Source organism: Streptomyces sp. NPDC047515 (assembly GCF_040643055.1).
In the GTDB taxonomy this organism is placed as follows: domain Bacteria; phylum Actinomycetota; class Actinomycetes; order Streptomycetales; family Streptomycetaceae; genus Streptomyces.
In genome coordinates this window covers 1-89,971 of record NZ_JBEYTM010000030.1, presented here as the reverse complement: position 1 = coordinate 89,971, position 89,971 = coordinate 1, and the positions used below count along the sequence as shown (strand labels likewise).

The 89,971-nt window shown below is 68.3% G+C and carries 123 protein-coding genes and 4 pseudogenes; 102 read left to right on the top strand and 25 right to left on the bottom strand.

The annotated features are described in order from the left end of the window. A pseudogene (locus ABZ826_RS24015) lies at positions 1-259 on the top strand (IS110 family transposase); the annotation flags it as partial. Positions 260-363: 104 nt separating this feature from the next. Here ABZ826_RS24015 and ABZ826_RS24010 read toward each other — a convergent pair. The 5 genes from ABZ826_RS24010 to ABZ826_RS23990 all read right to left on the bottom strand — a co-directional run bounded on the left by ABZ826_RS24010 (position 364) and on the right by ABZ826_RS23990 (position 3,752). Further along, positions 364-516, bottom strand: a complete 153-nt coding sequence (locus tag ABZ826_RS24010) for a hypothetical protein (protein WP_361451804.1) — start codon at positions 514-516, stop codon at positions 364-366. A 61-nt stretch (positions 517-577) separates the two neighbouring features. Beyond that, positions 578-1,654, bottom strand: a complete 1,077-nt coding sequence (locus tag ABZ826_RS24005; RefSeq protein WP_361451801.1) for a helix-turn-helix domain-containing protein — start codon at positions 1,652-1,654, stop codon at positions 578-580. Continuing rightward, a complete protein-coding gene (locus ABZ826_RS24000) occupies positions 1,651-2,295 on the bottom strand; it encodes an HNH endonuclease signature motif containing protein (protein WP_361451798.1) in 645 nt (214 codons plus the stop codon). The genes ABZ826_RS24005 and ABZ826_RS24000 overlap by 4 nt, the downstream gene beginning before the upstream one ends. 222 nt (positions 2,296-2,517) lie before the next feature. Then, positions 2,518-2,817 carry a hypothetical protein gene (locus ABZ826_RS23995; protein WP_361451795.1) on the bottom strand — a complete coding sequence of 100 codons (300 nt, stop codon included), beginning with the start codon at positions 2,815-2,817 and terminating at the stop codon, positions 2,518-2,520. Between the two features lie 188 nt (positions 2,818-3,005). Next, complete coding sequence (locus tag ABZ826_RS23990; protein ID WP_361451792.1) at positions 3,006-3,752, bottom strand: GntR family transcriptional regulator; 747 nt, start codon at positions 3,750-3,752, stop codon at positions 3,006-3,008. A 254-nt stretch (positions 3,753-4,006) separates the two neighbouring features. Between ABZ826_RS23990 and ABZ826_RS23985 the strand changes: the two genes are divergently transcribed. From ABZ826_RS23985 to ABZ826_RS23910, 16 genes are all read left to right on the top strand, one after another. Continuing rightward, positions 4,007-4,177, top strand: coding sequence for a hypothetical protein (locus ABZ826_RS23985; protein WP_361451789.1), 171 nt, complete (start codon positions 4,007-4,009; stop codon positions 4,175-4,177). Continuing rightward, on the top strand, positions 4,174-4,464 hold the full coding sequence (locus tag ABZ826_RS23980) for a hypothetical protein (protein WP_361451786.1): 291 nt from the start codon (positions 4,174-4,176) through the stop codon (positions 4,462-4,464). The genes ABZ826_RS23985 and ABZ826_RS23980 overlap by 4 nt, the downstream gene beginning before the upstream one ends. Beyond that, the gene (locus ABZ826_RS23975) at positions 4,464-4,601 is read left to right on the top strand and encodes a hypothetical protein (RefSeq protein ID WP_361451783.1); all 138 of its coding nucleotides are present in this window, start codon (positions 4,464-4,466) and stop codon (positions 4,599-4,601) included. Before ABZ826_RS23980 ends, ABZ826_RS23975 begins: the two co-directional genes overlap by 1 nt. Beyond that, positions 4,598-4,993, top strand: a complete 396-nt coding sequence (locus ABZ826_RS23970; RefSeq protein WP_361451780.1) for a hypothetical protein — start codon at positions 4,598-4,600, stop codon at positions 4,991-4,993. The genes ABZ826_RS23975 and ABZ826_RS23970 overlap by 4 nt, the downstream gene beginning before the upstream one ends. Before the next feature lie 18 nt (positions 4,994-5,011). After that, positions 5,012-5,176 carry a hypothetical protein gene (locus ABZ826_RS23965; RefSeq protein WP_361451777.1) on the top strand — a complete coding sequence of 55 codons (165 nt, stop codon included), beginning with the start codon at positions 5,012-5,014 and terminating at the stop codon, positions 5,174-5,176. A 68-nt stretch (positions 5,177-5,244) separates the two neighbouring features. Beyond that, positions 5,245-5,550: a hypothetical protein gene (locus ABZ826_RS23960; RefSeq protein WP_361451774.1), complete on the top strand. Its 306-nt coding sequence runs from the start codon at positions 5,245-5,247 to the stop codon at positions 5,548-5,550. Positions 5,551-5,676: 126 nt separating this feature from the next. Then, positions 5,677-5,826, top strand: a complete 150-nt coding sequence (locus ABZ826_RS23955) for a hypothetical protein (protein WP_361451771.1) — start codon at positions 5,677-5,679, stop codon at positions 5,824-5,826. A 124-nt stretch (positions 5,827-5,950) separates the two neighbouring features. Continuing rightward, the gene (locus ABZ826_RS23950; RefSeq protein ID WP_361451768.1) at positions 5,951-6,214 is read left to right on the top strand and encodes a hypothetical protein; all 264 of its coding nucleotides are present in this window, start codon (positions 5,951-5,953) and stop codon (positions 6,212-6,214) included. 135 nt (positions 6,215-6,349) lie between these two features. Further along, positions 6,350-6,667, top strand: a complete 318-nt coding sequence (locus tag ABZ826_RS23945; RefSeq protein WP_361451765.1) for a hypothetical protein — start codon at positions 6,350-6,352, stop codon at positions 6,665-6,667. Positions 6,668-6,765: 98 nt separating this feature from the next. Further along, positions 6,766-6,963, top strand: coding sequence for a DUF4236 domain-containing protein (locus tag ABZ826_RS23940; RefSeq protein WP_361451762.1), 198 nt, complete (start codon positions 6,766-6,768; stop codon positions 6,961-6,963). 41 nt (positions 6,964-7,004) lie between these two features. After that, positions 7,005-8,198, top strand: a complete 1,194-nt coding sequence (locus ABZ826_RS23935) for a hypothetical protein (protein ID WP_361451759.1) — start codon at positions 7,005-7,007, stop codon at positions 8,196-8,198. Further along, positions 8,198-8,527 (top strand): hypothetical protein, encoded by a 330-nt coding sequence (locus tag ABZ826_RS23930; RefSeq protein ID WP_361451756.1) that lies wholly within the window; start codon positions 8,198-8,200, stop codon positions 8,525-8,527. The genes ABZ826_RS23935 and ABZ826_RS23930 overlap by 1 nt, the downstream gene beginning before the upstream one ends. A gap of 122 nt (positions 8,528-8,649) precedes the next feature. After that, entirely contained in the window at positions 8,650-10,596 is a 1,947-nt protein-coding gene (locus ABZ826_RS23925) for a hypothetical protein (protein WP_361451753.1), read from the top strand. Between the two features lie 117 nt (positions 10,597-10,713). Then, positions 10,714-12,867 carry a hypothetical protein gene (locus tag ABZ826_RS23920; protein WP_361451750.1) on the top strand — a complete coding sequence of 718 codons (2,154 nt, stop codon included), beginning with the start codon at positions 10,714-10,716 and terminating at the stop codon, positions 12,865-12,867. Between the two features lie 177 nt (positions 12,868-13,044). Further along, positions 13,045-13,671: a hypothetical protein gene (locus ABZ826_RS23915; RefSeq protein WP_361451747.1), complete on the top strand. Its 627-nt coding sequence runs from the start codon at positions 13,045-13,047 to the stop codon at positions 13,669-13,671. Positions 13,672-13,707: 36 nt separating this feature from the next. Next, a complete protein-coding gene (locus ABZ826_RS23910) occupies positions 13,708-14,133 on the top strand; it encodes a protein kilB (RefSeq protein WP_361451744.1) in 426 nt (141 codons plus the stop codon). Between the two features lie 834 nt (positions 14,134-14,967). Here ABZ826_RS23910 and ABZ826_RS23905 read toward each other — a convergent pair. Next, the gene (locus ABZ826_RS23905; RefSeq protein ID WP_361451741.1) at positions 14,968-15,393 is read right to left on the bottom strand and encodes a hypothetical protein; all 426 of its coding nucleotides are present in this window, start codon (positions 15,391-15,393) and stop codon (positions 14,968-14,970) included. A gap of 112 nt (positions 15,394-15,505) precedes the next feature. On the opposite strand from ABZ826_RS23905, the gene ABZ826_RS23900 reads away from it, so the two are divergent. The 27 genes and pseudogenes from ABZ826_RS23900 (at position 15,506) to ABZ826_RS23770 (ending at position 41,399) form a co-directional block, all read left to right on the top strand. After that, the gene (locus ABZ826_RS23900; RefSeq protein ID WP_361451738.1) at positions 15,506-16,066 is read left to right on the top strand and encodes a hypothetical protein; all 561 of its coding nucleotides are present in this window, start codon (positions 15,506-15,508) and stop codon (positions 16,064-16,066) included. After that, positions 16,063-17,595 carry a terminase family protein gene (locus ABZ826_RS23895; protein ID WP_361451735.1) on the top strand — a complete coding sequence of 511 codons (1,533 nt, stop codon included), beginning with the start codon at positions 16,063-16,065 and terminating at the stop codon, positions 17,593-17,595. The genes ABZ826_RS23900 and ABZ826_RS23895 overlap by 4 nt, the downstream gene beginning before the upstream one ends. A 77-nt stretch (positions 17,596-17,672) precedes the next feature. After that, positions 17,673-19,550, top strand: coding sequence for a hypothetical protein (locus ABZ826_RS23890; protein WP_361451732.1), 1,878 nt, complete (start codon positions 17,673-17,675; stop codon positions 19,548-19,550). Positions 19,551-19,618: 68 nt separating this feature from the next. Next, entirely contained in the window at positions 19,619-20,383 is a 765-nt protein-coding gene (locus tag ABZ826_RS23885; RefSeq protein ID WP_361451729.1) for a hypothetical protein, read from the top strand. Between the two features lie 102 nt (positions 20,384-20,485). After that, positions 20,486-21,232: a hypothetical protein gene (locus tag ABZ826_RS23880; RefSeq protein ID WP_361451726.1), complete on the top strand. Its 747-nt coding sequence runs from the start codon at positions 20,486-20,488 to the stop codon at positions 21,230-21,232. A gap of 15 nt (positions 21,233-21,247) precedes the next feature. Beyond that, positions 21,248-22,303, top strand: a complete 1,056-nt coding sequence (locus ABZ826_RS23875) for a major capsid protein (protein ID WP_361451723.1) — start codon at positions 21,248-21,250, stop codon at positions 22,301-22,303. Between the two features lie 5 nt (positions 22,304-22,308). Then, complete coding sequence (locus ABZ826_RS23870; RefSeq protein ID WP_361451720.1) at positions 22,309-22,659, top strand: hypothetical protein; 351 nt, start codon at positions 22,309-22,311, stop codon at positions 22,657-22,659. 125 nt (positions 22,660-22,784) lie between these two features. Further along, complete coding sequence (locus ABZ826_RS23865) at positions 22,785-23,114, top strand: hypothetical protein (protein ID WP_361451717.1); 330 nt, start codon at positions 22,785-22,787, stop codon at positions 23,112-23,114. Continuing rightward, positions 23,111-23,959 (top strand): hypothetical protein, encoded by an 849-nt coding sequence (locus ABZ826_RS23860; RefSeq protein WP_361451714.1) that lies wholly within the window; start codon positions 23,111-23,113, stop codon positions 23,957-23,959. The genes ABZ826_RS23865 and ABZ826_RS23860 overlap by 4 nt, the downstream gene beginning before the upstream one ends. Further along, on the top strand, positions 23,956-24,336 hold the full coding sequence (locus ABZ826_RS23855; protein WP_361451711.1) for a hypothetical protein: 381 nt from the start codon (positions 23,956-23,958) through the stop codon (positions 24,334-24,336). The genes ABZ826_RS23860 and ABZ826_RS23855 overlap by 4 nt, the downstream gene beginning before the upstream one ends. Then, entirely contained in the window at positions 24,336-24,782 is a 447-nt protein-coding gene (locus tag ABZ826_RS23850) for a DUF6093 family protein (protein WP_361451708.1), read from the top strand. The genes ABZ826_RS23855 and ABZ826_RS23850 overlap by 1 nt, the downstream gene beginning before the upstream one ends. After that, positions 24,779-25,165 carry a hypothetical protein gene (locus ABZ826_RS23845; RefSeq protein WP_361451705.1) on the top strand — a complete coding sequence of 129 codons (387 nt, stop codon included), beginning with the start codon at positions 24,779-24,781 and terminating at the stop codon, positions 25,163-25,165. Before ABZ826_RS23850 ends, ABZ826_RS23845 begins: the two co-directional genes overlap by 4 nt. Continuing rightward, entirely contained in the window at positions 25,162-25,608 is a 447-nt protein-coding gene (locus ABZ826_RS23840) for a hypothetical protein (RefSeq protein ID WP_361451702.1), read from the top strand. Before ABZ826_RS23845 ends, ABZ826_RS23840 begins: the two co-directional genes overlap by 4 nt. Before the next feature lie 104 nt (positions 25,609-25,712). After that, on the top strand, positions 25,713-26,183 hold the full coding sequence (locus ABZ826_RS23835; RefSeq protein WP_361451699.1) for a hypothetical protein: 471 nt from the start codon (positions 25,713-25,715) through the stop codon (positions 26,181-26,183). 100 nt (positions 26,184-26,283) lie between these two features. Continuing rightward, the gene (locus ABZ826_RS23830; protein ID WP_361451696.1) at positions 26,284-26,853 is read left to right on the top strand and encodes a hypothetical protein; all 570 of its coding nucleotides are present in this window, start codon (positions 26,284-26,286) and stop codon (positions 26,851-26,853) included. After that, entirely contained in the window at positions 26,808-27,248 is a 441-nt protein-coding gene (locus tag ABZ826_RS23825) for a hypothetical protein (RefSeq protein WP_361451693.1), read from the top strand. The genes ABZ826_RS23830 and ABZ826_RS23825 overlap by 46 nt, the downstream gene beginning before the upstream one ends. A gap of 26 nt (positions 27,249-27,274) precedes the next feature. After that, on the top strand, positions 27,275-32,692 hold the full coding sequence (locus tag ABZ826_RS23820) for a phage tail tape measure protein (RefSeq protein ID WP_361451690.1): 5,418 nt from the start codon (positions 27,275-27,277) through the stop codon (positions 32,690-32,692). Continuing rightward, positions 32,679-33,584, top strand: coding sequence for a hypothetical protein (locus ABZ826_RS23815; protein ID WP_361451687.1), 906 nt, complete (start codon positions 32,679-32,681; stop codon positions 33,582-33,584). The genes ABZ826_RS23820 and ABZ826_RS23815 overlap by 14 nt, the downstream gene beginning before the upstream one ends. Before the next feature lie 12 nt (positions 33,585-33,596). Further along, entirely contained in the window at positions 33,597-34,532 is a 936-nt protein-coding gene (locus ABZ826_RS23810; RefSeq protein ID WP_361451684.1) for a hypothetical protein, read from the top strand. Continuing rightward, positions 34,529-35,632 (top strand): hypothetical protein, encoded by a 1,104-nt coding sequence (locus ABZ826_RS23805; RefSeq protein WP_361451681.1) that lies wholly within the window; start codon positions 34,529-34,531, stop codon positions 35,630-35,632. Before ABZ826_RS23810 ends, ABZ826_RS23805 begins: the two co-directional genes overlap by 4 nt. Then, complete coding sequence (locus ABZ826_RS23800; RefSeq protein ID WP_361451678.1) at positions 35,629-37,710, top strand: hypothetical protein; 2,082 nt, start codon at positions 35,629-35,631, stop codon at positions 37,708-37,710. Before ABZ826_RS23805 ends, ABZ826_RS23800 begins: the two co-directional genes overlap by 4 nt. 22 nt (positions 37,711-37,732) lie before the next feature. Next, positions 37,733-37,963 carry a hypothetical protein gene (locus ABZ826_RS23795; protein ID WP_361451675.1) on the top strand — a complete coding sequence of 77 codons (231 nt, stop codon included), beginning with the start codon at positions 37,733-37,735 and terminating at the stop codon, positions 37,961-37,963. Positions 37,964-38,123: 160 nt separating this feature from the next. After that, positions 38,124-39,305, top strand: a pseudogene (locus tag ABZ826_RS23790) (LysM domain-containing protein); the annotation flags it as partial. A 36-nt stretch (positions 39,306-39,341) separates the two neighbouring features. After that, positions 39,342-39,602 (top strand): annotated as a pseudogene (locus ABZ826_RS23785) (peptidoglycan-binding protein); the annotation flags it as partial. Positions 39,603-39,652: 50 nt separating this feature from the next. Next, entirely contained in the window at positions 39,653-39,916 is a 264-nt protein-coding gene (locus ABZ826_RS23780) for a hypothetical protein (protein WP_361451672.1), read from the top strand. A 41-nt stretch (positions 39,917-39,957) separates the two neighbouring features. Next, positions 39,958-40,290, top strand: coding sequence for a hypothetical protein (locus tag ABZ826_RS23775; RefSeq protein WP_361451669.1), 333 nt, complete (start codon positions 39,958-39,960; stop codon positions 40,288-40,290). Between the two features lie 878 nt (positions 40,291-41,168). Beyond that, positions 41,169-41,399, top strand: coding sequence for a DUF6207 family protein (locus ABZ826_RS23770; protein WP_361451666.1), 231 nt, complete (start codon positions 41,169-41,171; stop codon positions 41,397-41,399). 59 nt (positions 41,400-41,458) lie between these two features. Here the strand turns inward: ABZ826_RS23770 and ABZ826_RS23765 are convergent, their stop codons facing one another. Genes ABZ826_RS23765 through ABZ826_RS23750 form a run of 4 tightly spaced genes read right to left on the bottom strand, consistent with a single transcriptional unit; the run spans position 41,459 to position 43,297 of the window. Then, on the bottom strand, positions 41,459-41,932 hold the full coding sequence (locus ABZ826_RS23765) for a hypothetical protein (RefSeq protein ID WP_361451663.1): 474 nt from the start codon (positions 41,930-41,932) through the stop codon (positions 41,459-41,461). Positions 41,933-41,943: 11 nt separating this feature from the next. Continuing rightward, entirely contained in the window at positions 41,944-42,258 is a 315-nt protein-coding gene (locus tag ABZ826_RS23760) for a hypothetical protein (RefSeq protein WP_361451660.1), read from the bottom strand. 11 nt (positions 42,259-42,269) lie between these two features. Then, complete coding sequence (locus tag ABZ826_RS23755) at positions 42,270-42,569, bottom strand: hypothetical protein (RefSeq protein WP_361451657.1); 300 nt, start codon at positions 42,567-42,569, stop codon at positions 42,270-42,272. 11 nt (positions 42,570-42,580) lie between these two features. Then, a complete protein-coding gene (locus ABZ826_RS23750; RefSeq protein WP_361451654.1) occupies positions 42,581-43,297 on the bottom strand; it encodes a hypothetical protein in 717 nt (238 codons plus the stop codon). Between the two features lie 574 nt (positions 43,298-43,871). On the opposite strand from ABZ826_RS23750, the gene ABZ826_RS23745 reads away from it, so the two are divergent. From ABZ826_RS23745 to ABZ826_RS23735, 3 genes are read left to right on the top strand one after another with little or no spacing between them, the layout of a single operon-like run. Next, positions 43,872-44,054: a hypothetical protein gene (locus tag ABZ826_RS23745; RefSeq protein WP_361451651.1), complete on the top strand. Its 183-nt coding sequence runs from the start codon at positions 43,872-43,874 to the stop codon at positions 44,052-44,054. Further along, positions 44,051-45,196, top strand: coding sequence for an integrase (locus tag ABZ826_RS23740; RefSeq protein WP_361451648.1), 1,146 nt, complete (start codon positions 44,051-44,053; stop codon positions 45,194-45,196). The genes ABZ826_RS23745 and ABZ826_RS23740 overlap by 4 nt, the downstream gene beginning before the upstream one ends. Continuing rightward, positions 45,193-46,329, top strand: a complete 1,137-nt coding sequence (locus ABZ826_RS23735; RefSeq protein ID WP_361451645.1) for a hypothetical protein — start codon at positions 45,193-45,195, stop codon at positions 46,327-46,329. The genes ABZ826_RS23740 and ABZ826_RS23735 overlap by 4 nt, the downstream gene beginning before the upstream one ends. Before the next feature lie 69 nt (positions 46,330-46,398). Here ABZ826_RS23735 and ABZ826_RS23730 read toward each other — a convergent pair whose 3' ends face one another. The 5 genes from ABZ826_RS23730 to ABZ826_RS23710 all read right to left on the bottom strand — a co-directional run bounded on the left by ABZ826_RS23730 (position 46,399) and on the right by ABZ826_RS23710 (position 48,213). Next, the gene (locus ABZ826_RS23730; RefSeq protein ID WP_361451642.1) at positions 46,399-46,611 is read right to left on the bottom strand and encodes a hypothetical protein; all 213 of its coding nucleotides are present in this window, start codon (positions 46,609-46,611) and stop codon (positions 46,399-46,401) included. 2 nt (positions 46,612-46,613) lie between these two features. After that, positions 46,614-46,985 (bottom strand): hypothetical protein, encoded by a 372-nt coding sequence (locus ABZ826_RS23725; RefSeq protein ID WP_361451639.1) that lies wholly within the window; start codon positions 46,983-46,985, stop codon positions 46,614-46,616. A gap of 206 nt (positions 46,986-47,191) precedes the next feature. Then, entirely contained in the window at positions 47,192-47,389 is a 198-nt protein-coding gene (locus ABZ826_RS23720; RefSeq protein WP_361451636.1) for a DUF6011 domain-containing protein, read from the bottom strand. A gap of 131 nt (positions 47,390-47,520) precedes the next feature. Continuing rightward, positions 47,521-47,754, bottom strand: coding sequence for a hypothetical protein (locus tag ABZ826_RS23715; protein WP_361451633.1), 234 nt, complete (start codon positions 47,752-47,754; stop codon positions 47,521-47,523). Positions 47,755-47,784: 30 nt separating this feature from the next. Then, positions 47,785-48,213 carry a WYL domain-containing protein gene (locus ABZ826_RS23710; RefSeq protein WP_361451630.1) on the bottom strand — a complete coding sequence of 143 codons (429 nt, stop codon included), beginning with the start codon at positions 48,211-48,213 and terminating at the stop codon, positions 47,785-47,787. A 225-nt stretch (positions 48,214-48,438) separates the two neighbouring features. On the opposite strand from ABZ826_RS23710, the gene ABZ826_RS23705 reads away from it, so the two are divergent. The 52 genes and pseudogenes from ABZ826_RS23705 (at position 48,439) to ABZ826_RS23450 (ending at position 79,972) form a co-directional block, all read left to right on the top strand. After that, complete coding sequence (locus ABZ826_RS23705) at positions 48,439-48,951, top strand: hypothetical protein (RefSeq protein ID WP_361451627.1); 513 nt, start codon at positions 48,439-48,441, stop codon at positions 48,949-48,951. Between the two features lie 91 nt (positions 48,952-49,042). Next, positions 49,043-49,966, top strand: coding sequence for a Rad52/Rad22 family DNA repair protein (locus tag ABZ826_RS23700; RefSeq protein ID WP_361451813.1), 924 nt, complete (start codon positions 49,043-49,045; stop codon positions 49,964-49,966). After that, on the top strand, positions 49,966-51,672 hold the full coding sequence (locus ABZ826_RS23695; RefSeq protein WP_361451624.1) for a DNA cytosine methyltransferase: 1,707 nt from the start codon (positions 49,966-49,968) through the stop codon (positions 51,670-51,672). Before ABZ826_RS23700 ends, ABZ826_RS23695 begins: the two co-directional genes overlap by 1 nt. A 45-nt stretch (positions 51,673-51,717) precedes the next feature. Then, a complete protein-coding gene (locus ABZ826_RS23690) occupies positions 51,718-52,035 on the top strand; it encodes a hypothetical protein (RefSeq protein WP_361451621.1) in 318 nt (105 codons plus the stop codon). Positions 52,036-52,063: 28 nt separating this feature from the next. Continuing rightward, positions 52,064-52,339, top strand: coding sequence for a hypothetical protein (locus ABZ826_RS23685; protein WP_361451618.1), 276 nt, complete (start codon positions 52,064-52,066; stop codon positions 52,337-52,339). Next, a complete protein-coding gene (locus ABZ826_RS23680; protein ID WP_361451615.1) occupies positions 52,336-53,208 on the top strand; it encodes a hypothetical protein in 873 nt (290 codons plus the stop codon). The genes ABZ826_RS23685 and ABZ826_RS23680 overlap by 4 nt, the downstream gene beginning before the upstream one ends. Then, the gene (locus ABZ826_RS23675; protein WP_361451612.1) at positions 53,205-53,630 is read left to right on the top strand and encodes a hypothetical protein; all 426 of its coding nucleotides are present in this window, start codon (positions 53,205-53,207) and stop codon (positions 53,628-53,630) included. Before ABZ826_RS23680 ends, ABZ826_RS23675 begins: the two co-directional genes overlap by 4 nt. Then, a complete protein-coding gene (locus ABZ826_RS23670; protein ID WP_361451609.1) occupies positions 53,627-54,034 on the top strand; it encodes a DUF6221 family protein in 408 nt (135 codons plus the stop codon). The genes ABZ826_RS23675 and ABZ826_RS23670 overlap by 4 nt, the downstream gene beginning before the upstream one ends. Next, a complete protein-coding gene (locus ABZ826_RS23665) occupies positions 54,031-54,453 on the top strand; it encodes a hypothetical protein (RefSeq protein WP_361451606.1) in 423 nt (140 codons plus the stop codon). The genes ABZ826_RS23670 and ABZ826_RS23665 overlap by 4 nt, the downstream gene beginning before the upstream one ends. Positions 54,454-54,891: 438 nt before the next feature. Further along, entirely contained in the window at positions 54,892-55,374 is a 483-nt protein-coding gene (locus ABZ826_RS23660; protein WP_361451603.1) for a hypothetical protein, read from the top strand. 388 nt (positions 55,375-55,762) lie between these two features. After that, on the top strand, positions 55,763-56,992 hold the full coding sequence (locus ABZ826_RS23655) for a cell wall protein (protein ID WP_361451600.1): 1,230 nt from the start codon (positions 55,763-55,765) through the stop codon (positions 56,990-56,992). Next, positions 56,989-57,786, top strand: coding sequence for a DUF721 domain-containing protein (locus ABZ826_RS23650; RefSeq protein ID WP_361451597.1), 798 nt, complete (start codon positions 56,989-56,991; stop codon positions 57,784-57,786). Before ABZ826_RS23655 ends, ABZ826_RS23650 begins: the two co-directional genes overlap by 4 nt. Positions 57,787-57,815: 29 nt before the next feature. Further along, on the top strand, positions 57,816-57,971 hold the full coding sequence (locus tag ABZ826_RS23645; protein WP_361451594.1) for a hypothetical protein: 156 nt from the start codon (positions 57,816-57,818) through the stop codon (positions 57,969-57,971). 143 nt (positions 57,972-58,114) lie between these two features. Next, the gene (locus ABZ826_RS23640) at positions 58,115-59,284 is read left to right on the top strand and encodes a ParA family protein (RefSeq protein WP_361451591.1); all 1,170 of its coding nucleotides are present in this window, start codon (positions 58,115-58,117) and stop codon (positions 59,282-59,284) included. Next, entirely contained in the window at positions 59,278-60,519 is a 1,242-nt protein-coding gene (locus tag ABZ826_RS23635; protein ID WP_361451588.1) for a ParB/RepB/Spo0J family partition protein, read from the top strand. Before ABZ826_RS23640 ends, ABZ826_RS23635 begins: the two co-directional genes overlap by 7 nt. A gap of 771 nt (positions 60,520-61,290) precedes the next feature. Then, complete coding sequence (locus ABZ826_RS23630; RefSeq protein WP_361451585.1) at positions 61,291-61,518, top strand: hypothetical protein; 228 nt, start codon at positions 61,291-61,293, stop codon at positions 61,516-61,518. A 219-nt stretch (positions 61,519-61,737) separates the two neighbouring features. After that, complete coding sequence (locus tag ABZ826_RS23625) at positions 61,738-62,280, top strand: hypothetical protein (RefSeq protein ID WP_361451582.1); 543 nt, start codon at positions 61,738-61,740, stop codon at positions 62,278-62,280. A 144-nt stretch (positions 62,281-62,424) separates the two neighbouring features. Beyond that, complete coding sequence (locus ABZ826_RS23620) at positions 62,425-62,652, top strand: helix-turn-helix domain-containing protein (RefSeq protein ID WP_361451579.1); 228 nt, start codon at positions 62,425-62,427, stop codon at positions 62,650-62,652. A gap of 172 nt (positions 62,653-62,824) precedes the next feature. After that, positions 62,825-63,166, top strand: a complete 342-nt coding sequence (locus ABZ826_RS23615; RefSeq protein ID WP_361451576.1) for a hypothetical protein — start codon at positions 62,825-62,827, stop codon at positions 63,164-63,166. A 112-nt stretch (positions 63,167-63,278) separates the two neighbouring features. Further along, entirely contained in the window at positions 63,279-64,133 is an 855-nt protein-coding gene (locus tag ABZ826_RS23610) for a phosphoadenosine phosphosulfate reductase family protein (protein ID WP_361451573.1), read from the top strand. A gap of 20 nt (positions 64,134-64,153) precedes the next feature. Beyond that, positions 64,154-64,597, top strand: coding sequence for a hypothetical protein (locus ABZ826_RS23605; RefSeq protein WP_361451570.1), 444 nt, complete (start codon positions 64,154-64,156; stop codon positions 64,595-64,597). Then, complete coding sequence (locus ABZ826_RS23600; protein WP_361451567.1) at positions 64,597-64,932, top strand: hypothetical protein; 336 nt, start codon at positions 64,597-64,599, stop codon at positions 64,930-64,932. The genes ABZ826_RS23605 and ABZ826_RS23600 overlap by 1 nt, the downstream gene beginning before the upstream one ends. Positions 64,933-64,988: 56 nt before the next feature. Further along, positions 64,989-65,345: a hypothetical protein gene (locus ABZ826_RS23595; protein WP_361451564.1), complete on the top strand. Its 357-nt coding sequence runs from the start codon at positions 64,989-64,991 to the stop codon at positions 65,343-65,345. A gap of 59 nt (positions 65,346-65,404) precedes the next feature. Next, a complete protein-coding gene (locus ABZ826_RS23590) occupies positions 65,405-66,280 on the top strand; it encodes a hypothetical protein (protein WP_361451810.1) in 876 nt (291 codons plus the stop codon). Continuing rightward, positions 66,277-66,399, top strand: a complete 123-nt coding sequence (locus tag ABZ826_RS23585) for a hypothetical protein (protein WP_361451561.1) — start codon at positions 66,277-66,279, stop codon at positions 66,397-66,399. The genes ABZ826_RS23590 and ABZ826_RS23585 overlap by 4 nt, the downstream gene beginning before the upstream one ends. Further along, positions 66,396-66,887: a hypothetical protein gene (locus ABZ826_RS23580; protein ID WP_361451558.1), complete on the top strand. Its 492-nt coding sequence runs from the start codon at positions 66,396-66,398 to the stop codon at positions 66,885-66,887. The genes ABZ826_RS23585 and ABZ826_RS23580 overlap by 4 nt, the downstream gene beginning before the upstream one ends. After that, a complete protein-coding gene (locus ABZ826_RS23575; protein WP_361451555.1) occupies positions 66,884-67,249 on the top strand; it encodes a hypothetical protein in 366 nt (121 codons plus the stop codon). The genes ABZ826_RS23580 and ABZ826_RS23575 overlap by 4 nt, the downstream gene beginning before the upstream one ends. Next, entirely contained in the window at positions 67,249-68,367 is a 1,119-nt protein-coding gene (locus ABZ826_RS23570; RefSeq protein ID WP_361451552.1) for a phage Gp37/Gp68 family protein, read from the top strand. The genes ABZ826_RS23575 and ABZ826_RS23570 overlap by 1 nt, the downstream gene beginning before the upstream one ends. A 214-nt stretch (positions 68,368-68,581) precedes the next feature. Beyond that, complete coding sequence (locus ABZ826_RS23565; protein ID WP_361451549.1) at positions 68,582-69,103, top strand: RusA family crossover junction endodeoxyribonuclease; 522 nt, start codon at positions 68,582-68,584, stop codon at positions 69,101-69,103. A gap of 32 nt (positions 69,104-69,135) precedes the next feature. Beyond that, positions 69,136-69,942: an HNH endonuclease signature motif containing protein gene (locus ABZ826_RS23560; protein WP_361451546.1), complete on the top strand. Its 807-nt coding sequence runs from the start codon at positions 69,136-69,138 to the stop codon at positions 69,940-69,942. Positions 69,943-69,971: 29 nt separating this feature from the next. Then, positions 69,972-70,235 (top strand): annotated as a pseudogene (locus ABZ826_RS23555) (WhiB family transcriptional regulator); the annotation flags it as partial. A 194-nt stretch (positions 70,236-70,429) separates the two neighbouring features. Next, positions 70,430-71,236: a hypothetical protein gene (locus tag ABZ826_RS23550; RefSeq protein WP_361451543.1), complete on the top strand. Its 807-nt coding sequence runs from the start codon at positions 70,430-70,432 to the stop codon at positions 71,234-71,236. Positions 71,237-71,256: 20 nt separating this feature from the next. Further along, on the top strand, positions 71,257-71,760 hold the full coding sequence (locus ABZ826_RS23545; protein ID WP_361451540.1) for a single-stranded DNA-binding protein: 504 nt from the start codon (positions 71,257-71,259) through the stop codon (positions 71,758-71,760). Positions 71,761-71,868: 108 nt separating this feature from the next. Continuing rightward, on the top strand, positions 71,869-72,084 hold the full coding sequence (locus tag ABZ826_RS23540; protein ID WP_361451537.1) for a hypothetical protein: 216 nt from the start codon (positions 71,869-71,871) through the stop codon (positions 72,082-72,084). A gap of 105 nt (positions 72,085-72,189) precedes the next feature. Beyond that, a complete protein-coding gene (locus tag ABZ826_RS23535) occupies positions 72,190-72,444 on the top strand; it encodes a hypothetical protein (RefSeq protein WP_361451534.1) in 255 nt (84 codons plus the stop codon). A gap of 79 nt (positions 72,445-72,523) precedes the next feature. Next, the gene (locus ABZ826_RS23530) at positions 72,524-72,700 is read left to right on the top strand and encodes a hypothetical protein (RefSeq protein ID WP_361451531.1); all 177 of its coding nucleotides are present in this window, start codon (positions 72,524-72,526) and stop codon (positions 72,698-72,700) included. A 58-nt stretch (positions 72,701-72,758) separates the two neighbouring features. After that, on the top strand, positions 72,759-73,355 hold the full coding sequence (locus tag ABZ826_RS23525; protein WP_361451528.1) for a hypothetical protein: 597 nt from the start codon (positions 72,759-72,761) through the stop codon (positions 73,353-73,355). Further along, positions 73,352-73,516, top strand: coding sequence for a hypothetical protein (locus ABZ826_RS23520; RefSeq protein ID WP_361451525.1), 165 nt, complete (start codon positions 73,352-73,354; stop codon positions 73,514-73,516). Before ABZ826_RS23525 ends, ABZ826_RS23520 begins: the two co-directional genes overlap by 4 nt. Continuing rightward, positions 73,516-73,704 carry a hypothetical protein gene (locus tag ABZ826_RS23515; RefSeq protein ID WP_361451522.1) on the top strand — a complete coding sequence of 63 codons (189 nt, stop codon included), beginning with the start codon at positions 73,516-73,518 and terminating at the stop codon, positions 73,702-73,704. The genes ABZ826_RS23520 and ABZ826_RS23515 overlap by 1 nt, the downstream gene beginning before the upstream one ends. Before the next feature lie 2 nt (positions 73,705-73,706). Further along, a complete protein-coding gene (locus ABZ826_RS23510; protein ID WP_361451519.1) occupies positions 73,707-74,132 on the top strand; it encodes a hypothetical protein in 426 nt (141 codons plus the stop codon). A 2-nt stretch (positions 74,133-74,134) separates the two neighbouring features. Further along, positions 74,135-74,506 (top strand): DUF4326 domain-containing protein, encoded by a 372-nt coding sequence (locus tag ABZ826_RS23505; protein WP_361451516.1) that lies wholly within the window; start codon positions 74,135-74,137, stop codon positions 74,504-74,506. Positions 74,507-74,508: 2 nt separating this feature from the next. Further along, the gene (locus tag ABZ826_RS23500; protein ID WP_361451513.1) at positions 74,509-74,910 is read left to right on the top strand and encodes a hypothetical protein; all 402 of its coding nucleotides are present in this window, start codon (positions 74,509-74,511) and stop codon (positions 74,908-74,910) included. Positions 74,911-75,170: 260 nt separating this feature from the next. Next, complete coding sequence (locus ABZ826_RS23495; RefSeq protein WP_361451807.1) at positions 75,171-75,548, top strand: hypothetical protein; 378 nt, start codon at positions 75,171-75,173, stop codon at positions 75,546-75,548. Further along, positions 75,545-76,096, top strand: a complete 552-nt coding sequence (locus tag ABZ826_RS23490) for a transcriptional regulator (protein WP_361451510.1) — start codon at positions 75,545-75,547, stop codon at positions 76,094-76,096. The genes ABZ826_RS23495 and ABZ826_RS23490 overlap by 4 nt, the downstream gene beginning before the upstream one ends. Before the next feature lie 102 nt (positions 76,097-76,198). After that, positions 76,199-76,666: a hypothetical protein gene (locus ABZ826_RS23485; RefSeq protein WP_361451507.1), complete on the top strand. Its 468-nt coding sequence runs from the start codon at positions 76,199-76,201 to the stop codon at positions 76,664-76,666. After that, a complete protein-coding gene (locus ABZ826_RS23480) occupies positions 76,663-76,941 on the top strand; it encodes a hypothetical protein (protein WP_361451505.1) in 279 nt (92 codons plus the stop codon). Before ABZ826_RS23485 ends, ABZ826_RS23480 begins: the two co-directional genes overlap by 4 nt. After that, the gene (locus ABZ826_RS23475; protein ID WP_361451502.1) at positions 76,938-77,375 is read left to right on the top strand and encodes a hypothetical protein; all 438 of its coding nucleotides are present in this window, start codon (positions 76,938-76,940) and stop codon (positions 77,373-77,375) included. Before ABZ826_RS23480 ends, ABZ826_RS23475 begins: the two co-directional genes overlap by 4 nt. After that, positions 77,273-78,019: a nuclease-related domain-containing protein gene (locus tag ABZ826_RS23470; RefSeq protein WP_361451499.1), complete on the top strand. Its 747-nt coding sequence runs from the start codon at positions 77,273-77,275 to the stop codon at positions 78,017-78,019. Before ABZ826_RS23475 ends, ABZ826_RS23470 begins: the two co-directional genes overlap by 103 nt. A 282-nt stretch (positions 78,020-78,301) precedes the next feature. Then, positions 78,302-78,745 (top strand): hypothetical protein, encoded by a 444-nt coding sequence (locus ABZ826_RS23465; RefSeq protein ID WP_361451496.1) that lies wholly within the window; start codon positions 78,302-78,304, stop codon positions 78,743-78,745. A 144-nt stretch (positions 78,746-78,889) separates the two neighbouring features. Further along, positions 78,890-79,237 carry a hypothetical protein gene (locus ABZ826_RS23460; protein WP_361451493.1) on the top strand — a complete coding sequence of 116 codons (348 nt, stop codon included), beginning with the start codon at positions 78,890-78,892 and terminating at the stop codon, positions 79,235-79,237. Positions 79,238-79,239: 2 nt separating this feature from the next. Further along, positions 79,240-79,578: a DUF6233 domain-containing protein gene (locus ABZ826_RS23455; protein WP_361451490.1), complete on the top strand. Its 339-nt coding sequence runs from the start codon at positions 79,240-79,242 to the stop codon at positions 79,576-79,578. Between the two features lie 52 nt (positions 79,579-79,630). Further along, a complete protein-coding gene (locus tag ABZ826_RS23450; protein ID WP_361451487.1) occupies positions 79,631-79,972 on the top strand; it encodes a nucleotide pyrophosphohydrolase in 342 nt (113 codons plus the stop codon). A gap of 214 nt (positions 79,973-80,186) precedes the next feature. Here the strand turns inward: ABZ826_RS23450 and ABZ826_RS23445 are convergent, their stop codons facing one another. From ABZ826_RS23445 to ABZ826_RS23425, 5 genes are all read right to left on the bottom strand, one after another. Next, on the bottom strand, positions 80,187-80,936 hold the full coding sequence (locus ABZ826_RS23445) for an HNH endonuclease family protein (RefSeq protein ID WP_361451484.1): 750 nt from the start codon (positions 80,934-80,936) through the stop codon (positions 80,187-80,189). Between the two features lie 223 nt (positions 80,937-81,159). Then, positions 81,160-81,567, bottom strand: a complete 408-nt coding sequence (locus ABZ826_RS23440; protein ID WP_361451481.1) for a hypothetical protein — start codon at positions 81,565-81,567, stop codon at positions 81,160-81,162. 18 nt (positions 81,568-81,585) lie between these two features. Further along, on the bottom strand, positions 81,586-82,638 hold the full coding sequence (locus ABZ826_RS23435; protein WP_361451478.1) for a PhlD: 1,053 nt from the start codon (positions 82,636-82,638) through the stop codon (positions 81,586-81,588). Positions 82,639-82,796: 158 nt separating this feature from the next. After that, positions 82,797-83,618, bottom strand: a complete 822-nt coding sequence (locus tag ABZ826_RS23430) for a helix-turn-helix transcriptional regulator (protein ID WP_361451475.1) — start codon at positions 83,616-83,618, stop codon at positions 82,797-82,799. A gap of 725 nt (positions 83,619-84,343) precedes the next feature. Next, positions 84,344-84,742, bottom strand: coding sequence for a hypothetical protein (locus ABZ826_RS23425; RefSeq protein ID WP_361451472.1), 399 nt, complete (start codon positions 84,740-84,742; stop codon positions 84,344-84,346). 314 nt (positions 84,743-85,056) lie between these two features. Here ABZ826_RS23425 and ABZ826_RS23420 point away from each other — a divergent pair, with 314 nt between their 5' ends. Both ABZ826_RS23420 and ABZ826_RS23415 read left to right on the top strand, forming a co-directional pair. Next, a complete protein-coding gene (locus ABZ826_RS23420) occupies positions 85,057-85,599 on the top strand; it encodes a hypothetical protein (RefSeq protein WP_361451469.1) in 543 nt (180 codons plus the stop codon). Positions 85,600-85,607: 8 nt separating this feature from the next. Beyond that, the gene (locus tag ABZ826_RS23415; RefSeq protein ID WP_361451466.1) at positions 85,608-85,913 is read left to right on the top strand and encodes a hypothetical protein; all 306 of its coding nucleotides are present in this window, start codon (positions 85,608-85,610) and stop codon (positions 85,911-85,913) included. Here the strand turns inward: ABZ826_RS23415 and ABZ826_RS23410 are convergent. The 4 genes from ABZ826_RS23410 to ABZ826_RS23395 all read right to left on the bottom strand — a co-directional run bounded on the left by ABZ826_RS23410 (position 85,876) and on the right by ABZ826_RS23395 (position 88,109). Next, positions 85,876-86,469, bottom strand: a complete 594-nt coding sequence (locus tag ABZ826_RS23410; protein WP_361451463.1) for a bifunctional DNA primase/polymerase — start codon at positions 86,467-86,469, stop codon at positions 85,876-85,878. The genes ABZ826_RS23415 and ABZ826_RS23410 overlap by 38 nt on opposite strands. Continuing rightward, positions 86,466-87,038: a hypothetical protein gene (locus tag ABZ826_RS23405; RefSeq protein WP_361451460.1), complete on the bottom strand. Its 573-nt coding sequence runs from the start codon at positions 87,036-87,038 to the stop codon at positions 86,466-86,468. The genes ABZ826_RS23410 and ABZ826_RS23405 overlap by 4 nt, the downstream gene beginning before the upstream one ends. A 215-nt stretch (positions 87,039-87,253) precedes the next feature. Further along, complete coding sequence (locus tag ABZ826_RS23400) at positions 87,254-87,526, bottom strand: DUF6225 family protein (protein ID WP_361451457.1); 273 nt, start codon at positions 87,524-87,526, stop codon at positions 87,254-87,256. Positions 87,527-87,671: 145 nt separating this feature from the next. Beyond that, a complete protein-coding gene (locus tag ABZ826_RS23395) occupies positions 87,672-88,109 on the bottom strand; it encodes a DUF6083 domain-containing protein (protein WP_361451454.1) in 438 nt (145 codons plus the stop codon). A 360-nt stretch (positions 88,110-88,469) separates the two neighbouring features. Between ABZ826_RS23395 and ABZ826_RS23390 the strand changes: the two genes are divergently transcribed. Continuing rightward, positions 88,470-88,985 carry a hypothetical protein gene (locus ABZ826_RS23390; RefSeq protein WP_361451451.1) on the top strand — a complete coding sequence of 172 codons (516 nt, stop codon included), beginning with the start codon at positions 88,470-88,472 and terminating at the stop codon, positions 88,983-88,985. 11 nt (positions 88,986-88,996) lie between these two features. On the opposite strand, the gene ABZ826_RS23385 is transcribed toward ABZ826_RS23390, so the two are convergent. Next, positions 88,997-89,641, bottom strand: coding sequence for a hypothetical protein (locus ABZ826_RS23385; protein ID WP_361451448.1), 645 nt, complete (start codon positions 89,639-89,641; stop codon positions 88,997-88,999). Between the last annotated feature and the right edge of the window lie 330 nt (positions 89,642-89,971).

The window sequence follows — 89,971 nt, the reverse complement described above, 5'->3', positions numbered from 1 at the left end:
GACCGACACCTTCCTCGGAGCCCGCTACCGCAGACTCGTCAAACACCGGGGCCATAAGAAGGCCGTCGTCGCGGTGGCCCGGTCAATGCTGGTGATCGTCTGGCACATCATCAACGACCCCGCCGCCCGCTTCGAAGACCTCGGGCCCGACCACCACCAACGCCTGGTCAACCCAGCCCGCAAGACCCAAGTCCTCGTCCGCCAGCTCCAGGCCCTCGGCCACCAGGTCACCCTCGCCCCCATAGAAACTGCGGTCTGAGCACCACAACCACTCCAAGCCCGTCCGCCCGGCTGACGCCGAACAGACGCTGCCGCCTGCCCAGCTGGTCTGGGATTTTCCGTTCAGAGGGTGCCCCGTGGCGCTCATCGGCCAATCACATTGAGCCAGTTGGCCAGCTTGGCGGCCTCTACAAGATCCTCACCCGAGACGCACTGTTCGGCGAGCTCCTCCAGGTCTGTGATGACATGCCGGATTTTCTGGTTCAGCGCGGCCCGAAGATCGGGGTTTTCGGTCATGTTTCTCCTCGTTCTTGAAGGGTGAGGCCGGGCGGTGGTCGCACCCGCCCGACCTCGATGGTCAATTCAGGGCGCTGGCGGAGCTTCCGACTCTGTACACGGAGGAACACTCCCAGCAGAAGGACGAGCCGGGCCGGCGAGGCTTGCCGCAGGAGCCGTTCTTGCCGTCGCACTCGTTCTTCTCACGCGCAGCGTCGATTGCCTGCTGGTCTGTCCATGGCGGGGGCGTCCACGTCTCCTCGGTGCCCCGTGAAGGGCCGAACGGATCCTCGGCCTGGGCGGGGAGCTTCGGAACCGTTGACGGTGGGGGAGAAGCGATAGCGTCCCGCAGCCGGCGGGCCACGATCGCGCCCACCGACGTCTTCACCTCGTCGGGCAAAGGGCGACCAGCGATGACGTGCCGAAGCTGATCCTCCGTCCAGCCCTCGATCAGCATGCCGGTCACCGTCAGGCCCTGATCGGTGAGCGTCTTCCCAGTCAGCAGGAACTGAGGGCTGTTCGCGCCGATCGCGAGCAGCAGATCAACACCTGGACTTCGACTCGACATCTCGCTGCCGTCCTTCCCTCCCGACCCGCTGTTCGACGAGTCCGCAGACAAGGAAGGACGGCTAATGGCTTCACCTGGTGGATCACTAATGGATTGCAGGTCAGATTGACCCCTGCCACAGGTCACATTGACCTGACCATCAGAGCAATCTGACCTGTGGTCCAGGTCAGATTGAACTGTTCGCAGGTCAGAGCCCTGCTGGGGGTACAGGTCAGATTGAACTGTCTGCTGGTCAGAGCCGGTATCCGGGCCGTGCGCAGCAGGGGTGCCATCGAACGATAGGCGGTCGATCTCGTTGTCGTCGTACGCCCGCCGTGCCCGAGCCATCGAAGCCAGCAGCGGCAGGTTCACGCGCGCCAGATTGCTGGTCTCCGCCCGGCGGACCGACCGCACGAGGTTCTTGTTGATCAGCTTCTTCTTAGTGCGTCGTACGGTGCTCACTGACGTGCCGGTGTCCTCGGCGAGGCGTTCCTCGCCAGGCCAGCAGTATCCATGGGGGTCGGTGTAGTTCGTGTACGCCAGGAGCAGCAGCTTCTCGCTGCCCTCCAAGCCGCCGGCGGCGAACACCATCGCCATGTGCTCGACGCTCATTCGGTTACCTCGGAGTCTTCGACCTTGGCGTTCTTGCTGCTGTTGCAGGGACGGCAGAGGGTCTGGAGGTTGTCGGCGCTGTTTGCGCCTCCGAGGACCCAAGGATGGATGTGATCAAGGGTGAGATCGTCGGTGTCCCCACAGCGGGTGCACTGGTAGCCGTCACGCTCGTAGATGAAGTTGCGCAACGCGTCCGAGATGCCCGTGCGCTGCCTCTTCGGCCCCAGGACAGTTCCGAAGTCCTTCCGGCGCTGCCTGCCGGGCGCCTCCGCCAGATCCGCCCGCACCTCGGGGCCCAAGGGAGCCTCGCCGCGAGCCGCCCGGTCGGCATTGACCTGATCGATGTCAGGGAAGGCCGAGTAGGGGATCAGGAGGTCGTAGACCTTGGGCCGAGACCACTCAGGGAGGTGCGCAACCACGCCCTGGTCGCCCTCGGCGATCAGGGCACGTTCGGCAAGGGCTCCCAAGCGGCGCTGAACGGTCTTCGCGTCCACGAGGGCGACAGCCGCGATCTCCTTCTTCGACAAGGCGGCCCCCGTGCCGTCGCTGCGGGCCGCCTCCGCCAGAGCGATCAGGATCAGCCGCTCATGGGTGTTGGCGCCCGCCGCCATCTTGAGCGCCCACAAGATCGGAAAGCTCATGCCGTCACCCCCGCCGTACAGAGGATCACGCTGCGTGGGCTTGCGGTGACATGGACTGCTACGGGTACGCTCATCGAGGTCCTGCTTTCACGAGGTGGACTTTGTGCAGCGGGCTCGAACCCCGCTGTTGTGCTTGGAAGGCCGGGTGGAGCTGCGAACTCTCCGGCCTTCTTGCATGTCCAGGGCTGCCGCGAACCGCGGCTATGCCACTGCGTAACCGGCTCATGAGCGGCGCGGCCGCCGAGCCCGCGGCTTCTTGTCCGGCCCTCTGACGTCCGGCTGCGCCGGGCGCTTCCGGAAGTAGTCCAGGAGTATTCCGGTCTCCATCGTCCGGGCATTGCCGATACGGATGTACGGCAGTCGCTCCCCCTCGCCGAATGGCCAGTCGTCCCGCGTACGGGCGAGGTAGCGGATGGTGTCGCCGGTGGCGTGCGGGAGGAGCCCGTTCTCAACGAGGAGCCTGGCGGCCGACTCGAAGGTCACGAACGGCGGGAGGTTGTCAGGGGTGGGAGTGGTGACCATGAGGTGCACACCCCCCATGGCCTTTTCGGAGTCTCGCAAAAGCCCATAGACTCATAACGAACCCTTCTTCGCGGATCGGTTCACGTAGCCGCTTGTCTTCGCAGGTCGGCGGCTATGGGGGCGGTCGGCCGGGTGATGACCGGTCGGCCGCTCGTGCGTTCAGGCTGGCTGCGTGAACGCGTCAGAGATCAGGCGTTACCGGCCCCCTCCTGCGCTCGGAGTGACGTAGTCCAGCGGAGAATCGTGGATCCCTCGGCAACCTTGACGGCCACCTCGACGACCCGGCCGTCTTCCAGCGTGACGGTACGGACGACCTGAGTGACGACAACCTCGGCGGCGGTCAGCCCCAGCGTTTCCTTCTCAGTTGTTGTGGCGAGCCGGCTGGTGACCTCCTCGAGAACCTGGTCCTGGGCAACGCCCAAACGTGACGCCGCAAGCTCCCTCGAAGCGCCGGTGGATACCGGTTCCTGGAGCTCGGGCGTTACTGCGATCACGTAGGCGGGGTAGTAGCTGCTGCTCAGGTGCACAGGCATACCGCCCCTGCTTACGACCCTGCGCCGAACCTGCACGGGTGTGCCTGGCGGGACTTCAAGCCGCAGGGCGACCAGCGCGTCAGCGCCGACGGTGCCCACTTCGAGAATCCGCGACGACTCGCCGCTGTCGAGAGCGCTACCTGTAGCCGCATGCAACGCGACTCTGGTGCCGATGCTGGTGCTGGCCGGCGCGGCCACAATCGTTCCGACGCCCAGCTTCGTGAGGGTCAGCCCCTCCATCTTGAGGACCCGGTATGCACGGTTCACGGTCGTATGCGCAACGCCGAATTGGTCGCCGGCCTTCTTGAAACTCGGCATCGTGTCGCCGGGCTGAAGAGTTCCGTCCTGGATCTGCTGGCGAAAGTGCGCAGCGATCTCTGCATACCCAGGGGTCTTGGACATGTCCTGCCTCCCTTCTCTGTCGTGGACTGCTCACTTCGTCGTGTGCAGCGGTGTCCCCCTGAGGGTAGTCCACGTAAACATCTCGCGCTAGTACTAGCGCTCAGGGTCGCGATGGGTCTACATTGAGGTTGTCGGAAACGGCGGCGGTCCAGAAACGCCAAAGGGCCCGGGTGTGTCACCACCCGGGCCCGGCGGGGCCACCGAAGTAACCCGACGAACCGTGTCCCACCTGCCGCAACAGGAGGTCGATCCGCGTGAATCAGCGTAACCGCATCACCGGACGCACCGCATCCACCACCGACACCGACTTCAACGAGGCGCTCCAGCGTGTCGTGACCACCCCGGCCGTCCGCACCCGCCGCCTCGTCGCCGCCGGCGTGAAGCGCGGCAACCGCCCCTTCGCCATCAAGGCGGTGGCAGCGTGACCGCCGACATGCCGTTCGACGTCGACCCGCTCCTCATCGCTGAGATCGAGGACCACTTCGACGCCATCGACTCCGAGCCGTCGGAGTGGTCCGCGGCCGCCGTCGCGCACACCCACTCGCAGATCTACGCCGCCGTCACCGGCGCGTTCGACGAGATCGACCTCGTCGACCTCACCAAGACCCTCCTGAGCAACGCCGCCCCGCAGGACCGCATGGCTGTGACTCGGAGGATCGACGACTGGTTCGGCCACATCCCGCACCCCAGCGCAGAAGACGGGGAGCTGTGATGACGAGCGAAGAGCAGCAGGCGCACGCTGCGGCCACCGCCGCTTTGGAAGCCGCCCGCGCCCAGGCCGCCGCCGACCTCGCGGCAGCTCAGGAAGCCGCCGCACGCCTCGCTGAACTCACCAGGGGCCAGCAGTGACCACGAACCCCGTACACACCGCAGGCAACGCGGTACCGGCCCTGGACGACGAGTTCGTCGGCGTCCTCGACGACCTGGCAGGCGTGCACCCCGGCATCGACCAGATCCGGTCCGGGATCCGCCTCCTCGCCCTCGACCGGCACACCCCGGACATGACGCAGACGCTCCTCGCAGCCCTCGCCGGGTCGTCCGACGGCACGGACATCCTCACCGCCCTCGCCCTCCTCATCGGCCGGCTGTCCACCGCCGACACCAACCCCGCCCTCCACAACCTCCCCCTTACCCAGCAGAAAGAGGCCCAGCGCCACGGCGAAGCCGCCGTCTACGACCTCACCGACCCCGACCTCCACCAGCACGCATCCGAAGCCGCCGCCGCCATCGACGGCATCTGACCCCGAAGGACCACCGCCATGCCGAAGCACATGAGGTTCGGACCGGACCTCTCCCAGAAGCTCTACAACGCCATCGAGCGCGACAACCAGCGCGAGGACGCCGGCATGCACGCCGACGACCGCACCACCTGCTGGCCGCACCAGTCGTGGGCTGAGGACTGCGAAGACCAGCACACCCGCTGACCACCCCACCCCTGCGGGGGCTGGTCGAGCCGACAGGCCAGCCCCCGCACACCCCGAAAGGACCCGCCATGACCACCACCGCACCCGCCACCGCCGAGAGCATCCTCGCCCGGTACGCCGCCGACATTGCGTTCGTGGCGGAGGAGAAGCCCGCCACCACGGTCAGCGACTTCACCTACCAGGTGACCGTGGCCGCCGAGAACTTCGAGGCCGCTGGCATCAACGGCGGTGACGAGCTGGCGGCTGGCGCCCAGTACCTCGCCGACGGCGCTGGCGCGACGGACAACGCAGAGCGGTCTGTCCTTCTTGGCAAGGCCGCCGAGTACCTCGCCCGGGCCAACGACATGGCAGACGAGTACCGCGACATGTGCTGACCCGGCCCGCCCTGTCGTCCCCAGCCCCGCGGCTGGTGGCGGCAGAGAGGCCCGGACCACCCGGACCTCGAGCTCCACCAGCACGCACCCGAGCCGCCGCCATCGACGGCATCTGAAGGAGCCGAAATGCCTGACACCCGAGAGCCCGCACAGCTTGTTGCGGACGTCATCCGCGAGGCCGTGACCTGCAATCGAGAGCAGTGCACGCCGGAGGACCACCAGCGCTTCGTCGCCGAGAACCTGCGGATCGCAACTGAGCGGATCAAGAACTCCTGACCACCCCACCGCGGGGTTCGGCCGAGCCGACAGGCCGGACCCCGCACCACCCCGACCTCCACCAGCACGCATCCGAAGCTGCTGCCGCAATCGACGGCATCTGACCCCGAAAGGACGCGAGTTCATGACCACCCAGACCGAGACCACCCAGACCACCACGGCGCAGGAGGTGTCCTTCGAGATCGTCACCATCGATGGGGCGATCTACCGCAAGGGCGAGAAAGCCCCCGTCGGCACCGTCACGACCGCGTCCTTCGGCGCGAACATTTCCGTCTGCGTTGAGTCCTACGCCGAGGTGGGGGACTGGATTGAGATCCAGCTGTCCGACGGGTACGCCGTCGCTTTCCCCGAGTCGCGCATCGCCCGAGTCGTCACCCGCACCCTCTGACCCGGCCCGCCCTGTCGTCCCCAGCCCTCCCGGCTGGTGGCGGCAGGGCGGCCAGACCACCCGGACCCCGCACCACCAGCACGTACCCGAAGCATCCGCCGTCATCAGCAGCCACTGACTCCGAAAGGACCACCCATGACCACGCAGACCGAGACCGCCACGTGGCCCGAGGGCGTCATCGCCCGCTACCTCACCGTCGGCGGGGACACCGTCGACCTTGCACACATGGATCGCTACTACCCCACGGAGGACGGGATCGGCGAGACCCGCAACCTCACCTTCGCCACCTGTGTCGGATGCCACGCGGCCGAGGAGTTCAGTCACTGGCGAGTCGTCAAGCGCATGACCTTCGACGACGAGGTGCGCGACCTGGGTGCAGCCGATACAGCCGCCCGTGCATGGGCGCAGGCGCACGCCGAGAAGTGCCGCGCCATGCCGAAGCCGACCGCCTGACCCGGGCCGCCCTGTCGTCCCCAGCCGGCTGGTGGCGGCAGAGAGGCCCGGACCACCCGGACCCCGCACCCACCCATCCCGCCCCCCGAAAGGCCCTCATGCCGATCACTTTCCGCAAGAGCATCCGGATCCTCCCCGGCGTCCGCCTCAACATCAACCGCCGCTCCTGGTCCATCACCCTCGGCGCCAAGGGCGGCCCGCACTACACGCGCAGCAGCACTGGACGCCGCACCACCTCCATGAACCTCCCCGGCGGGTTCGGATACCGCTCCAGCCGCCGCAACAACCGCACCTGACCCCGTACCACCCGCCAGCACCGATCAGGAAGGACCCGCCCATGCTCTCCCAAGTGCAGAACGCGGTCGAGCAAGTGCCCGTGCAGGCATGGGCAGTCCTGCTCGCCCTCGTCACCCTCGCCTTCGGCTACCGCATCGCCCCGAACCTCCGAGCCCGCGCCGGCCGCCGCAAGCCCCGCGACGCCAAGAAGCGCCGCAGCATCATCGGCTTCCTCGGCATGGGCCTCGTCGTCGTCGCTGGCCTCGCCCTCTCCACCAACACCTCCGCCCGCTTCGCCCAGCAGCGCCTCCACATGGACGCACCCTGGCACATGACCGTCGGCCTCGTCCTCGAAGCGATCGTCCTCGGCCTGTCCGTGTACGCATGGGCGTTCAACGACAAGGGCGCCACCCGGGCCGCGTACCTCCTTGTCTTCGCCCAGGCAATCGGCGCCATCGAAGTCGTCCGGTTCGAAGGCGAAGACCTCGGCACCGCCCTCGTCCGCATCGTCGGCCCCGTCATGCTCGCCTACGGCCTCCACAAGCTCCTCGGCCTCGAAGCGAAACTCGGCAAGGTCGAAATCAAGTCCGACGGGCTCCTCGCCCGCGCCTGGCGCGACCGCCTCAAGCGCCTCGAATCCAAACTCGGCATCGGCTCCCGCGGTGCGGACGCCGAAGCGATTTCCCGGAGCAATGCCGCCGACCAGTTCGTGAACCTGAACTCCATTGGAAAGCCCCGGCGCATGACGGACCGAATGTACCGGCGAGCTCTGGTGAAATCCGGCCGGGCTGCCCTGCACGGTCTCGAAGGGCTTAACCGGCAGATGGCGGAAGCCCGCCTGGTGGACCGGATCGCCTACGAGAAGGGCATGCAGATCGGCGGCCAGCACTTCGAGACAGCGCTGATGCGGGGAGTGCGGTCGAACACCGGATCGCAGGATCTGGACGCGGCCGCTCCGCATGGCTTCACCCTTCTGACCAGCGCGGCTTTCGAAGCCGCACCCTCCGGCCAAGCCGAGGACACGGACGAGCCGCATCCCGACAAGCCGCAGCCGCGTTCGAGCCCCGCAGCGACCGACGCCGAGCGAAAGGCCCGCGCCTTCCGCGTCTACGCAGACCTCAGCCAGCCTTCCCAGCGCGCCTTCATCAAGCTGTGGCGCGAACGCGGATACGGCGAATCCGACCAGACACTCCGAGACCTCTACAACGAAATGCACGCCGCCTTCGAAAAGGCCCGCAAGGGGAGCAACGACTGATGCCCACCACCCAGACCCTGTCCCTGGCCCCGTCCGCGTTCACCAGCCCCGACATCCGCCCCACCGGAACCGACGCCGCGAAGACGGTCGAGGCCCGCATCCCGGACCTCGACATGGAGGAGATCCGCGACGAGCTGTTCGCAGCCCTGCAGAGCATCGAGGACCTGCGTCACCAGCACCCGTACGAGGCCTCTGGGTACGTCGGAGAGCCCGTCTACCGCCCCGTTACGAACGGTGACGGAAGCGGTGATGCCAACGCCAAGACCAACACCAACTTCGGAACCCACACCCCCATCCAGGCCCCCAACCCCCGGAAAACCGCCCTCTGATCAGCAGTTTTCTTGTCGGTTGGCCTTGAGGTTGGCGTTGACCTTGATCTCCGAGTTGGCCTTCCGAACGTCACGCACAGCAACGCCCCAGTCGTCTGAGCCTTGAGAAAGAGGACCCGTCCGTGAGCACCGACAGCTTCAACCTGGCACCCGCCGAGGCCGGTGCCACACTCACCGCTCCGCAGCCCACCACCACCCAGGCCGCCGCCGACACCACCACCCCGAAGAAGACCAAGAAGAAGAACGAAGCGGCCCCCGAAACCCCCACCGACGGCACCGTCGCCGGAGCCGTCATCCCCGGCGCAGCCCTCACCGGCCTCATCAGCCTGTGCTGGATGATCCACCAGTTCGGCCTCCCCGCCGTTCTCGCCGGCGTCATCGCCTGTGCCCTGGCCGCGAGCGCCGCCCTGGTTGCGAAGGCCCGGCGCGGCACGCGGTCCGTACGGAATGCCCGGAAGAACGCCCTGGGCGCCGTCGGCGGTGGCGGGGGAGCGGGTCCTGGCCGCAGTAAGGGCGGGAGCGGGCAGTCCCTTCGCTCGTCCGCGGGCGGAGGTTCCTTCGGCGGTTCCGGGCGTGGCGGCAACCGGAAGCCCGGCAGCGGGTCGCTGGGCGGGTTCGGGGGCGGAGGGAAGGCAGGCTCGACAGGCCCCGGGCGGTCGGGTGGTCCCGCCTCGCTGAAGCCTGCGGGCCTGAACACGGCCAAGAACGGGACGGGCAAGTCGGGCGCCACGTTCAGCCCGGCACCCGGCCGCACCGGTGCCGGAGGTGCAGGCGGTGGCGGAAAGAACCGGATCCCGAACCAGCCCAAGCACCGCGGCGGCACAACGTCCACCGGTCTCGGGTCCGTCGGAACCAGCACCGGTCCGGGGAATCGCGGTGGCCGGGGCGGACCGAACCGGAAGTCGCCGGCCGCGGATCGGCTCGGCCGCATCCACGACCGGAAGAACACCTCTGGCACCCAGAACACGCCGAACATGAAGCCGTTCAAGGACGCCCCGAAGACCAGCACCCCCACCCGGCCGCTCAGCAAGAACGAGACGAAGAAGAACCGGGCCTTGAAGGAAGCCGCCCGCAAAAACGGCGCCGCAGCCGTGGAACTCACGAAGGACATCCTCAAGAACGCCAAGAAGCAGAAGGAGACGGAAGGCAGCCGCCGTCAGCGTCGGGTCAGTGACCGGCTCGACAAGACCCGCGGCAAGGTCAAGCGGATCAAGCAGTTCCAGAAGGACAAGGCGGAGCTCAAGGAAGCACGCTCTGACCTCTGGCGCCTGCGCAAGCTCCGGATCAAGACGGCCACTGCACGTGTCCGTACCGCCGTCCGCCCTGTCACCCGCCGCTTCTCACGGGCGGCCGCTCACGTGTGGCGGTTCGGCACCCACGCCTTCAACCGGGCGCACATGATGCTCGGCACGATTCGTTACGCCGACCTCGGCCCGAACTGGGTGAGGCCACTCGCGAAGCTCCTGCACGCCGTCACCAGCCCTGTCGCCCGCCTCATCCACGCCACCGGGTCCTGGAACTGGCTCAACAAGTGGATGTACCGCAACACGACCACCCAGCCCGACCCGAACGGTCCGAAGCTCAAGCCCGTATCCCCGGCAGCCGTCGCCGCAGCGGTCATCCGCGATCACGCCGCCCACCAGGCAGTCAACAGCCCGTGGGACGCACCATCACCGAAGGGAACACCCGCCATGTCCTCCTCCCTGTCCGGAGCCATGCCGCTCGCCTACGCCGCCGAAGCCGTCCGCAACGCGGGCATCATGCTCCTGATCAACCCCGCCGAGAACATGACCGGCTACGAGGCGACCATCCGTCAGCTGTCCGACGTGCAGGCCGCAATCAGCCAGGTCGTCCAGGCCGCCGCCGCCTCCACCCGCGAGAACTTCGCGGTCAACCCCGTCATCAGCGACGCGTACGACGACACCGCCCAGTACGGGTACAGCCTCGCCGAGCGCCTTGATGCGATCCCCGTCCTGTTCCGGATGGTCCACGCCGAGCAGCTCAAGAACCTTGAGAACCCCACCCCGCAGGCCGCGAAGTGGGACATCGGCGCCAACCTCAACGACTGACCCGCACGCCCCGCAACCGATCCGCCGCAGGACAAGTTCTGAACAGCACCACCGGCCGGGCCCGCACCCCGCAGGCCCGGCCACCACCCCCGCCCAACCCACCAAGGAGCCCACCCCGTGTCCATGTTCGACCGCCCCCGTAACCACGAGCCGATCCCGTGGCGGCACGGCACCATCACCACGCCGCTCTACACCGCGGCCACCGTGTACGCCGGCAGCCTCGCCATGGACCTCGCCACAGACGGCACTGGCCTTCCGATCGCTCTCATGGGGCTCGGCTCCGTCACCGGGATCGTCACCGCCGCCGCATCCCGCTGGTTCCGCACCCGCCACCAGACCGGCCCCGCACGCCTCTTCCACACCGCGTTCACCGCGACCTGGACCACCGCCACCTACGCCTGGCTCACCTGGGCCTCCTACGACTCCCCGTGGACCATGGCCTCCGCCGCAACCGTCGCAATCGCCACCGCAGCCCTCACCCCCGCCTACGCCGTCGACCGCTACCTCCGCCACGACATCATCGCCGCCCAGTGGGCCGAGGAAGCCAAGCAGAACCAAGTCGTCGACGGCAACGAATGGGAGCGCCTCTTCGAACAGGCCGGCGCCCGCGGCGTCAAAGTCCAGACGGACTCCTTCACCACCCGCAGCGGATACGCCCTGCCCCTCAAGCTCACCAGCACCCCGTACAACCAGATCCTTCCCATGCTGCCGATGATCGAGACGAAGAAGGGCGACCTGCGAACCGGCGCCCTCGACCTGCGCCCCGGCGACAGCGGAATGGCCTCCGACGCCGTCCTGTACGTCTCCACCCGCGACGTCCTGTCCGAGTCCGTCAACCTGCCCGACGACGCCCACCCCCTCACCATCACCGAACCCCTCACCCTCGGGATCCTCGAATCCGGCGAACCCTTCGAGATCAAGTTCCGGCAGAACTCGGTGTTCATCGCCGGGAAGAAGGGATCCGGAAAGTCCGTCCTCCTCCACTGCATCATCAGCGTCATCACCCGCTGCACCGACGCCGTCATCTGGATGATCGACATGGCCGAAGGGAACACCGCCAAGCGATGGCTGCGCCCGTGGGTCGAGCAGTGGAAGGACCAGCACGGCAGGCTCATCGACCGGCCCATCCTCGACTGGGTCGCCACCTCGGTCGACGAAGCAGTCCGCCTCCTCAAGGCATCCGTCGCCGTCGCCGACGGACGGGCCCGCCGCATGCCCGGCAGCAAGATCCGCCCCACCGCCGACACGCCGGCCCTCATCGTCATCACCGACGAGAACCCTGTCCTCATGTCCTGCATCCCCGAAGCGATCCAGGAAAAGGTCAGCGGCATCAAGAAGGGCCGCAAGGCCGCCGTCGACTACATCGACGCAGCCCAGCGCGGCACCGGCCCCAACACCGGCGGCGGCGAAGTCATGTCCCAGTACGACACCGTCATCGGCGGACGCTTCCCCAAGAAGGCCGAAGGCCAGTTCGTCTTCCCCGACTACTACCAGCGCGTCGACCTGTCCAAGCTCCCCGGAAACGGCGCCTTCTACGTCCTCGACGAGCAGCGCTCCAAGACCGGCATGGGCCCCGAACGCTTCAAGGGCTACTTCATCTACGACGACGACGAGCACCCCGACGGCACCGAAGCCCGCGTCATCGAGGAGAAGGCCGTCGAACGCTGGGACATCCGACCCGACCTCGACAAGCAGTCCCAGACCGACGCCGAACCCTACGGGTACTCCACCCGCTGGGAAGACAAGGAGCGCATGGCCTGGCTCCTCGACGCCATCGGCCTGCCCACCCACAGCCCTGCCGCACCCGGCCCGACCCCGCAAGGACCGGCCCGGCCCAGCCGCCCGTCAGCTGCAGCCGCCACTGGAACTATCGCCCCGCTGCCATCCATCGACTCCTACCTCGAGCGCAGCCAGCAGCACCAGAACCAGGAGCGACAGGACACCACCGAACCCCAGCTCGACCCTGCGGCACTCGAACGCTTCCTCACAGAAGCCGAGAACCTCACCAAGCAGGCCGCAGTCGACCTCATCAAGCCGAAGAAGGACCGCCGCCACCCCCGGCGGGACGAAGTCACCGACTGGGTCAAGGCGGCAGCCGACGACGGGATCACCGTCGCCGACATTCGGACCCGCCTCGAAGCTCTCTACCCCGGCGAGACCCCGCCGTCAGACACGGCGATCCAGAAGTGGTTCGCCGACCACCCCAACATCGTCAAGCCCGGACGCGGCATCTATTTCTGGGCCGACGAACCGAACACGACGGGGGAGTAGCACCCCCATGCACGGCACCACCCCGCACCAGGCGATCGCCGCCCGTCTCCCCGACGGGCGGCTCCTCATCGCACAACTCAACCCAGACCTGCCCGACAGCCCCCTACGTCAGGCGCTTCGAACCGCAGGAATCGACCTCCCCCTCACCACGAGAAGGGACCAGCCACTGGAGACCCGTTGACCGCCACCCTGAACCCCGACCAGCTCGACCTCGAGGCCGCCCGCCTCTACGACACCGCAGCCTGGCAGCAGATCGTCACCAACTGGCAGTACACCGCCCCCGAACCCACCCCGCGAGCAACGACCGAAGAGGCCGAGAGCCTGGCACCGGGGGACTGGCGGAACCTGCTGTCCGCCCCCGTCGACCAGCTCGTCGACACCGCGATCCGCACCCTCCCCGCCGCCCCGCCCGACGAGCGCCCCCTGCCCGGCCGGCTTGGTGCGATCCTTCCCGACCGCCTGCACTCCTGGCGCCGCATCGGGCAGGCCGACATCCGGCCCAGCACGCACCTCGCCTACGCCCGGCAGATCCTGACGGACTGGGGGTGGATGAATCAGCCGTACAGGCTTCGGAACGGGCGCGGTGCCCGCTGTATCTGCGGAGGGATGCTCACCGCTCACCGACTTGGCTACGGATCCGATGACACCATGAACCGGGCTGGCGCCTGGCTCCTCACCGAACTTCGCCACCAGGGCTGGAACGGACTCATCGGCACCTGGAACCGGGCACCCGGACGCACCGCCGACCACGCGCTCACCCTCATCGACGCCACCATCCGCCGCGCCTCCCACGCCGGACAGTAACCCTCGGAGAAGACCATGTGGCAGTCCCTCATAGCAGTGTCCAGCACCCTCGCCGGTGTACTCCTGACAGCGCTCCTCCAGCAACGCAGCCAGCGCGCCGACCGCGCCACCGCCGCTACTGAGGCCCGACGCCGTGACGCGCTGGACGCCGTTTCCGAGCTGGCCACCGTACTGGCCGACCACCGCCGGGTGATGTGGCGGCGGGAGGACTTGCGGCTGACCGGTGCCGATTGGACCGAGGCCCGAACCACCTCTCACGCCACCAGGGCGGCGATCACCGCCCCCAGCGTCCGCGTCACCGTGCTGCTGCCCGAGCTGGCCGCCGCAGTCGACGCCGCCGCCCGCACCGTCTACTCCATGCGGAATGCAGCCGACCACACCGCACTGGAGGTCGCCCGCGACCAAGCTCTCGCCGCCGCCAACCAGCTCGTTACAGACGCCGGTCGCCTGCTCGCTGCCTGATTGCGGCCCGACTCTGCGCCTCCCGGGGGATACCGGCCCCGACAAACCGCGGTTTGTACGCCACGCTGGTACTGCACGGCCCGGACTGCCGAATCTCCTGGTGTCCCCGCGCCCGGATGACGCACAACGGGCCGTGCCACAAACCCCACACCCGAGCCCACCCTGCGGCAACCCCCAACCGCACAGCGGCTCAACCCGGCGCCACCAGTCATCCCCAGCTGGTGGGGCCGACGCGTGCCACGACACGCCCTTCGTGAGAGCGACAAGAAAATGTGATCGGAGTCACTGTCGGCCGTGGGTCTCGGTGGGTCTCGGTGAGTCTCGGAAGATCTCGTGATGCCCAGTGTCAGAGAATCCGGCCAACGCTGTACTAGAATGTCCTGAATTTCCCCCGGGTGCTGTCAAGTCCCCTTGCAGGGGTCGTCGGTCTGACGCACCGCCCAACTACACTTCCCATCAACGCAAAAGGAGCCCCGCTTCCTCGACGCGGTTTCCTAGGCCATGGGTCGAGGGGGCTCCTTGCGCGGCGTCCAAGCATCAGCAAGACGGAAGGACTCCGTATGGAGAGTAACGCACAACGCACTAAGCAGTGCGTTAGCTTCGCCAAGTGCAGCAGATCAGCGGCTCGTCACCTGCGGAAGTGGGTGGCCAGCCACGGATACGGCGTCCCGACGAGCTTCATGTGCGGCGTGGCGTACAGGCTCGGCGACTTCGCCACAGGCCTGGTCATCGCCTGGCTCATCGCCCGGTACTGACCCGAGCGGGGTGAGGCCAGCGTCGACACGCTGGCCTCACCCCGCCCATCTGCCTCGACTCACTGTGCCGGGCCCTTCGTTACGAAGCCTCCGGGTGCTCCCGGAACCACGCAACCATCTGCTGCAACGGCTGCGACACCGCGAGCGAGTTCCCCTTCGCGCCCAGGTTGTCCATGCCGTAGTGCTTGGCGCGCTTCTCCGCCAGGTCCACGAAGCCGATCGGCTCCCCGTACTTCGCCGGGCCCTCAGCTTTCATCGCCGCCCGCATGTCCTTCGCCGCGGCCAGCTTCGCCGTCACCAGGTCCTGGCACTCGTCCGCCGTCTCACACCCAGGAGCAGCCGCCGCCGTGTACGCGTCCAAGGCCTCGTCCACCCCCATCACGGACGCACTTGGCGACGCCACCGGCTTCTCGCCGCCGCTCCCCCCACCATCCGTACCGCACCCAGTCACCGCCGCGCACAGCACGACCACGACCGCCCACCCCACCGCTCGCACACGTCTCATGCCGGGCATCGTGACAGCCCACACCCACCAGGGGGAACCCAAAGCCGAACATCGTGGATCATCTGAGACAGGCGCGGGGCCTGACAACCACACAGCGGGAGCCCCGACCGCCATGCCCCACTCCAAAGCGAAGATGGCCGAAGTCGCCGAACGGCGCGCCACCCTCATCAAGCTGCGCCGCGCCGGCGTCCCCTTCGAGGACCCCCGAATCCTCGACCTCGGGTACACCACCCGCGGTGCCGCGACGAAGGACTTCTACCGGGCCATCTGCGAACGCCGCGACGAACAGGCCGCCGAGGCCTCCGCCTACCGGCAGGAGGAGAACGAGCGCCTCGACGCGCTCCTCGCCGCAGCATGGCCCATGGCCACCGAGCTGCGCCCCGTCTTCAACAGGGAAGGAGACGAGGTCGGGCAAGAGATCGACCTGAAGGCCGTGGACACCGTCCTCAAGCTCATGGACCGGCGCGCCAAGCTCAACGGGCTCGACATGCCCGTACGTAACGAAGTCACCGGAGCCGACGGCGGCCCCCTCGCGCTCAGCAGCGCCAGCCCCGAAGACCTCGCCGCCCTCATTGCCGCAACCGATCGCCTCAACCAGGACGACCCTGGCAACACCGCCACGTCCACCCCAGACGAAGACGAAGAGGGAGACGACGGGGCGACCGGGACGTGAGCAGCCGTATCGAGGAGCAAGTCGCCCGCTATCGCACCCTTCCCGCGGCGCAGCGCACTGCCATGGCTCGCCTTGCCGACCCGGAACTGCGGAAGGTTCTGGCGTGGGCCGAGAAGAAGATGGCCATCGAGCGGTCACCCGGCTCCATGGCGGCCGTGCTGACCGGTGGCCGCGAATGGCAGGCGCGCCACCTCGACCTGATTGACAAAGCTTTCGTGCGGATCGCGAACGGCGAGCGCATGCGCATCCTGTTGAACATGCCGCCCCGACACGGAAAATCGGCCCGAGCCGCCCGGTGGGCACCCCTCTGGTACCTGGCCCGGCATCCCGACCACCGGGTGATGATCGCCTCCTATGCGGCGAAACTCGCGGAAGGCCACGGCCGGTGGATCCGCGACTCCATCAAAGAGATGGGCTCGCAGATCGGCATCGAGCTGCGGTACGGCTCCATGGCAGCCAACCGCTTCGACCTCGCAGGAACTCCCGGCGGCCTCGTCACCGCAGGCGTCGGAGGATCCTTGACTGGGATGGGCGCAAACGTCGCAATCGTCGACGACCCCCTGAAAGACGCCAAAGAGGCCGACAGTCCCGTCAAGCTCGCCAACCTCTGGGACTGGTGGCAACAAGTCCTCAACACCCGCATGGAACCCAACGGGTCCATCGTGGTCATTCAAACGCGCTGGTCGGAGAACGACCTCGCCGGGCGCATCCTCCAGTCCGGGGCTGAAGGATGGACCGTCCTGGACCTGCCGGCCCTTGCTCTGACCGACAACGACCCTTTGGGCCGCAAGGTCGGCGAACCTTTGTGGCCCGAACGGTTCCGACACAAGCACCTGGCACGGTTCAAGAAGGACGTCGGCGAGCGTGGCTGGTGGGCCCTCTATCAGCAACAGCCACGTCCTCTCGAAGGCGGAGTATGGAAGTGGCCGTGGATCACCACCCACCGCACAAGCCTTGCGGCCTTCCGCGCCGTAGACCTGACACGCGTCCTTGTCGCCATCGACACGGCTGGCGGCCGTGAAGACAGTGATGAAGTGGGCCTCGTGGCAGTTGGCAGCGACGCAGAAGACGAGCTGTACGTGCTGGCTGACCGGTCCCGGAAGATGGGGGCAGCCGAATGGGGCCGGGCAGCCGGACTACTTGCCGTCGAACTTGAAGCAGACGCCTGGGTAGTGGAGTCAAACTTCGGCGGAGACATGGCCTCCCAGATCCTGCGCCAGGCCTGGGCAGAACTTCAGCGGGACGGACTGACCGGCAGCCTGCTGATGCCTCGCATCATCGAGGTAACCGCCAAGGTGGGTAAACGCCTACGCGCCGAGCCAGTCGCCCAGCTCTACGAAAACGGACACGTCCACCACGTTGGCGAGTTCCCCGGCCTCGAAGTGCAGCTCATCTCCTGGATGCCCGGCATGGACTCCCCAGACCGCCTCGATGCCCTTGTCCACGGCCTGACAGAGCTCTCGGACAACGGAGGCGACGGCACCACCGCGGGCACCTACGAACGCAGCGATCCGCCCGGCCGTCGTTGAGCAGGGGCAACACTGGGCCCCGCGCCGCCTACCCTGATCAATAGGCGCGGGGCCTGACTACGTTCCAGAAGGGGCGAATGGTGGGCCTGTTTCGACGCTTCATTGTCGACCGGTGGGGTGCGCTGAACTACAAGCGCGCCTTCGCCGACCCGGCCTACAAGAGGCCCAACCGCGAGGTCTTCCCCCACGCCATGCGCACGTGGGTCCCCGAAGAAGATCGTCGGCGTCTGGCCGCGTACACGCTGTTCGCCGCATACGGGCACAACCAGGCCTGGGAGATCGCGTCCATCCAGGACCACACCGATGCGTCCGCGCGCCGCGAGTTCGGTGACCCGGCAATGCTCGTTGCGTCCATCGCGTCGCACATGCTGGGCAAAGAGCAGATGATCACCGTCCGCGGTGCCGAGGACGCAGAACCGTCCGCTGGTACCACCGCCACCTCGGAAGCCCGGCACGCCGCGGACGTCCAGGAAAAGTTGCGGGCGTGGGCCAAGGTCGAGCAGTTCGCGCTCCGGCTTCAGCAGAGCGAACGCAAGGCTGTCCGTGAGGGGGACAGCGTCTACCTCCTCGGGCTCGACATGGCCAAGCAGCGCCCCCGGCTGTCCGTTATCGACCCTGGCTTCTACTTCCCAGACCTCCCCGACAACGCCGGAGACTCCGCGGACTTCCCGCGCCGTATCCATTTCGCGTGGGAGGTCGAGGCTGACCCGGCCGTGTCCGGGTCCAAGCCGAAGCTGCGCCGGCTGACGTACGAACTCGGCCCCATTGGCACTGCAACCGTCCCCGACTTGGACGGCCCCCGCCCGGTCCGCGTCCCCGCGTTCGCCGCAGACGGACAGACCCCGCTCATGACCCCCGGCGACGTCTATGACCCCGAGCGCGGACAGATCGGTCGCCAGTACCCGTGGAACGACGCCCCGTCCACCCTTACGTGCTACCTCACCGACGCCGAGTGGGACCTGGACGACATCAAGGCAGACCAGGACGTCTACACCCTCGACTACCGGTACGCGACGTTCCAGCAGGGCCCCGACGGCGAACTCCTCGACCACCTCGACCTGTGGCACGACTTCCTGCCGGTCATCCACATCCCGAACACCATTCCGGAGGACGGGCACTGGGGCGAGTCCTCGCTGGCCCCGCTGCTGCAGCTGTTCGATGAACTGCAGGGCACCGACACCGACTCGTCCCAGGCGTCCGCGACAACCGGCTCCCCGATTCTCGGGATCGTGAACCCCGACGCCAAGGGCGGCGGCCGGCGGAGCGAACCCAAGAAGATCCGAGTCCAGCCCGGCATGACGATCGAGATGGCGCAGGGAGGCAACCTGATCACCGTCGACACCTCGCCCCAACTGGCCGAGCTCCGCAACAAGACCGCCGAACTTCAGGACCGCCTGTCCCTCAACGCCCGAATGCCCGCTGTCGCCCTCGGCACCCTCGACCCGACGAAGGCACCGTCAGGGTTCTCCATCCAGCTGTCCTACGGCCCCATGGACCCCCTCATGGACTCCATGCACCTGGCCCGCGACGACAAGTACGCGCTGCTCTTCAAGTTCGTCCAGCGCCTCTACCTGGCCGCCCAGCACCCCGACTGGACCGGGCCCGTTGTCGACGCCCAACTGACCTGGGGCACGTACAAGCCGACGGACAAGGCCGCCACCCTCGAAATGGTCCGAGGGGCGGTCAAGGACGGCGTCATGTCGCTGGAGACCGGCATCCGGCTCCTGATCGAGGCCGGGTACCCGATCGACGACGCAGGCGAAGAGATCGAACGCATTCAGTCCCGCCAGTTCGTTGCCGCCCGCGACCTGGCCGACGCCACCGGATCCACCGACGCCGTCAGCGACTTCCTCGGCATCGACATCAACCCCGACCCCGCACCGCCCGTCGTGCAGCTGCCGCCCGCCACAGGCCCGGCGGCAGACCCCGCCCAGGGGAGCAGGGGCAACGAATGAGCCGCGCCGTGCTTTCCTTGATCTCAGGCGCGGGGCCGACAACTACTCCCTTGGGAGGATGTGCCCCCATGCGCCGCCCCGCGCTGCACCACCCGAACCGCGCCGACTCCACGGCGTGGGCCCACCCGTACCCGACGGGTGTCTTTTCCCCGGTCTTCTACGCCTCGGGAGACCCGGCCAAGTCCGCCGAACCGACCACGGAGGCGGAGGCGGAGACGCCGAAGCCGAAGCCGCCGGTGCCGTCCGCGGGCCGGCCTGGGCTCCAGGACGGCGAGCTCGTCGTCCACAAGGACTGGCTCGAGCAGAAGCTGACCGTCGAAAAGGACGTTGGTCGGCGCAACGGGAACCAGCGGCTCGCCTCCGACCTCGGCTTCGACGACGTCAAGGCCATGCGCGCCTACGTCGAAGAGAAGCGACAGGCCGACCAGGCGCAGCTCAGCGACGCCGAACGCCGCGCCCAGGAACTCGAAGAGCGTGAACGGCAGATCGCCGCCCGTGAGGCCCAGGCCGACGCCCGAATCGCCGCAGCGAACCGACGGTCCGTCCTAGTCGGCCTCGGTGCCACCGGTGACGACCTCGACGACGCCACTGCTCTCCTGCGCGTCACGAACGACGCCACCGACGAAGACGTTCAGACCGCAGCAGCGGCACTCAAGGAGCGCCGACCGGAACTCTTCGGATCTCGGAGCGCAGCCGCACCCGCCCCGGCGCCGCCCGCCCCGACAGGACTTCCGGGCTCCGGCGTCCCGCGCCCCGGCGCCTCGCAGCCCAAGCCCGGCGAGCGCGGCCTGGCCATGCTCCAGCGCCGCGGCAAGGTTCGTGCCGACAGTTAGACCAACGCACCACCCGCAACTTGGGACCACGCCCTCTCCTCGTGGACGCGCACCAGCAGGTGCCGATCAGCCAACCGCCACCTGCAGTTTTAGGAGAGGGCAGTGAACGACTTCCAGCCCATGCGTACGAGCGAGGAAGCCACAGCCGACCGGCCGTGGCTCGCCTCCCTCGTCGGCGTGCACGACGCGAACACCATCACCCTGGACCTGACGAAGTTCGTCGCCGGCGTCCACTACGAGGCAGGCAACCTGCTTCAGCCCCGCAACGTCCTCAAGTCCGGCCTCCCGCTCGGCCGACTGAAGGCGTCCGGGCTGTACGCCCCGTACTCCGGCCCGGTGTCCGAGGTGCAGACGGTCACCGTTACCGGCGCTCCGACCGGCGGCACGTACACGCTCACGTTCTCCGGGCAGACCACCGCGGGCATCCCGTTCAACGCGACCGCTGCCCAGGTCAAGGCCGCGCTCGAGGCGCTGTCGAACATCAACCCCGGTGACGTTCTCGTCTCCGGCGGACCCCACCCGGGCACCGCGGTCGTCGTCACGTTCGCCGGCCAGTACATGGGCGACGACCAGCCGCAGATGACCGCCTCCGCCACCGGGCTCACCGGTGGCACCACCCCGGCCGTCACCGTCGCCACCAGCACCGCGGGCGGCGGCGCATCGGCATCGGACGGCACCGAGGTCCTCGCCGGGTTCCTCGCCACCGAGTCGATGTTCGCACCCGGATCCACGAAGACGTCCGGGGCGCTCCTGTGGTTCGGCGAGGTCTTTGCCGACAAGTGCCCGATCCCGTTCGACCCCACCGACATCGGCGCGACCGCGCCCGGCGTCAACATCCACTACCGGTAAGTCAGGAGACCAGCCATGGGCACCACTCTCGACCGTCTCCTGCGGAACGTCACGCCGGAAGACATCAACGCCTACATCAGTGGGCTCCCCGTCCCGAACACGTACGCCCTGACGCAGAGCGTCATCCCGGAGCGCAAGATCTACGGTCCGAAGTTCCGTATCGAGTCGAACAAGCGACGCATCAACGCCGCGAAGTTCCGGGCCTTCGAGACCCCGCACGCCCTCGCGAAGCGCCAGGCCGAGCGAGTCGTGAACGAGGGCATGCTGCCCCCGGTCGGCCAGACCCTGGAAATGGGTGAGCTTTCACTCATCCTGTTCCAGGCCCGGCGCGGAGCGGATGACCAGGAGTTCATCGACGCTCTGTACGACGACCTCGAACGTCACTTCACCTCCATCAAGATCGCCATGGAGATCGCGGCCGGGGAGCTCCTGTCCACCGGCGTCGTCAACCTCCCCGGCGTCGGCCTCGACGTGGACTGGAACGTCCCCGACGAGAACAAGCCCGTCGCCGCAACCCCGTGGGACCAGGACGGCGCGACGCCGCTCACCGACGAGATGGCGTGGATCCGCTACCTCAAGAGCGTCGGCGCTCCGAAGCCTGCCCGGGTCATCACCTCCGAGCGCGCCGCGTCCGTGCTGGCCTCCAACCTGGAGTACCGCACGGCGTTCTGGAACTCCTCCAGCCCCGGCACGACCCCGTCGACGACCCTGTCGCCGCCGGACGTCAATGCCGTCCGCGCCCGGTGGAACCTGCCGCCGATCGAGATCTACGACGAGCAGGTCTGGTCCGACGACCAGTACATCCGCACCACCCCCGAATCGCTGTGGGCCATGGTCCCCCCGAACCCGGAGCAGTGGGCGCAGACCCAGTACGGCGTCACCGCGGAGCAGGACAACCTCGACGAGGGCGAGAACCCCGGCATTGCAGCTGCGCGGGAACCTGGCATTTACGTCTCCATGGAGACCAAGGCCAACCCGCCGTCCGTCTCCACCACGGCCAACGCCATCGCGATGCCGGTCCTGTACGTCCCGAACTTCCACATCAGCGCAACCGTGCTGTCGAAGGACTGATCCCCATGGCGAAGCTCGCACGGGCCGTCTTCGTAAGGGACCCGGACAAGCACCAGGACATCCTGCTGCGCGCAGGAGAGACCCCGGCACCGCAGTACGCCGCCCTGGTCACCAACCCTGCGTGCTGGGAAGGCGGCAAGCTGCCTGCGGCGGTGAAGAAGCACCTGGCCGCCGGAGCGGACGCAGGCAAGGGAAACGACGGCGCCGGAGACGGTCTGGACGACGCCTCTGGCGCCGCCCAGACCCTTTCCGACGCTGACGCCCAGACCGAGGCGGACCAGCCCGCCGAGGACACCAAGCCGGCCGCGAAGAAGACCGCGGCCCGTAAACCGGCCGCGAAGCCCGCGGCCGACTGACCGGCTCGGGGCCGGAGGCCGCCGAAGAGGGCACCGGCGGCCAACAGGATGCGGGCCCACCCCTGGTGGGGGCGCCAGCGGGCCCGCATCCCGTCCCCCTTCCCACCCACACCCCCGGAGGACCCATGGACGCCGCAGTACGTGCCTGGCTCGCCTCGGAGCTTGGCAAAGACAGCGACTTCACCGACCTTGAGGTCCGCTACACCCGCCTCGGCACCGCGCGCGCTGTCGCGTTGGAAGTGGTCCGGGAACGACTGGCCGCACTCCGCTCCCAGCCGTCCACCGTCAACGTGTCCTCCGTCGTCTCCGTGTCGTACATCGAGAACATCAAGGCGTACGAACGGCAGATCGCTCTCCTCGAGGACGGCCAGCCGCCGGCACCCGACGACCCGGACGACGGCGAGAGCAGCGACGGGTTCGGCGTCATGTTTCTCGTGGAACGGCCCCGCCGATGACCACCCCCACCCGAGAACAGACGGACCAGCACGAGGAACTCCTCGCCCTGATCGCACTCCTCCTGACCCGCCTCGTCCGAACGTGGCGAATCCTGGGAACAGCCCAGGACACCCTGCTGCGAACCCTGGAACGCATCCGACCCGGCCGAGGTGCCACACCCCGCATCCGGGCCGCCGTACAGCAGTACAACCAGCAAGTCGCCCGCTTCAACCGGGAAGCCCGCGCCCTCGCCGAGAAATGGGCGTCCACCGACCTGCCGACCGCATACCGCGACGGCGCCCTCCAAGCTCTCCGGCGTGCCAACCGTGACCTAACCATGTTTCGGTGGACGACCGACCACCAGGCGGCGCTCACCCCGATCACCGCAACCTTCTACGTCGACCTGATCCGGCGCATCCAGGAGACAGTGCGCCGCGCCCAGGCATTTGCCCGCGCCGCCCAGGGCGCCGCCCGCGAGGTGGCCGCCGGCCGTCAGCACGAAGGCATCGACAGCCCTCGCCTCGCCGCCGACCATCCGCTGACCACGGTCATCTACGCCGACCAATCCCGGCACCCCGTCGACGCGTGGGCGCGCTCCGCACTCCTGTGGCAGGGCGTCGTCGCTGCGAACACGGGGGCCATCAACACGGCGCGGTGGGAGCTGGACGCCCAGTGGATGCAGTGCGTGGACGGAAGCGAGTGTGGATTCGTCGCACATCAAGACACCGATCACGCCGACGGCACGATCCGCAGCATCGACGACGCCGGGTCATACCCGCTGGCCCACCACGGCTGCATCAGGTCCTGGATTCCCCGCCCCGACCTCAACGGACGCATCGACCTCGAATCCGGAGACCCCGCATGACCGCCCCGAGCATGGCCGACGAACCACGACACGTTCGCATCACCGCCGACGGAGTCAGTGGACGGGTATCCATCGACGGCGTCGACGTCAGCCGCTCCCTCCAGGGCTACAACCTTCAGCACCAGGTCGGCGGCCCTCCGGTCCTCATGCTTCACACCGTCCCGCACCGAGGGCTCGACTTCGAAGGCCTCGCCCACGTCGCGGTCGCCGCCCCTGAGCAGGACGACGGGCAGATCGTGGCCGCGTTCCTCGCGAACATCGAACCGGCCGCCCTGGAACACGCGGCCCTCGAACGGGACGACCTCGACGGGTCCCCGCACGAACTCACCGTGGCGATGCTGGCGCAGCTCGCCGACTGGGCGCAGGGGAGGACCTGATGGGTGGACTGGACGCAGCGCTCGCCGGTGTCACTGCATGGATCGGGGAGAACCTTCTTATCGACGCTGTGCGCATCACGTTGCCTGCAGCAGGCGACCCAGTCCTCAATGAGGACACCGGTCAGCTGGAGTACCCCGACGGAGAGGTCCTCTACGAGGGGCCCGGCGGGGTACAGGGCTCCTCTGCACAGGCGGAGATCGTCGCCACGCCGAACCACAACCTGCCGTGGGTGTCGGAGACGACGTCCCGGTACCGGCTGTTCACCCCCCTTGCCGCGCCAATCCCGCCGAAGGACGCGGTTGTGACCGTCGTCGCTGTCCACGACCCGGCCCGCACGAGCCTGCTCGGCCGGTCATGGATCTGCACCGACCCCGGCCGAGCCGGAACCGTCGAAGTCGTCCGCATCACCCCGCTTGACCAGCTCCAAGGGGAGGTGACGCCGTGACTCCCGAGGAACTCGCCGACCGGCTCGACCGTGCCGCCACCCATGTCGGCCCCGCGATCCAGCGGGCCGTACGGCACGCCGGCGAGCTCGGCCATGCCCGCATCCGGGGCAACGCGTCCGGTCGCCCGGGGCCGAATGTCATCACCGGCGCCTACCGCAACTCGTGGGAGACAGCGAACCGGAGCCTGCCGTACGGGGCTCTGTGCACCATCGGCACGAACGCCCCACAGGGCAGGCGCCTGGAGTTCGGGTTCGTCGGCCCAGACAGCCTGGGGCGCGTATACAACCAGCCGCCGTTCCCGCACGTCGGGCCTGCTATCCCGTACATCGGGGCGACGCTGATGATGGAAATGCGGTTCGCGGTTGCGGAGGTGCTCCGGTGATCCCCAGGCATCCCGTCACGGCCGCCCTGGCCGCGCTCCTCACCTCTGCGACAAGCCTGCCCGTGGGCCGCGGCCGCATGCCGGATGCCAAGCCCCCGTACTACCTGCTGTACTCCCTCGACACCGGACTTGACGGGCCGCCGCTTGCCGACACCCACGACGACATCTCCCTCGTCTACCAGGTGACGTCCGTATCCGGCCCCGACCCGGCCCGGCCGGCATCCGCCGGCACGCTCGACCAGGCGGAACTCCTCGCCGACAAGGCCCGGACCGCGATCCTGGGACGTGACCCGGTCACCGGGCTGTGGCTGCACCCGCTGACCATCCTCGGCGTGAAGGTCATGGCCAGAGCCCTGGACGTCGAACCCGGGGCAACGAATGACCCCCAGGATGGGATCATCAGTTATGTGCAACGGTTCAGGTTCGACCTGACCCCAGCCTGACCCCTGGCCAGGCGTTTTACCGCACCGCGGCGGCCCCAGCGCGGACGCGCCACCCCTTAGGTGGCCGACTCCCACACACGCGTGAGACGCATAAGGGGCCCAGCATGGCCAGGTTCACCCGCAAAGGCGTAACAAGGATCCTCTTCGCTGAGACGATCGCCGCCGCCGACTACACGCCGACGCTCGTCGAGGTCACCGGAGCGACTGACTACACCAAGCAGATCGCCGCAGTCGACGGGTTCTCCATTGAGAACCAGGAGATCGAGACCCCGGACATGGACTCCACGTTCGTGTCGAAGATCCCCGGCGACGACTCGGCGGCCGACTCCTCGCTGACGTTCTGGGAAGACGACACGACCGACACCATCGAGACGGACCTCGCCAAGGGCACGACCGGCTTCGTCATCATCTGCCGCAAGGGCAAGGCCGCCTCCTCTAAGGGCATGGACGTCTACCCGGTGCGTGTCGCGTCGAACTCGTCCACGGTCACCGCGGACAACGAGGGCGCGAAGCTCATGGTCAAGTTCTCGATCACGGACCGCCCCCTCATCAACGCGACCGTCCCGGCGACCTGACCCGACCCCCATGCCCCCGGTCGGGCCCGACGCGTGTTCGGGAAGGGGCGCCTGTTGGCGCCCGGCCGGGTCCCCTTCCCCTCTGATGGAGGACCACCCCATGCCCACTGCCGCCGCCAAGACCGCTGCCGCAAAGACCACACCGCCCGCCGCCGCTGTTGCCAAGGACGCCCACTGGGCCGCCAAGCAGGAACGTCTCGCCGCCCGCACCCGAGCCAGCGCCACCCTGACCATCTGCGACGACGCCGAGGCTCGCAAGGACCTGGAGGTCGCCCGGTACGCGCTGCGCCGCCTCGAAGCCGAGGCTGCCGACAGTCCAACCGACCAGAGCCTTAAGGACGCGGTGGCCAGCGCGCGGGCCGACGTTGAGACCGCGCAGGCAGCGTTCAACGAGAAGGCGATTGTCCTCACGTTCCGGGCCCTTCCTCGCAAGGTGTTCGAAGCGCTGAAGAAGGCCCACCCGGCCACCGAGGAGCAAGCCGAGGACGGGCACGACCTCGACGTCGAGTCCCTCGGCCCCGAGCTGATCTCCGCCGCATCCGCCGACGGGATGCCGTTGGAGGCGGCCCAGGAGTATCTAGACACCTGGTCCGAGGCCGAGGCAGCCGAGTTGTTCAACGCTGCATGGAACGTGCAGCAGACGACCCGCATGGACCTGGGAAAAGGCTGATTGCCGATGAGCGGCTCCGAGGCGAACTTGAACTCTGCGACCGGTGGGGCATCCCCCACTCGCAGTTCCGTGGCATCGGCGACGGCACCTGGACTCCGCGCGACCGGGCCAAAGCGCTGGCGTACCTGGAGTACCAGCGGACCGTGTGCCCGCAGTGCAACACCCGGTACGACGACTGGGACCACGGCGGACCCGGTGAGGAAGACGCCTACGCGGTCACCGTCCAGCGGTGCGTCGGCTGCCAGGTCATCGCCGACAAGCAGGCCGAGCTCGCGGGCGACAAGGACGCCGACAACAACGGCATCAAAATTGCGCTGATTCCGGCCGCGACCGCTGCAGCGATCGAAGCGCAACGCGAACTCGCCACCCGGCGACGTAGCGCCGACGACGACTGAACGACACGGAGAGGGGAGGGCGGGCCATGGCGAACTGGAACCTGTCAGTCGACCTGCGAGGTCACGGCAACGACCTGGCCCAGTCCCTCAAGTCCGCGGCGAAGCACGCCCGCACCCTGGGCACGGCTGCCCGGACCGCCAAGGTGGAGGTCCGGGAACTGGGGCAGGCGTCCCAGACCGCGACCCGGCACATCCGCACCCTTGGTACGGCCGCCCGCACCACCGCGCGGCGCCTGAACACTCTTGGGAACGATGCCCGCACCGCCGGCCGCCAACTGGGCCGGTACGGGGACGCCGCCCGCACCGCGAACCGGCACGTCAACAGCCTCGGCGACAACTCCCGCACCACCGGGCGCCAACTCGCCCGCATGTCCGGGCAGATCGACACCGCCGTCCGCGACCTCCTCCGCCTCGCCCAAGCTGCACAGCGGGCCTCGACCCACATGCGGACCGTCGGTGCCGGCGGCGCTCGGGGCCTGCGTCAGATGACGAACGAGTCCGGGCGGCTCCGCCACCAGCTGACCGGCCTGGCTGCACTGCTGTCCGGCGGGGCACTCGTCATGGGCGTCGGCGACCTCATCAAGCACGGCAACGAATACCAGCAGTCCATGAACACGTTCGGGGCGGTGACCGGGGCAACCGCGATGCAGATGCAGCGCGCGTCCGCGACCGCGAACCAGCTCGGCAACGACCTGTCACTGCCCGGCGCGACCGCCGCAGAGGCCGCCGACGCCATGGTCGAGCTCGCCAAAGCCGGGTTCCGCACCGACCAGGCGATCAGCGCCACCCGCGCATCCCTGACCCTCGCCTCAGCCGCCCAGGTCAACGCCGCCGACAGTGCGAAGTACCTGGGCGACATGATGGACCAGTTCGGCATGGGCGCCGACCAGGCCGGGAAGGCCGCCGACACCCTCGCCGCGACCGCGAACGCCGCGTCCGGCGACATCACCGACATCTACTACGCCATGAAGTACGCCGGCCCCGTCGCCCACGGCCTCGGCGTCAACATGCAGGAAGCCGCCGCAGCGGTCGGCATGCTCGGCAAGGCAGGAATCCTCGGCCAGACCGCCGGCACGACGCTGCGCGGCATGATGGCGAACCTCGCCTCCCCGACCAAACAGATGACCCAGGGCCTCGAGGACATGGGCATCCAGGCATGGGACGCACAAGGCAACTTCAAGGGCCTCCGCTACGTCATCGATGGCCTGTCCAAGGCCCAGCACAAGATGACGCAGCAGGACTTCGCCGCCGCGGTGAAGAAGTCCATGGGCAAGCCAGCCATGTCCGGCGCCATCGCGCTCGCCCACCAAGGCGTCGACAGCTTCGACGCACTCATGGCCGCCGTCACCGACGCCGGAGCCGCAACGGACATCGCCGCGGCGAAGGGCAAGGGACTCGCCGGCGCGATGCTTCAGCTCAAGACCCAGGCCCGACAGACCGGACTTGCCCTGTACGACGGCATGGCACCCGGCCTGGAATTCCTGACCCGCGGTATTACGAGCGGCCTGTCCAAGGCCACCCCGCACATCACGAAGTTCTTCAACTACGTCAACGACGCCGCGACACTCTTCGGCCCCGACGTGGCAGCCGCTGCGCGCCAGCAGTTCGCCAGCATCGGCGCCGCCGCCCAGGGCATGCTTACCCCGTTCAAGGAGCTCGGCGGGGACGCGGTTGCCTCCGCCCTCCATGTACTCCTGTCCGTCGGGCAGATGGTCGTAGACGTCCTGAAGAACTTGGCCGCCGGTGTAGCTCCGGTCGTGTCTGCCCTCGGGGACCTGGCTGGCGAAGGTTCTGGGGCGGCCAGCACTCTCGACATCGTCGTCTTCGCCTTGGACGCTGCCGCCAGCGCCGTCTCTGCTCTGTCTGGTGTCCTCGGACCGATCGGCCGCATGGTTGGCAGCCTGGTCTCGGCGTTCGGGGCTCTGCCCGGCCCTGTTCAGACTGCGGTGTTCGCGATGCTGCTGATGCGCCGGGTCGGCCCCATGGCCCAGAGCCTCGCCGGAACGGTGGGAGGACGCCTGACCGGGGCGTTCCAGTCGCTGAACCGGCAGATGCTTGTCCAGCAGAGCCAAGCCCGCCGGGCCGGCCAGTCCCTCACTCAGTACGGCGCCGCATTCAGAGTCCTTCAGGCCCGTGTGCCTGTCATCGGCGCCATGGGCAACAGCTTCCGAACCGCGTCCGCTGGCGCCACCGGCTTTGGTGGAGCGCTTCGCGGGGTCACCGCGGCGGCCGGGACCGGGCTCCGCTCCGCCATGGGCGGCCTCATGGGTGTCATGGGCGGCCCGTGGGGGGTTGCACTGACGGGCGTCACCGTCGGGCTCGGGCTGCTGGCATCGTCCCAGCAGAAGGCCGCCGCAGAGGCTGCCGAACACAAGGCGACCATTGACGGTCTGACGTCTGCGATGCGGCAGTCGAACGGTGTCATCGACGAGTCCGTTCGCCAGCAGGCAGCCCAGTCCATTCAGTCCACCAAGCTCAAGGGCACCAACACCGACCTGGTGTCTGTCATGGGCAAGATGGGCTACACCCTCTCTGACCTGACCGACTCGTACCTTGGGCAGGGCGAGAGCATCGACAGCCTCGCCCAGAAGATGAAGGGGCTCACGAAGGAAAAGATAAAGGCCTGGGAAGGCATGGGGCACGGCGACAAGGACCGAGACGCCGTCATGCAGCAGGCGAATGCCTATGCAGCGGCGAGCTTGGCACTTGAGAGCATGTCGGGCGATGCGAAGAGTGCCGCGAAGAACGCCAAGGAGCTGAACGCGGCAACGAAGGGGACGGGCGACGGTGTCACCGCCTACGACCGGCTGAAGAACGCAGTCCACGCCCTCGCCGACAAGACCGCCGACGCCGACTCCCGCACCCGGGCCCTACGTGAAGCCCTCGACCTGCTGTCCGGCGGCAGCGTCAGTTTCCAGGCTGCGGAAACTCGGCTGCATGAGGCAATCACCAACGCCAACGACGCGATAGGGGACGGCGTCGTCAAGGCAGACGGCTGGGGCAAGCAGCTCCTCAAGGCCAACGGAACCATCGACGCGACGACGAAGAACGGGCAGCGGCTGTCCAACTCGTTCAGCAGCATCGCAGACGGGGCAGCGTCGGCTGCGGTGGCAGCGTTCGACTTTGCGCAGTCGCAGGGAAAGGATTTGCCCACGTCGCTGAAGGCTGCCACGGACGAGATTCAGATGTCTCGTGACGCGGTGATTGGCCTTGGGAAGCGTTACGGGTGGACGAAGAAGCAGGCGGAAGGCGTCGCCGACTCGATGGGCCTTATCCCGGGCCGGGTGTCGATCCTCTTGCAGACGGAAGGCGTCGACACGGTCCTGGCCGAGCTGCTCGGGGTTCAGGCCGAGTTCCAGCGCTTCCCCGACAAGAAGACCATTAAGGTCGACGCCCTGGGCGCAGACGCGAAGAAGGAACTCCAGGACATCGGCTATCAGATTGAGCTGATTCCCGGCACCCGCGAGTACAAAATCACCGCCCCGACGCAGGCCGCCCGCGCCGAGCTGGACCTGCTCATCACCAAGCTCGGCCAGACCAACGGCAAGACCCTCGACATCAAAGCCCCCTCCGCGAAGGCCAAGGCCGAGCTGCAGACCATCCAGGACAAGGTCCGCGACACCAAGGGCAAGACCCTCAGCATCAAGGCGCCGACGACCGAGGCCCGGCAGCATTTGGAAGCCCTTGGATTCAAGATCAAGAACACCAAGGGCAAGACCGTCACCATCACCGTCCCCACCGGAGACGCCACCCGCAACGCCGCGATCATCCAGTCCGCCATCGACAACATCCACGGCAAGTCCGTCAGCATCTACCTCAACTACAAGAAGACCGGCTACGACAAGGACGCCAACGGTGTCCCCGACATGGTCCAGGCCCCCCAGGCCCGCGGCTCCGTCCTCTCCTTCTACGCCAACGGCGGCACCAACCGCCGCGGCATCCGGGAGAACCACACCGCACAGATCGCCCCCGCCGGCGCCTGGCGGGTCTGGGCCGAGGAAGAGACCGGCGGGGAGGCGTACATCCCGCTCGCCACGTCCAAGCGTGGCCGGTCCCGCGCCATCACGGAGGAGACGATCCGCCGGCTCGGCGGCGACCCGAAGTCCGTCCAATGGCACGCCGACGGCGCAGTCGTCGCATTTGACAGCGGCGGCTTCAGCTACACCCCGACCGGGATGCGCCGCGACACCTCGTACGTACAGTCCGCCTACTCCGACTCGCACCAGCCGATCGACAAGGACGCCTACCTCAAGAAGGTTCGCGCCCAGAAGAACGCCGTCGACAACCTCAAGGCCGCCGAGGCGCGGCTCAGGCAGGTCCGCAGGGGCAGGCACACGCACGCCCAGCTTGTAGCCGCTGAGACTCGCGTGTCGAAGGCCCGCCGCGCGGTCGCCACCGCTACGGACGCGGCCCGCAAGGCAGAGGCCCGGTACAAGAAGCAGTTCTCCTTGTCCGACTGGCAGAAGACCCTCAAGTCCGCGGTGTCGGCGAACGCCTCGTACGAGAAGAACCTTGCGAAGATCGCGTCGCGTGGCGGGTCCGACGTCATCGACCAGCTACGCGACCTCGGCGAAGAAGGCGCCGCGCTGGTCGCCGCGCTCGCGAAGGCGTCGAAGAAGCAGTTCAACGACATCGTCGCGAACCTGCGGAAGCTCGGCCCGCTCGCGAAGGCGTCCCTCGCGGACTACACCAAGCAGCTCAACGCCTCCAACAAAACGTCCTCTACCTTCCAGACGAACCTTGCGAAGCTCGCCTCCATGGGGTACGGCGACCTCGCGACCCAGCTGGCCGGTCAGGGCGACGAAGCAGCGCAGAAGATCGCCGCCGAAGCCGTGAAGAACAAAGGCAAGGCGTCCTCCGCCAACGCCGCGGCGAAGACGTCGGCGAAGACACTGTCCGGCGACGAGCTCGCGCAACTCCTCCAGATCATCGCCGCCGTCAAGACCAGCAAAACTGGGCTGCACGCCGTCGCTGACACGACCGGGATTGGCGAGGACGAGATCATCACGGTTGCCAACAAGGCCTCCGCCCAGATCAAGTCTTCGCTCGGATCGCGTTCTGCGCAGTTCCTCGCCGACCTGGCCCGCGCCAACAAGGGACTCAGCTACGCGAACGGCGGGATCCGGGAGGGCATCTACGCCACCCGCGCCGGCGCCGTGACGTTCGCGGAGCCGTCCACGGGCGGGGAGGCGTACATCCCGCTCGGTGTGAACAAGCGCCGCGCCGCCACGAACGTCCTCAAGGACGTGGCGGCGCGGTTCGGGGTCGGGCTCACCGACATGTCTGCCACACGACCGGTCGTCATCGTCCGCGAGGGCGGCGACACCCACGTCAACGTCACCGCCGTACGGACCGGGGCGTCCGCGTCGGACATCGGATCGCAGGTCGGCCGCTCGGTGCGCCGGGCCCGCAGGGGAGGGGTGAACGCCCGTGCCGCCGCTTGATCTGACGGACTGGCAGTACGAACTGGGTGGCGTCCTGATGGGCGCCGACACCAGCGTCCAGGTCATCGAGACAACCGGGCTCGGCCGGCCACCGGTCCGGGACAACGACGCCGACCAGCCGTCCATGGACGGCGCGTTCGCCGGCCCCGACTACTACGCCCCCCGGCAGGTCCAGTTCGACGCCGCGGTCAGGATTCCTGGCGACCCGGCCGCCTGCCACGACGTGGTGGCCGCGCTGCAGGCTGCCGCCGACGCCCCGGCCGTACGCCTGACAGGCGGGGCGACGATGCCGCTGCGCATCCTGCGACCCGGCCGCCCCGTGAAGCGACTCCACGGCCGCCTCCGCAAGCTCGACCCGGAGTACAAGCAGGTCGTCCACGGCTACGTCCCCTTGGACATCGAGTTCATCGCCACCGACCCCACTTTCTACGCCGACACCTCGACGACCACCGAGATCCCTCTGGGATGGCTGACCGGCGGCGGCTTCGCGGCACCGGTGAAGGCGCCGATCTACGTGCAGTCCGGGACGACGGCCGCGGACCGGCCCGGCTGGGTCACCAACCAGGGGACCGGGAACGCGTGGCCGATCATCCGGATCACCGGCCCGGTCGCCACGGTCACCATCACTCACGTCGCGTCCGGCCGCCAACTGAACCTGCCGACGCTGAACCTCACGACCAGCAGCCAGTGGGTGGAGATCGATACCCGCCCCGGCCGTCGCACCGTGACCCGGGAGAACGGCGGCAACGCCTCCGCTCTTCTGTCCCCGGCCAGCCGGATCGACCTATTCAACCTGCCGCCGGGCCAGTCAGAGATGCGCTGGACCGGCTTCGACAACACCAACTCAGCCCGTATGCGCCTGACCTGGCGCGACGCCTACACCGCCCTCTGAGGAGCGCACACCATGGCCCTTTTCCCCGTGCCGATCCTCACGAACGGCGCCACCCACTCCGCCCAGCAGTTCCGCATGCTCGTCCGGGACCTGGCCCGCGGCGCCGAGGGCATCACGCAGGGCATCGACCTCAAGGTCACCCAGCTCAGTACCCCTGGCACCAGCGTCCAGGTCGGCGACGGCTCCGGCGTCGTCCGCGGCCGCGTCTCCTCGTTCCAAGGCACGTACTCGGTCTGCAACATCGGCGCCGCCACCGTCCCGATCGCAGCGACGGGCGGGTCCGCCCGTTCCGACATGGTGATTCTCCGCGTCGAGGACCCCGAGTACGAGGGCACCCTGGACCCGGTCAAGGATCAGATCGACTATTTCCAGGTCATCAGCAACGTGTCGGCGTCCGCGACAACGATTCCCGACGGCCGGACCGGAATCCCGCTGGCCAGGATTGACATACCCGCGTCCACGTCCACGATCACCAACGCCATGATTAAGGACCTGAGGTTCCTGGCCAACCCGCGGCGCGACCGGCAGATGCAAACCCACTCCCCGGCCACCGACAGCGCCCTGATCGGGGGCTCTACTGCCTACAGCTACTTCTCGACCGAATCCGGCATGAGCTTCTACGTGCCCGACTGGGCCACCCAGGTCCGGGCGCGGGTCGATGTCAGTCCGATTCGCTACTCCGTCGCCAACTACACCGGCGCGTTGCAGGCCACGTTCGGCGCCAGTCTCACCCTTCAGCCGATCTCCCTGGACGACAACCAGGGCACAGGCGTCCGCAAGCTGCCCGCGATCGTCGCGGACACCCTCACGATCCCCGCCGCCTACCGAGGCACCACCCAGCTGCTACGTGCCCAGGCGAACGGCGCGGCTGGGAACACCGGCCGCATCAACGTGTCCACCTTCACCACGTTTGTGTACGACGTGGAGTTCGTGGAGGCACCCCGGTGACCCCGGTCCCGGACCGGGTCCTCACCCAGCACGCCCTGACGGGCCAGTGGCTGTCCCTGGCCCTACCAGTGCAGGACCTGGAGTACGGCGACGAACTCAACGGGCCCGGCAGCCTGACCGGCACCCTGTCCCCGCGCCTCGTCTCCCAGAACCCGACGCTCCTCGACCCAGGGACCACGCTCATCTATGTCGAGTCCGCCGGCCAGCTTCGATGGGGCGGCCTCGTTTGGGACGTCCGCCCCCAAGGCGACGTCCTCCAGCTCGAAGCCGCTGGCTGGTCGTCGTACCTGATGCACCGGTACGACGTGGACGGCCAACTCGGCGCCCGCGGCCCGTACACGTACGCCGACCGGTGCAAGGTCATCCGCGATGTGTGGGCGTACGCGCAATCTGTTACCGACGGAAACCTCGGTGTCGTCGTCGACTCCACCACCTCCACGTCCACCGTCGGCACCCCGGCCGAACGCTACGACTCGAACTGGTGGGATAGCCGCGCGCTCGGCGACATCGTCGACGACATGGTGTCGGCAGAGGCGAGTCCTGACTACACGTGCACCGTCGCCTGGAACACGGCCAAGACCGCACCGGTACGGCGGATCCGGCTCGGCTGGCCGCGCCTCGGCGCCCGCCGCACCGACATCTCCTTCTCATCCGGCGTGAACATCATTGAGGACCCGGAGGTCCCGTTCTCCGGAGACGACTACGCCCAGGTCGTCATCGGCATGGGCGCAGGGGACGGCTCTGCGAAGCGCCGTCAGATTTCCGCCGTCCGCAATGGCCGGCTCCGCCTGGAGCACGTCGCGGACTTCCCGGAGGTCAAGGGCAACGACATCCTCGCGTCCCTCACGGCCGCCGAGCGAGGGCGCCGCGAGGTACTCGGATCCGTCGACCAGATCACCATCCGCGACACCAGCGCCGCCCGCTTCGGGGCCTGGCAGGTCGGCGACGACGTATACACCCGCGTCCACAACGCCTGGGTCGACTACGTCGGCTGGCGCCGCATCACCGGCTGGACCATCAAGCCCGACGCCCCTGGTGGACCCCAGGCCGTCATCGACCTCAAGCCAGTTGACGCCTACAAATACGGAGGAGTCTCATGACCGACATCGGGGCCATCGTTGCCAAGCTTCAGCGGGACGTAGCCGCGCTCCAGCGGGAATCCCGACTTTCTTCGGCATCCCTGGACAACACCGCGCTCGAGGTCCGCGACGACAGCGGATCGCTCCGCGGCATCGTGGGGCAGCAGGGCGACGGCACCACCGCGGCCCTCATTGTGAACGGGCCCCCGCCGCCGCAGCCGTCCGCCCCGATCGTCGCCTCCGTCCTGGGCGGGGTCACCGTGTCGTGGGACGGGCAGTTCGACGGCGGGGCGCGCATGCCGCTGGACTGGGCGCGGATGGAGGTCCACGCCTCCCCGCTGGCCGCGTACGAGCCAAGCCAGGCGACGCTGCAGGCGACGATCGAGACTGCGCAAGGCGCCACAGTCGTCCTCCCTTGCGTCAACCCCGTGTACGTACGGCTCCGCGCCCGTAGCACTTCCGGTACTCCGTCCGCCGCCTCGGTGATCGTCGGACCGTTCGGGCCGACCCCCGTGGTCGCCACAGACATCCTCGACGGGATCGTCACCACGGTGAAGCTCGCCGACGACGCAGTCACCGCGGCGAAAGTCGCGACCGGCGCAATCGGCACCACAAAGATCACCGACAACGCGATCACCACCCCGAAAATCGTGGCCGCCGCCATCCAGGCCGCACAGATCGATACAGAGGCTGTCAACGCGTCGAAGATCGCCGCAGGAGCGGTGACCACCGCGAAACTCGATGTCCTCGCCGTAACCGCGGACAAGGTCGCAGCGAACGCCATCACCGCAGAGAAGATCGCCGCAGGGGCTGTCACCACCAACGCCCTGACCGTAGGCATCGCCCAGTCGATCGCCACGAAGATCACGGACTCGATGGGCGACGCCACCCTGTGGGCGACCACGATCGGCACCGGCACCTGGTCCGTCCTGTCCGGCGTCACCGACGCCGCAGCAGGCGGCACCGTCATCCAAGGCCAGGGCCCCGTCACCATCGAACGCATCGACAACACCCCGTACGATCCGGACACCCTGTACCGGGTCACCGCGCGCGTCCGTACCACTGCCGCCCCTACATCTGGCACGCCAGTCGTATCGATCGGTCTCGTCGGGGTGGCCGCGGACGGCGTCACCCGCGTCAGCTCCACCGGGGCGAACAACGCGGTCACGGGGCAGCACTACATCGCCGCCAACGGCGTCACCATCAACGCTGGTACCTCGTGGACGACGTTCACCGGCTACGCCCAGGGCACCGCCACAACCGGTACGACGACAGCCTGCCCGCTACCGACCGCCCCCGGCAAAATGAACTCTGGCGTCCGCTACGTCCGCCCCTCGGTACGCCTGCTGACGGGCGCCACGGGCGGCACCATGCAAATCGATCAGGTCACGGTCGAGACCGTACCGACCGGCGTCGTCAACTCCGTCAACATCGCAAACGGTGCCGTCACCGCCGCATCGATCGCCGCCGATGCCATCACCGGCAAAACCATCACCGGCGGCACGATCACCGGCTCCACTGTGCAGACCGCCGCGACCGGCAAACGCCTCACGATGAGCCCGGACGGCACCCTCACCCTGTACTCCGGGCGCACCGGCGGCGAGACGCCAGGCCGTCTCGAATCGGGCATCAACGCCGACGGGGACATGCAGCTCGGATACCTTGTGCTGAAGCCCCCCACGCACGGGCCCACGCCACCAGAGATCACGCTGGCTGTCGGGCCGACCGGGGAACGAAACTACCGCGCTGGGCCACTGCTCATGGTCGAGCAGGGCAGCAGCGCATTCGTGAACCTCCTCGGCAACGTGAACATGACCGGACGGGCCGACGTGGCCGGGATCTTCTCGGCCGGCAACATCGCGTTCGGATCCGCGAACGTGGCCACGACCACCGGCAGCGTTCCCGCCTCCGCCCTCGTATCCGGCCTCAATGTCGCCGGGACCACCTTTCGTGCGTTCGTCACCGCAGCCAGCGGCGTGCCCGGCACTCAACTCCTCGGCGTTTCCGCAAACAACCAGTCGTCCGGCGGCCTGACCATCTGGCTGAACCGCACCAACACGGGCAACACCACCGTGTGGTGGCTGCTCATCGGCTCCTGACCTGCAACGAGAGGACACTCCTATGCCCGCCACCAGCCCCGTCGCCGACGGCATCACCTTCGAGCCCGCCACCTACTACTCGGCGACCGTGACCGACACCAACCCCGACTGCGAGAACATCGGCAAGACATTCAACATTGCGGAGATGTACTCCAACGACGGCCACATCATCACCGTCCAGTGCGGCCTGTGCTCTCAGCTCATGACGATCACCAGCGCGACCCGCCTCGACCCGCAGCCCGAGGTCATGTAACCGGCCCGAGCAGGGGCAACACCCGAACCACACACCCGTACGCTGAACACGGGCGACCCTCCGCCCCGCACCATCCCTGAGGGACTGCCACCCGGCCCCGGCCGACGCAGCACACCAGCCATCAGCTCTGGGCGCGGGGACAGTGCAGGAGCACGGGTAGATGCCCGGGACCACCTTCCACGTTGCGGTCGACCACATAGACCCTGACACCCTCGACCTCACCACCACCTACCTCGGCACCTGCGACCAGACCCACGTCGACGAAGTCCACGCAATCGCGGGCCTTGAGTCGACCGAGCGCCACATCCTGGAGCACCCCCGACAGGTCGGCGCGTTCTGCGTCCTGCGCGACGACGGCGACCTCGACGCCTACGTCCCGGTCGATGCCCCCGAGTACCGGGTGTACGCGCCCGACCCGATGCCGCTTACGCGGAACGAGGGCGGCGACCTGGCCCCCGAGAACGCCCAGTCCGTGAAGACGAAGTCGAAGGGGGGTGCTGCGGAAGGTGGGTCTCTGGCCGCTGGCACCCAGGCCGCCTGGGGCGAGACCGTTCCGGAGACGTACGTCCCGCTGCCGCGCGGCGCCTCCGGTCAGGCGTACATCGACGGCGTCACCCGGTTCGGTGACCAGTCCATCGGCGGCGCCATGGACACCCCCGGCAACCCGCCGCGGACCACGTGGCACACGACCGAATCCCCCGCGGGCGCTGGATATTTCGCAAGCGTGGCCGCGTACCTGATCCGCGTGGGCGCTGAGCCGCAGGTCATCTACGACCCCGTATCCGACAAGCTCGGCCAGTTCGGCCCGCTCACCTCGAGCGCCCGCGCCCTCAAGAACGACGGCTCCCGCCGTACAAACCGCGAGGGCAAGGTGAACATCCAGGTCGAGGTCCTCGGCCGCGCCGCCTCCCCGTGGACGAACGGCTTCGACCCAGCGAAGAAGCCGAACTTCCAGAAGCTCATTGCCGCGATGCGCGCACACGGCATCCCGGATGTGTGGCCGGCCGGGAATCCTCCGGCGACGTCGGCCGCTGCGGTCAAGGCCGGGCGGAACCGCACAACGTGGCAGACCAAGGGCGGGCACTACGCCCACGCCCAAGTTCCTGGCAACGATCACTGGGATCCGGGCGCCATCGACACCAGCATCGTCCCGGGCAAGCCTGCAGACTCAGGCTCCGGCACGGGCGGTGGTTCGTCAACCGGCGGGTCCTCGAGCACCACGTACACGGTGAAGAAGGGCGACACCCTGTCGTCGATCGCCACCGCGTACAAGACGACCGTGGCGACGCTGGTCACGCTGAACAGCCTCAAGGACCCGAACAAGCTGTCCGTCGGCCAGAAGCTGAAGCTGCCCGGCGCGCCCGCGGCCCAGCCGCTGGAGCCGTTCCCCGGCGCCGGGTTCTTCCACGGCGGCCGCCACAGCCCGATCATCACCGCGATGGGCAGGCGCCTGGTTGCGGAGGGGTGCGGCAGATACGCGACCGGTCCAGGCCCGAACTGGACGAACTCCGACAAGCGGAGCTTCGCGGCCTGGCAGAAGAAGTACAGCAAGGCCCACAACCTCGGCTGGTCCGGCGCCGACTGCGACGGCATCCCTGGCAAGACGTCTTGGGACGCCCTCAAGGTCCCGAGGGTTTGACCCGTGCCCCTCAGTCTCACTTGCCCAACCCATTTGAAGGAGTCCTGACCATGGCCGAGCCCAACTTCCCCCTGCCCAGCACTGAGACCGTCATCAAGGGCGCCAAGACCTACGCCCGCGACCTTGCCGAGCGCGTGCTGACCACGTTCCTCCAGGCGTTCATCGGCGGCGTCGTCATTACTCAGCCCCTCGACGGATCGATGTGGTACGCCGCTGGGGTCGGGGGTGTGGGCGCCGTGCTCGCCCTCGCGAAGGGGCTGGTCGCTCGGCTGAGGTCCGTGACCAACTCGGCCTCGCTCGCCAAGGGGGTATGACCCCACCAGCCTCCCCATCCGCACGACTGGAGGTATACCGCGTGGACGCTGCGACGCTTGGCGCCGTCGGGACCATCGTCGTCGGGCTTGCCGCAGCTGTCGGGGCGATCGTTGGAAAACGCGGAGAAAACCGTGTCTCGCAATCCGGCGCCGTCCTCGGCGGCTACTCCAGCCTCGTCGACAACCTGCAAGAAGAACGCGACAAGCTGGCCGAGAAACTCGCAGAGAACGAACGGCTCCTCTCCGCGGCCTACGCCGACCTCGCCGGAGAGCGCGCGGATAAGGCCGCGCTGCACACCCAGATTGCGGAACTCACCGCCGAGAACGGTCGGCTGCACACGCGCATCATCGAACTGGGAGGGAACCCCTTGTGACGCACCGTCGACCCGACGTACTGGCCCGCCAGTGGCGGGGGTTCGCGCTCGCCGCCGTGCTGCTCGTGCTGTCCGGCGCCGTGGTCCTGGTGTGGCTGCGGATAGGCAATGCGGACCAGCGCGCGTCCGATTTGGCAGCGGAGGCGGACCGGCGCGGTGACGCCGTGTCGACACTCGCCACGGACGTGCGGACGCTGCGAGCCCAGATCAAGGCGAAGGGGGAGACGCCGGCCGCCCCGGATCCGGGCGACGCGGTCGCCGATCTGCCTGCCCGCGCCGAGGTGCCTGTACCAATCCCTGGACCACCAGGGCCGAAGGGTGCAACGGGCGACCGCGGACCGGCGGGGCCGACTGGACCGGTGGCCACTCCGCCCCCTGGCCCGTCCGGTGCTGCCGGTCGCAACGGCGCGGACTCGACTGTTCCTGGCCCAGCCGGGCCGCAGGGGCCCGCAGGCGCTAATGGGAAGGATGGCGCAGACGGAACGGACGGCCGGAACGGTCGCGATGGTCAGACGTGCCCGGAAGGATATTCGCTCCAGCCGCCGCCGGGTGATCCGGACGCCCTGGTGTGCCGCCGTACCACGCCGTCCAGTCCCGACCCCGGCCCGAGCAGTCCCGGCATGGCCGGTCTCCCGCCGGATCGGCGACGCTCATGAACAACGCCCCTGTTCTGGCTACAGCCGGACGCGGGGCGGTACCGCTTGATCTGTAAAGGCTGGCTCGACCTGCAGTTGTGTCCTATAGAAATGCACACTAAATAACTTGATCTTGCTCATGTGAACACTCCGCCTCCGCCCGCCACCGCCTGTACCTGCACGTCAGAGTGAACAACCGCCAGCAGCGGAACAGGCTCTGCCCAATGGGACTTGGATACGGGTGTGACGTCGATTGATGCTGTGCATGTGTCCGAGCCGGGTCTGGTTGTGGTGGAGGTGGTGGCCGGCAACGAAACGACCGCTCTGGCCGCGGTTGCGGAACTGGGGGAGCGGTGGGCGACGTCAGGCCCGTCCGTACCGTGGCGGGTCCCAGGCGAACCAGGAGTGCGGGTGCGGACGTACGCCAACGTACGAGCTCCTGCGCCTTACGGTGGTGCCCCTACCGTAGGCTGACGCACCGGTGCCCCCGACCAACTTGACCTTGGTCGGGGGCACCAGCTGTTTTGGCTGCGTTACGACAGATTGCGCGGGTTGCCCGTGTACCGAGCGCCGCCCCTGCCCTGGTAGTAAACAGCCCGGCCGGCAGGGGCCGACCTCATGACGCCCTCAGTCTCCGGGCCCGTTCCAGTCACTTCCGCCTCTTCCGCCAGACGCTGTGCACGACGGGGGCGGACCTCGTCAGCTAGCTCTCGGTTTGTGCCCCGTTCCTTTGCCTCGCCTTTGAGCGGCGCGCCAGCTTGGGTAAGGGAGGGCGCAACTTCGCTCATGAGCCATCTATAAAAGGGGTTGAAGCCGGGCTTCCTGGAGTGCCGTAGGTCGTCGTACAGGCTTGCTTCGTCGATCTCGCCAGGCGCACTGAAATAGCGCGCAGGCGCCCGAATGCCGAAGATCGCGGCCACGTCTCGGGCGTCGAACCTGGCCTCTCCCGCCTCGACGGCTACACGCAGCCGATGACCTTGATAAAAGAATTCCATTTCGGATGCCACGGTCACGGTCCTCACTGCTCGGTGATGGCTGTCTTTCGGATGCCGCGGCGGGGCCCGAACTCCAGGATGGCGTAGGGCTCATCAGTGTCCGGCTTCTCGTACAAGAAGATCCCGCTGCTGTCGGTGCTGCCGTAGAACTGAGCATCGTCCTCCCGGGGCCGGGACATCCAGTACGTACTGCACCGGGAGACGCCCAGTGCAGGTGGTGCCAGGCGATCCCGCAGCGATCGTTCGGCGGCGCGCATCGACGGCCACGCCTCCATCGGGTTGCAGGGCGGCTCGTCCTTCCCGGGAGTCCAGGATCCGTACACGGTGGTGCTGCTCATAGTCGCAATCCTCACTGCTCGGCGGGGCGGACGCGTCGCTGGCGGTTCCTTGCCTCCCACACGGCCTGCTGCCTGGCCACGATCTTGCGGGTGTGCTCGTCAGCCGGATCGAGTGTGATGCTCACTGTCGGTTCCGAGTCAAGGTGGATGTACCACTCGACTGCAGTTACGACCCAGTCTTCTTCACCAGTCTCCGGGGTTTCCCGTAAGAGGCGTTCACCTACGCGCGGGACTCCGGGGAGGCGCCCTGACCATTCGGAGTTGGGGAAGAACAAGGTGACTTGCGCGCCTTCGGTGGCGGCTTCGCTCATGGTCGTGGTCCTCACTGCTCGGTGGTGCGGTAGGTGGCGGTGTTGGGGTCGGTCTTGGCGATGACTTCGGCGGCGGCAAGGTCGCGCAGGAGCTGGCGGGCTCGCTTGTCGGTGACCATGTGGCCGGCCTCGGCCAGGGCGTTCGCCGCGCGGCGGGTGTTCCATGTGCCAGCCGCCGCCTTGACGGCCTTCTGCAGGGCCTCCTTCTGCCCCTGTTCCGATTCCTGCGGCAGGTTGCCGGTCTTCCGGACCCACTCACGGCTGCGGCCGGCGGCGTGCGCGATATCGATCTGCGGCATGCCCATCCGTACGGCGGACCTGGTGACGTTCTCCAGGCGGGTGCGGGCGTTGCCGATAGCGGTCTGGGTGCTGAGGAGCTGGGCGTCGAGGGCCTTCTTCTCGTCCTCGAAGTGGCGGAGGTCGGCGGCGATTTCGGCGAGGAGGCGCCCGGTGGCTTGCCACTGGCCGTCTTCGCCGATGGTGGCGGCGGCAATTGCGGGGGCGGTGATGGCGGGGCCGTCGTAGACGTGGACGGCGAGGAGGGGGACGGGCTGGATGGTGGGCGCGAGCAGGGCGTCGCGGTAGTGGCTGTCGAGGGTGTCGGAGGCGAGCTTGGCGGGGTTGGTGTATCCCTCGGTGTCCTGGTCGGTAGTGACGGTGGCCCAGGTGGCGCCGCCGTCGGCGCTGGTAAGGACGGCGTAGATGTACGGGTGCATGATTCCTTCCATAATTTGATGCTTCAATGCCAACAGTACATGGAATGTAGGCGTTGGTCCATCAATTCGGGAACTCTTCCACTGTCGATTCTCCGACGTGCGACTCCAAACGTGGACAGCAACTCCCGCCACCGGGCGCACCGTTGAACCATGAACGCAAATCCGGACCCTCGTGAGACCGAGGCCTGCCACCAACCCGCCAGCGGGCCACCGGACCCCGCCCCACTGGGCCGCTGGCGGGACCGGCGCCCTGCCCATGTCGCTGCCTCAACACCGCACTCCACGTTGAGCGGGGCATTTTCCTATATATCCTTCAGATACCCCCATTACGGGCGTTCACTGAGAGCGCGGACGGCGGCCGCCCGAAAATGGCGCCGATCCTTAGGATCGTTCCTGACGAAGTATCGGAGTTGCCCTCCGGTTGTCGGTGCGAATCGAACGCGTGAGTCACCTTCCATAACCGCCCTTACGTCATGCGACTCGTTCGAACCCTCGTCAGATGGCCGCGGCGGGGGCAACATCGCGTCTCGCTCCAGATAATGTTCCTTCTATGGAGCCAGATCATCTGAGGCAGAGGAAGCAGCTCATGGCAGCGGCCGTGAGCGCCCTCGACCCCGTCTTCGCAGACTCAAGCCATGGCCACGACTTCCAGCTCAACGACATCCCCGAGGGCTGGTTCTGCGAGGCATGTCACCTTCCGATGCAGCGGTGGGCTGGCGGACCGTGCCCGGGCTCGCCCGGCATCTTCCCGCCGGGGGTGATGAAGTGACGGACGAGGTGGTCGACGCGGAGCTGGTCGAGGAGGAGCGGCTCCCCGCCATCCCCGAGGACCGAACTCCCGCCGTGCCACTGGCCGATGAGGACGCGGACGCGTGGCTGTCTGACCAAGCGAAGGAAGACGTCAAGGCCGGAATCCCGGAGGAGACCAGCAAGGCGTACGAGGGCGACATGGACCGCTTCGCCGCCTGGTGCGCCACCGTCGGCCGCCGCCCTCTGCCCGCCGCACCGCAGACCGTCACCGAGTACCTGTCCTACCTCAAGCGCACCCCGCGGCCGCGCACCGGCCGCCCGTACGGGCCGAAGACGATGGACCGCATCATCGCGTCGATCCGCTCCTCCCACCGGGCGGCTAGGTTCCAGCCCCCGGACACGATGGGCGCCCGGAAGGTCGTGGCCGGTTACCGGGAAGCGCTGGCCCTGGCGAAGGACCCGGCCGCGCAGCCGCGGAAGGCCAGCCCTGCCGACCGCAAGGTGCTGCGGCTCGCTCTAGGTAAGCTGGACCGGACCACCCTGGCCGGGAAACGGGACGCCGCTCTGATGCTCCTCGGGCACGCCCTGGCGTCCCGTGGCAGCGAACTCGTCCCCCTCAACTGGCCGGGCAGCTTCACCGAACTCCCCGACGGCGGGCTGAAGGTGCGGGTCTACCGCAAGAAGCGGAAGCTGTGGCAGGACATCAAGGTGGTGCCGGACCCGGAACCCGACCTTTGCGCAGTCCGTGCAGCGCGCGCCCTGGTCGCCGCCCTCGCCGACGAAGGCCACCACCAGGGCGCCCTGTTCCTGCGCATGGACCGGTGGGGGTACCTTGCTCCGCCTATGCAGCGCAAGGGCAAGCCGATCGGCGACCCCGACGGGCGGATGACGATCGACGCGGCGTCCGACATCGTGCAGCGCTCCATCGAACGAACCGGGCTCCCAGGCCGGTGGCGGTCGCACTCGTCCCGGCGCGGGTTCGTGAAGTCGGCCCGCCAGGCCGGGGTCGACATCGTGCAGATCGGTCGGCACGGCGGCTGGGACGACAAGTCGAAAGCCCTCATCGGTTACGTCGATGAAGAGGACAGTGAGGGCGAGAACAACCCGCTGGCCCAGATCGGCCGGAAGGCCGCCGAGCAGCAGACGAAGGGGCAAGCGTGAGCTCCCAGAGATACAGCGCGTCGTCCGTGCGACAGTTGGCCGCCCTCGTTGACCGTGTCGCCCCCAGGGATCCGGCCCGATGGGATGACCGGGTGCGGGTGCCGGGCGCTGGTGGGGTGCTGATCCAGGTGTCCGAGGAGCGGGCGAAGCAGCTCTGGATGGTCGTCGGGATGTTCGACCGGGCGGTGGGCCGCGACGAGATGCCAGGGCGGGCGTCTCGTACGGCGGAGCAGTTGTTCACGTGGGCGGCGCTGCGCCCGTTCTGGGAGCTGGCCGCGGCCGGGGAGTTGCGGTTCTGGGCGAAGGACCGGGGGCGGGAACTCCCGTTGGCGTCGCAGCGGACGGTGAGGGACTGTCTCGGGATTCTGGCCCGGTTGGTGGTTCCGCAGAAGACGGTGCGACTGCCGGCGCTTCCGAACGTGGAGGCGAAGCCGACGGTGCGGCAGCGGTCGCTGGACGCCTTGTACCGGGGCCTGGTCGATATGGCGGGGGTGGGTCCGCTGGAGCGGGACGGTACGGCGCTCACCTACGAGGACCGCACCCGCACCCTTGCGATGGTCGCGATCCTGCTAGACACGGCACCCCGGTCCGGGGAGCTCGCGGCGATGCGCTTGGACGATTTGGCGGAGGGTGAGGCGGCGGTGGGGGTGCGCCGGCGGCAGCAGAAGGGTGCCGCGACGCGGGCTGCGGAGATCGCGGCGTTGGCGCAGGTGCATCCGGAGTCGGTGCGGTATGTACTGGGTGGCTGGGTGGAGCGAGTGTCGGAGGCGACCCGGCAGAGGGTGCTGGCGGCAGTAGAGGAGCTGGGCCCGGCGCCGGAGGTGGAGTGGTACCAGTTGCGGGAGGGGTCGCGGGTCGCGGTCCGCCGGTGGCTGAAGGTGCGTGAGGGCCTGGTCGAGGAGGCTCCGTTGACGGGCGGCCGGACGGGGTTGTGGGTGACGTTGTGGCCGTCGAAGGCGGGCCCGCCGGGGATCACGCTGCAGGCGGGCGGCCTGGTGAAGGCCTTCGCCCGAGGTGTGACCGCACTGAACTTTGTGATGGCGGGCTCGCACGGGTGGGAGCCGTTGCCGACGAGGATGGAGCAGATCCGCCGGTCGGTGACCGCGGTGCCGCTGGAGAGCCGGCCGGAGTAACGGGCCGGGAGGCAGAGGCATGGGTGCGGCTCCGCGCGGTGGTGGGTGCGCGGAGCCTCGGTCATGGGGTCAGCGGAGTCCGGGGCATTCGGATGCCCAGTGCCATCGCTGGGCCGGGAGCAGGTCGTGCTCGGGGCATCCCTGCACCTCGTTGGCGACCCCTCCGCAGGGTTCCTTGGGGCAGATACAGTCCCGGAAGGAACCGCCCCAGTGGTCCGTTCCGTGCTTCACGTAGTGGCTGGCGGCCGCGATTGCTTCGAAGTCCCGGTCGGTGGTGGCCATGGTCAGTCCTCCCACTTGTAGGAGCGGGCGTCTTCCCACGCGTCCGTGGCCGTGTAGCCGTCGTCGTACTCCTCCTCGAACGCCAGCCGGGCCTCCTCGGCGCGCTCGTCGTCGGTGAGCGCTGCACGGCGGGCCTCCTCGGCCACCCACTCGGCGTTCACCCGCTCATGCCATCCGGCGGCGTCGAAGTCCCTGTTCTCCGAGCAGGGTTCGATGTCCGGGTGCGGCGCACGGGCGCAGGCCCGGGTGTACACGCTGAACAGGTCCAGGCTCTTCCCGCAGGTCTGCTCGGCCAGCAGGGCGGTGTGTTTGCCGCCGGTCTCGCGCTGGACGGCGCGGGCTTTCTTCGCGGCGGTGGTCTGCTTCTTCGGCACGGTCATCGTCTCCAGTGGTGGCGGTACCCCACGCCTGCCGCCGTACGGGAGATGCCTCCGTGACGGTGGAACAGGTTCGCGGGCCCCGGGAGACCTTCGCCTTCCCTGGTGTCGCAGCGTGGGTGCGACGGTAGGGGTGTTCGGCTGGCGGCGTACGCGTCTTGCCGCTGGTGCAGAAGTCTAGTGGTGGCCGCTGACAACCCGGATCAGGTTCCGGGGAGCGGCTCTTGGTCGACGTGGTGTTCGGGTGCGGGCCCGGGGTGGCGGTTGGGGTCGCAGGCCGGCCCGTAACCGTTCAAGCGCGACTCGGTGCGGGTGAGGGGCCGGCCGCAGCGTCGGCAGTACCGGTGCCGGTAGCCGGTGGGGGTGTCGACGAGCGTGGGCTGGTGCGCGTCTCGGGCCATGGGTCCAGTGTCCTGGTTGCGAATGGGGCTGGTGGTGTGGCGCGACAATCGGATACGCTACGCGTGCGTGTTCACTATGACTTGGAAGGCCACCACCCCGGACCGGGTGGTGGCCTTCGTCGTTCCCGGGGTCAGAACTCTTCGGTGCGAAAGCTGTAACCGCTCGCGTCGTGCGTGACCGTGTCGCCGATGGCGGCGTCCCGGATATCACGGCCCAGGACCAGACCGGAACGGCCGAAGGCGATGTGGGCGGTGGCGAGTGCCCGGAGGGCGGAAATGCCGACAGTCTCACGGTCAGCCAGAGGTTCGGTGCTGGACTGGAACTTCGATCCGTTCGGGCGGGTAACGATTAGTCGGTACGACACGGTTCTCCTTGTGCGGTTTCGGATTCGAGGTCAGGCGGCAAGCGTGGTGTCGGCGCGGTCAATGCGGCGGGCGGGGAGGTAGTCGCGGCCGAGTTCGCGGGCGATGAGCTGTGCGGGGCTACGGACCACGATGACGTGCCCGGCCGGGGTCGTTACCTCGGGTCGGTCGAGGACGAAGGCGATCCTGTGGAGGGTGTACGTGAGCATCCGGTCCACACGGACGGTGCGGGATTCGCCAGTCTGCCGGTCCATGGCCTTGATGACGATGTGACCGTCGTGGGTGGTGCGGATGTCGTAGGGCTCCAGGCTGCGAACGGTCTCGACGAGGCGGCCGGTCTTCTTGCCGGCGTCGTCTTTCTCTTCCTTGAGGAAGGAGACGGTGATGACGTGCTTGCGGTCGAGGGCCCTGTAGAGGTCGGCCAGGGTGCGGGTGCTCGTCTGGCGGTTCGTGTGCTTCATCTCGGTGTCCCCCTTGGTGCGGTGTGTTCCCCACACTAGGCGTATTCCATTGCGCGCGCAATAGAAACGTGGGATGCTTCTTCCACGAAGGCAGGCGCAACCGTGCCAGCCCAGCGCCATACCCCATGGCGCGCGCACTGCGAATAGGAGGACACTGGCGTGGCAACTGCCCCCATGCGCCCGCCGGGCCGAAAGTCCGACCGGCGCACGCCGAAAGGACCCCTCGTGGCCCGCCGCCGTAACGAGAACGCCGCCACCATCCGAGAACGCCTCACCGCAGCCTCCGCACGGCTCCGTGAGGTCGACTCACCCCACCTCGCTGACGCTGTTGACGAGGTGCTGGCCCCGGGCGCTTGGGGGCTCATCCGCAAGGCGGAGCAGGTCGAGAATCCCGAGAAGGCCGGCGACCCGAACCTGCCGATCAGCATGCCGAACTTCCTCCGCGACGAGATCAAGGAGCTGGCGGCCGCGGCAGGAGCGAACCTGACTGCTGACGTCGTCGAGGGGCTCAACGCCTACGTCGCCGGCACGTTCACACCGGTCGACCTCCCGCGCGCTACTCGTGGAAACGCGACCGGAACGGCCAACCTGAACGTCCGGATCCCCCGCGCCCTGCGTGAGCAGGTCGAGGCGAAGGACGACGATGGCCCGTCTCCCGCGCTGGTCGGTCGGGACTGGCTGATGCGTAAGTACAAGGTCGGCCCGTACGCGCCGAAGCCGACCTGGCCGGTGCAGTAGCCCGACGGCGGGCTGGCCGGCTCGGGACGCCGACAACTTGAGCCGCCGCCCGCCGCACATCACAACCCCATAGGAGAGACCTCACGTGGCTATGGCCATTGAGGCCCCCGCCAGTAGTACGGCGGAGGGCCCCACCTCGCACACCCAAAACCAGGCCACCCGCTTCACCGCCCCACAGCTGCGCCTCCTCCACCGCCCCGTGGATCCGAAGCGAATCGGCAAGGACGACAAGGGCTTCGCGCACATGGAAGCCTGGGACATCAAGCGGTACCTGCTGCGCGTCTTCGGGTTCGCCGGGTACGACACGGAGAACCGTGAGCTGACCCTGGTGCGCGAGATCGAGACCCCCAACGGCAACCGTTCCAAGTGGACGGTCGTTTACCGGGCGCAGGTCCGCCTGATCGTGAAGGATGTGCACGGGCAGGTTCTCGGTCACTGGGACGGTGAAGCCGCCGGGGTTGGGAACAACCTGCCGAACCTGGGCGACTCCCACGACATGGCGATGAAGACGGCTACCTCGCAGGCGCTGAAGCGGGCCGCCACCCACCTTGGTGACGCGTTCGGCCTGTCGCTGTACAACAACGGGTCGCCGCTACCCGTGGTGAACTTCTCGGCCGCGCACCCTCCGGAGCAGTGGGAGAAGGCGGCCGCCCCCGTACCCGAGCCGAACGACCCGCCCGTGCAGCCGGAGCCGGGCACACGGACCCCCGACGAGCCCTCTCCTGCCCCTACGATCGGCGCCGCACCGGCGAACGTCGGCCTGTCCGACGCAGAGCGCGCAACGCACCTCACCCGGCTCATGGGGCAGGTCGCGAACCTTTGGGAGAACAGGAACCCGCTGCCCCTGATCCAGATCAAGGGCGATGCGGAGGAGCACAGCGTCCTCGACGACGAGGTGCAGGGGCCGCCGCCGGGTCGCGAGTGGATGACGCTGCGGAAGCTGCTGGACGACCGGATCGCCGACTTGAACCAGCGCCTCGCCCAGCACGGCGACGCGGAGAAGGGAGCTGCCTGATGTACCGCAACGACGACACCGCGCTGTCCGTCATGGACTGGTTCTGTGGCGCAGGCGGCAGCAGTCAGGGCGCGCACTCGGTGCCCGGCGTCCGGGTCACCAGAGCGGCGAACCACTGGGCCAAGGCCATCGACTCCCACGAGGCGAACTTCCCCGACGCCAGCCACTACCGCGGCGACATCCGCAAGGCGCCCGTGTGGAACTGGCCGGTCACCGACATCTTCTGGGCATCCCCGGAATGCACGAACTGGTCTGTCGCCAAGGGGAAGCGCCGGAACTTCGACACCGCCATGCAGGGCAGCCTTCTGGACCTCCTCGTCGAGCAGCAGGAAGAGGAGCCGGCCGACCTGGAGGAGGAGTCCCGGGCGCTCATGGAGGAGGTGCCGTTGTACCTGCGCGGCGTCATCGAGCGTGGTGGGTTGGTCAAGGCGGGCGTGGTCGAGAACGTGACCGACGTCCGGGCCTGGGACCAGTGGGACCGGTGGATCGGCGAACTCCACAAGATGGGCTACCGCACCCGGATCATCGCCCTGAACTCCATGCACGCCAACCCGCGGTCGGTACACGCTGCCCCGCAGTCCCGCGACCGGCTGTACGTCGGGTACTGGCACGAGTCCCTCGGCCGGACGCCGGACTGGGACAAGTGGCTGCGCCCGCGCGCCTGGTGCTCCGGATGCGACGAGTACGTGCAGGCGATGCAGGTGTTCAAGACGCCCGGCCGGGACATGGGCCGGTACCGCACCCAGTACGTGTACCGGTGTCCACGCACCACGTGCCGGAACCAGATAGTCGAGCCGGAGGTGCTGCCCGCCGCTGCGGCGATCGACTGGTCCATTCCCGGTCAACGGATCGGCGACCGAACCAAGCCTCTTGCGGACAAGACGATCGCCCGAATCGAGGCGGGGCTGAAGAAGTTTTCCCAGCCCATTCCGATGATGGTCCCGGCCGGCGGCACCTGGCGGGACTCGGCGGTCAGCGTCGGTGAGCCCATGGCCACCAGAACGACGCGGGAGAACGACGGCCTGATGGTCCCGCCGCTCCTCGTCCCGGTCGAGGGGCGTGACGGCAAGGAGGCCCGCTCCGCGCACGACCCGCTGCGCACCATGACGACCCGGAACGAAACCGGCCTGGCCTGGCTGCCGTTCATCGCCGAACTTCGCGGCGGCGGATCCGTCGCCCGGTCCGTGACCGACGCGCTTGCCACGGTCACCGCGTCCGGTAACCACCACGGTCTCGTCATGCCTGAGCTGCCCGCGATGGTCATGCGCAACAACAGCAGTCGCAAGGGGCCCGGCGGCGAGCACTGCACACCGGCAACCGAGCCCCTGCGAACGTTGACGACGGCCGGTCACCAGTCCCTGGTCACCTGGCAGGACATTCTCGTCCCGTACTACAGCAATGGGACCGCCCGGACCGTGGCCGAGCCAATCGGCGCACTGTCCACCCGTGACCGGTACGCCCTCGTGCGCGGCAACGTCGACATCAACGACGTGCGGTTCCGAATGCTTGAGCCACACGAAATCGGCCGCGCCATGTCCTTCGCCGACGACTACATCGTCCTCGGATCGAAGCGCGACAAGGTCCGCCAGTACGGGAACGCCGTTACGCCGAACGCGGCCGAGGTCATCCTTTGCGCCCTCGTCGAAGCCATCACTGGCGAGGAGCTCGACCGGTACGCGCAGCCGGAACTCGCCGCCGCAGCCTGACCCCCTGCACCCGCGGGGCCGCCATCTACCGAATCGGAGACTTCCATGAGCGCCAACCGGGACACCACCGAGCAGACCGCCTACTGCGGGCACCCCAGGTGCGTGCAGGCCGTGAACGAATGGATTGCATCTGGTCATTCCGGCATCGCCTACAAGCGCGGCGCTGCTGGCGTCATGACCCATAGCAGCGAAGTCCTCTTCTACGCCCGCCGGGACAGGCTGGCCAACGGCTACGAGACCGCAGTCTCCGAGGGGCGCAAGCCGACTCCCGAGCAGAAGGGCGCCTTCAAGATGCGTGAGCGCACGCGCCTCGCCCAGGAATGGCGTGCAGCCAAGCGTCGCGCCCGGAAGTCTGCCGCCTGACCACGCTGCCCGTAGGGAGGTGAGCACCGTGACCCTGACTATCGCCGCGGTGCTCACCACCGTGGCCCTGACCGCCGGCCTGTACTGCTGGTGGCAGATTCGTTCCGCGCGGCGCGCTCTGATCCTGGAGCGCGCCGCGCGTCGTCTGACCGAGGCCAGCCAGCACCGGGACGTGACCGAGTTTCGGCGCCGTATCGACGCCGCGATCGCAGAGCAGCGCGTCCTGGAAGCCGCCGACCGCATCGTCGACGCCGAGCTGGCCCGCACGACCCGCCACAACCCGAAGGAGGGGGACACGCCATGACGACGCCGCTGATTGCCCGGCAGCACCTGACCGACCACCCGCACTACCGGTACCGCGGCTGCGCCCCCGACCCGGACAACCCGCGCGCCTCGGCTGGCGACCCGGACGTGTCCGTGGATGCGTGGGCCCCGTACACGGGGGACGGGGCGGAGCCGCAGAAGGAACGGATCGCCCGGGAGAACGCCGCCAAGCAGATCTGCGGGTTCTGCCCCGTGCAGGCCCTGTGCCGCGCCTACGCCAACACGGAGGTCGTCGAGGCGGGTTCGGGCGGGTCGCCGGAGGTGGTGCACCTGGCGGAGCCGGAGGGTGTGTGGGGCGGGCAGGTCGCCCTGGAACGTCACCGCGCCCTCATCGCGCGCCGGGCCGGAACGGCCACGGTGACGGAGCAGGCACTGACCGAAGCCCGGTCCCCGCAGAAACTCGCCGTCCTCCGGGCCCTGGCGGTCGAACTGTACGAGTCGCGGGTGGCCCGCCGGGCGGGGATGGACGTCCGCCGCACCAACTGGCACCGCTCCGCGCTCTGCTCGCTCCTCGGACTTGACAAGGAACGGGCGACCCGCGACGACCTCCTGCTCGCCGCCATCCACCACGGACTGCTCCCCGCCAACCACCGGATCGTGTGGGACGGGCTGTGGCCGATCGCGGCCGCCCCGAACACGGACGGGTCCCGGCAGCGCCGCATTGCACCCGGCTTCCCTCTCGCACTCCTCACCCCGCGCAAGCGCCGCTACCGCCGACGCGCCACCACCTGCCGCGGTCCCGCCGGCCCCGGCCCGGCCGCCCGCACCAGTGACAGGCACCTCCGCCTCGTCACCGAACCGGCCACCCCCGCCCTGCCCCTCCCCGCCGCCCTGGAGGCCGCCGCATGACCACCACACCCGACACCACCCCTGAGACCGCGGTCGCGACCGCCGAGCCGTCCGCCCCCGCCGACCAGATCCTCGCCGAGCGCTGCCAGTCATCCGGGGAGTACCTCGCCGGACTCCTCGCCGCCGCCATGCTCGACACCGCCGGCACCCCGAAGAAGCTCCCGGAGCTGCTGTTCCCCGACGTCGACCCGTGGGTGGTCCGCCAGATCTGGGACGCAGCCCTTCCCGTCGGGTTCCGGGCTGGGAAGCTCGCCGCACAGCCAAGCTGGACACCGGAGGCCCTGGACCGGCTCCGTGCCCAGCTGCAGGACGCCGGATACGAGGCGATGGCGGGCAAGGCCGCCCGGTCCCGCAGCATCCACCCACCCCGTCACCCCGCCGACGCCGACGCCCGCACCACCCGGAACGGGAGCACGCGATGACCGCCCAGGGCGAGGCCATCCTCGCCTACCTGGACTCCGCCATCACCGCGCGCGAGGAACTCGCCCAGTCCCTTCCTGCGGGCCCATGGACTGCACGGCCGGACGACGACGTGGTCGTTGCTGCTGACCTCATCTCGGTGGCTGAAGCCTTCGCGCTCAGCAGCCGGCAAACCCGAGCGGTCCAGGCTCACATCGCCCTGCATGACCCGAAGTCGGTCCTGCGCCGCTGCGCCGCCGACCGAAAGATCGTGGACCTCTACACGGCCACGAAACGCCTTGCCGAACACGATGACGACCCGAACGTCATCGACCTCCTCACCGCCGCCCGCCAAAACCTGCGCGCGCTGGAATCCGTCGTGCAGTCCCTCGCCGAGGGCTACGGCTGGACGGAGGGCGACCGGTGACCAACACCCGCCCCGCACACGGTCGCGGCCGACCCGCCGTGTTCAACACCGCCCTGCGCACTCAGTACCTGGACGCGGTCCGGGCCGGTATGTACCTCGGTGCCGCAGCCGACCACATCGGCATCCACCGCAACGTCCCCACCCGAACCGCCCGCACAGACCGCCAGTTCGCTCAGGCCCTCACCGACGCGAAAGCTGAGGGCAGGAAGGCCAGGGTGGAGGACGTCGCCCACGGCGAAGCCCGGTACAACAACTACGGCTGCCGCTGCCGCACATGCACGGCCGCCGCGACGCGGGCCCGCGCCGAACGCCGAGCAGAGCCCCAACCGGAGCAGGACAGAGGGGAGTCGGGACAGATCCTCGACCTCCGAACCGGCCCGGAGTCCCCTATCCCTTTGTTGCTGCGGATTGCGTCGTGAAGTGATGACGACCACTCCGGGCATGATCAAGTTATTTAGTGTGCACTTTTATAGGACACAACCGCAGGCCAGGCACACCCGTGCGATGACCTGCCTATCGGATGACAAGTCAGATCAACGACACGTTGGGCAAGAGGAGCGACAAGTGGAGTGCCCTACCGGTAGGCTCAGCCTGGCGCCAGACGACCACTCAGATATGAGACCGGCCGAACGGCCCACCAAGACAACAGGAAAGGCCCCGCTGATTCCCCCGGTGGTTGCACACCGAGGAGCGGGGCCGGACCGACACCACACCGATTCGAAGCGATTGAAGGTGCCAGCCGTTATGAGGCAGCGTACCCGGACACCCGGGCTATCAGACAGTGGGACCCCGCAGACCGGCGTGAACATCACACCGCCGACGCACGCGGGCCCCGTCACCACTACCCGCAGCACGCGATGAGCGCCCAGGGCGAGAACACAGTCGCCCAGTACCTCACTGAGACCGACCCGGACTTTGGCTGGGAGTTCCTCGCCGAGGACTTCGTGTACGCGCGTCTCCGCGAAGAGATGGCCGCTGCCGAAGAGCTCCCTGCTGGCCCCACCCGCGACCAGACCGTCGACCGCATCCTGTCCTTGCGGATGGCTGTCACCGAGCACGCCACCTACGTCGGCCATGACGGCAAGAGCTGGGCGCAGTGCTTCACCTGCCACGGCTCGAACGGCTTCCCTTGCTCCACGATGCGGTTCTTCACGCGCATGTGGCGCCACCACCCCGACTACCGGCCGGGGTGGAACGAGACCTGGGACGGCCCCGGAGGACCGAGCGACTGGACGCAGGACATGCTGCGTGTCGCCGAACGCGGCGGGTTCCGCAATGACTTCCTCGCCGGAAAGGCGCAGGAGCAGACCTCACCCAGCAAGGGAGATCAGGTGACGTAGCAACTATCGGGCGGAAGGTCCTGGGCCCCTTGGCGGGGGCACTTCCTCTACCGCCGGCCGCTGGTGTTGGCGCACCGTGCGCGGCCACTTCATACGGCTCGGTTTTGGCGACCGAGCTAAGGCCCGACTCTCAGATCCGGTTTGGCGACCGGGGCCGAGCAGGTCGAGCGACTTTGAGGTTCCTCACGAACCACCCACCTCAACACCGGGCGTTTTGCATGCCCGCCATTACGAGGAAAGCAGGTACATAGTGCCGTACCCGAGCACCGCTTGTCAGCTTCTGCACGCCCGGACGGGCGATTCGCGGCAAAAGTCCCCCGCCATCGGCGGCATCCCGTGCCAGCAAACTCCTGGCGACACGAACACCCCACATGACACGTTCGAACGCGTGTACGAGTACAGTGCGGGTCAGGTCGCCCTGGTCCGTGGTGCCTCTCAGGAGGTCGAGCACACCGCGTCGCGCCACAGCGGCCCGCGTCGGTGGCTTCGCTCCGTGGAATGGCTGATCGCAGCCGGCCTGCACCCGCGGGCGAACGCCACCACGCTCGTCATCGCACGTGACCTGGGGGCGCGCATGGACTACTCGACCGGGCACGTCCGTTACTGCCTGGACGAGACCGTGGCCCGTACCGGTGTCAGCAAGGCGTCCGTGAAGCGCCACGTCGCCTACCTTCGCGAGCTCGGCTCTCTAGCCTGGGTCCAGCACGGCACAAAGGCCAATGTCCGCCGCGCTCTCGGCCTTGGCGGGTACGCCGCCACCGCGACCGTGTACGCCGCGGTCATCCCGGCCGCCTACGACCACGCCATGGGCCACCGCATTATCGGCACCGGGTACGGCGCACGGATCGTCATGGACTACCGGCAGATGCCCGACGCCCGCCCCGCGACCACCGTCACGGGCCCTGTGGACAACGCCTCTTCGGGGCCTGTGGACAACTCTTCGGAACGATCTTGTGAGCCCCCTTCCCTTACCTCAGCTAATGAAAAGAGTCAGGTTCAGATGGTGGGGGGTTTTAACTACACCCCGCACGCGGGCCGTCGAACCGCATCACTCCCCAACCAGACCCGCAGCAGCAACGAGGACCCCGCCCGCCGTACCCCGCTGCAGGTAGCCCGTGAGATCCGAGAGACCCGCCGGGTCCGTGCCCTGGTGAACTGGACGCAGAAAGAATCCCTGCGCCGCCTCGCGTACGTCCTGCGCCCCTACTTCGACCGCGGACTCGACTCCACCCAGATCGCCGACGAACTAACCGGCATGTGCCTCGGCTGGCGACCCAAGCAGCCCGCCACCTACATCCGCACCGCCCTCATTCGCCAGGCCGCACAAAACACCGAACTCGCAGCAGCCGAGAACCGGCTCGCCAACCAGACCTGGCGGGCAACACCCCAAGAGGCCGCCGACCTTGCGTCCCTCGAGGCGCTGTTCTCCCGGACGCCGCGCACCGACGACGACCGGCGCACCGCACGAGCCCATGCCAAGTACGACCTCCAGATCGTCATCGACCACCTCGAGGACCACGGCGACGACGACGCCATCGACCTGTACGGAACCGCCCTCGCCTCCCGCGCCGCCCGCCTCGCCGCATCCGCCAGCTTCCAGTCAGGAGTCGTCGCATGACCGACCCGAAGCCACAGACTTCAGCTGGCGCCGACCTCGCACGCCAGGCCCTCGCCGCCTACAAAGCAAACGCAGGCAGCACCCTCTCGCCGAAGCGGGCACCCCGCCGAATGCACGCCACCCGGACTGGCGGCAGGGAACCCCTCGGCGTCGGAGACATCCTCGGTCAGATCAGCACCGAGCAGGGCTGGGACAACGACACCGGGAACCTCCGCGGCGGCCGCATCAACGACCAGTGGCACACCTTGTGCCCCCAGTACGCCGGGCACGTCGAACCAGCCGGATACGACGCAGAACGCGGCCGGCTCGACCTTCGCCCAGGCTCCCACGCATACGCCTCGCAACTCCGGCTCCTGGGCGGACAACTGGCCCGCCAGATCAACGACAAGCTGGGCCGTCCCGCGGTCCGCTCCATCCGCGTCCTGCCCGTCGGTCCGCTCAGCAACAGCACCCCGGCCGCCGAGCCGGAGCCAATCGGGCAGGCCGCCCCGGCCGGACCGGTCCGTACCCGCGAGACCGCATCCTCCGGCTACCGCCAGGCCCTGGCTGCAGCCCTTGCCAACAAGCCCGACACCGCCCCCGCCAATCCCTACGTGAAGGCCGCCATCGACCGGCAGAACCAGGCACTCACCGAACGGCGCGAACCCGAGACCGCGTTCACCGACGCCGTGGCCGCACTCGAAGCCCTCACCGCGGGCCAACCCGCCGACAGCCTTCAGGCCAGCATCCAAGCCGCCCTCCACCACAAGCACAGCGGAGGGAAGGCCGTCCGCCGCGCCTTCGACGTCGCCTGACCCACCCACCGAATGAACGGAGCACCACCATGACCGCAGTTCCGCAGCAGAGCAGCCAGACCGAGAGGCGCCTACCGAAGCCTCCGTACCGGGGGCTGTTCATCGAGCCTGACCTTCCGGCGGAGACGACCACCCACGACGGGTTCCTCGAGATGGAGGATCCGGAGCCGATTATCACGCCGTGATAATCGGGCGTCGCCGCGGCGAGGTACGGGAGGCCGCTCCGGAATATCACGCCGTGATAATCCGGGACGCCGAGAGGGTGAAACGCCATCAGAAACGACGAACCGGGTAACACCCACCCCATGAGGGTCAGTAAGGTGACGCCATGGCCTCTCCCTACCCCGACGGCGACCGGGAAAAGGTGGCGTCCAAGCTGCCCTCGGTACTCCGCCAAGAACTCAAGATCCGCGCCGCCGAGCTCGGCCTGGACATCCAGGACGCCGTCACCTCAGCCGTGCAGGACTGGCGCCAACTCCCTCAAGGTGGCCCGGTCGTCGACACGGCCGGCGCCGAGTCGTACAGCACCTGGCTGCCCGTCGGTCTTTACGACGAATTCAAAGGCACCTGTACCGACCGGGGCGTCTCCTACACGCAGGGTCTCGCCCAGTCCGTACGCCGCTGGCTGGACGCACACCCCTCCCCCGGCGGCGCCCCCACAGGCGACATCCCCCAGCGGAAAATCGTCTGCAACCAGAAAGGCGGCGTCGGAAAGACCGCCGTCTCCGCAGGCATCGCCCAGGCCTACGCCGAGGAAGGCAAAAGGGTCCTGCTCGTCGACTACGACCCGCAAGGCCACCTCAGCCAGCAACTCGCCGTCGAACAGATCCCGCCCGGCCACGACAGCCTCGTCTCCCACATGTGCGACGAAGGCTCCGGAGACCTCCGCGACCTGATCGTCGTCATAGACGATCCGCGATTCGAGAAGCGACTCCACCTGCTACCGGCCTGCTTCGACGGCTTCCTCCTGGACGCCAAGATCGCCATCCAGTCCATGGACCGCAGCAAGCGCGGCATCCAGAAGGAAAGCGCCCTCGAGCGTGCACTGCTCAAGGTCGAAGCAGACTTCGACGTCATCGTCGTTGACTGCCCACCCAGCCTCGGCATCGCCATGGACGCCGCCCTCTACTACGGGCGCCGCCGCCAAGGAGAACCCCAAGGCGCATCCGGCGTCATCATCCCCGTCCTCGCCGAAGACTCCTCCGCCACCGCGTACTCCATGCTCGCCGGGCAGATCGAGGACATCCGCGACGACTTCCAACTCGACATCGACTACCTCGGCCTCGTCGTGAACCTCTACGACAGCCGCCGCGGCGTCGTCGCCACCTCATCCCTGAAGCAGTGGCGCGACCTCGGAGACCCCCGGGTCCTCGCCATCATCGGAGACCTCAAGGAGCAGCGCGAAGCCGTCCGGATGCGCAAGCCGCTCCTCTCCTACGCACCGCACAGCGACCAGGCCGAAGCCATGCGCCAGATCGCCCGGGGTGCCGCATGGTGACCAAGTCCGAGCAGTTCGCCCAGTCCTCCGCGTTCAGCCGCGCCGGGGGAGCCCGAAGCGCCCGACGCAACGCCATCGAAAACATCGGGCAGAAGCCCACGCCCACCGAACTCCCGGTCGGGCTCATCTCTCAGAACCCCGACAACCCGCGCGACCACCTGCGGAACCTGGACGACATGACGGAGACCGTCCGCCACGTCGGGGTCGTCAACGCCATCACCGTCGCCACCATCGACGCATACCTGGACGAGCGGCCCGACCGTGCCGGCGCCCTCGACCCGGGCGCCACCCACCTCGTCATCGACGGCCACCGCCGCCTCGAGGCCGCACGCCGCGTCGGCCTGGACACCATCAAGGTGACAGTCGACGACGCCCTGGTCTCCACCGACGAATCTCTCCTCGAGGCCGCGTTCGTATCGAACTACCACCGCGACGGCATGACGGAGCTCGAGGAAGCGATCGCCCTCGAGAAGCTCGTGAAGTTCTACGGCGGCCAGGCGAAGGCGGCGCAGCGCCTAGGGATGGGGCAGTCCACGATCTCGTCCAAGCTGTCATTCCTGAAGCTCAGCCCCGAACTGCAGGCCGACCTGGCGGCGGGGCGACGGACGGGCGAGCAGCTCCGCAATCTTGGCAAGCTCAACCCCGAGGAGCAGCGGGCGCAGGCGGATGCGCGTGCTGAGGAGGCCCGCCGGCGCGCGGCGAAAGCCAGCAAGCCGGTTCAGCCCGAGCCCAGCCTTCCGGAGAGCGAGCCGCAGAATTATCACGCCGTGATAATTGCCGCGCCGGATGCTCCGAGCTCGGCGGAATCAGCTGCCGCACAGCAGCTCCCTGCGGAGCCGTCGATCGCAAAGCCCGCGTATACCGCGGTATACGCGCAGCCGTCCCCCACAGCCCCGAGTCCCGTCGTCGACGAACCAGTACGGGCGCCTGAGGCGCCGAGCCGGGCACTGCCCGAACCGCGCGCCCAACTGACCCCCGTTCCTGCGGAGACTGCCTCCGTCGTTCCGGCCAAGCCGCCAGTCGCGGAACGTCCCCCGGTCAAGATGCCTTGGTATGACGGCCGGGCCGCCATGGACATCATCTTCCGGAAGCTGAGCACGGAGGAGCGCCGCAACGCGATGGGGCGCTACTTCGAGCTGGTGGGGGGCGCCGAGGCGGCCGCGGCCGACCTCAAGGCGGCAGCAAGCCCCCAGTTCCGTGAGCTGCTGGCTGACCACCTCATGGATGGCGTGTAGCCCGGTCAACGCGCGGCCTCGTTCTCCCGCCGCTTGGTGGAGGAACGGGGCCGTTGTCGTGTCCGGCCGGTTCCGGTCGAAATTCCGGGGCTTGCCGGGGTTTTTCGTTCACCCGGCCGAGTGATCCCCGGACAGGCCCCTTCCCCCTACACGCACCCGCGGCTTGGGTGGAAGAGCCGTTGCCGTCACCAGGCGGCCGGCAGCAGGGGCAGAGGTCTTCCCACCCGGCAGTCGCAGCGCCTCTGCCCCTGCCCCTCCGCCACCACCGGATACGCGCGAAAGCTTTCGGTGTGGCGAACTCGCGGCCTACAATCGCGACATCTGGCGGGCATGCCCGTGAGGTCTCGGCCCCCGCGGCCGGCCCCGGGACGTTGTCGGCAAAACTCCGCCCCCGGCCGCCACGGGGGCTTCACTCTGTCACCACCAACCCGCACCAGAACCTGTCCGTGACTGGCCGGGAGACTACTCCTCCACGGGCCACGGAGGGATCAAAACTCAGGCTCGGCTTACCGGATACCGACTACAGGTGTCAGAGTGGCACTCCCCGGTACGGCCACCGGCAGCCACCCGGGGGAGGCTGCACATACTGCGAGTGCGCGGCTGCCCTTCCCGATGCCGGAGGAGCGGAGACGCCCCATGCCCTCAGCAGTCGAGCCCACCCACCCCGGATCCGGGCCCCCAGGCCCTCACGCACGAGTCATTCCCCTGAAGAAGCGCGCCGGCTTCGGGCGCGGACGTGGACGCCGACCCCACGTCCCCGATGCTGAACCCGTGCCGCCGACACCGCAACAGCAGCTCGCCGAAACGATGGAGGCGATGTTCCTGTCCCATGGCCGTACGTTGACGGACCCGCAGACCGCTGATGCGTTCAGCGTCACGCTGGGCGCGGTCCTGCTGATGCTGGACGGGGCCCGCGCCGAAGGTGTGGTCGGGGAGGAGGCACACGAGACGCTACGCGGCATGATTGCGGGGATGGCGGACTCACCGATGCTGCTTTGAATATGCCGGGAGTGAATGCCGGACAATGCATGACGAGTCGGCAACAACCCCGCACGCACCGTTGATCACTTACGACGTTCTGTTTAACTCGTGACCGTCCCGTGCCAGACTGGAGCGTCCGGAATCACCCGGAGTGACAGCCTCCGGCCACCGGCGCGCGCCCGGCACACACACCGTCACGCACCGCGCCCCCAGGCCGGCTTACGGGACGGGGACACCATGGGAGACGACACCACCGCACAACGACTTCGCCTCCTGCAGGCGGAGTTCGTTCAGCCGACCCGCTCCGGACCCGGCGACGGACGCAAAGCCACCCAGGTCGAGGCGCCCGCCCCTCTCAACATCGGCATCGTCGATCGCATGGCAGCAGCCGCCGCCGAGATCGACGACCACATGCGCGCCGTGGAGCCACCCGCCCACACCCCAGCCCGGCCGCGGCCCGCTAATCCGGCAGACCGGTACGAGTGGTGGCGTCACGGAACCGCGCACCTCGCCCCGCAACTGCAGGACGCCCGGGAGCAGGTCATCTACCGGCAGGGCCTCGAGTACGACCTCGCTATGGGCGACACCAGCTTCATCCGCCGCCACCCCTGCCCAGGGTGTGGTTGCTGGGGGCTTTTCTGGAGAGAAGCACAGCAGGCAGCCGTGTGCGTCAACCACTACTGCGTGGACGACGACGGGCTGTCCCGCACCTGGTCGCTCGCGCACCTGGCGCAGCAGCACATCGCCCGGCAGAAAAGCTTGAAGATCAGCGCAACCTGACCCGGACCTCGCGGGTCTACCAACTGTCACCACCCTTTCATCACGCAACACCCATAACTGGATTCGTCACCTCCACTGGCGCGTCCACCCCGTAATCGGCCGCCGGAGCTGCGAACGATGGCCGTCGAGAGCGGAGCTCCGCGCATGGCCATGAACGCGTTCGTCCCATACCGCCCGGCCAGTGACCTGATGACGCTCAAGGAGTGCGTCGAACTTCTCAAGCCGACAGGTCACCCCGTATCCAAGTCGACCATCAGCAGGTGGATTCGCCGCGACGGCATACCCGTTGAGCGGCAAGGTGGCATCTATGTCCCCTTCTCGGATGTGCTGATGGCGCACCAGGAGTACGTCGCCAGTCGCCGCAGACGCTGACCGCCGGCACCCGCCTGTAGCCCCTCACTCCAGCAGCTCGGAGTGGGGGGCTTTCTCATGCCCACACCCGTAACCTATTGCGCGCGCAATGAAATGTGGCTAGTCTGGCAGAGCCGACAAGGTCCCAACCCGCAAGGGAACGGATCGAGTTACCCATCCCTGGAGCGCCGCCATGAGCGTGATCACCCCTGCCCGCACACACCCCGCCACCATCAACTACGGCGACCTCAACCCGGGCCAGCAGACGCTCTTCGACCAGCTCATGGAGCAGGCCGACAACACCACCTCCGCCGCCGAGTGCGATGCCCTCATGACCGCCCTGATCGCCATCACCGGCATCACCGGCGTCCGCTACAACGAAATCCTCAAGTGCGCCTGCCCCTGCATCTGCGGCTGCATCTTCGACGCAGACGACCCCGACGCCCTCGTCACCGAAGAGCCCACCGGATACAACCTCGGCCGCCTCCAGTGCCCCGACTGCGCCGACGCCCACCCCCGGCCCATCGAGGACTGACCCCTCAACTCCCCGGCCCCGAGTCGAGCACCACACCCGAAGGGGTGCGCAGTAGCTCCCGGGGCCGGGTGCACAGCCCCTTCACCACGAACCGCCGAACCGGGAGACACCCATGTCGCGGACCACCGCCCAGCACGAGCAGACCAGCCTCATCGACACCGCCGACATTCGCCCCGACTCGACTCCGAGCCTTGCGGAGTACGACGTGATCCTGGTTGCCAGCTCGGCAGGCAAGGACTCCCAGGCCATGCTCGACTACGTTGCCGAACTCGCCCGAGCCGCCGGAGTCGAAGACCGCATCGTCGTACTCCACAACGACCTCGGCGAGGTGGAATGGCCCGGCACCGCCGAGTTGGCGCAGGAGCAGGCCAAGCACTACGGCTTCCGGTTCGAGATGCGCCACCGCGAGCAGGGCCTCCTCCTCGACCAGATCCGAGACCGGCACAGCAAGCTCCGCGCCAAGGGCGACACCACAACACCCGCCTGGCCTTCATCAGCAGCCAGGTACTGCACTTCTGACCAGAAGCGCGGGCCTGCCCGCAAGCTCATCACCCAGCTCGTCGGCGAGAAGAACCTCGACCGGCAGGCACGCGTCCTGTACTGCCTCGGCCTCCGCGCCCAGGAATCGTCGGGGCGGGCAAAGAAGCCCGAGCTCGCAGTAGACCCGTCCGCGTCCAGCGGAGTCCGTGAGGTGACCGTCTGGCACCCGATCCTGCACTGGTCCGAAGACGACGTGTGGGCACGCATCCGCACCTCGGGGGTCCGCTACCACTGGGCCTACGACAAGGGCATGAAGCGACTCTCCTGCTCCTTCTGCGTCCTGGCCAGCCGCGAAGACCTCCTCTGCGCCGCCAGGCTCCGCCCGGACATGGCCGCGAAGTACGCCGCTCTGGAAGACGAGTTGGGTCACACCTTCAAGGCCGACCTGTCCATGGCCGACATCGTCGCCGCAGCCGCCACCCACTGACGCCACACCGGGAGACACCCATGTCCAGCACCGGCACCGTCCTCCGCACCACCGCCCACGTCCTCAACTACTTCGGCCTCCACACCGGCCCCCAGTTCGCCACCATCGACGGCCGCCTCGATATCACCGCGGCCATCTTCCGCGCCGTCACCGGCAAGACCCCGAACTGCTTCCTCACCGACGAGGACTACTCCCTTCTGCAGATCCAGTCGTGCGAGCCCGCCATGGACGCCATCCGCATGCTGTCCGCGGTCCTCCCCACCGAGCCGCCCGTCGACCTGGTCACCGGCCTCGACGACTACATCGAGCACGTCTGCCACTGGGCCATGACCCCCGTATGGACCGGCAACGGCGACGACCAGGCGCCGACCATGCCCGAGGTCATCGGCGCGATCCTCCGCGCCGCCCAGACCGCCGACGCCCTCACCGACATCCCCCACCAGACCGAACGGAGCGCCGCCTGATGGCGAACACCACCCTCTTCGGCCCCGACCGAACCCGCCTCGGCTACGAGGACCAGGAATGGTCCGTCTGGGTTTCCGGCATGGACGACATCCACGACCGCGAGACCCTCGGCGGCGCACTGAACCTGGCCAACGAACTCAACGCCACCTTCGCCCAGATGCGGTTCAACTCCACCAGCGACCTCGACCCGGTCATGTACGCCGTCGTCCTCCACCACGGCTACGCGTGGACCGTCGATACCGAGCACGCCCTCGGTCTCGACTGCGGCGTACCCGCCTGCGTCCCGTGCTCCTCCAAGCGTGCTGCCCCAGGCGCCACCACCCCGACCACCTGATCTCCCTGGCCCGGGGCCACCGCGCCCCGGGCCCCCACCTGGAACAGGAACTCGCCATGACCACCATGACCATCGCCCCCGCCGACACGGACGGCCCGAACAGCAGCTGGACCACGGGCTACACCGACGGCGAACTCGCCGCTATGACCGGTCTCTCCTCCCGCCGGATCCACGCCCGCGCCGCTATGGCCGACGACTACGACCCTGACTACGCCACCGGCCTCATCGACGGCTACCTCCACACCATCGCAGTCAAGGCCGCACGCAGGCGCGTCAACGACTGGGCGCGCACAGCCACCGAACTCGCCCAGCAGGGCCAGACCATCCCGCAGATCGCCAACCACCTGTACGTCACCGAAGACACCGCACGCAACCTTCTCCGCCAGGCCGGGCAGCCGGGAGCCACGTTGTGAGTACCCCCACTCTCCGCATCCTCAGCCTTGGAGCTGGAGTGCAGTCCACCACGCTCCTCATGCTGTCCGCCGACGGCACGCTGCCGAAGATTGACGCCGCGATCTTCGCCGACACCGGCTGGGAGCCCGCCGCCGTCTACGACCACCTTGACCGGCTGGAGCGCGAAGTCGCCCAGCCGGCTGGAATTCCGATCCATCGGGTCAGCACCGGCAACATCCGCGACGATGCGCTGAACTCCGAGGCGAGATACGCGCAGATGCCGCTGTATATCCGCGGCCAGGGAGGCGGCCAGGGAATGCTGCGGCGGGCCTGCACCTCCGAGTACAAGGTCAAGCCGATCAAAGTCCAGGTGCGGAAGATGCTCGGTTACCCGCACCCATCGCCTGTCCCCAAGGGGACGTTCGTGGAGCAGTGGATCGGCATCAGCTCGGATGAGTCCTCCAGGGCCGCACGCATGTCGGACGACGTGCAGTACATGCGCAGCCGATTTCCGCTACTCCTCATGCAAGGCGGCACCGGTCGGTGGTCGTCGGTCGGCTGGACTCGCGCCGACTGCCAGCGCTATCTGACCGCCAACGGATTCCCCGAGACCCCCAAGAGCGCGTGCATCGGGTGTCCGTACACCGGCAACGCCAGGTGGCGTCAGATTCGGGACCAGCGGCCCGCCGAGTGGGCCGACGCGGTGAAGTTCGACGGCGAGATCCGGCACGGCAACGCACGCGCCATCGCTAACGGCACCCCGCTGAACGGCGAGGCATTCCTTCACCGCAGCCGCATGCCCCTCGACCAGGCCCCCATCGACCGCGTCACCGCCCATGAATGGGGCGCCCGTCAGACAGACGCGTTCGAGCAGATCGCCGACGCCGAAGCCGACGAACGCGGCTGCTCCCCCTGGGCATGCCGCGGCGAAGACGACGAATACGACGCCGCGTGACCTGGCCCGCCGTCATCGCCGCCGTGCTGGGAGTCATCCCACTCCTCATGATCTGCGCCTCCCAGCACGGCATCGGCACCACCAACCCGCAGGACCCGCCGGACGGAGACACCCCGTGAGCCGCAAGTCCAGCACCAAGACCCGCACCGCCCCCACGTCCCAGCCCCAGGCCACCCCCGCGGTCCTGCCCGTCCGGCCCGTACACCCCGACTTCATCACCGAGCAGCAAATCCGCGCCGCCTACGCCGCCCGCCTCGCCAACCTCCCCCACACCCCCATACGCGCCTGGCAGACAGCCCCCGACGGCACCGCCCACCTCGCCTTCCCCTCCGGCAACCGCATCCACCACACCCCCGACGCCGACACCCCATTCACCGCCCTCACCCCCTGCGCCGCCGGCTTCACCCACACCACCCCCATCACCGACCGCACTCAGCTGACGAACGCCGTCAACACCGCCGCCCACTGCACCGACCTCCACGGCCGGACCCGAATCCTCACCCTCCCCCAAGCCGCCACCACGGCCGAAGACACCCAAGCCCTCAACGTCACCGGCCTCCGTGCAACCGCGGTCGACGACCAGCCGAAGGAGCACCCCGAGCCATGACCGCCACCACCGGGGAGCACACCCCCGGGTACATCGCCGCCCTCGCCGCAGCCCTCGAACAAGCCGTCGAGTTCCACATCCCCTGCCCCGGCCACCCCTACGGCGCCGCCGCCGACCTCCGCGTCAAACGCCGCCTCGACGGCTACGGCACCGGATGGGCCGTCCTCAACGACAACCCCGGCAACGAACACGCCTGGACCGGCGCCGAATGGATCTCCCGCAGCGAACTCACCCGCACAGAGATCTACCGCTACGACCGGCAAGCCGCCCTCGACGAAGCCACCCGCATCGCACCCCTCGAAACCACCGCGTTCCACACCCACATCCAGCGCCTGCGCGCCGAACACCAGGAGCAGCACTGATGGCCACCGACACCACCATCGAATGGGCCGACAAGACGTGGTCCCCGATCATCGGCTGCGACCGCGTCTCCGCGGGCTGCGACGGGTGTTACGCCATCAGTACCGCCCGCATCCGATCCGCCAACCCCAACCCCAAGGTCGCTGACGCCTTCGCCGGCACCGTCGACCGCATCAACGACCGCCTCGACTGGACCGGGCGCATCAACCAGCTCGAGGACCGCCTCACCCAGCCCCTCCACTGGAAGAAGCCCCGCAAGGTCTTCGTCAACTCCATGAGCGACCTGTTCCACAAGAACGTCACCGACGACTTCATCGCCCAGGTCCTCGCCGTCATCGCCCTCACCCCGCAGCACACCTACCAGCTGCTGAGCAAGCGGCACGCCCGCATGCGTACCGTCCTCACCGACGCCTGCACCTGCGGCAACGGACACGCCCCCGGTGTTCACCTCCGCTCCCGCATGGCCTGGGCCGTCTCCAACGCCAACCCCAACCGCATCCCCGGCCTCCCCGACGACGCCGAACAGCGCGTCTACAACGCCCCCTGGCCCCTCAGCAACCTGTGGTTGGGCGTATCGGTGGAGAACCAGCAGTGGGCGGATATTCGCATCCCCGCCCTCCTCAACACCCCCGCCGCCATCCGCTGGATCAGCGCCGAACCCCTCCTCGGCCCCATCGACCTCACCAACGTCGACCGCATGAACGTCCTCCGCGGCGACGACACCGGCTACGAGAACGGACTCCACTGGGTCGACGGTCCCACCATCGGCTGGGTCGTCGCAGGCGGAGAGTCCGGCCCCAAGGCCCGCCCCGCACACCCCGACTGGTTCCACACCCTCCGCGACCAGTGCCAGGCCGCCGACGTCCCCTACCTCTTCAAGCAGTGGGGCGACTGGACAGACCGCGCCGCGCTCACCGGAGACCAGCGAGCCACGGCCCCCGTCTGGGACGAAAAGCGCGTCACCTACGTCCACCCCGCCGACGGACGCACGCAGGACCACGGCGCATGGGGCGTCAACGGCCACACCGAAGGCTGGGCCACCGTTCAGCGCGTCGGCAAGAAGGCAGCCGGCCGCGACCTCGACGGACGCACCTGGGACCAGTACCCGGATCACCAGTGACCGAGTACGAGATCTCCTGCCTCGGCAAAACCCGCTTCCCCAGCCGCCGATCCGCCCGACGCAGAGCCCGACAGATACGCGGCGAAAGCGGATCCGACCTCCGCGCCTACCGCTGCTGGTACTGCCGCGCTGTGCATTTGGGCCACCGCCCCGGCTGCGCCACCTACCTCCGCATGACACCCCACGGCCCCCGACCCATACAGGAGCTCACCCCATGACCACAGCCCCCGAGCTCATCCGCCAGCACCAGCTCACCATTACCGTCCACGGCCGCCCAGCACCTCAAGGGTCGAAGAAGTATGCCGGGCACCGCCTCAACTCCGCGTCCGGCCGCGTCTCCGCCGTCCTCGTCGAACAGTCCAAGCGCGTCAAGCCCTGGCGAGCCCTCGTCACCGCCGCGACTCGCGAAGCCCGCGTCGTCTCCCACATCGGTTCCGTGCCCGTCCACCTCCCCACCCTCGACGGACCCCTCGAAGCCGACATCGTCTTCACCGTTCTCAAGCCCGCCTCCGCCCCCAAGCGCAAGCGGACCTGGCCCATCACCCGACACAGCGGAGACGTCGACAAGCTCATCCGCTCGACTTTCGACGGCATTGCGGACGCCGGCGCCGTCGTCGACGACTCCCGCATTATTCGCGTCACCGCCACCAAGACCTTCCCCGGCGAACACCCGAACGCCCTCGACCGCCCCGGCGCCATCATCCGCCTCTACACCCTCACCGGAGACCCGGCATGAAGGGCCCCCGGACTAAGGAGCAGAAGCAGCAGATGGCCGTCGCCAAGATGCGGGCATCGCTACAGCGTTGGAGAGAGCAGGGAGGGCACCCACTCCGCACCCGCGAAGGTCGCACTGCGGTCAACTACCTGTTCCGCGAGAAGGGCATACCAGTAAAAGGATGCTCCCAGTGCCTCACGATCAAGGCGCTGTCAGCGTTCCCCGCAATGCGCAGCGCCTCAGACGGTCGCCGTAGCTATTGTCGCGACTGCGCGTCCGCCGAGCACGCCAACCGAAAGGCGAACGACCCCGAGTACGCAGAGCGATGCCGGAAGGCTGCCCTGGCCTACTACTACGCGAACGCGCCGGCTCGCAGGAAGTACTCATCAGAGCACCGTCTCCGGACCCGACAGGCGAACGTAGCGAAGAACGCAAACCGGGTTCAGAACCCGGACGTGCTCAAGCGCTGCCTCGGGCAGTGCGGACGGACACTTCCCGAAACGTCGTTCCGTCTTGATCGAGGGCAGAACGACGGGCTGCGAGTCAAGTGCCGCAACTGCGCTGACACCTCCAAGAGGGCTCGCCGCGCCTGCGCCAAGGCCTACGGGAACCCGGTCGGGCAGCAGTGCTACCTGTGCATGGCCGTCTTTACCGCCCCTGGGAACGTGCAGGCCGACCACCTCATTCCCGTAAGCGCAGGCGGCCCCGACGAGGCAAGCAATCTCTGGTGGGCCCACGAATTCTGCAACCTCCGTCGCGGGGCGCGGACGCTCACACCAGAGGAGTGGAACCGAGTGCGCTCGCTTCAGCGCCAAGCCGTCAACCACACCGTTTCGACCATGAAGGAATTGACCTCATGAACGCCCAGCCCTCTACGGCGCGCCGCCCCATAAGAAATGCCGCCAACACCGCCCCCGAGTCCGACTGGCGTGTTCGCAGCGCCTGCCGGTGGATCGATCCGGAACTGTTCTGGCCGAGCGGGGAGAGCCGCCCGGCTCGCGTGCAGGCCGCGCAGGCGAAGGAGGTGTGCAAGACGTGCCCCGTGATCGAGCAGTGCCTGGACTGGGCGTTGGAGACCGGGCAGGACTTCGGGGTGTGGGGCGGCATGTCGGAGCGGGAGCGGCGGACACTGCACCGTCGGAAGCCCCGCTCGTACGGGCGGGGGGAGCCGTCTGCGGTCACGCAGATCCTCACGGAACGGCTCGACCTGTTCGAGTCGGCTTTGGACCGCGGGCTGACGCCGGGGCAGATCGCGCGGGAGCTCTGCACGAACGTGCAGACGGTGAACAACGTCCTCGCGGCTCTGGCCGAGCGGGAGCAGTTGGCTGCGGAGTTCGGGGAGGCGGCATGAGCGCCCTGACCGCGGAGCAGCGCGGCGATCTTGCCGAGGACATGCTGCCCGTTGCTGCACACCTGGCCGTCCTCGTGCACGGGGAAGGCGGCCCGGAAGACATTCAGGAGGTGTTGGCCGGACTGAACGATGCGCAGCGCAACGCCCTCATAGTCGTCCTCGCCGGCCTGGTCGACCCGGAGCAGCCGATGGGTCGGGCACTGGGCTGGTTGGACTTCAACGAGAACGGGGCGTTGATGGTCCCGAACTGGGGGGAGCATCGGCCGGTCCGTGACCTGGCTACCGTGTCCGATCCCGACTGCGGCAGGGAGTACGTCGACCCTGTTGCTGTGCAGCGTTTCGTGGACGGGTGCCCGGTGAACGTTTCGGATGCCGAGTTGCTGGTGGCGCTGGAGAAGTGCGCGGACCGTGGGATGTCACTCCGTCAGGTTGACCAGCTGCGCCGTCTCCCGAAGGGGACCACGGCGAAAGCGGTGAACCGGTTGCGGAAGACGTACACGCGGGCGGGCCGGGAGCTTCCCCTGGTGTTGCAGAGCGGCGAGAAGCAGACCGATTTCACCGCTGCCCAGGTCGTCGAGATCCGTGAGAAGTACGCGGCGGGCGGGGTGACGGACCTGGAGCTGTCGATGCAGTACGGCCGGTCCCGGAAGACGATCACGTCTCTGCTGTCTGGGGCGAGTTACCGGCACGTGGGTGGCCCGATCAGGTCGCCGCGAGGCCAGAAGTCGAAGGAAGTGTCACAGGCAGGGATCAACGGGCGGACAGGGCCGGTTCCGGCCGTAGATGTAGCACGAGCAAGCTGACGAAAGAAGAAGGGCAGGACATGGCAGGCGAGACAGTGATCACTGTTGTGGGCAACCTGGTGGCGGATCCGGAGCTGCGGTTCACTCCGGCCGGCGCGGGCGTTGCGAAGTTCACCGTGGCGTCGACACCGCGGGTGTTCGACCGGCAGACGAATGAGTGGAAGGACGGGGACAGCCTGTTCCTGACGTGCTCGGTGTGGCGGCAGGCCGCGGAGCATGTCGCAGAGTCCCTGCAGAAGGGCATGCGGGTGATCGTGCAGGGCCGGTTGAAGCAGCGGTCGTACGAGGACCGTGAGGGCGTCAAGCGCACCGTGTACGAGCTGGATGTCGAAGAGGTTGGGCCGAGCCTGAAGAACGCGACGGCGAAGGTAACGAAGGCGGCCGGTCAGCAGCGTCCGGAGGTGCAGCAGGCGCGGCGTCAGCAGGGTGCGGTGTCGGCGGAGGATCCGTGGGCGTCGGGTACGCCGGGTACGGGTGGGTCGGCCGGCGGGTGGGGGAGCGGGGGTGACGAACCTCCTTTCTAGAGGTGTGTGCGCGGCGTGGGGTCCGGTCCTTCGGGGTCGGGCCCCTTGTCGTGTGCGGGGTGGACTCCACGTAACCTATTGCGCACGCCATGAGATATGGCTAGTCTGGTGAAGCCGACAACGACCCAGACCAAGGGGCACACCATGCAGGAACTACGTCTCCTCGACCCTGACGGCTACACCGTCCCCGGCACCGTCCAGACCAACGTTCCGGACGCCAACGCCGACCAGGTCCGCGACCACCTGCTGAACGACGTTGCTCCCCAGCACGCCAAGGACTGGGCGGACTTCGGCTACGACGCCCGCAACTACCGCGTCGCCTGACCCCCTGACCGGTCTCCCCGCCCCCTGGGAGACCCCGGGCCGCGGTCCTGCCCCCTCCGGAACCGCGGCCCCTACCAACCGCCCCGCCTGTTTGAGGAGCCCCACATGTACCGCGTTGCCATCGTCCGCAAGGGCCAGCCCGCTGACCGTCGCACCTGCGCCAGCAGTAAAGAGCTCCGCACTGTCGTCTTCGACCTGATCCGTGCTGAGGGGCGCACCATCACTGACGCCGACCACTCCACGCTGATCCGGATGGTGGGGGATGCCCGCGACCTCGCCGACATTAAGGGCTTTGCCGCTCTGGAGATCGGCGCCGCGTCGCTCACTATCCGCCCACAGTCGGCCGACGCCGACCGCTGACCAACCCTCCCAGGGCCGCGGTCCCGCCCCCCTCGGGACTGCGGCCCCACCCCTTCCTCGTGACCCCCCGGAGCCCGTCATGACCAAGCTCGAGCAACTCATCAACGAATCCATCCCGGACGGCACGTACGGCGACGTCGACCGCCGCCCGTGGACCCCTGCCGAGCAGCTCGGGCACCGCCTCGTCCTGGAGGAGGCCATTGACGGCTGGAGCTGGAAGGACGACCCCCGTAGCCGCAACAAGCGCGCCGCGTGACCACGTTCTTCACCGCCCTCGCCGGCCCCGACCCGACCACCACCTGAAAGGCGCGCCCGTGAGCACGGAGACCCTCACCCGATTCCGATGCGACGCCCCGCACTGCGAGGCCAATGGCATCGGGCACAACAACATCACCCCGCCCGACGGGTGGACCGTCCTCAAGTCGACCGCCCACATCCCCGTTACCAAGGACCACCCTCTCCCGCCCCGCGCACGTCGCTCCAAGGCAGCCTCGTACAGCGAGCGATGCCACGGCGACTTCTCGCTCCACCTGTGCCCCGAGCACCCTGCAGCGTTCGATGCTCACCGGCCCATCACGAACGGGTACGGCTACAAGTCGAACGTGTCGGTGTCTTGTTCTTGCGGGGCAAGCCTGGGTATGGCCGGGGCCGTCACGATGGTCGGCCGATACCCGTCCGGTGCCACCGAGAACGCCTGGTTCCAGCACCTGCCGGCCGAGCTCCGCTGGTACCTGTGGCGTGGCCAACGCCAGTGGGCGACCCAGACGACAACCTACGGGGTTACCCGCGTACAGCAGTACTCGTCCGAGGAGACCGCCCGGAAGTTCATCGCCGACACCGGGCCGACCTACACCCTCCCGACCCTCGTGTACCGGGACACCGAGGGCGACGAATGGATGAAGGCGTCATGACCACCCGCTCCGTCTCCCCGAATGCCTGCGGTCACTGCGGGATCGACCAGCACGGTCACGCCCAGCAGTGGACCACCGAGGCTGGCTGGCACACGTGGACCCCGCCCGCCCAGGGCCAGATCAAGCAGCGCATGCGCGCCCGAACCGCGAAGGAGAACTGATGCCCGACACCTACCGGCTCTGCAACGTCGCCGGATGCGACTTCCGTACCAAGGTCGACACGAGCAGCCCGGACGACGCGTGGGACACCGTGACCGACCACTACCAGGCCACCCACGGCATGACCGGCTCGGAGGCCGGGCTTTTCGCATCCAGGCACAGCACCACCTGCACCGTGAAGGAGAGCTGACCATGCCGGACCTGATCGAGACAAAGGAAGCCGCGGTCCGTTCCTGGTACCTGTGCTCCCGTGACCGGTACCCGTCCGCGCTGGTCCCGGACTGGAGGGTCGGTACCGCGGATGATGGGGCGCCTCGCCTCGCCGCCCAAGTCATCGGCGAGAACGCACGGGAGGCGTTGCACCACTTCGCGTCCGCCTACCCGCTCGTCCTCGCCCAGGGCGGGGATCTGCGCCCGGTGTTCGAGTACAGGCCTGGCCGTGTCGTGTGCGTGTGGCGTACCGACGGGGTGTGGGTCGAGCTGTGGCACCACGACACGCCTGCCGTACCCGCACCGTCCCCGGCCCTCATGCCGAAGCGCCGGTTCCTTCCCCCGTCCGGCCGGCTCCCGTTCCCCCGCCGGCCCCGGCGTACCGCCACCCTCACGAAGGAGAACTGACCATGCCGACCCGCATCCAGCGCCGCCGAACCCGCGGGTGGCGCGCCCCAGAAGGCGCCATCTACGTCGGCCGCCCCACCCTCTACGGCAACCCCTTCCAGATCGCCCACGTCGGGAAGGACTGGCTCGTCTTCGTCGACGCGGCAATCGGGGTGACCGGCCGCATCGTTGCCACCGTTTCCAGCGAGCGGGAGGCCCGGCAGGCCGCCGTCGACGAGTTCCGCGCCATGCTCCGCACCCCCGGAGGCGGCGAGCAGGCCGACTTCTTCGCAGCCAATCTCCACGGTCGGGACCTCATGTGCTGGTGCCCGGCCGGTATGCCGTGCCACGCCGACGTCCTGCTGGCCCTCGCAAACAACTCCAAGGAGCCCTGACCATGCCCGACACCATCGCGGTGAAGACCGTCGAGACCGACGTCGACGCGACGCCCGAGACGCTCCGTATCGACCTGGCGCAGCTGCACGTCCGCAGTACGGCCTCCCCGCTCCCGAAGCACCCGGCCGCCATGGGCTGGCAGATGACCGCGGGCAGCCTGGCAGCGCTCGCCAGCCGACTCCTGAACGTCGTGCAGCGCACGGCCCCGGAGGAAGCGGCCCGGATCGCCGAGTGGTTCGCCGGCCCGTTCGGCGACGGCCCGGACCTTGAGGAGCACACGGACTGGATTGCTGAGCACGTCGCGGGCAGCTGGGACGTCACGGAGACGTGGGTCCAGGAGGCCAGGCAGCTCGCGATGCAGGCGCAGCAGGCCACCGCCCAGCACGAGACGAAGGAGAACTGACCATGCCCACTAACTTCCACGAGATCCCGCTGGGGCACAGCACCCCGGCTCACCGGGTGCACGGTTGGTGCTCCCACTGTCCTGGCCGGTCCCTGGCCGAGGAAGTTGCGGCTTGGCAGGTTGATGCCATGGACCGCACTTCAACCACGGCCCTAGCCCCGAGCGGCGAAGACCGAGACGCCGAAGTTGAACGGCTGCGCACCGAGAACGAGCGGATGCGCCATGAGCTGGAGGTGATGTACGGCGGCGCCTTCGACCGCCTGACTGACCCCCTGCGCGCCACCGACAAGGCACACGACGACCGTGTGCCAGACGACGAGCCGCGCATCGTCGTCATCTGCGGATCCACCCGGTTCATGGCCGACATGCAGGAAGCGAACCTGCGGGAGACCGCGGCCGGCCACGTCGTCCTCGCCCCCGGCTGCAACATGAAGGAACCGCACAAGCTGTGGGCGACCGAGGAGCTCGCCGAGCCGCTGAAGGCCCGCCTGGACGACTTGCACCGGGCGAAGATCCGGCTCGCGGACGAGGTCCTCGTCGTCGGCGACTACATCGGCGACTCGACCCGTGCGGAGATCGCGTACGCCCAGTCTCTGGGCCTCCCGATCCGGTACACGCACCCTGAGGTCGCCCCGTGACCGCCCCCGTCCTGGTGGGCCCGTCGCCGGTTGGTGGCGGGCCCGCGGTCTTCCAGGACCGTGACGAACTCCTCGCCGACGTCGGCGACCGTATCCGCGCCGAACGCCACGCCCGCGGGTGGAGTCAGACCGTGCTCGGGAAACACGCTGGCATGACCTACAAGGTCGTCGCCACCATCGAGCTCGGCAAAGGCACCCTGCCGCTGCTCCACCTGGCGGCCGTGTGCGAGGCACTGGGCATGTCAATGAGTGAACTGCTGTCCGAGCAGTGGGAGATGCCTGCCCGTCCGCCGAGGCGTCGCGGGGTGCCGGGCGTTCTTTCGCCGCGTATGGCGTTGGTGCTGCGTGAGGCGGCGTCGGGGATTCCACTGACACAGGTCGCGGACCGGTTGGGGATACCCAGGTCGGTGGTGTCGTCCCGGTTGTCTGAGGCGTACCGGGTGCTGGGGGTGTCGGATCTGCCTCGTGATGAGCGGCGGGCGGCCGCGGTGCGGGTCGCTGAGGCCCGCGGGCTGTTCGAAACCCGTCATGAAGTCGACGCAGCGTGACCGTTTCTGGTGCTTGGTCTCCTCCCTGCCGAGGCGGAGACCCGTACCCGTCAGTACAACCCGCCCATTCGTAACCCACCGTCACATCACCGAAGGAGCAGCATGACCACCAGCCCGCAGCCCGCCGAAGGGTTGCGCCAGCACCTCGCCGAGGCCATGGCCAAGGAGGCCGGGTCGAAGGCGTTCATGGAGCCGGGTACGGCGTGGGATCACGCCCGGTCCGAGTGGCTCGCCCACGCCGACGCTGCGGTGAACGCCCTGTACCGGTGGGAGCAGGAGGGGACGCTGTTCCGGATGTGCGTCGTCCCGGTCTGCATCCGTGAGCTGAACATCGCGGCTGTGGAGCCGGGGTGGCTGCAGTCCAGGGCAGTTGGCTACGCCTGCCCCGACCACGCCGTCGCGCTCTGGGGCGATGCGGGCGGTCCGCACGTCCCGAACTGGCAGCGCACCGACGACAGCGCCGTGCTGCGCTGTACCTGCGGCTGGGACGCCGGCCGCACCCTGTTCCGCGGCCACGGCACCACCCTCTGGCAAGCTCACGCCCTCGAGACCCTGGAGACCGCAGCATGACCGAGCAGGAGACGCATCAGGGCCCTGGTGTCTACGGCGGCTGGGAGACTCACCGCGGCAATCGCCACACCTGCGGCGCACCGGACTGCGGCCCGCAGGGAGTTCGCATCGTCCCGAACCCCGACGGTGAGGACAGCGTGCTCATCCACTTCCCGGAGGTGGACTACGCCGACACGTCGGTGTGGTCCGTGGACGTCGGCATCAGCACAGAAGCGCTCAAGGAGTTGCGGGACGCCATCGACAAGCACCTCGGCACCAAGGAGACGGCAGCATGACCGAGCAGACCCAGACCAGCGAAGGCACCCCCGAGGCCCCGCCCGCGATGACCGAGGTGGAGGAACTCCGCAGCAGGCTGGCCACGTTCGAGTACGCGTGGCAGCGCATCCGTGAGGTGTTCCCGACCGAGGCGCCCGCGGACACTGAACTCGTGGAGGCGCAGCGGCTGGCGCGGGCGTGGGAGGAGAAGTACTTCGAGATGGTTGAGAAGTACACGCCCGTCGCCCAGCGGGATACAGCGGTGTCGCAGTGGCTTCCCGCGCTGCGCCGGGCGGTGGAGACCCTGCCCGCAAAGTGCCGGTATCACGACGACACGACTCCGCATGGTGTGTGGCGGGAGGCGTGTTGCGACACGGGTGTTCCCGCCCGGCGTCGCGCCCTCGCCGAGGAAGCCCTGGGCGCGCTGGACAAGGGGAAGGGGCAGGGCCGGTGAGCGCGCAGAACTCGGCTGCGGCCCACGCTGCGGCGCTCCGTGCGGGCGCCCGGGGTGGCCCGTGGCGGCGCCTGCTGGCGCTGCTCGGCCTCGGTGGGGCGCGAGTGCGTCGGGCGGACGCTGAGGCGGCCCGGTGGGCGCACGGCGCCGCAGGGGAGGAGACGACAGCCCGATTACTGGCCCCGCTCGAGACCGCCGGATGGCATGTGCGGCACGACCTTCGCCTGCAGGGGCGACGGTTCAACATAGACACCGCCCTGGTGCCGCCGTGCGGGACCGTGGTGGTGGTGCTGGACACGAAGAACTGGCGCCGCGGCTACCCCACCACCCTGGACCGGGGTCGGGTTCACTGCGGCACCCAGGACCGGCACGACCAGGTCGTGAAGGTCGCCGGGTACGCCCAGGCGGTCGGGGCGGTCCTGCCCGGTGTGATGGTGGTGCCGCTCCTCGTCGTCCACGGCTCACAGGTGGCCGGCGGCGGGTTCGAGGCGCCGGTTCCGGGTGGCACGGTGTGGGTGCTCGGTACGGATCTGCTGGTGCCTCGCCTGGCTGGGGCGGTGCGTAACCCGCGGGACCGGCAGCGTGCGGCACAGTTGGCCGGGAGGGTGGATTCTGTGCTTCGGCCGTACACGGAGCGGTCCTGAGTCGTACGGTGGTCGAGATCACGGGTAACCCGAGAGCGGCTCATCATTCCTGGGGGGATGGTGGGCCGCTCTCATGCGTTCGGTGGCCCGCCGCGACGGGGGTGACACGACGGGCCATGGCCAGTGTGGCAGGGGGCCGTGCTGAAGACTGGGACTTCGCCGGTGTCCTGTGCCATCGGACTTTGAGCGTGTGCCACTGAACGTTGAGCGGCGAGATCCCCGATTGCTAGCGTTTCCGAACGGCCTGAGCTAGCTCTAGGGGGTAGCGAGATGGATCAAGGTGTGGCTGCAGTGCTTGGCGCGGTGGTGGGTTCCGTGGCGACCGGAGGTGCGGCGTTCGTTACGAGCTTGGGGGCGGCACGTCTCCAGACCCGCAAGGAGCGAAAGGAGGGCTGCCTTGCGCTCATGAACGAAGCGGCGGCAGTCCTGCACCTGACGGAGGACGTGATGATCCACTCGACGGCGGAGCGGGGAGAGGCACGCACACCGGATTACGCCCAGTTCGCCGCCCAGTCACTAGAGGGTCGCAGACGCGTTGCGAAGACTTCTGACGTCCTAGTGCTGGCGGGACCCCGCGGAGTGAAGGACACCTGTGACGCACTGACTGAGGCGGCCAGGGCAGTGCATCTCGCGATCAGTCGTGGAGACGAGACGCTCCTTGCGGAGGCGGTCGGCAGGTTGATGCAGGGCATGGATGCACTCCGGCAAAGGGGGCCCAGGATCTGACGGCATTTGGGCGCTACGCGAGCGATCAACCTTCAGTGACAAACGCTCAAAGTTCGGTGACACAGCATAGCCGGGCGGGTGACTGAGTGGGGGTGTCCAGCGTGCCATTCGCATCCGATATTCGAACAGACGTAGCATCGGGGCGTGCCCACGTACGACTTCCCTCAGAACCTGCGCGACGCCCAGCTCGCCCTTCACCAGACCCGCGCCGCGTATGAGCAGTACGCCACCACCCTGCCGTGGTCGGCTGAGCCGATGCCCGGCTGGGAAGGCGACAAGCAGCTCCACTCCTCCTACCGGTCCCACAAGGAGGACTCCCCTGGGTACACGGAGGAGCAGGCCGAGGAAGTCCGGCGGTTCCAGGAGGAGCTGCGCCGGCTGAGTGCCGAGGTGGCGACTCACCCGTTCTGGGAGTCCCTGAGTGGCCCGGACCTGGTCGATGCCCGAATGGTCCTCAAGCACGCCCACGAGCAGCCCGAGGGCGGGGCGTAGTCGTGCCCGGCCCCGATGGCATATCTGACCTGGACAAGAACCGGGTGCTCGAGCAGTGGCTGGAGTGGCAGCTGCGGCAGGTCCGGAACCGGATCCGGGAGCTGGAGATCCGGGAGCAGCAGGAGCAGCGTGCCCGGGAGCGGGCGCGGGCCGAGCAGTCGTGGAAGATCCAGCCGAAGCGGTCCGGTGACACCGCGATGCTGCACCGGGGTGGGTGCACCCTGTACAAGAGCGACCTTGGGTATCTCACCCGGGATGAGGCGATCATTGCCCTGGCTGAGCCGGACATCGAGCCGTGCCAGATCTGCCGGCCGGAGACGGGGCTGGAACAGCGCGGCTGAGAGCCCCGGCTTGGGAGCATGTCGGTTCCGAGCAGACCGACAGGAGGCGTGGATGAGCCTTGATGAGCTGCTGCAGCAGGCCATGCGAGTACATGATCTGTACGACCAGTTGAACAGGCGCGAACGGGGCCGGGTCTGGACGCGGGAAGAATTCATGCTCGGCTTCATGGGTGATGTCGGCGACCTGGCCAAGCTGGTCATGGCCGAAGAAGGAGCTCGGGACATGCCGGGCGGGCGAGCGGCGCTGGAACACGAGCTTGCGGACTGTCTGTGGTCGGTGCTCATCCTGGCTTGCCGCTTTGACGTTGATCTGGAGACCGCCTTTGGGCGCACGATGGCTGAGCTTGAGGCGGCGATCAGTGTTCGGCTCGCAGGTGATGAGAACCCATTGTGAGGGCGAGGGCCTGGTTCGTCGTGTCGGGAGCCTGCCCTTGCAGCTCGTGTCGGTGAGGCCTTGAGTGGCGCGGCGGTCCGGTGGTGGAGGAGCGGCGGGCCGGGGGGAGTCGTATACGCGGGTGGAGACGGACCTGGTGGCGGAGGTGCTGGCCGGGCCCGGCCGGCATGGGACGCCGACCGTGGCCCCCGGATGCGATGGCCCCAGGCTGGGCTCAGGGGGCGACCTTGTACTTGACGACCGTATCCTTGCAGTTGGCAGTCAGGGTGTTCAGTGCCGCCCGTTCCTTGTCGTCCGCGGTCAGCTTCCAGCGGAGCTTCGTGGCGGTCCAGTCGGCGAGGTAGGTGCACTTCGCGGACTGGGCCGACGGCATCCACTGCGACGGGTCCTTGTCGCCCTTGCGGCGATTCTCACTTGCAGTGACCGCCACGAGGCTGCGCTCGGAACCGAGGTCGTTCGCGTATCGCATGCGCCGGTCCGAGTCCCACGCCGAGGCGCCGGAATCCCACGCCTCGGCAAGCGGGACCATGTGGTCGATGTCCAGCTTCCGGGCGTCGGTGACCGTGACTTCGTCGTAGTACGAAAGCCACTCACCTCCGGTCAGCGTGCACCGAGGGCCCTGCTCCGGCTTCTTGACGGCCTCGGCAAGCAGGACCTCGTTGCGGGTGCTACACCCGTCGCCGTCCTCGTCGATCCAGTGCTTGAAGCTGTCGCGCTTGTACCCGGTGCGGTTCTCGTCCGCGGCCGGGAGCTTCGCGATGGCCTCGGCGAGGGACAGGCCACTGCCACCCGCAGGGGCTCCTGAGGCTGCGGACGGGCTGGCCCCGGTCGAAGCTGAGGCGCCAGCCGACGAAGCGGCAGCGGGCGGCTTCGAGTCGTCGGTCTTCGCTGCGCTCGGGTTGCAGGCGGCGAGCGAGGCCACGAGGAAAACGGCGGTGATGGGGGCGAGGCGGCGTGCTGCCACAGCAGTGCTCCAGGGGGTAGGCGGCTGATGCTGCCTCATGATCCTAGAGCGCACTCAGGTGTGACTGGTGGTCATATGTGCTGGTCGTCGCTGCCCGGTGTTGCCCGGCGGTGGCATCGGCTTCGAGGTGAGGCACCGCCGGACGTCCACAGGATGACAGGCGACACTGACAGCCCGCGTTCCTGCGGTGGCGCGGTCCTCCCAGAAGGCAGCTGCAGAAGGTTTATCGCAGCTGGCGGGCGAACACTTTCGCGGTGTTATGGAACACGATGGTGAGACCTGACTGGTGATCCTGGCCCTCGCGGGTCGACCAGCGTTCGATACTGGCGATCTCCAGGCATTCGGTTTGCGCGATGACTGCGGCCAGCCACGCCTCGGGGTGGTCGCCGGGCTTGGGGGCGGTGCCTGCGGGTGGCGGGATGTCCTTCACGCCGACGTCGTTGTGGTCGTGTTTCTCGCCCTCGGCGAGCTGCCCGATGATCTGCCACCTGGCCTCGCCGGAGCTGGTGGTGATGGCCAGCCCGTAGGGGTGCTGGGTGTCACCAGCCTCGGTGAGGGTCTGCACACGGATGGTGCCGGGCGTGTTCTTGGCCAGGTCGAGGGTGTAGTCCTGGAATCGGGCAGGTCGCATTCGGATTGCTCCTTTGGGTCAGGTGGTCCAGGTGCCGCGGAGTGCGGCGGTGGTGAAGCCGGGCCCGTAGGCGACGGCGATGCCGTGGGCGTCGGCGGGGGGCGGGTCGGTGTGGGTGCGTTCGAGGACACGGAGGATGGATACGCCGCCGAGGTTGCCGTCGGCGGCGAGGGTGTCGGTGCTGTGGCGGGCGTCGACCGTGTCGAGTCCGAGGGCGGCCGCGGTGTCGGCGATGATGCGCCCGCTGCCGGGGTGAATGGCGGCGAAGTCGACGATGTTCGGGCCGATCCAGTCGAGGAGGTCGGGCAGCACGTCGTCTGCGGCGGTGAGGGCTTCCTTGGTGGAGTCGAAGTGGAAGCCGGACGCGGTGAGGCGCCCGTTGTACCGGTCGAGGCTGTTCGGGAGGACGTGTTCGTACGTGTCGTGCGGGTTGTCGATGGCGAGGCTGGGGCCGCGGGGGTGGCTGGTGACGAGGGTTGCGGCCGCGGAGTCCCCGAAGAGCGCTTTGTAGATCATGTGCTCGATGGCTGCGTCGGCGTGGTTGTACACGGACGAGATGACTTCGGCGGCGACGACGAGGACGGTTGACCCGGGGCGGGCTGCGACCATGTCGACGGCCCGGATCAGGGCTTGGGTGCCGCCGGCGCACGCCAGGGTCGTGAGAGCGGTGCGGCGGACGTTGGGGCGTAGTCCGAGGCGGTTGACGAGGTGGATGTCGAGGTTGGGGACGGACCAGCCGGTGGAGTGCGTCGTGATGATGCCGTCCACATCCGCCGCGGCAAGGCTGTGCGCATTCAGAACGGTGCGTGCCGCTTTCTCGGCCATGCCCAGTGCGTCTGTGAACGCGGCGGCGGCCCGTTCCTCGATCCCTGCGCTCCCGCTCACGGTGGGCGCGTCCAGGGGGCGGGTGAAGTACCGGGTGGCGACGCCGGTGTTGGCGACGATGCGGAGGATCGCGGCCAGGCGCGGATGGTCGGGGTGGTGGGCGCGGATGTCGTCGGCGATCTCACTGGTGGTGACCTTGTGGTCGGCGAGCACGGTGTACGGGCGGGCTATGTAGGCAACGGGCACGGCATCCTCCGGCAGGCAGGTCCAGCGGTGGTGGGGGTGCGCTCAACGTATGGCACCGGGGGCCCGTTATTGCCCCTGCTCAGTGCATTGCCGGGAACGGAACGCGTGGTCTGGTTTGGTGTGGTTCCTGGCTGGCGGGTGCCGCAAGGGGCGCGGGGTCAGGGTGCGCGGAGCATCGGGGTTCGGGCGTGTGCGCGCTGGGTGCCGGGGTGGAAGACGAGGACGATGAGTCTGGCACCGGGGGCGGTCATGGGCTGGGCGGCGCACATGGTGACCCAGCCGGGCCCGTCGATGGCGTGGTGGAGGGGGCGTTCGTCGCCGTCGGGGTGGATGTGGGCGCCGCCGGCGTCCCAGATCGGTGCGGTGTCCGGGTCGGCGAGGACTTCCTTCTCGAGCTGGCGGAGGATCTCGTCGTCGGGGCGCCCAGCCAGGGCGGCCTGCAGCTGAGGGACGACGAGAGGGGCCCAGGCGGTCGCCCAGTCGGTGAGCGTGTTCCGCCCGTCAGGGTCCAGCAGCATCCACCGCATGGTGTTGGTGGGGACGCGGCCTTCGGGGAACAGGCGAGCGAACGGTGCGTTGTACGCGAGGAGGTCCCAGGACGCGTCGGTGACGTAGGCCATGTGCGTCATCCCATCGACGGCTTCCTGCCACACGCCGGGGACTTCTTTCCCGGACTGGAGGGTGAGGGGGCCGGGCGGGTTACCGATTCCGGCGTACCGGCACAGCAGCTCCCACTCCTGTTCGTTCAGTCCGAAGAGGTGGGCGACGTCGCGGAGCAGGTCAATGGGCGGGTTCGGTATCTTCCCTGTTTCGAGCCGGTGGTAGGTGTGGACGACGCGGTCGAGGCGCTGGTCGACCTGCTGTTGTGACAGGCCCACGGCGCGCCGGCCTTGTCCGGTGGGCCTTCTGAGGCCGACGGCTTCCGGGGCGATAAGGGCACGCCGTTCTTTGAGAAGTGCACGCAATGCCTTTTTGTTCATGTGTCGACAAACCCCCTGTGCTGCTGCCGAGTTGACCGGTTGAAGTCTAAATAATCACGTCAGGTTTCGTAATAAAAACTGACCGAAGATAAGACGCCGAAAGTGCGCCATGCTGTGCGGGACGCGGTCACCGACCAGCCGGTTTCATGGCCTGTGGCCACGCAGTGCGGAAGCCGCACTCCCGCCGAACGGATACCGGGAGAGCGTAGGAACAGGGCTCGCATTTCCGATGTGTGGCATCGGAAACTTTCGCAGCGCAGCCCCGATTCCCACGCTCTCCCCACCGTTCCCCCACTCCCCTTTGGGGTGAGGTTCACGGCGTGTCAGAGCGCCTTCATTCCCGGCCCTATCCGGGTTCCCCGACTGCAGTCGGCGTCGTCACTCGCCATCACGTAGCGGCCACGGCACCGACCGCACCCCATCCGCTGTTCACGATCCGGTGGACTGCTGCGCGTCGAAGGCGGCGCGGATGCGGTCGGTCATCGTTTTGGGCTCCCGTGTAGCTTTCGGGCATGGGGCGTATCTCGTGGCTGGTGATGCCGGTTTGCGTGGCAGCGGGAATTGGGCTGTTGGCGGCGGTGGCGCCGATGGCCTGGTGGGGTGTGGATTGGGGTGGCGCGGTGAGTCGCGGATGTGCTGCTGCCGGTATGGCGTTCGCTGGCGCGTTTGGGCAGGCGTGGCGTGATCGGCGGTCCGTGCTCACGCGGGGTAAGTAGGCCGACGGCTCATCGGGTCGGCGCCTCGGGTACGGCGGCCAGAACGTTGTCGGGCGGGGTCCAGAAGCCGAGTTGTCCTGATGCTGGGACGGGCGTGGTGAGGGGCTGTACGTCGTCCAGCTGCCAGTGGAACCAGTTGGGCATGCCCCATGGGGCACAGCAGCCCGCACCGTCGAAATGGCAGGAGGTGAGGACGGCGGTGGCAAGAAGTGCGCTGCGCACGTCGGGTCGCGGGCCCCAAATCTCTGCCGCAGGGTGTGGCGCCTTGGCTGCGTGGATGAGGATGGTCTGGCCCAGGTACTTCGGAGGGATGGGGCGAGACCGGTTTTCGGTGCGCTTGTATCCGTGGGTGTGGTGTCCGTGGACGATGGCGTCGGCGTACGGCTGCCGGATGGTCAGGGCCTTCACGCGGTGGCCTCCTGGGAAGGGGTGCTTCCAGCGTCGCGCCGTTTCGCTTCTGCGTTGCCCCTGGTCGGGTTGGCGGTGCTGGGGAGAGGGTTCACGCTACCCCATGTTCTATGGCGCGCGCAATGAAATATGTGTCGGGGGTATCCCCTGACTCCTGCCGTCGTTGACCTCATGCACGCCCGGTGCGGGCTTGGAGCGTCGGCCCAGGCCCGCACCACACCCACGGATACCGCCCAACACCCCCTGTACGGGCCGCCACCGGCCTACCCTGACGTCAGGGCGCCGCCCTGCGCCCAGGACGACGGGAGGCCCCCATGACCGCGCCTGTGACCGAGCAGCCCGACCCGCCGTCGTACCCGCCGAAGACCCCGCCTCCGCCGAAGAAGCCGGTCTCCCCGCCACGCCCGAACACCACGGACGGGCGATCGACCGGCCCCCGCCCGCTGGTACGAACAGCCCGACGCGGTGTGGGGATGCGGAACCGGCGCGGCGTGAACTGGACACTGGAATCCGCCCCCTGGGCCGCGGGCATCGCCAAGCGGAAGGTGGCGGCGCAGCTCGGGGAGTGGGGCTACCGGGCCGCCCCTGCGGTCGCCGAAGCGGTCGCGGCCGTCACCGGCCTCCTCGTCACCGCGGCGGTCGCCGACACCGGCCGGCGCATCAGCGTGCACCTGTCCGACCAGGACCGGCAGGCGTGCATCCTCGCCCTGTCCCACCAGGCCGATCTGACCCCCGGTCACGCGCCTGATGGCGATGACGTCCTGCACCAGATCACGGCGCAGGCGGGGGTGACGGGGTGCGGGACGGACACCGGGCCCGACGGGCGCCGCATCTGGGCCGTCGTCAACCTGGGATGATCCGGGGCATGACTACCGGACGACCGAAGAGGCTCACCGAGGCGAAGGCCCGCTCCATTGCCGACGGGGCGACGCTGGTGAAGGCTGCGGACTGGTCGGCGACGCACGCTTGGGACGTTGTCGCGGAGGACGGCACGGTCCTGGTGATCGTCACCCCGTCGTACGGGGGCGGGGCGCGCAGCGGCCGCAACGGGTGGAAGTATCACCTCGCCTCCCTGGGACCGTCGGGCAATCGGGACCATTGGCCGACCCGGCAGCAGGCCGCGACACAGGGGCTCATGGCGTGGATGCGGTGGGTGACCGCCGCAAGGTAGTACAGGCAGTGCTCGTCAGTCGTGGGTTCGTTCCGTTCAACCGGTCGGCAATCCACTGCGGAAGCGGCTGCACAGGAACGTCGCGGGCGATGACGTACGGCACTCCGCCAACGACGGAGCCAGGCCCGATGAGGTAGCCGCCGCTGCGCAGGCCGGGGCCACGCACGTCAATGCCGGGCCCGAGCGCGGTCCGTCCGCCGGAGAAACTACCGATGGTGCAGCCGACCGGTGCTGCGAAGTACAGATGCCGGCCACCGCTCGGGGTCGCCACGGTCAGCGTCTCGGGCCACGGTTCGCCAAGCCGCGCGGCCAGCTCGGCAAGCACGGCCTGGCCGTCGCCCTCAACGTCCAGGTCCAGATCCAGGCCGACAATGCCGGAGGCCCTGCAGCTGACGCCGATGTTGTCGCCGTCGCGCCAGAGCTGGCGGACCTGCTCCGGGTCGGTGAGGCACTGCGACAGCCGGGTGCTGGCGGCGGGCTTCCGGCCGCCGGGCGGGAGTGGGAACACTGCCAGGCCACGCGTGGTGAGGTCGGCGGCCGCGGCAGCGGTTGTCACGAGCTGCAGTCCGAGGCGGCGAAGGGGCCGGAGCTGGAGCCCCACCCGCCGGCGTACGCAGGTTCGAAGGGCTCAGGGTGGGGCGACTGCGGGTCTTCCGCGGGATGCTCCTCGCTCGACGATCCGCAGACGCAGTTGTAGTCGTAGTCGGCGCCATCGGCGCCGCATTCGCAGCAGTGGTGCGGGTTGCCGTAGTGCCCGCATTCGCACCCGCTCTCCAGCGGCTCGCCCGTGGCGGCGGCCTCCTCTTCCATGTCCTCCTGGTGGCGCCACCCGGAGCACCGGCCGTTGTAGCAGCCGCAGCCGGGGCACTCGGGGCAGACCATCCTGTTTGTCCAGCCGCACTCTTTGCACAGGAGTTGGTTGCGTGGGTCGTTGCGCTCCTGCTCCAGGTAGTCGACCGCCTCGCGGTACGTGTTGATGTCGACGTACCCCGCCAGGTACTGCTCCAGCGTCTCCCGCTCGTCCGGGTCGGGGTGGTCCAGGAGCGCGATGGCGCAGGCGTGCTTGATGCCCAGCTCGTCCTTGAGGTCGGCCAGGGCTTTCTTCCGCGCGTGGTTCTTCGGCATCTCAAGCTCTCGATTCCGCGGCTGCGGTGATCCCAGACCCACCGGCCGCCAAGAGCGAGGCCAGCAAGGTGAAGCGGTGCGGTGGGCGACTCGGCGCGGGGCACCTTCGGCGTGCTCGTCCGGTCTGGGCCAGACGAACCGGGCCTCGAGCCGGGCCCACAGCCCGATGGCTGCAGTTGGCAGTGTAGCGAGACCCCCGCACCGTTTCCGGCCTATCAGTCCAACCGGTCGTATGTGTCCGGCTTCCAGTCGGCGAACAGCGTGAGGGCCTTCTCCGTCTCCGTGCGCTCGGGCACGGTGGCGGTGGCTGGCCACCAGTTCTCTACGTGCTCAGCATCGACCAGAACGTACCCGTGGTAGCCGTCGAAGTCTCCCGGCTGGTCTGCCACACCGATCTGGATGGGGGCGTCGTCGGGGAGGTCCTTGAGGGCGTCGCGAAGTTGCCCGGCGTTCCAGATCTGCGGGGTGTGATCAAAGGTGTCGGTCATGCGCACAGGATGCCGGACAGCACTGACAGCCCGGGGAAGGACACGGCTGTGCCCCGGGCCAGAGCGCTGACACCGGGGCACATGGGCCGGGGTGAAGAACGATCACCGGTGGGCGAAACGAACCCGACCACCGGACACCGTACCGTCAGCCCGCGTCGGGCAGGTCTCTCAGGTCGGGGAGGTTGAACAGGCGCTGCGCCCGACGCCCGTTCTTCTCGCGCATGGCGGTTCCCCGCGGACAGGGCCACAGGGGTTCGGTGGCGGGGTAGGGGCAGGCGAGGTGGTGGGCGACACGGCACATGGCGCCGGGGGTGGGTTCGGCATCCCACGTGTTGATCGCGACACCGTCCACGCCGATGACCCACCGCCGGCGCGGCGGAAGGTGGTGGGAGGGGACGACGACACGGGGCTCGAGAAGCACCCAGTGACCCTCGTACAGGGTGCGGTACCGGTCTTGTCGGAGCCCACAGTCCGGGCAGCGAAGTGGTGCGGGCGGCGGCGGGGCGGTGGCGCCTTCGAGGAAGCCTTGCAGCTTGTCGCCAGGGCGGTCCGGGCGGCCTTCGGTGCTTTCGGTGTCCCCCATACGGTTCAGGGTCCGGACGGGCCGTCAGGGGCGGTAGGGCGCGATCCGGCCGGTACAGGGGTGGCCTGGGGTGCTGGGGTGCTGGGGTGCTGGGGTGGCCTGGGGTGCTGGGGTGGCTGTACCGCGCCACACGGGGCGTACAACGACAACGGCCACCACGCGGGGTGGTGGCCGGTTCGAATACGGGAAGCGGGCGTGTCAGGCGGCGGCCAGGAGGTCAGCCAGCGGCTCGTCGCCGTGGAAGACTCGGTTGCGGTCGACGCGGGCACGGGTCCGGGCGATGCGTTCGGTCAGCTTGGCCTCAGGCATCGGCTTCGTCGGACAGCCACGTGTCCCGGTTGCCGCGCAGCCACTCGGCAAATGACCGAGTTCCACGACTTCCAGGACCTCACCGACCCCCGGATGAACGAAGCGTCCTGGCGGGCCCACGACCTGCTGCGGGCCTACGCCGCACGCGACCGCGCCGCGATCGTCGAACACCTCGCGCACCTGGAGGACGACCAGCTGGAGTTCGCCCGAGGTGTGACCGCGAACTTCTACAACGACACCCTGGAGATGCTCCGGGACACCGGCCGCCCGTACGTCCCGGCCTCCCTCGTGCGGGAGGTCGACGCGGTGGCCCGCTTCGCACCGACGGAGCACGAGTTCACGGTCACCACGGCCACCCGCCGCCTGGCCCGGGGCGAGGTGACGATGCGGGAACTGATCGACGGCGGGTCGCTGGAGGTCCGCGACCGCATCCACACCCTTGCCGTCTACCCCCTCGCCCTCCTCCTCGTCTCCTTCAGCCGCAAGCGGGTCCAGCAGATGCTCGACAAAGCCGCGGACATGACCGAGGCGGTCGGCGGACACCCACGGCCGTACAGCGTCGTGTAACACGCCCTCAGCTACGCAGCGAAGCGGAGCAGCGCGCGCAGCGCTTGCGCCACGGGCTGGGCGAAAGCGTTCAGGAGGTGCGGGTTGAGCTGGGGCGAGAAGGACAGCATCAGCTCGCCCTGGTCCTCGCCGTCCTCACACAGGGCATGGTCCTCGACGAACAGAACCGTGTCCGGCCCGAGGCCCTCCATGGGGTTGTAGACGACCTTGCGGTGGCCCGGTTGGGCATGTTCCCGCTCCAGGGCCGTACGGACCACCGTCGCGCAGGCGCCGTCAAAGAGGTCAGCGAGGTGGGAATCGCTCTGCGGTCCCACCGCGACGCGGAGTTCGGACGCCTCGATCGCGAGCGCCAGGTGAACGGTCTTGTCCTCCCGTACGAGAGGGTGTTCCAGGGCGACGACGGTGTGCCAGCCACCGACCGGTGCGACCTTCCGGCGGCCGTCGACGTCCGGCGCGGTGTTCGCGTAGTCGAGCGTGGCGGCCTTCACCTCCGCTTCGGCGTTCTCCTCGGGCGTCTGGCACTCCGGGCAGAGCAAGCCGACAAGGACCCCGCTGTCGAACTCGCTGTTCCAGCGCGAAGCGTCATCGGCCTCCTTCCAGCAGGCGCGTGTGCAGCGGGAGCAGTGGCCCAAGGGCCGGATCTTGTTGCGTGCCATACCGTCCATCATTTCGGCCGGGCACAGGCTCCCCGGCCTCTTCGGAGTATCCGCGGGGTGGTCTCCACAACAGCGTGTTGACACAACTGGGCATCGGGCTCCGCGTTCATCTATCGACCGTTTACCGAACACCCGCCCCCCGGCACCGCCGAACACCCGAACTCCCACCCCCGGCGTTCATTTTTCCGTTCATCAACTGCTAGCGTTCGCATCGCTGCCTGAAGACGTTTGATGAACAGAGTCCCCCATATCCCTTCCAGGGACGCCTCACAGGCGTGAAAATGGGCCGTGGTGGCCGCCCGTCGACGTCGCTCCCTCTTTGGGACAGTG

Coding starts and splice junctions, on each gene's coding strand:
- ABZ826_RS23995 (WP_361451795.1), bottom strand. CDS start 2,817: ATGGTCACCACTCCCACCCCTGACAACCTCCCGCCGTTCGTGACCTTC.
- ABZ826_RS23385 (WP_361451448.1), bottom strand. CDS start 89,641: ATGGCACGCAACAAGATCCGGCCCTTGGGCCACTGCTCCCGCTGCACA.
- ABZ826_RS23865 (WP_361451717.1), top strand. CDS start 22,785: ATGGACGCCGCAGTACGTGCCTGGCTCGCCTCGGAGCTTGGCAAAGAC.
- ABZ826_RS23450 (WP_361451487.1), top strand. CDS start 79,631: ATGAGCCTTGATGAGCTGCTGCAGCAGGCCATGCGAGTACATGATCTG.
- ABZ826_RS23645 (WP_361451594.1), top strand. CDS start 57,816: ATGACCGCAGTTCCGCAGCAGAGCAGCCAGACCGAGAGGCGCCTACCG.
- ABZ826_RS23710 (WP_361451630.1), bottom strand. CDS start 48,213: ATGAAGCACACGAACCGCCAGACGAGCACCCGCACCCTGGCCGACCTC.
- ABZ826_RS23795 (WP_361451675.1), top strand. CDS start 37,733: ATGCCCGCCACCAGCCCCGTCGCCGACGGCATCACCTTCGAGCCCGCC.
- ABZ826_RS23405 (WP_361451460.1), bottom strand. CDS start 87,038: ATGCCGAAGAACCACGCGCGGAAGAAAGCCCTGGCCGACCTCAAGGAC.
- ABZ826_RS23990 (WP_361451792.1), bottom strand. CDS start 3,752: ATGTCCAAGACCCCTGGGTATGCAGAGATCGCTGCGCACTTTCGCCAG.
- ABZ826_RS23625 (WP_361451582.1), top strand. CDS start 61,738: ATGGGAGACGACACCACCGCACAACGACTTCGCCTCCTGCAGGCGGAG.
- ABZ826_RS23825 (WP_361451693.1), top strand. CDS start 26,808: ATGGAACGTGCAGCAGACGACCCGCATGGACCTGGGAAAAGGCTGATT.
- ABZ826_RS23575 (WP_361451555.1), top strand. CDS start 66,884: ATGACCGCCACCACCGGGGAGCACACCCCCGGGTACATCGCCGCCCTC.
- ABZ826_RS23930 (WP_361451756.1), top strand. CDS start 8,198: ATGCCCACCACCCAGACCCTGTCCCTGGCCCCGTCCGCGTTCACCAGC.
- ABZ826_RS23595 (WP_361451564.1), top strand. CDS start 64,989: ATGACCACCATGACCATCGCCCCCGCCGACACGGACGGCCCGAACAGC.
- ABZ826_RS23530 (WP_361451531.1), top strand. CDS start 72,524: ATGACCAAGCTCGAGCAACTCATCAACGAATCCATCCCGGACGGCACG.
- ABZ826_RS23660 (WP_361451603.1), top strand. CDS start 54,892: ATGAGCGCCCAGGGCGAGAACACAGTCGCCCAGTACCTCACTGAGACC.
- ABZ826_RS23950 (WP_361451768.1), top strand. CDS start 5,951: ATGACCACCCAGACCGAGACCACCCAGACCACCACGGCGCAGGAGGTG.
- ABZ826_RS23440 (WP_361451481.1), bottom strand. CDS start 81,567: ATGCGACCTGCCCGATTCCAGGACTACACCCTCGACCTGGCCAAGAAC.
- ABZ826_RS23800 (WP_361451678.1), top strand. CDS start 35,629: ATGACCGACATCGGGGCCATCGTTGCCAAGCTTCAGCGGGACGTAGCC.
- ABZ826_RS23875 (WP_361451723.1), top strand. CDS start 21,248: ATGGGCACCACTCTCGACCGTCTCCTGCGGAACGTCACGCCGGAAGAC.
- ABZ826_RS23700 (WP_361451813.1), top strand. CDS start 49,043: ATGGCCATTGAGGCCCCCGCCAGTAGTACGGCGGAGGGCCCCACCTCG.
- ABZ826_RS23560 (WP_361451546.1), top strand. CDS start 69,136: ATGGCCGTCGCCAAGATGCGGGCATCGCTACAGCGTTGGAGAGAGCAG.
- ABZ826_RS23515 (WP_361451522.1), top strand. CDS start 73,516: ATGCCCGACACCTACCGGCTCTGCAACGTCGCCGGATGCGACTTCCGT.
- ABZ826_RS23690 (WP_361451621.1), top strand. CDS start 51,718: ATGAGCGCCAACCGGGACACCACCGAGCAGACCGCCTACTGCGGGCAC.
- ABZ826_RS23420 (WP_361451469.1), top strand. CDS start 85,057: ATGACCGCGCCTGTGACCGAGCAGCCCGACCCGCCGTCGTACCCGCCG.
- ABZ826_RS23835 (WP_361451699.1), top strand. CDS start 25,713: ATGGCCAGGTTCACCCGCAAAGGCGTAACAAGGATCCTCTTCGCTGAG.
- ABZ826_RS23760 (WP_361451660.1), bottom strand. CDS start 42,258: ATGAGCAGCACCACCGTGTACGGATCCTGGACTCCCGGGAAGGACGAG.
- ABZ826_RS23500 (WP_361451513.1), top strand. CDS start 74,509: ATGCCCGACACCATCGCGGTGAAGACCGTCGAGACCGACGTCGACGCG.
- ABZ826_RS23745 (WP_361451651.1), top strand. CDS start 43,872: ATGGCAGCGGCCGTGAGCGCCCTCGACCCCGTCTTCGCAGACTCAAGC.
- ABZ826_RS23670 (WP_361451609.1), top strand. CDS start 53,627: ATGACCGCCCAGGGCGAGGCCATCCTCGCCTACCTGGACTCCGCCATC.
- ABZ826_RS23935 (WP_361451759.1), top strand. CDS start 7,005: ATGCTCTCCCAAGTGCAGAACGCGGTCGAGCAAGTGCCCGTGCAGGCA.
- ABZ826_RS23545 (WP_361451540.1), top strand. CDS start 71,257: ATGGCAGGCGAGACAGTGATCACTGTTGTGGGCAACCTGGTGGCGGAT.
- ABZ826_RS23810 (WP_361451684.1), top strand. CDS start 33,597: ATGGCCCTTTTCCCCGTGCCGATCCTCACGAACGGCGCCACCCACTCC.
- ABZ826_RS23870 (WP_361451720.1), top strand. CDS start 22,309: ATGGCGAAGCTCGCACGGGCCGTCTTCGTAAGGGACCCGGACAAGCAC.
- ABZ826_RS23610 (WP_361451573.1), top strand. CDS start 63,279: ATGTCGCGGACCACCGCCCAGCACGAGCAGACCAGCCTCATCGACACC.
- ABZ826_RS23600 (WP_361451567.1), top strand. CDS start 64,597: ATGGCGAACACCACCCTCTTCGGCCCCGACCGAACCCGCCTCGGCTAC.
- ABZ826_RS23510 (WP_361451519.1), top strand. CDS start 73,707: ATGCCGGACCTGATCGAGACAAAGGAAGCCGCGGTCCGTTCCTGGTAC.
- ABZ826_RS23620 (WP_361451579.1), top strand. CDS start 62,425: ATGGCCATGAACGCGTTCGTCCCATACCGCCCGGCCAGTGACCTGATG.
- ABZ826_RS23850 (WP_361451708.1), top strand. CDS start 24,336: ATGGGTGGACTGGACGCAGCGCTCGCCGGTGTCACTGCATGGATCGGG.
- ABZ826_RS23675 (WP_361451612.1), top strand. CDS start 53,205: ATGACCACCACACCCGACACCACCCCTGAGACCGCGGTCGCGACCGCC.
- ABZ826_RS23855 (WP_361451711.1), top strand. CDS start 23,956: ATGACCGCCCCGAGCATGGCCGACGAACCACGACACGTTCGCATCACC.
- ABZ826_RS23905 (WP_361451741.1), bottom strand. CDS start 15,393: ATGAGACGTGTGCGAGCGGTGGGGTGGGCGGTCGTGGTCGTGCTGTGC.
- ABZ826_RS23635 (WP_361451588.1), top strand. CDS start 59,278: ATGGTGACCAAGTCCGAGCAGTTCGCCCAGTCCTCCGCGTTCAGCCGC.
- ABZ826_RS23415 (WP_361451466.1), top strand. CDS start 85,608: ATGACTACCGGACGACCGAAGAGGCTCACCGAGGCGAAGGCCCGCTCC.
- ABZ826_RS23695 (WP_361451624.1), top strand. CDS start 49,966: ATGTACCGCAACGACGACACCGCGCTGTCCGTCATGGACTGGTTCTGT.
- ABZ826_RS24010 (WP_361451804.1), bottom strand. CDS start 516: ATGACCGAAAACCCCGATCTTCGGGCCGCGCTGAACCAGAAAATCCGG.
- ABZ826_RS23520 (WP_361451525.1), top strand. CDS start 73,352: ATGACCACCCGCTCCGTCTCCCCGAATGCCTGCGGTCACTGCGGGATC.
- ABZ826_RS23975 (WP_361451783.1), top strand. CDS start 4,464: ATGACGAGCGAAGAGCAGCAGGCGCACGCTGCGGCCACCGCCGCTTTG.
- ABZ826_RS24005 (WP_361451801.1), bottom strand. CDS start 1,654: ATGAGCGTCGAGCACATGGCGATGGTGTTCGCCGCCGGCGGCTTGGAG.
- ABZ826_RS23860 (WP_361451714.1), top strand. CDS start 23,111: ATGACCACCCCCACCCGAGAACAGACGGACCAGCACGAGGAACTCCTC.
- ABZ826_RS23830 (WP_361451696.1), top strand. CDS start 26,284: ATGCCCACTGCCGCCGCCAAGACCGCTGCCGCAAAGACCACACCGCCC.
- ABZ826_RS23640 (WP_361451591.1), top strand. CDS start 58,115: ATGGCCTCTCCCTACCCCGACGGCGACCGGGAAAAGGTGGCGTCCAAG.
- ABZ826_RS23400 (WP_361451457.1), bottom strand. CDS start 87,526: ATGACCGACACCTTTGATCACACCCCGCAGATCTGGAACGCCGGGCAA.
- ABZ826_RS23590 (WP_361451810.1), top strand. CDS start 65,405: ATGCTGTCCGCCGACGGCACGCTGCCGAAGATTGACGCCGCGATCTTC.
- ABZ826_RS23680 (WP_361451615.1), top strand. CDS start 52,336: ATGACGACGCCGCTGATTGCCCGGCAGCACCTGACCGACCACCCGCAC.
- ABZ826_RS23885 (WP_361451729.1), top strand. CDS start 19,619: ATGCGCCGCCCCGCGCTGCACCACCCGAACCGCGCCGACTCCACGGCG.
- ABZ826_RS24000 (WP_361451798.1), bottom strand. CDS start 2,295: ATGAGCTTTCCGATCTTGTGGGCGCTCAAGATGGCGGCGGGCGCCAAC.
- ABZ826_RS23390 (WP_361451451.1), top strand. CDS start 88,470: ATGACCGAGTTCCACGACTTCCAGGACCTCACCGACCCCCGGATGAAC.
- ABZ826_RS23615 (WP_361451576.1), top strand. CDS start 62,825: ATGAGCGTGATCACCCCTGCCCGCACACACCCCGCCACCATCAACTAC.
- ABZ826_RS23820 (WP_361451690.1), top strand. CDS start 27,275: ATGGCGAACTGGAACCTGTCAGTCGACCTGCGAGGTCACGGCAACGAC.
- ABZ826_RS23730 (WP_361451642.1), bottom strand. CDS start 46,611: ATGGCCACCACCGACCGGGACTTCGAAGCAATCGCGGCCGCCAGCCAC.
- ABZ826_RS23550 (WP_361451543.1), top strand. CDS start 70,430: ATGAGCGCCCTGACCGCGGAGCAGCGCGGCGATCTTGCCGAGGACATG.
- ABZ826_RS23780 (WP_361451672.1), top strand. CDS start 39,653: ATGGCCGAGCCCAACTTCCCCCTGCCCAGCACTGAGACCGTCATCAAG.
- ABZ826_RS23570 (WP_361451552.1), top strand. CDS start 67,249: ATGGCCACCGACACCACCATCGAATGGGCCGACAAGACGTGGTCCCCG.
- ABZ826_RS23940 (WP_361451762.1), top strand. CDS start 6,766: ATGCCGATCACTTTCCGCAAGAGCATCCGGATCCTCCCCGGCGTCCGC.
- ABZ826_RS23505 (WP_361451516.1), top strand. CDS start 74,135: ATGCCGACCCGCATCCAGCGCCGCCGAACCCGCGGGTGGCGCGCCCCA.
- ABZ826_RS23750 (WP_361451654.1), bottom strand. CDS start 43,297: ATGGAAGGAATCATGCACCCGTACATCTACGCCGTCCTTACCAGCGCC.
- ABZ826_RS23945 (WP_361451765.1), top strand. CDS start 6,350: ATGACCACGCAGACCGAGACCGCCACGTGGCCCGAGGGCGTCATCGCC.
- ABZ826_RS23890 (WP_361451732.1), top strand. CDS start 17,673: ATGGTGGGCCTGTTTCGACGCTTCATTGTCGACCGGTGGGGTGCGCTG.
- ABZ826_RS23650 (WP_361451597.1), top strand. CDS start 56,989: ATGACCGACCCGAAGCCACAGACTTCAGCTGGCGCCGACCTCGCACGC.
- ABZ826_RS23430 (WP_361451475.1), bottom strand. CDS start 83,618: ATGAACAAAAAGGCATTGCGTGCACTTCTCAAAGAACGGCGTGCCCTT.
- ABZ826_RS23395 (WP_361451454.1), bottom strand. CDS start 88,109: ATGGGGGACACCGAAAGCACCGAAGGCCGCCCGGACCGCCCTGGCGAC.
- ABZ826_RS23480 (WP_361451505.1), top strand. CDS start 76,663: ATGACCGAGCAGGAGACGCATCAGGGCCCTGGTGTCTACGGCGGCTGG.
- ABZ826_RS23475 (WP_361451502.1), top strand. CDS start 76,938: ATGACCGAGCAGACCCAGACCAGCGAAGGCACCCCCGAGGCCCCGCCC.
- ABZ826_RS23485 (WP_361451507.1), top strand. CDS start 76,199: ATGACCACCAGCCCGCAGCCCGCCGAAGGGTTGCGCCAGCACCTCGCC.
- ABZ826_RS23755 (WP_361451657.1), bottom strand. CDS start 42,569: ATGAGCGAAGCCGCCACCGAAGGCGCGCAAGTCACCTTGTTCTTCCCC.
- ABZ826_RS23565 (WP_361451549.1), top strand. CDS start 68,582: ATGACCACAGCCCCCGAGCTCATCCGCCAGCACCAGCTCACCATTACC.
- ABZ826_RS23605 (WP_361451570.1), top strand. CDS start 64,154: ATGTCCAGCACCGGCACCGTCCTCCGCACCACCGCCCACGTCCTCAAC.
- ABZ826_RS23900 (WP_361451738.1), top strand. CDS start 15,506: ATGCCCCACTCCAAAGCGAAGATGGCCGAAGTCGCCGAACGGCGCGCC.
- ABZ826_RS23960 (WP_361451774.1), top strand. CDS start 5,245: ATGACCACCACCGCACCCGCCACCGCCGAGAGCATCCTCGCCCGGTAC.
- ABZ826_RS23965 (WP_361451777.1), top strand. CDS start 5,012: ATGCCGAAGCACATGAGGTTCGGACCGGACCTCTCCCAGAAGCTCTAC.
- ABZ826_RS23720 (WP_361451636.1), bottom strand. CDS start 47,389: ATGGCCCGAGACGCGCACCAGCCCACGCTCGTCGACACCCCCACCGGC.
- ABZ826_RS23955 (WP_361451771.1), top strand. CDS start 5,677: ATGCCTGACACCCGAGAGCCCGCACAGCTTGTTGCGGACGTCATCCGC.
- ABZ826_RS23535 (WP_361451534.1), top strand. CDS start 72,190: ATGTACCGCGTTGCCATCGTCCGCAAGGGCCAGCCCGCTGACCGTCGC.